This is a genomic window from Nocardia sp. NPDC050712 (assembly GCF_040654295.1).
GTDB lineage: Bacteria > Actinomycetota > Actinomycetes > Mycobacteriales > Mycobacteriaceae > Nocardia.
Window position 1 is genome coordinate 1,588,237 of sequence record NZ_JBFAHT010000003.1, and the last position, 89,609, is coordinate 1,677,845.

General features: G+C 69.5%; 61 protein-coding genes and 1 tRNA gene (1 of these 62 running past the window's edge). 25 read left to right on the forward strand and 37 right to left on the reverse strand.

Going from position 1 to position 89,609, the window contains the following annotated elements; translation table 11 throughout:
- Nucleotides 1–1,000: the 5' portion of a phosphoserine transaminase gene (gene serC / locus AB0H76_RS27855; RefSeq protein WP_357329674.1), read on the reverse strand. 122 nt of this gene lie to the left of the window's left edge; only the first 1,000 of its 1,122 coding nucleotides appear in the window; the start codon lies at nucleotides 998–1,000; the stop codon falls past the left edge of the window.
- A 121-nt stretch (nucleotides 1,001–1,121) separates the two neighbouring features.
- On the opposite strand from serC, the gene AB0H76_RS27860 reads away from it, so the two are divergent.
- Nucleotides 1,122–1,718, forward strand: coding sequence for a hypothetical protein (locus AB0H76_RS27860; RefSeq protein WP_357329676.1), 597 nt, complete (start codon nucleotides 1,122–1,124; stop codon nucleotides 1,716–1,718).
- A gap of 53 nt (nucleotides 1,719–1,771) precedes the next feature.
- On the opposite strand, the gene AB0H76_RS27865 is transcribed toward AB0H76_RS27860, so the two are convergent.
- The 4 genes from AB0H76_RS27865 to pdxH form a co-directional block, all read right to left on the reverse strand.
- The gene (locus AB0H76_RS27865; RefSeq protein WP_357329678.1) at nucleotides 1,772–2,131 is read right to left on the reverse strand and encodes an FKBP-type peptidyl-prolyl cis-trans isomerase; all 360 of its coding nucleotides are present in this window, start codon (nucleotides 2,129–2,131) and stop codon (nucleotides 1,772–1,774) included.
- A 35-nt stretch (nucleotides 2,132–2,166) separates the two neighbouring features.
- Nucleotides 2,167–3,471: a citrate synthase gene (locus tag AB0H76_RS27870; protein WP_357329680.1), complete on the reverse strand. Its 1,305-nt coding sequence runs from the start codon at nucleotides 3,469–3,471 to the stop codon at nucleotides 2,167–2,169.
- 156 nt (nucleotides 3,472–3,627) lie between these two features.
- Nucleotides 3,628–4,911 (reverse strand): MFS transporter, encoded by a 1,284-nt coding sequence (locus AB0H76_RS27875; protein ID WP_357329682.1) that lies wholly within the window; start codon nucleotides 4,909–4,911, stop codon nucleotides 3,628–3,630.
- A 48-nt stretch (nucleotides 4,912–4,959) separates the two neighbouring features.
- Nucleotides 4,960–5,616, reverse strand: a complete 657-nt coding sequence (gene pdxH / locus AB0H76_RS27880) for a pyridoxamine 5'-phosphate oxidase (protein WP_357329945.1) — start codon at nucleotides 5,614–5,616, stop codon at nucleotides 4,960–4,962.
- Nucleotides 5,617–5,806: 190 nt separating this feature from the next.
- Between pdxH and AB0H76_RS27885 the strand changes: the two genes are divergently transcribed.
- A complete protein-coding gene (locus tag AB0H76_RS27885; RefSeq protein WP_357329684.1) occupies nucleotides 5,807–6,928 on the forward strand; it encodes a citrate synthase 2 in 1,122 nt (373 codons plus the stop codon).
- A 72-nt stretch (nucleotides 6,929–7,000) separates the two neighbouring features.
- Here the strand turns inward: AB0H76_RS27885 and AB0H76_RS27890 are convergent, their stop codons facing one another.
- From AB0H76_RS27890 to AB0H76_RS27915, 6 genes are all read right to left on the reverse strand, one after another.
- Complete coding sequence (locus AB0H76_RS27890) at nucleotides 7,001–7,378, reverse strand: VOC family protein (protein WP_357329685.1); 378 nt, start codon at nucleotides 7,376–7,378, stop codon at nucleotides 7,001–7,003.
- A gap of 69 nt (nucleotides 7,379–7,447) precedes the next feature.
- Nucleotides 7,448–8,149 carry a YafY family protein gene (locus AB0H76_RS27895; RefSeq protein WP_357329687.1) on the reverse strand — a complete coding sequence of 234 codons (702 nt, stop codon included), beginning with the start codon at nucleotides 8,147–8,149 and terminating at the stop codon, nucleotides 7,448–7,450.
- Between the two features lie 53 nt (nucleotides 8,150–8,202).
- Complete coding sequence (locus tag AB0H76_RS27900; RefSeq protein WP_357329689.1) at nucleotides 8,203–9,537, reverse strand: HAMP domain-containing sensor histidine kinase; 1,335 nt, start codon at nucleotides 9,535–9,537, stop codon at nucleotides 8,203–8,205.
- Complete coding sequence (locus AB0H76_RS27905) at nucleotides 9,534–10,229, reverse strand: response regulator transcription factor (protein WP_357329691.1); 696 nt, start codon at nucleotides 10,227–10,229, stop codon at nucleotides 9,534–9,536. Before AB0H76_RS27905 ends, AB0H76_RS27900 begins: the two co-directional genes overlap by 4 nt.
- A 124-nt stretch (nucleotides 10,230–10,353) precedes the next feature.
- Nucleotides 10,354–10,737 carry a hemophore-related protein gene (locus AB0H76_RS27910; RefSeq protein ID WP_357329693.1) on the reverse strand — a complete coding sequence of 128 codons (384 nt, stop codon included), beginning with the start codon at nucleotides 10,735–10,737 and terminating at the stop codon, nucleotides 10,354–10,356.
- A 110-nt stretch (nucleotides 10,738–10,847) separates the two neighbouring features.
- Nucleotides 10,848–12,851, reverse strand: coding sequence for an AMP-binding protein (locus tag AB0H76_RS27915; protein WP_357329694.1), 2,004 nt, complete (start codon nucleotides 12,849–12,851; stop codon nucleotides 10,848–10,850).
- A 302-nt stretch (nucleotides 12,852–13,153) separates the two neighbouring features.
- Between AB0H76_RS27915 and AB0H76_RS27920 the strand changes: the two genes are divergently transcribed.
- The 6 genes from AB0H76_RS27920 (at nucleotide 13,154) to AB0H76_RS27945 (ending at nucleotide 20,144) form a co-directional block, all read left to right on the forward strand.
- Complete coding sequence (locus AB0H76_RS27920) at nucleotides 13,154–16,735, forward strand: ATP-binding protein (protein WP_357329696.1); 3,582 nt, start codon at nucleotides 13,154–13,156, stop codon at nucleotides 16,733–16,735.
- Complete coding sequence (locus tag AB0H76_RS27925) at nucleotides 16,732–17,145, forward strand: roadblock/LC7 domain-containing protein (protein ID WP_011207200.1); 414 nt, start codon at nucleotides 16,732–16,734, stop codon at nucleotides 17,143–17,145. Before AB0H76_RS27920 ends, AB0H76_RS27925 begins: the two co-directional genes overlap by 4 nt.
- A gap of 7 nt (nucleotides 17,146–17,152) precedes the next feature.
- Entirely contained in the window at nucleotides 17,153–17,527 is a 375-nt protein-coding gene (locus AB0H76_RS27930; protein WP_356975156.1) for a DUF742 domain-containing protein, read from the forward strand.
- On the forward strand, nucleotides 17,508–18,110 hold the full coding sequence (locus AB0H76_RS27935; RefSeq protein WP_357329698.1) for an ATP/GTP-binding protein: 603 nt from the start codon (nucleotides 17,508–17,510) through the stop codon (nucleotides 18,108–18,110). Before AB0H76_RS27930 ends, AB0H76_RS27935 begins: the two co-directional genes overlap by 20 nt.
- A gap of 13 nt (nucleotides 18,111–18,123) precedes the next feature.
- On the forward strand, nucleotides 18,124–19,671 hold the full coding sequence (locus AB0H76_RS27940; RefSeq protein ID WP_357329700.1) for a carboxyl transferase domain-containing protein: 1,548 nt from the start codon (nucleotides 18,124–18,126) through the stop codon (nucleotides 19,669–19,671).
- 128 nt (nucleotides 19,672–19,799) lie between these two features.
- Nucleotides 19,800–20,144: a hypothetical protein gene (locus AB0H76_RS27945; protein WP_357329702.1), complete on the forward strand. Its 345-nt coding sequence runs from the start codon at nucleotides 19,800–19,802 to the stop codon at nucleotides 20,142–20,144.
- 3 nt (nucleotides 20,145–20,147) lie between these two features.
- Here AB0H76_RS27945 and AB0H76_RS27950 read toward each other — a convergent pair whose 3' ends face one another.
- Genes AB0H76_RS27950 through AB0H76_RS27965 form a run of 4 tightly spaced genes read right to left on the reverse strand, consistent with a single transcriptional unit; the run spans nucleotide 20,148 to nucleotide 24,663 of the window.
- Nucleotides 20,148–22,457, reverse strand: a complete 2,310-nt coding sequence (locus AB0H76_RS27950; protein ID WP_357329704.1) for an ATP-dependent DNA ligase — start codon at nucleotides 22,455–22,457, stop codon at nucleotides 20,148–20,150.
- A 46-nt stretch (nucleotides 22,458–22,503) separates the two neighbouring features.
- Nucleotides 22,504–22,722, reverse strand: coding sequence for an antitoxin (locus AB0H76_RS27955; RefSeq protein WP_357329706.1), 219 nt, complete (start codon nucleotides 22,720–22,722; stop codon nucleotides 22,504–22,506).
- A gap of 48 nt (nucleotides 22,723–22,770) precedes the next feature.
- Nucleotides 22,771–23,922, reverse strand: coding sequence for an MBL fold metallo-hydrolase (locus tag AB0H76_RS27960; protein WP_357329708.1), 1,152 nt, complete (start codon nucleotides 23,920–23,922; stop codon nucleotides 22,771–22,773).
- Between the two features lie 12 nt (nucleotides 23,923–23,934).
- The gene (locus AB0H76_RS27965; RefSeq protein ID WP_357329709.1) at nucleotides 23,935–24,663 is read right to left on the reverse strand and encodes an enoyl-CoA hydratase; all 729 of its coding nucleotides are present in this window, start codon (nucleotides 24,661–24,663) and stop codon (nucleotides 23,935–23,937) included.
- Nucleotides 24,664–24,753: 90 nt separating this feature from the next.
- Here AB0H76_RS27965 and AB0H76_RS27970 point away from each other — a divergent pair, with 90 nt between their 5' ends.
- Entirely contained in the window at nucleotides 24,754–25,872 is a 1,119-nt protein-coding gene (locus tag AB0H76_RS27970; protein ID WP_357329711.1) for an NAD(P)-binding domain-containing protein, read from the forward strand.
- Here AB0H76_RS27970 and AB0H76_RS27975 read toward each other — a convergent pair.
- Nucleotides 25,853–26,707, reverse strand: a complete 855-nt coding sequence (locus AB0H76_RS27975; RefSeq protein WP_357329713.1) for an aldo/keto reductase — start codon at nucleotides 26,705–26,707, stop codon at nucleotides 25,853–25,855. The two genes, AB0H76_RS27970 and AB0H76_RS27975, sit on opposite strands and share 20 nt — an antisense overlap.
- A gap of 115 nt (nucleotides 26,708–26,822) precedes the next feature.
- Complete coding sequence (locus AB0H76_RS27980) at nucleotides 26,823–27,515, reverse strand: isochorismatase family cysteine hydrolase (RefSeq protein WP_357329715.1); 693 nt, start codon at nucleotides 27,513–27,515, stop codon at nucleotides 26,823–26,825.
- Between the two features lie 429 nt (nucleotides 27,516–27,944).
- On the opposite strand from AB0H76_RS27980, the gene AB0H76_RS27985 reads away from it, so the two are divergent.
- Nucleotides 27,945–29,087, forward strand: a complete 1,143-nt coding sequence (locus tag AB0H76_RS27985; RefSeq protein WP_357329717.1) for a lipase family protein — start codon at nucleotides 27,945–27,947, stop codon at nucleotides 29,085–29,087.
- A gap of 63 nt (nucleotides 29,088–29,150) precedes the next feature.
- On the opposite strand, the gene AB0H76_RS27990 is transcribed toward AB0H76_RS27985, so the two are convergent.
- From AB0H76_RS27990 to AB0H76_RS28015, 6 genes are all read right to left on the reverse strand, one after another.
- A complete protein-coding gene (locus AB0H76_RS27990; RefSeq protein WP_357329719.1) occupies nucleotides 29,151–29,786 on the reverse strand; it encodes an ammonium transporter in 636 nt (211 codons plus the stop codon).
- 215 nt (nucleotides 29,787–30,001) lie between these two features.
- The gene (locus AB0H76_RS27995; protein WP_357329721.1) at nucleotides 30,002–30,322 is read right to left on the reverse strand and encodes a hypothetical protein; all 321 of its coding nucleotides are present in this window, start codon (nucleotides 30,320–30,322) and stop codon (nucleotides 30,002–30,004) included.
- Entirely contained in the window at nucleotides 30,319–30,831 is a 513-nt protein-coding gene (locus AB0H76_RS28000) for a YbaB/EbfC family nucleoid-associated protein (protein ID WP_357329723.1), read from the reverse strand. Before AB0H76_RS28000 ends, AB0H76_RS27995 begins: the two co-directional genes overlap by 4 nt.
- A gap of 78 nt (nucleotides 30,832–30,909) precedes the next feature.
- The gene (locus AB0H76_RS28005; protein ID WP_357329725.1) at nucleotides 30,910–31,647 is read right to left on the reverse strand and encodes an energy-coupling factor transporter transmembrane protein EcfT; all 738 of its coding nucleotides are present in this window, start codon (nucleotides 31,645–31,647) and stop codon (nucleotides 30,910–30,912) included.
- Nucleotides 31,644–33,746 (reverse strand): ATP-binding cassette domain-containing protein, encoded by a 2,103-nt coding sequence (locus tag AB0H76_RS28010; RefSeq protein WP_357329727.1) that lies wholly within the window; start codon nucleotides 33,744–33,746, stop codon nucleotides 31,644–31,646. Before AB0H76_RS28010 ends, AB0H76_RS28005 begins: the two co-directional genes overlap by 4 nt.
- Nucleotides 33,747–33,777: 31 nt before the next feature.
- Nucleotides 33,778–35,244: an NAD(P)/FAD-dependent oxidoreductase gene (locus AB0H76_RS28015; protein ID WP_357329729.1), complete on the reverse strand. Its 1,467-nt coding sequence runs from the start codon at nucleotides 35,242–35,244 to the stop codon at nucleotides 33,778–33,780.
- A 119-nt stretch (nucleotides 35,245–35,363) separates the two neighbouring features.
- On the opposite strand from AB0H76_RS28015, the gene AB0H76_RS28020 reads away from it, so the two are divergent.
- Nucleotides 35,364–36,449 carry an AraC family transcriptional regulator gene (locus tag AB0H76_RS28020; RefSeq protein ID WP_357329731.1) on the forward strand — a complete coding sequence of 362 codons (1,086 nt, stop codon included), beginning with the start codon at nucleotides 35,364–35,366 and terminating at the stop codon, nucleotides 36,447–36,449.
- A gap of 3 nt (nucleotides 36,450–36,452) precedes the next feature.
- On the opposite strand, the gene AB0H76_RS28025 is transcribed toward AB0H76_RS28020, so the two are convergent.
- Together AB0H76_RS28025 and AB0H76_RS28030 are read right to left on the reverse strand one after the other, a co-directional pair.
- Nucleotides 36,453–37,277, reverse strand: a complete 825-nt coding sequence (locus AB0H76_RS28025; RefSeq protein ID WP_357329733.1) for a metallophosphoesterase — start codon at nucleotides 37,275–37,277, stop codon at nucleotides 36,453–36,455.
- Nucleotides 37,278–37,413: 136 nt separating this feature from the next.
- Nucleotides 37,414–38,196 carry an RNA pseudouridine synthase gene (locus AB0H76_RS28030; protein ID WP_357329947.1) on the reverse strand — a complete coding sequence of 261 codons (783 nt, stop codon included), beginning with the start codon at nucleotides 38,194–38,196 and terminating at the stop codon, nucleotides 37,414–37,416.
- 124 nt (nucleotides 38,197–38,320) lie between these two features.
- Between AB0H76_RS28030 and AB0H76_RS28035 the strand changes: the two genes are divergently transcribed.
- Complete coding sequence (locus AB0H76_RS28035; protein WP_357329735.1) at nucleotides 38,321–38,467, forward strand: hypothetical protein; 147 nt, start codon at nucleotides 38,321–38,323, stop codon at nucleotides 38,465–38,467.
- On the opposite strand, the gene AB0H76_RS28040 is transcribed toward AB0H76_RS28035, so the two are convergent.
- The 4 genes from AB0H76_RS28040 to AB0H76_RS28055 all read right to left on the reverse strand — a co-directional run bounded on the left by AB0H76_RS28040 (nucleotide 38,468) and on the right by AB0H76_RS28055 (nucleotide 43,623).
- Nucleotides 38,468–39,478, reverse strand: a complete 1,011-nt coding sequence (locus AB0H76_RS28040) for an adenylate/guanylate cyclase domain-containing protein (protein ID WP_357329737.1) — start codon at nucleotides 39,476–39,478, stop codon at nucleotides 38,468–38,470.
- 74 nt (nucleotides 39,479–39,552) lie between these two features.
- Nucleotides 39,553–41,883, reverse strand: coding sequence for a galactose oxidase-like domain-containing protein (locus AB0H76_RS28045; RefSeq protein ID WP_357329739.1), 2,331 nt, complete (start codon nucleotides 41,881–41,883; stop codon nucleotides 39,553–39,555).
- A gap of 145 nt (nucleotides 41,884–42,028) precedes the next feature.
- Nucleotides 42,029–42,916 (reverse strand): ParB N-terminal domain-containing protein, encoded by an 888-nt coding sequence (locus tag AB0H76_RS28050; RefSeq protein ID WP_357329741.1) that lies wholly within the window; start codon nucleotides 42,914–42,916, stop codon nucleotides 42,029–42,031.
- Nucleotides 42,916–43,623: a ParA family protein gene (locus tag AB0H76_RS28055; RefSeq protein WP_357329743.1), complete on the reverse strand. Its 708-nt coding sequence runs from the start codon at nucleotides 43,621–43,623 to the stop codon at nucleotides 42,916–42,918. Before AB0H76_RS28055 ends, AB0H76_RS28050 begins: the two co-directional genes overlap by 1 nt.
- A 332-nt stretch (nucleotides 43,624–43,955) precedes the next feature.
- Between AB0H76_RS28055 and AB0H76_RS28060 the strand changes: the two genes are divergently transcribed.
- Nucleotides 43,956–44,567, forward strand: coding sequence for a C40 family peptidase (locus tag AB0H76_RS28060; RefSeq protein ID WP_357329745.1), 612 nt, complete (start codon nucleotides 43,956–43,958; stop codon nucleotides 44,565–44,567).
- Here the strand turns inward: AB0H76_RS28060 and AB0H76_RS28065 are convergent.
- On the reverse strand, nucleotides 44,545–46,080 hold the full coding sequence (locus tag AB0H76_RS28065) for an MFS transporter (RefSeq protein WP_357329949.1): 1,536 nt from the start codon (nucleotides 46,078–46,080) through the stop codon (nucleotides 44,545–44,547). The genes AB0H76_RS28060 and AB0H76_RS28065 overlap by 23 nt on opposite strands.
- An 84-nt stretch (nucleotides 46,081–46,164) precedes the next feature.
- Between AB0H76_RS28065 and AB0H76_RS28070 the strand changes: the two genes are divergently transcribed.
- The 4 genes from AB0H76_RS28070 (at nucleotide 46,165) to AB0H76_RS28085 (ending at nucleotide 49,868) form a co-directional block, all read left to right on the forward strand.
- A complete protein-coding gene (locus tag AB0H76_RS28070; protein ID WP_357329747.1) occupies nucleotides 46,165–47,115 on the forward strand; it encodes an alpha/beta hydrolase family protein in 951 nt (316 codons plus the stop codon).
- A 76-nt stretch (nucleotides 47,116–47,191) separates the two neighbouring features.
- A complete protein-coding gene (locus tag AB0H76_RS28075) occupies nucleotides 47,192–48,652 on the forward strand; it encodes an NAD(P)/FAD-dependent oxidoreductase (RefSeq protein ID WP_357329749.1) in 1,461 nt (486 codons plus the stop codon).
- Nucleotides 48,653–48,760: 108 nt separating this feature from the next.
- The gene (locus tag AB0H76_RS28080) at nucleotides 48,761–49,648 is read left to right on the forward strand and encodes a DUF1542 domain-containing protein (protein WP_357329750.1); all 888 of its coding nucleotides are present in this window, start codon (nucleotides 48,761–48,763) and stop codon (nucleotides 49,646–49,648) included.
- 147 nt (nucleotides 49,649–49,795) lie between these two features.
- Nucleotides 49,796–49,868, forward strand: a tRNA-Arg gene (locus tag AB0H76_RS28085).
- A 106-nt stretch (nucleotides 49,869–49,974) separates the two neighbouring features.
- Here the strand turns inward: AB0H76_RS28085 and AB0H76_RS28090 are convergent.
- The 4 genes from AB0H76_RS28090 to AB0H76_RS28105 form a co-directional block, all read right to left on the reverse strand.
- Complete coding sequence (locus AB0H76_RS28090; RefSeq protein ID WP_357329752.1) at nucleotides 49,975–50,391, reverse strand: DUF4267 domain-containing protein; 417 nt, start codon at nucleotides 50,389–50,391, stop codon at nucleotides 49,975–49,977.
- A 45-nt stretch (nucleotides 50,392–50,436) separates the two neighbouring features.
- Nucleotides 50,437–51,354 carry an NADP-dependent oxidoreductase gene (locus tag AB0H76_RS28095; protein ID WP_357329754.1) on the reverse strand — a complete coding sequence of 306 codons (918 nt, stop codon included), beginning with the start codon at nucleotides 51,352–51,354 and terminating at the stop codon, nucleotides 50,437–50,439.
- Nucleotides 51,355–51,458: 104 nt separating this feature from the next.
- Nucleotides 51,459–54,896 carry a BTAD domain-containing putative transcriptional regulator gene (locus AB0H76_RS28100; RefSeq protein WP_357329756.1) on the reverse strand — a complete coding sequence of 1,146 codons (3,438 nt, stop codon included), beginning with the start codon at nucleotides 54,894–54,896 and terminating at the stop codon, nucleotides 51,459–51,461.
- A gap of 110 nt (nucleotides 54,897–55,006) precedes the next feature.
- Complete coding sequence (locus AB0H76_RS28105) at nucleotides 55,007–55,183, reverse strand: hypothetical protein (RefSeq protein WP_357329758.1); 177 nt, start codon at nucleotides 55,181–55,183, stop codon at nucleotides 55,007–55,009.
- A 351-nt stretch (nucleotides 55,184–55,534) separates the two neighbouring features.
- Between AB0H76_RS28105 and AB0H76_RS28110 the strand changes: the two genes are divergently transcribed.
- The 3 genes from AB0H76_RS28110 to AB0H76_RS28120 all read left to right on the forward strand — a co-directional run bounded on the left by AB0H76_RS28110 (nucleotide 55,535) and on the right by AB0H76_RS28120 (nucleotide 58,439).
- Nucleotides 55,535–55,735, forward strand: a complete 201-nt coding sequence (locus AB0H76_RS28110; protein WP_357329760.1) for a hypothetical protein — start codon at nucleotides 55,535–55,537, stop codon at nucleotides 55,733–55,735.
- 437 nt (nucleotides 55,736–56,172) lie between these two features.
- Complete coding sequence (locus tag AB0H76_RS28115; protein WP_357329761.1) at nucleotides 56,173–57,762, forward strand: glycosyltransferase family 39 protein; 1,590 nt, start codon at nucleotides 56,173–56,175, stop codon at nucleotides 57,760–57,762.
- 83 nt (nucleotides 57,763–57,845) lie between these two features.
- Complete coding sequence (locus AB0H76_RS28120) at nucleotides 57,846–58,439, forward strand: DUF308 domain-containing protein (RefSeq protein ID WP_357329763.1); 594 nt, start codon at nucleotides 57,846–57,848, stop codon at nucleotides 58,437–58,439.
- On the opposite strand, the gene AB0H76_RS28125 is transcribed toward AB0H76_RS28120, so the two are convergent.
- On the reverse strand, nucleotides 58,440–59,582 hold the full coding sequence (locus tag AB0H76_RS28125; protein ID WP_357329764.1) for an acyl-CoA dehydrogenase family protein: 1,143 nt from the start codon (nucleotides 59,580–59,582) through the stop codon (nucleotides 58,440–58,442).
- A gap of 219 nt (nucleotides 59,583–59,801) precedes the next feature.
- Here AB0H76_RS28125 and AB0H76_RS28130 point away from each other — a divergent pair, with 219 nt between their 5' ends.
- Nucleotides 59,802–61,439, forward strand: a complete 1,638-nt coding sequence (locus AB0H76_RS28130; RefSeq protein WP_357329766.1) for a long-chain fatty acid--CoA ligase — start codon at nucleotides 59,802–59,804, stop codon at nucleotides 61,437–61,439.
- 63 nt (nucleotides 61,440–61,502) lie between these two features.
- Here the strand turns inward: AB0H76_RS28130 and AB0H76_RS28135 are convergent, their stop codons facing one another.
- A complete protein-coding gene (locus AB0H76_RS28135) occupies nucleotides 61,503–61,895 on the reverse strand; it encodes an SCO5389 family protein (protein ID WP_357329768.1) in 393 nt (130 codons plus the stop codon).
- Nucleotides 61,896–61,979: 84 nt separating this feature from the next.
- Nucleotides 61,980–63,008 (reverse strand): nitronate monooxygenase, encoded by a 1,029-nt coding sequence (locus AB0H76_RS28140; RefSeq protein WP_357329770.1) that lies wholly within the window; start codon nucleotides 63,006–63,008, stop codon nucleotides 61,980–61,982.
- A 279-nt stretch (nucleotides 63,009–63,287) separates the two neighbouring features.
- Between AB0H76_RS28140 and AB0H76_RS28145 the strand changes: the two genes are divergently transcribed.
- The 4 genes from AB0H76_RS28145 to AB0H76_RS28160 all read left to right on the forward strand — a co-directional run.
- A complete protein-coding gene (locus AB0H76_RS28145; protein ID WP_357329772.1) occupies nucleotides 63,288–64,112 on the forward strand; it encodes a M23 family metallopeptidase in 825 nt (274 codons plus the stop codon).
- Between the two features lie 62 nt (nucleotides 64,113–64,174).
- Nucleotides 64,175–65,158: a LuxR C-terminal-related transcriptional regulator gene (locus tag AB0H76_RS28150; protein WP_357329774.1), complete on the forward strand. Its 984-nt coding sequence runs from the start codon at nucleotides 64,175–64,177 to the stop codon at nucleotides 65,156–65,158.
- A 234-nt stretch (nucleotides 65,159–65,392) separates the two neighbouring features.
- On the forward strand, nucleotides 65,393–72,673 hold the full coding sequence (locus AB0H76_RS28155; RefSeq protein WP_357329775.1) for an amino acid adenylation domain-containing protein: 7,281 nt from the start codon (nucleotides 65,393–65,395) through the stop codon (nucleotides 72,671–72,673).
- Nucleotides 72,674–72,909: 236 nt separating this feature from the next.
- A partial coding sequence (locus AB0H76_RS28160; protein WP_357329777.1) for a non-ribosomal peptide synthase/polyketide synthase occupies nucleotides 72,910–89,609 on the forward strand: 16,700 nt, incomplete at its 3' end.

The following is an 89,609-nucleotide window of genomic DNA, read 5'->3' on the forward strand; positions in this document are numbered from 1 at the left end:
TGTCGACGATCCCATTGGCGCGCAGCACCTTCGCGACCTGCGCCGCGTCCACCGAATCGGCGAAGTCGATGGTGCCGACGACCTGCGAGCGGTGCGCCGGATCGACCACGTACGGGGTGGCGAATTCGCTGGACTCGGCCCAGGAGTACAGGCGCGAGGACGAATCCAGGGTCCGCTTGACCGCCCAGTCCAGGCCGCCGTTGCTGTTCAGCCACTCGATCTGGTTGGCGAACAGCAGCAGGGTGGCCAGCGCCGGGGTGTTGTAGGTCTGGTCCTTGGTGGAGTTGTCGATCGCGATCGGCAGCGAAAGGAACTCGGGGGTCCAGCGGTTGGAGGCCTTGATCTCCTCGACCCGGGCCAGCGCGGCCGGGCTCATCAGCGCGACCCACAGGCCACCGTCGGCGGCGAAGCACTTCTGCGGCGCGAAGTAGTACACGTCGGAGTCGGCGATGTTCACCGGCAGACCGCCCGCGCCCGAGGTGGCGTCGATGGCGATCAGGGCGTGCTCGGAGCCCGCGGGGCGCTGCACCGGGATGGCGACACCGGTGGAGGTCTCGTTGTGCGCCCAGCCGATCAGGTCGACCGACGGGTCCGAGGTCGGCTCCGGCGCGCTGCCAGGCTCCGACTTCACCACGATCGGATCGCCGATGAACGGGTTGCCCTTGGCGACCGAGGCGAACTTCGAGGAGAACTCACCGTTGGTCAGGTGCAGCGAACGCTCGCGGATCAGGCCGAAGGCGGCGGCATCCCAGAACGCCGTGGTGCCACCGTTGCCCAGCACCACCTCGTAGCCGTCGGGCAGCTGGAACAGCTCGCGCAGGCCGCCGCGCACCCGGGCCACCACGTCCTTGACCGGCTTCTGCCGGTGCGAGGTGCCGAAGACGGAAGCGCCGGTGTCGACTAGAGACTGCAGCTGTTCCGGGCGCACCTTGGAGGGGCCACAGCCGAACCGTCCGTCGGCAGGCTTGAGGTCGGCGGGAATGGTCGGGAGAGTGGTCATGGCGAACAGACTAGAGGGTGGTATCTGTGTGTTCCCGACCACACTCCAGCTAACCTAGCCGCTCATGGACATGGCGTCGGCGAACCCCGGATGGCTGTTGCGCGCAAGACGATCTCGCGGTTTGGGTGGGCGGAGCTCGGCCCTGCCCGACACCGCGCGCCGCGAGCTACTGCTGCACGGCGCCCCCGGCACCGCCACCGTGCTGGGCCTTCGCCGAACTTCGGCCGGTGCCACGGAATCCGAATGGGCGTTCTGGGTCCGGGTGCAGACCGACGGCGCCCAGCCCTACGAGGCCCGGGTGCGCCAGCGGGTCCAGCCGGCCGAACTGGACCGCATGCAGCCCGGTGACGTGGTGTGCTGCCGCGTCGACCCGGGTGACCAGGATCGCCTGGTTCTCTACGTGCCGGCCCTCGGAGACGTCGCCGCCGTGAGCATCTCGAAGATCCTGGCCGACGGCCGCCGTGCCGACGCCACGGTGCTCGCGGCCGCCCCCGTGGCCGCCGACTACACCGGCCGCCAGGACCCGGTGCTGCGCCTGGACCTGGAGCTGCGCGCCTGGGACGAGCCGAAACCCTGGCGGGTGCGCCTGACCCAGCCGGTGCCACTGACCGCGATCGGCCTGATCGATCTCGGCCAGCACCTCGAGGTGGCGTTCTTCACCGTGGACCACGGGGAGACGGTGGCCGTCGACTGGGCGGCGTCGCTGGGCGAGGAGTAACGACCGCGGCCCGTGTTCCCAGGGGAACACGGGCCGTGGTGCGGGGTTTCGGACTACTTCGCGTCGAGCAGGTCGATCACGAAGACCAGTGTCTTGCCCGACAGGTGGTGGCCGGCGCCGGCTTCGCCGTAGGCCAGCTTCGGCGGGATGGTCAGCTGGCGACGGCCGCCGACCTTCATGCCGGGGATGCCGTCCTGCCAGCCCTGGATCAGGCCACGCAGCGGGAAGGAGATGGACTCGCCGCGGTCCCACGAGGAGTCGAACTGCTCGCCGGACTCGAATTCGACGCCCACGTAGTGCACCTCGACGGTGCCGCCGGGCACGGCTTCGGTGCCTTCACCCTCGATGATGTCCTTGATCACGAGCTCGGTGGGCGCGGGGCCCGCCTGGAATTCGATCTCCGGCTTCGACATTCGGTCTATACCCTTCGATAGGTTGAGGTGGTGGTTCAGCGGTTGTTGATGGCTTGGTAGTCGCGCTCACCATAACCGGTGTAGATCTGGCGCGGACGGCCGATCTTCAACGGCTCGGAATGCATTTCCCGCCAGTGCGCGATCCAGCCGGGTAGTCGGCCCATCGCGAACAGCACGGTGAACATGCGGGTCGGGAAGCCCATGGCCCGGTAGATGACGCCGGTGTAGAAATCGACGTTCGGGTACAGCTGCCGCGAGATGAAGTACTCGTCGGTCAGCGCGGCCTCTTCCAGCGCCTTGGCGATGTCGAAGAGCTGATCGTCGCCGCCCAGCTTCTGCAGGATCGCGTCGGCGTGCTTCTTGGCGATCGCGGCGCGCGGGTCGTAGTTGCGGTAGACGCGGTGCCCGAAGCCCATGAGCTTCACGCCGTCTTCCTTGTTCTTGACCTTGCGGATGAATTCCTTGACGTCGCCGCCGTTGGCCTTGATGTCGTCCAGCATCTCCAGCACGGCCTGGTTGGCGCCGCCGTGCAGCGGGCCCCACAGCGCGTTGATGCCGCCGGACACCGAGGTGAACAGGTTGGCGTCGGAGGAGCCGACCAGGCGCACGGTGGAGGTCGAGCAGTTCTGCTCGTGATCGGCGTGCAGGATCAGCAGCATGTCGAGCGCGGCGGCGACCTCGGGGTCGACCTCGTACGGCTCGGCGGGGAACCCGAAGGTCATGCGCAGGAAGTTTTCCACCAGGGACAGCGAGTTGTCCGGGTAGAGGAAGGGCTGGCCGACCGACTTCTTGTAGGAGTAGGCCGCGATGGTGGGCAGCTTGGCCAGCAGGCGGATCGTGGAGAGCTCGACCTGCTCGGGATCGCGCGGGTCCAGCGAATCCTGGTAGTAGGCCGACAGCGCGTTCACCGCGGAGGAGAGCACCGGCATGGGGTGCGCGTTGCGCGGGAAGCCGTCGAAGAATCTCTTCAGATCCTCGTGCAGCAGGGTGTGCCGCCGGATCCGGTCGGTGAAGTCTTCGAGCTGGGCCTGCGTGGGTAGCTCGCCGTAGATGAGCAGGTAGCTGACCTCGATGAAGGTCGAGGTGCCTGCCAGCTGCTCGATCGGGTAGCCGCGGTAGCGCAGGATGCCCTGTTCACCGTCGATGTAGGTGATCGCCGACTTGGTCGACGCGGTGTTCATGAAACCGGGGTCATAGGTCACATACCCGGTGCTGGCCAGCATTTTGCCCAGATCGACGCCGTCGTTGCCCTCTACGGCTTCGGCGATCGTCATGGGGTATTCGCCACCTGGGTAGCTCAGTACCGGCTTGGCGTCGTTGATGTGGTCTTTCTCGGGCACGGAAGGATCCCTCTCAGGCTAGGACCGTCGGCATCGAAGTGCGGTCGGCACGGCGGTGCGATTACCTAGACGCTAGTCGCTGTCCACGCGGCCCAGCCACGAGGGTGCCCACCGGATAACCTCACAAACCTGGCGTGAAGGCGTGAGGTTTGCCCGTTATGCCGACAGCGGCATCGGGTGTGTCCTGGCCACCCGATATCGGACGAAGGCCGGAAATGCCAGGGCCGCGAGGACTACACCGACCACGACCAGCACGCCGCCGCCCGCCGCGGCGACGGCCGTACCCAGACCGGCTGCGGCGAAACCGTGTGCAACGTCACCGATCCTGGGTCCACCAGCGACGATGACGATGAAGACGCCCTGCAGGCGCCCGCGCATCTCGTCGGTGGTGACCGTTTGCAGCATCGCGATCCGCAGCGCCGCCGACACCATGTCGACCGCGCCGCCGAAGGCCGAGCAGCCCAGCGCGATCCACAACCCCAACCCGACGCTCAGGCCGTGCCCGGTGAACCCGACGGCCAGCCCGAATCCGACCATGGACAACCCCCACAGCGCGATACACACCAGCACCGTCAGGCCCTGGCGGCGCACGTGCGAGATCCAGCCGGAGAACACGCCGCCGAGCACCGCGCCCACCGACATCGAGGCGAACAGCAGGCCCAACGCGACGCCGCCGCTGGCCGGGTCGCCGAAGGTCTCGTGCGCGATCTCGGGGTAGAGCGCCCGGGACATGCCGAACACCATCGCGATCACGTCGACCACGAAGGAGGCCAGCAGGATGCGCTGCCGGGCCAGGTAGACGAATCCCTCCAGGACCGTGCGCAACCCGGCGGTGCGGGCGGTGCCGGTCGGCGGGATCGCGGGCAGCCGCCACACCGCCCAGACGGTGGCGAGCAGGGCGATCGCGTCGATCAGGTACAGCGTGGACAGCCCGACGACCGGGATCAGCACACCGGCCAGCACCGGACCGGCGATGGCGCCGAACTGCTGCACGGTCATGCTGAGCGCGCTGGCGGCGGCCAGATGCTCGGTGGGCAGCAGGCGGGGGATGGCGGCGCTGCGGGTCGGCTGGTTCACCGCGAACAGCGCCTGCTGCGCGCCGAACAGGAACAGCACCACCCACACGTTGTTCAGACCGGCGGCGGACTGGGCCCAGAAGCCCAGCGCGGTCAGGCCGGTGCCGACGTTGGTGATCAGCATCAGCTTGCGCCGGTCCATCACATCGGCGAGCGCGCCGCCCCACAGGCCGAACACGATCAGCGGCACCAGGCCGAAGAGTCCGGCCAGGCCGACATAGCCGGAGCTGCCGGTGATCTGGAAGATCTGCTGCGGCACCGCGACCACGGCCAGCTGGGACCCGATGACGGTGACGATATTGCTGGTCCACAACCGCCGGTAGTCGGGATAGCGCAGCGGGGTGGTGTCGGCGAGCAGCTTCACTGGCCGCACTGTATCGAGCGGCTCACGCCTCCGACAGTGTTGGATTCATCACGGTTGTAGTCGTTGAACCCGCATGCCCTCGGGGCCTATTCGCGCGACGATCCGGTTGTGCAGCCGGCCTCGCCGGCCCTGCCAGAACTCGACCTCGTCGGGCCGCAGCAGGTAGCCGCCCCAGTGCGGCGGCACCGGGATGTCGTCGACGTCGGCGAAGCGCTCGGTGGTCTCGGCCAGGATCCGGTCCAGCTCGGCGCGGGTGCCGATGGGCCGGGACTGCTGCGAGGCCCAGGCGCCGAGCTGGGATTCGCGCGGGCGCGAGCGCCAGTAGACGGTGGTCGTCTCGATCGGGGTCTGCTCCACGGCGCCGCGCACGTGCACCTGACGGCCGAGCGCGGGCCACAGGAAGGTGGCCGCCGCGAACGGGACGCCCGCCAGCTGCGTGCCCTTGGCGGAGTCGTAGTTGGTGTAAAAAGTCACACCCGCGGGCGAGAGGCCCTTACACAGCACGGTTCTGGCTACCGGGCGCGGGCTGCCCCCGGACAGCGCGACGGTCGCCAGCACCATGGCGTTCGGTTCGGCGATGCCGACCGCGGTGGCCTGCTCGATCCAGTGCCGCAGCAACGGTTCCCAGCCCCCGGCCAGCCATGTTTCGTCGAGATCGGTGTCCTCGCCGCTGCCGAAATGCAGCACTCCGTAGTCGACCCGCATACCGGCCAGATCACTGCTCGAGACGTTGTCGGCCTGGTTGCGGCCGGCCGGGAAATTGTCCTCCGCCTGCATGGGCCAGACGTTACTCCGCGGTAGCAAAGAGTTATCGTTTTCCTGATCGGCATGTGCTCGGCGAGCCATCTCATCGACGAGAAACCCATGCGACCCGAAGTGCAAGGAGAGTCCCAACATGACTACCGCCGTCCCCAGTGATTTCGTCAGCGGCCTCGAGGGTGTGGTGGCGTTCACCACCGACATCGCCGAACCGGACAAAGACGGCGGTGCGCTGCGCTACCGCGGCGTCGACATCGAGGACCTGGTCGGCGGCCGGGTGACCTTCGGTGATGTGTGGGCCCTGCTGGTCGACGGCGAGTTCGGTCGCGGCCTGCCGCCCGCCGAGCCGTTCCCGCTGCCCGTGCACACCGGTGACGTGCGGGTCGACGTGCAGGCCGGCCTGGCCATGCTGGCCCCGATCTGGGGTTACGAGCCGCTGCTCGACATCGACGACGAGACCGCCCGGGACAACCTGGCCCGTGCCTCGGTGATGGCGCTGTCCTACGTCGCGCAGTCCGCTCGCGGCATCTACCAGCCCGCGGTGCCGCAGAAGCAGATCGACGAGTGTTCCACCGTCACCGAGCGCTTCATGACCCGCTGGAAGGGTGAGCCGGATCCGGCGCACACCGAGGCCATCGACGCCTACTGGGTCTCCGCCGCCGAGCACGGCATGAACGCCTCCACCTTCACCGCGCGCGTCATCGCCTCCACCGGCGCCGACGTCGCGGCCTCGCTGTCCGGCGCGATCGGCGCCATGTCCGGCCCGCTGCACGGCGGCGCCCCGGCGCGCGTGCTGCCGATGATCGAAGCGGTCGAGAAGTCGGGCGACGCCCGCACGCTGGTCAAGGGCATCCTGGACCGCAAGGAGAAGCTGATGGGCTTCGGGCACCGGGTCTACCGGGCCGAGGACCCGCGCGCCCGCGTGCTGCGCGCCACCGCCAAGCGGCTCAACGCCCCGCGCTACGAGGTGGCCGCCGCGCTGGAGCAGGCCGCGCTGGCCGAGCTGCGCGAGCGCCGCCCGGACCGCGCTATCGAGACCAACGTGGAGTTCTGGGCCGCGGTGATCCTGGACTTCGCCGAGGTCCCGGCGCACATGATGCCCGCGATGTTCACCTGTGGCCGTACCGCCGGCTGGTGCGCGCACGTCCTGGAGCAGAAGCAGCTGGGCAAGCTCGTGCGCCCGGCCGCGATCTACACCGGCCCCGCCCCGCGCAAGCCGGAAGAGGTCGCGGGCTGGTCGACCATCGCGCACGCCTGAGTGCGCTAGCCCCGTCGAGCCGGGCACCGTTCGGGAAATCCCGAACGGTGCCCGGCTCGTTTCGCGCGGTGGTCAGGATTTCGGCGCGGGAGTGAAGACGCCGAACCGATTGCCGGAGGTGTCGAGCAGGTAGGCGAAGACCAGGCCGTCCGGCGCGGTGGTGGCGGGCTGGATCACCTTGCCGCCCAGGCTTTCCGTCGCCGCGACGGTGGCGGCGACATCCTGCACCAGGACCAGGAAGATGGCGTGGTTGGCCGAGGCGTCGGGGGAGTGGGCCAGGCCGCCGACGGGGTCGGCGCCGACGGCGTACCGGATCAGGTCGTAGCCGTCGAGGTCCGGGTCGGCGGTGAAGTTCCAGCCGAACAGCTCGCCGTAGAAGCGGTTCGTCTGCTCGGGCCGGTCGCTGCCGATCTGGAACCAGGAAACGGTGTTGAGTGCGGGAGTTGTCATGGGGCAACGATCACCCCGGCCGGCGACAACCCCCTGTCGGTGTTTCCGGGAAATCTTTGGCGATCCGGCTCACAGTGCCACCGCCCGGACCGCGTGGTCCGCCGGGCCGGCCGGGTAGTCGACGCGCGGCCGGACCGGAGCGGGCAGATCGGTCGGCGTCAGGGTGTGCATGCGATCCAGCCGGAAGACCCGGAAGCCGGCGCGCAACCGGCACCAGGCGATGAGATACCACCCGTGCGCGCCGTTGACGAGCTCCACCGGTTCGATGGCGCGCTCGGTGGCCTGCCCGAACTGATCGAGGTAGGCGGTGTGCAGCACCAGCCCGCGCTCGATGGCCTGCCCGAGCACCGGCGGAATCTCCGGAACCTCCAGCGCGCCGGGCGGTTCCATCAATCGCACCCGGGCCGCGAGATCGCGCGCGGCCGCGGCATTGCGCTCGGACAGGCCGGCCAGCACCTTGCCGAGGGCGCTGCGCCCGGCGTGGTCGAACGGGCCACCCTTGTTGCGCGCCAGCGCCACCGCGAGCGCGACGGTCTCGGCGGGCGTGAAATTCAGGGGCGGCAGCGACATGCTCTTCTCGAGCGCGTAGCCGCCGCGCCGCCCGACATCGGCGTAGATGGGTATGCCCGCCTGCTGTAGCGCGGCGATATCGCGTTCGATGGTGCGCAGGCTGACGTCGTGGCGCTCGGCCAGCTGCCGCGCGGTGCGCAGCCGGGGCGAAACAGCCCGCAGCTCTTCGACGATCGCGTACAGCCGATCGGTCCGGGTCACACCGCCAACCGTAGACCGGCCCACCGACAACTTCGCCCGGCGCGAACCGGAGGTCAGCGGTCGCGAGCGGGCAGATCCAGCACCAGGCGCGCGCCGCCCAATGGGCTGTCGTCGAAATAGGCGTGGCCGCCGTGCAATTGGGCCTGCTGCGCGACCAGGGCCAGACCCAGTCCGGAGCCGCCCTTGCAGGCCTGGCTGCCGCGGAAGAAGCGATCGAACACGGCTGCGCGCTCGTCGGTGGGAATGCCGGTGCCGTCGTCGTCGACGGTGATCATGATGTGCCCGTCCGGCATTCGGTGCGCGGAGACCAGCGCGTGCGTGGCGCGGCCGTGCTTGACCGAATTGGCCAGCGCGTTGTCCAGCGCCAGCCGCAGCCCGGCGGGCAGGCCGCGGGTGATGAGTTCGGCGTCGCTGTCGATGCTGACCTTCAGGGTGGGGAAGTGCCGCATGGCGTCGTGGGCGGCCTGGTCGCACAGGTCGCCGACATCGGTGTCGACGTGATCGCGCTGATTGGTGAGATCACCGGTGGCCAAGCGCTCCAGCGCGGCCAGCGTGGTCTCCACCCGCCCCTGGCTGCGCTGCAGATCGGTGAGTATCTCGGTGCGCTGGGCCTCGTCCAGGTCCAGGGTGCGCAGCACCTCGAGGTCGGTGCGCATGGCGGTCAGCGGGGTGCGCAATTCGTGTGCGGAGACGGCGGCGAAGTCGCGGGCGGTCTCCAGTGCGGCGGCGGTCTCGGCCTGGGCCTCGTCCACGCGGCCCAGCATGGTGTTGACCGCGTCGGCCAACTGCTCGGCCTCCCGGACGCCCGAACCGTCCACGGGCGCCGTGGGATTGGAGGGATCGGCGAATCCGCTGCGCCCGGCCACCTGCCGGGTGAGCCGCACGATGGGCCGGACCGCGCGCCCGGCGAACAGCCAGCCCAGCGCCGCCGAGGCGGCGATCGCGACCAGCGCCCCCGCCAGCACCCACTGGCGCTGCTCGGCGGTGGCGCGCGCGGCCTCCTCGGCCGGGATACCGAGTGTGACGACCCGGCCCGGGATCTGGTTCTCGGTGGTGGTGAGGATGCGGTAGTTGCTGCCGTTCACCATGGTGGTGCGAAAACCCATGGCGCCCTGCGGTAATTGGACCTGGCTGCTGGCCGCGACCGCGCCCTTGTCGCGCACGGTGACGGCGATGTCGTTGTTCAAGCCGGTCAGTCCGATCAGCCGGACCGCGACCACCGGGTCGATCAGCACCAGGCGCGAGGCCAGCCGCAGCTGCTGATCGCTCTGCTGCAGGTTGTTGCGCTCGATCGCGCGAATGCTGATGAGGCTCAACAGGGTAACGATGATGATCGCGCCCATCGCGGCGGCCGCCGCGACCCGGGTGCGCAGTGAGAAGGCCTTCATTTCGGCGGTCGCAGCACGAAGCCGACGCCGCGAATAGTGTGCAGAAGCCTTGGGGCGTCGTCGATTTCGAGTTTGCGCCGCAGATAGCCGACGAACACATCGACGACATTGGTATCGGCGGCGAAGTCGTAACCCCACACCAATTCCAGCAGCCGCTCCCGGCTCAGCACCACACCGGCATTGCGGGCCAGGGTGGACAGCAACTCGAATTCTCTTTTGGTGAGCTCGATTTCCTGTCCGTCGAGCAGCGCACGATAACCGGCCTCGTCCACCTCGAGCGGGCCGACGGTGATCGCGCCGGGGGTTTCGGGGGAGGGGCTGTCCGAGCGCCGGCGCAGCAGTGCCCGGATCCGCGCCACCAATTCGGCGAGCACGAACGGCTTGACGAGATAGTCGTCGGCGCCCGATTCCAGACCGGCGATCCGGTCGTCGACCGAGGCGCGGGCGCTGAGCACGCAGATCGGCACCTCGTTGCCCATGGCACGCAGGGCGGTGACCACGCCGGCGCCGTCCAGCACCGGCATGTTCATATCGAGGACGATCGCGTCGGGCGCGTTTTCGTTCACGCTGCGCAGCGCGGCTGCCCCGTCCCGGGCGACGAGCACCCGGAAACCGGACAGCCGCAGTCCGCGCTCGACCGAAGCGAGCACGTCCTCGTCGTCGTCGACAACAAGCACCGTTGGGTTGGCCACAGGGTCATTGTGCCGCGCCGGCTCGCTCGGATCGGTCAAGGTGTCACCTGCGGCGTGAGCTCAGCGGCCGGAGGCGGTAGCGCAGCGTGACCATGGAGGCCGTAGTGAACGCCGCTCATCGAATTCAGTAGTTGTGGCAGACGGCCGCGACTTCGGCGATCGTGTTGCCCAGACCGGCGGCCCGCGGATCGTTCTGAGCCTGTGCGGCGGCATCCGGGTTCTCGGCGATGATCCGCTGGAACTCGGCGCGCCGCTGCTCGATCGGCAGGTCGAACTTGGCCTTCAGCTCGGCCTTCTGCGCGGGGTTGTTGTCGAGGATGTTCGCCAGCGCGGGCGCCTTGTCGTGCAGCGCGGCGTCCACCTGGGCGAAGGAACAGTCCGAATTCAGCAGCGGTGCGGCCAGTTCGGCCGGGCCCGCGTTCGCCACACCCGGCGCGAGGAGCACGGCGACCGCGCCGGCGCCGCCGGCGAGCAGGGCAATAGTGGGGCGAGCTGAGAAACGCATCATGTAGTCACTCCCGAAAATCGAGGGTTGCTGAGACCATCCTCACGCTATGCCCCCGCCTTGGCCCCCGTCTTAGGCGCGAATGAGAAACCTCTGAGGAGACCGGGATTCGCTCAGGGCGTGATGCGCGGGAATTCCCCGGTGTCGGCCTTGGTGGTGATGATCTGATCGGCCAGCGCGACCAGCACCGACGGGTCCTCGATGGTGGAGGGGATGTCGTAGTCGTCACCCGTGCTGATCTGCCGGATCGTCTTGCGCAGGATCTTGCCCGAGCGGGTCTTGGGCAGGCCCGCGACGATCACCGCGTCGGCCAGCTGCGCGATCGCGCCGACCTGGTCGCGCACCCGCTGGGTCAGCTCGGCCCGCAGTTGGGCGGGGTCGACCGAGGTGTTCTCCTTGAGCACCACATAGGCGATCGGCCGCTGGCCCTTGAGCTCGTCCGGCAGTCCGACGACCGCGCACTCGGCGATCGCGGGATGCCCGGCGATGGCGGCTTCGATACTGCCCGCGGACAGGCGGTGCCCGGCCATGTTGATCACGTCGTCGCTGCGCCCGAGGACGAACAGGTAGCCGTCCTCGTCGAAATAGCCGGAGTCGCCGGTCAGGTAGTGCCCAGGGAACGCGGACATGTAGGAGCGCGCGAAGCGCGCGTCGTCCTGCCACAGCCCGGTCAGGGTGCCGGGCGGCATCGGTAGCCCGATCACGATGTTGCCTTCGACGCCCGGGGCCACCGGGTTGCCCTCGGCGTCCAGCACCCGCAGGCGGTAGCCGGGCACCGGTACCGAGGCCGACCCGGCCTTGATCGGAAGTTGTTGCAGGCCCAGTGGATTGGCGCAGATCGGCCAGCCGGTCTCGGTCTGCCACCAGTGGTCGACCACGGGGCAGTCCGGACGGGTGTCGAGCAGGGTGTGGGTGGCCCATTCGAAGGTGGCCGGGTCCAGCCGCTCGCCCGCGCAGAACAGGGCGCGCAGCGAGGACAGGTCGTAGCGGTGCGCCAGGGTCGCCTCGGGGTCGGCCTTGCGGATGGCCCGCAGCGCGGTCGGCGCGGTGAACAGCACCCGCACCCGATGCTGCTCCACGACCCGCCAGAACGCGCCGGCGTCGGGGGTGCCGACCGGCTTGCCCTCGTAGAGCAGCGTGGTCGCGCCCACCAGCAACGGCGCGTAGACGATGTAGGAGTGCCCGACGACCCAGCCGACATCGGAGGCGGCCCACATCACTTCGCCCGGGCCGACGTCGTAGATGTTGCGCATGGACCAGGCCAGCGCCACCGCGTGCCCGCCGTTGTCGCGGACCACGCCCTTGGGTTTCCCGGTGGTGCCCGAGGTGTAGAGGATGTAGAGCGGGTCGGTCGCGGCCACCGAAACCGGGTCGGCGTGCGGCGCGTCCCGGACCGCCTCGTTCCAGTCCAGCCAGCGCACGGCCACGGTCGCGGCGGAACTCGGCAGCGATTCCGTCGCCGCCTGCTGCTCGGCGAACTTCATCGTCGCGAACTGCGGGCGCTGCTTGACGATCACGTGCCGGGTGACATTGGTCTCGGCGAGATCGAGCGCCTGCAACACGATCGGCGGGTAGTCGACCCGGCGGCCGGGTTCCAGACCGCCGGAGGCGGTGATGATGAGCACGGGCCGGGCGTCGTCGATGCGGGCCGCGAGCTCGGGGGCGGCGAAGCCGCCGAACACCACCGAGTGCACCGCGCCGATGCGCGCGCAGGCCAGCATGGCGATCACGGCCTCGGGGATCATCGGCAGGTAGATGATCACGCGGTCGCCCGCGCCGACACCGAGCCGGGCCATCGCGCCGGCGAATTGGGCCACCGCGTCGAGCAATTCGGCGTAGGTGAATTGCCCTCTGGTGTCGGTCATAGCCGAGTCGTATATTAGGGCGGGCTGGTCCGCTCGATCGGCGCTCGCACCGTGCACGTGCCGGTCGAGCGCGTTGTAGGAGGTGTTGAGGCGAGCATCCGGGAACCAACGAGGCACGGGTCGTGCTGCGGTGTCGACGATTTGAGTCGGTGGCACATCCCAGTCGATCGCCGTGGCAGCGCTGGTCCAGAACTCGGTGGGATCCACCAAGCTGGTCTGATAGACCCGTCGGTAGTCGCTCTGCGCACCCACTGCTGTGACTCCCTAGCCCTCGCCTCGATACCCGCCTCGATAGATCTGGATGATTGTGGCAGACTTCACGCGACACCCGGGTGGGTGTCGTGACCTTTGGGTTTGCCTGGAACGGGCAGGTCAAAGCCCGTAGTCCACCTCGGAGTCACCCAAGAAGTTATTGATCCGTTAGAATCCGATGTCACTTATTTCGGCCGTCATAGACGCAATTTCTCGGCCAGCCGCAGTTCTCGGCCAGCTTCGCCTGTCGAGCCAGCATGTGATGGCGCATGGTTGGGGCCAGTTTGGAAAGTGAGTGGGAGATGCGTGACGCCGCTAGGTCCGGCAAGAAGCGCTGGGCGCTTGGCAATTGGGACCTGCGCTGGAAGGTTACGGCGGTCCTCGCCGTGCCACTGGCGGTCGCGGTCGGGCTCGGCGTGTCGAGGATTACCTCTGAGTTCTCCGAAGCAGGCCGACTCAAGGCTGTTTCGGAGAACATCGAGGTCATCCCGGCGGTAACCGGGCTGCGTTCGACCTACAACACCGTTGTGGGTTCGCAGTTGATTTCGCTGGCGCCGGGCACGTCCATCGTGACCGACCAGAACTTGACCGATCTGGACAAAGCCCTGGTCGTGGCCGAGGGCGCCCTGAGTGATCTGGATAATCTGCCGAAGGCGCGAGCCGCTTTCGAGTCGATGATCACCCAGGCGAAAGCCACTCGGACACAGGGCAAGGCGCCCACGCCCAACGCGGCCGAGGCCCTAGCCCAGATCGACAAGGCGACCAACGAGTCGGTCACCATCTTGGAGACCGCCGTTTCGCAGGTCAGCGACCCGGCCATGGACGCCGCCAAGCTGCGCCTTGTCGATTCGATCAACACCCGAGGCACGCTGCTGCCCGAGCTCGCGGCATTCAGTGAGATCCTGCGCGGCTCCCAGGCCACCGGCATGACCAACTTCTTCACCAGCGCGAGCACCGAGCGTCAGCTGCTCAACATGCTCGCGCACCGCTTCCCCGACGGCGATCCGGCGATCGCCGACCTGCGCGCCGGTGTCGATACCCGGGTGTCGCTGGTCAGCAGCCCCGAAGTGGCGCTGGGCAAGCTTCCGATCGGTGACCTGAAGAACTCGATGACGACCAGTCTGGACGTCTACGACCGAGTTATCGCCAAGGCCACCGGCGACATCGACGCCGCCATGTCGCGGCTGTCGTCCAAGGCCAACACCGACGCGTGGACCTATACCGCGGTCGTGCTCGCCACCATTCTCGCGGCGCTGCTGCTCGCGGTGTTCGTCGCGCGCTCGATGATCGTGCCGCTGCACCGCCTGCGCCTGGCCGCCCTGCGCGTCGCCGAGAGCGATCTGCCGCACGAGGTCGCCCAGCTCCGCAACGGCGCCGCCCCGGAGGACGTGCCGCTGGAACCGATGCCGGTGCGCAGCTCCGAGGAGATCGGCCAGCTGGCTCGCGCCGTCGACGACATCCACGGCCAGGCCCTGCGTTTGGCCAGTGACCAGGCGCAGATGCGTTCGCAGGTCAACGACATGTTCGAGACCCTGGCCCGGCGTTCCAAGTCGCTCGTGGACCATCAGCTCAGCTTGATCGAGGCGATGGAGTACGACGAGAAGGACCCGCGCCTGCTGGAAAACCTGTTCCGGCTGGACCATCTCGCGGCGCGCATGCGCCGTAACGGTGACAACCTGCTCATTCTGGCCGGCACCAAGCAGCGCCGCGCCAAGTCCGCCCCGGTCGAGATCGCCGACGTGCTGCGCGCCGCGATCTCCGAGGTCGAGGACTACGAGCGCGTCAAGCTGGGTGCCACGCCGCGCGGTTCGCTGATCGAGCCGGCCGCCTCGGACCTGGCGCACCTGTTCGCCGAGCTGCTGGACAACGCGCTGCGCGCCTCGCCGCCGGAGACGGACGTGAAGTTCACCTTCGCGCAGGCGCACGACCAGGGTCTGCTGATCGAGGTCGCCGACCGCGGCATCGGTATGCCGCCGGCCGAAATGGTCGAGATCAACCGCCGTTTGGAGCAGACCGCGGAGCCGGGTCCCGACACCGCCCGGCACATGGGTCTTTTCGTGGTCGGCCGGTTGGCCGAGCGGCACGGTCTGACCGTGCGGTTGCGCCCGACCTTCGATACCGCGCGCGACCCGGGTGTAACGGTGACGGTCCACGTCCCGGTAGGCCTGATCGTGCACGGCAAAGCAAGCGTCCAGCAAACCGCGACCCCGGCGGTACCCGCCGCGGTCGAGCGTCCGCGTCCGTCGAACCCGTCGTCGATGCAGATGCGTTCGGTCACCCGGACACCGCAGGGCAACGTCATGGTGACGGTGGATCCCGGTGTCAGCGGGCCGATCCAGGCGCCGAGCACGCCACCGCCCAGCACCCCGGCCGGCGCGGGCGGTCTGCCGCAGCGCCAGCCCGGTTCGGCCGCGGCCGCGGCCGGCATGCGCCAGGAGGGCGCCGCCCAGTCCGGCCCGACCCTGCGCCCCGCGCCGGGTCAGGCGCAGAACGGCCCGCAGCGCGGCAAGCTCGCCGCCGCGAGCCTGCCCAAGCGCAACCTCTCCGGTGGCACACCGCCGCCGCGCCAGCCCGGTACCGCCGAGCCGGCGGTGCCGAGTGCCGCCGGTGGCTTACCGCCGCGGGACCCGAACGCCGGTCTGCCGCAGCGGCAGCCGGGCGGCAACGGAGCCCCGCAACCCGGCACCGGCGGGCTGCCCCAGCGGCAGCCGGGTGCCAACGGCGCACCCACCCGTCAGCCGGATGCCGGTCTGCCGCAGCGTGATCCCACCGCCGGTGGGTTGCCGCAGCGCCAGGCCCCGGCTCCGCAGCGGGACGCCAACCCGATCGCGCCGGCCGCGAGCAGCGGTCTGCCGCAGCGGGAGCCGGGCGTGAACGGCCCCACGGTCAAGGGCGCCACGGTGTCGCCGCCGCGCATGTCCCCGCCCGCCGCGCCGCGTGAATCCGCGCTGCCGCAGCGGGATCCGGGTGCCGGTGCGGTGCCGCAGCGTCCGGCCGCTTCGACCGGCCTGCCGCAGCGTCAGCCGTCCGGTCTGCCGCAGCGGGAACCGTCCGCGGGTGGTCTGCCGCAGCGCGAGCCCATCGCGGGTGGTCTGCCCCAGCGTGATCCGTCCGCGGGCGGCCTGCCCCAGCGTGATCCCGCCGCGGGTGGTCTGCCGCAGCGTGATCCGTCCGCGGGTGGTCTGTCCCAGCGTCAGCCCGCCGCCTCGGCTCAGCCGCAGCGCGAATCCACCCTGCCCCAGCGGCAACCGGGTACCTCGCCGCTGGGCGGCGGTCTGCCGCAGCGGGAGCCGGGTGCTTCGCCGCTCGGCGGTGGCCTGTCGCGCCGCGAGGCTCCCGCCTCCGAGCTGCCGCAGCGTGCCTCCGGTCTGCCGCAGCGCGAACGCGGCAGCGCGGACGTCGCGGACAGCGCATTGTCTTCCGGCACACCGGAAGCGCAGGCGCCCGCCCGTGATCCCGGCAAGCACAGTTACCGCTCGGATACGGCGAAGGCGGCCTCGTTCTTCCAGACTCGACTGCAACCCGCGGTCGAGACCGGATCGACGATGGACAGCCCGATCTTCGCCGAGATGATGTCGGCCTGGCTGTCGGATCCGAACCCGGACCGGTCCCAGGTGGCCGCGGCTTTCGAATCCCCGGGCGACGAAGGTTGGCAGGCCGCGCAGCGGGCATCCGAGGCGCAAGCCGAGAAAAAGACCGCTGCCGGGTTGCCGCAACGCGATCCGGGCGGAAGGCTGGTCCCCGGCGGTGTCACCGGTGCCGCCAGGGAACGTGCACCACGTCGCGATCCCGAGATGATCAGGTCAAGCTTGAGTCGTCACCAGCAGGGCGTCCGGGATGGCCGCTCAATGAAAGCACCCCTAACCGGAGAAGGAGACCGATGAACCCCGATCTAGGTGGTACGAATCGTCAGCTGGATTGGCTGGTTTCGAACTTCGCCAACGAGGTTCCGGGCGTAGCCCACGCCGTCCTGGTTTCGGCTGACGGCCTACTCATGGCCGCGAGCGCGCAGCTGCCGGTCGACCGCGCCGAGCAGCTCTCCGCGGTCACCGCGGGGCTAGCGAGCCTCTCGGTCGGCGTCTCGAACCTGTTCGAGGGCGGCACCGTGCTGCAGTCGGTTGTCGAAATGGAGCACGGTTACCTGCTGCTCATGGCGGTCGGTGACGGTTCCTACCTCGCGGTGCTGACCAACACGTCCTGCGACATCGGACAGGTCGGCTACGAAATGGCTTTGTTGGTCGAGCGTGTGGGCCAGACAGTGCAGGCCACGCCACGCGTCACGATGGGTTCCTGATGGTGGGATGGACATAGAAGATCACCGCGTGGGGAGCGCCGAGCCGAGCCTCGTACGCCCGTACTCGCTGACTGGCGGCCGCACCCGGCCGGCGGTCGAGTTGGCGTTGGAAGCGCTCGTCGCATCGCATCCGGTCGCCCTGGAGCGGCAGTTCGAACTGACCAACATCGAGACGTCAATCGTGGAGTTGTGCAGAGAATCGCCGTCCGTTGCCGAACTGTCGGCGCGTCTGAGTATTCCGATCGGAGTGGCCCGAGTTCTGGTGGCCGATCTGATCGAGGCCGGGCACGTCCGCGTTTCGGCGACTTTGAAAGACGATTCCAGCGACGATGAACGTCGCGAGCTGATCGAAAGGGTTCTCAGTGGACTCCGGCGTATATGATTCGACGGCGCATGTCGATACGCGCACCAGCAAGCCGACCTCGGCGAAGATCGTGGTCGCGGGTGGTTTCGGTGTCGGCAAGACCACCATGGTCGGTGCCGTGTCGGAGATCGTTCCGCTGCGCACCGAAGCCTTGGTAACCAACGCCAGTACCGGAATCGACAACCTGACCGGTGTTCCGATGAAGTCGACCACCACGGTGGCGATGGACTTCGGCCGGATCAGCCTCGCCGACGACCTGGTGCTGTACCTGTTCGGTACACCGGGTCAGTACCGGTTCTGGTTCATGTGGGACGACCTGATCCGCGGCGCCATCGGCGCGGTGGTGCTGGTCGACACCCGCAGGCTCGAGGACAGCTTCGCGGCCGTCGACTACTTCGAGGCGCGCAACCTACCGTTCCTGGTGGCGCTCAACGAGTTCGACGACGCGCCGCGTTATCCGATCGAGGACATCCGGCAGGCGCTCGCGGTATCCGCGGACGTGCCGATCCTGTCGATGGATGCCCGCCGCCGCGAGCCGGCCAAGCAGGCGCTGGTCTCGCTCACCGAGTACGCCCTGCGCAAGGTGATGCAGGGGTACTGAGTACGCTCCCTCGGTGCGCATTTCGGCCGGGGAATTGCTCGAGCAGCTGCTCGATTCGGGCTCGTTCGTCAGTTGGGACCGGCCACCGCTGGAGGTGGCCGGTTCGACGCGGTATGGCGAGGAGCTGCGCCGAGCCGCGAGCACCTCGGGTACCGACGAGTCGGTATTGACCGGTGCGGGCCTGTTGCGTGGTCGCCAGGTGGCCGTAATCGCCTGCGAGTTCGGTTTTCTCGCGGGTTCTATCGGGGTGGCCGCGGCCGAACGCATCGTCACGGCGGTGGAGCGCGCCACCGAACTCGGGCTGCCGCTGATCGCCTCGCCCACCTCCGGCGGCACCCGAATGCAGGAGGGCACTGTCGCTTTCGTGCAGATGGTGAAGATCGCGGCCGCCGTAGCGGTGCACAAGGCGGCCGGTCACCCGTACCTGGTCTACCTGCGCGACCCGACCATGGGCGGCGTGTTCGCCTCCTGGGGTTCGCTGGGCCACATCACCTTCGCGCAACCGGGCGCTCTGATCGGCTTTCTTGGGCCGCGCGTCTATAAAGCGTTGTACGACAAGCCATTTCCCGAGGGTGTGCAAACCGCGGAGAATCTCTATCGCAACGGTGTCATCGACGGCGTTGTCTCGATCCCGGTCTTCCGCCGTATCGCGCACCGTGCGCTGAGTGTCCTCGGTGGCGAGATAGTCACGAGTAGTCCTGCGGCCCAGGGAATTCGGCCCGGCGCGCCCGAGGCCGCCGCTGAGTCGGTGAGCGCTGCCTATGCGCCGGCGGGCACCGAGCCTGCCGATCTTCCAGCCTGGGAATCCGTCCTGGCCTCCCGCCGTCCGGGCCGCCCCGGCATCCGCGACCTCTTACGCCAAGCGACGCAACGGGTTCCGCTCAGCGGCACCGGCCAGGGTGAAGCCGACCGCACCGTGGTGCACGCCCTGGCCCGTTTCCGCGGGCAACCCTGCGTCGTCTTCGGCCACGACCGTTCCGGCCAGCAGGGCGAGAACACCATGGGCCCCGCCGCACTCCGCGAAGCCCGCCGCAGCATGGCCTTGGCCCAAGAGCTCCACGTGCCTTTGGTTTTGATCATCGACACCGTCGGCGCCGCACTGTCCAAGGAGGCCGAAGAACGCGGCCTGGCTCCCGAGATCGCCCGCTGCCTGGCCGACCTGACCACCCTGAACACCCCGACCATCTCGGTGCTGCTGGGCCAGGGCACCGGCGGCGGCGCCCTGGCTCTGCTCCCGGCCGACCGCGTCCTGGCGGCTACCCACGCCTGGCTCGCACCCCTGCCGCCGGAGGGCGCCAGCGCAATCGTCTACCGCGACACCGACCACGCCCCGGATCTCGCTGCCGCCCAGCGCATTCGCGCGACCGACCTGCTCGCCGACGGCATCGTCGACCGCATAGTCCCCGAACACCCCGACGCCGCCGACGAGCCGGTGGACTTCGCCCGCCGCATGGTCCAGGCCATCGCCGACGAACTGACCGAGCTCCGCACCTACCCCGAATCCGAACTCCTGGCTAGTCGGCGCCACCGATACCGCAGGCTCGGCCTCCGGGCGATGTAGATCAGAGTGGCGCACATCACAGCTCTGAGGTTCTGAAACGCAGACATTCCACAATGATCGCTGCCTAGTGTGAGGCTTCCGGCCCCTGCGGCCGGGAGTGGATATCGCTCGGCCCCAAAGGAATTCCCATGAAACGGTTCGTCACCACCGGCCTGATCGCCGTCGCCGCCGGTGCTCTCGTCACGGTTCCCGCCCAGGCCGAAGGGCCGGACTCGATCGGCAGTCCGGAGACCGGTAGTGCCGAGGTCGTACCCAACTGCACGAACGGGACCATGGTTCGGTGGCACGGTACCGGCTCGTCCGTGGTCGACTTCGCTGTGCAACTACCCGCGCTGCTGATCTATCTGATGCCGGGTGTCTCCACCGAAAGTGGCGAGAACGGCGCGGTCGACGGCCCGTGCGACGATGTGAACGAACGCGGTGATGTGACCAAGCTCCTGACCTACCTGTACTCCGGCTCCGCGCACATTTGACGACTACTCCTCGCCGAGCCAGGCGGGGTGCCAGAGGCGGCCGGTCTCGGTCCAGTTCATGAAGCGGACCACGCCGACGATCTTGGGGGTCACCCAGACGGCTTCCTTGCGTTCCTCGGCGAGGAGGGTGTTGTCGAAGGGGCTGGTCTTGCGTTCCAGGGCGTGCAGGCGGCCCGCCAGTTCGCGCATGCTCTCGTCGCCGAAGCCGGTGCCGACGCGGCCGACGTAGATCAGCCTGCCCTCGTGCGGGATGCCGATCAGCAGGGACTTGAAGCTGCGGGCCTCGCTGCGCCGGTAGCCGCCGACGACGACGGCCAGGGTGCGCCAGTTGCGCTGCTTGACCCAGGAGTGGCCGCGCTTGCCGGGCAGGTAGACGGAGTCTTTGCGTTTGGCGACAACACCTTCCAGGCCCTGGTCCTGGCTGTATCGCAGCGCGGCAGCGCCGGGCCCGTCCAAGCGCGGCGGCACCTGCATCGAGGGCACGGTGGCGGCCAGCGCTTCCAGGACGCGGCGGCGGTCGGCATAGCGCTTGCGGATCAGGGAGGTGCCGTCGAGATAGAGGACATCGAAGGCGACGAAGACGGCGCGGGCTTTATCCGCCTGCAGGAGGCCGAGATTGGCGACGCCGTGGTCGTCGAAGACGACGGCCTCGCCGTCCAGAACCACGTCGTGCTCGGACAATTCGCCGGCCAGCGGGCCGATGCCGGGATAGCGCCCGGTCACCACGTTGCCGTGGCGGCTGCGCAGCGTCAGTTTGCCGCCCGTGACCTCGGCGATCAGCCGGAAACCGTCCCACTTGGTCTCGAAGGACCACTCGTCGTCGTCGAGATCGTCGACCTCGCCCTCGGTGGCCAGCATCGGTTCCAGGCCGCGCGGGAAGGGCGCGGCGGCCTGTTTGGCTACCTGCTCCGGCCGAATGCCCTTCGGTTGTGCCGCAGTATCTTTCGGCTCCGGTTCGCCGGGGTTCTGATCCCGCATCAGGTGCATGAGCCACTGGTTGCCGTTGGTCTGGATCAGCGCGAACCGCCCGGTGAGCCGCTCGCCGTGAAAACGCACGATGACCTCGTCGTCGCGCCACTTCTCGGTCTCGTAGGTGCCGGCATCCCAGATCGTCATCTCGCCCGCGCCGTACTGCCCCTTCGGGATGGCGCCGTGGAAGTCCAGATACTCCAGGGGATGATCCTCGGTGTGCACGGCGAGGCGGTTCTGTTCCGAGGAGGTGGGCGGCCCCTTCGGCACCGCCCACGAGGCCAGCACGCCGTCGCGTTCCAGGCGCACGTCCCAGTGCAGCCGCCGGGCGTGATGCTCCTGGACGACGAACCGGTTGCCGTCGGTGGGCTGCGGGGGAGTGGCGGGCACCGGCTCCGGCGTGCGTTCCGGATCGCGCATGGACCGGTACTTGTGCAGCGCGTCGCCGGTCGCACCCGTTAGCGGCGGATCGAGGTCGGCCAGCAGATCGCCGCCGTCCCGCCAGCGGGCGAGCACCTCGTCGAAGCGTAAGTGCCGCAGCTTCTTCCGGCTCTCGATCTCACGCCAGGTGCGCGGTGCCGCGGCCGTGGGGGTATCCCGGCCGCGCAGTGAATACGGCGCGATCGTGGTCTTGGCCGGGTTGTTCTGGCTCCAGTCGACGAACACCTTGCCGGCCCGGACATTCTTCGCCATCGTGGCGGTGGCGAGATCGGGGTGCAGCCGCTCCAGATTCGTCGCCACCTGCTTGGCGACGGTCGAGGCCCCGCCCGGGCTCAGTGGCTTGTCCAAGGGCACATACAGGTGAATTCCCTTGCTGCCACTGGTGACCGGGAACGTCCGCAGGCCGATGCCCTCGACCATCTCCCGCACCAACAGCGCCACCCGCGCGCATTCGGCCAGCCCCGCCCCGGGGCCGGGATCGAGGTCGAAGACGATCCGGGTGGCGTAACCGATCCGGTCGCCGTCGAAACGCCATTGCGGCACATGGATTTCCAGCGCCGCCTGCTGCGCGAGCCAGGCCAGCCCGCCTTCGGAATCGATGACCGGATACTCCGCGCGGCGCGAGGAATGCTCGACGGTGCGGCGCTCCAGCCAGGACGGCGCGTGCGAGGGCAGGTTCTTCTCGAAGAAGGAGGATTCCTCGACCCCGTTCGGCCAGCGTTTACGCGTCACCGGACGCCCCGCGATATTCGGCAGCATGGCCGGCGCGATGGCCGAATAATAGGCGATGACCTCGCCCTTTGTGGTTCCTGTCGCCGGATACAGCACCTTGTCGAGGTTGGTGAGATCAACCTCGACGGGGGACCGGCCCGGGCTGCCACCGAACTCGCGGCGGGGAGACATGACTGAATTCTAGTGGCGGGGACCGACAATCGGTCCCCGCCGCGCGTCAGGCCTGCGAACCGGGCTGCGAGCCGGGCTGCTCTGGCGGCACCGCCTTCTTGGCGGCCTCCTGCACCTTGTCGATCTTGTCTGTGTACTTGCCCTGGGTCTTCTTGTCGACGAAGTCGCCGGCCTTGTCGACCGCGTCATGGATTTTGTCGGCGTTCTTGGCCGCCACATCCTTACCCTTGCCGACCAGGCCCTTCAGACTGTCCGCGAAACTCATTCCCGGGTCCTTCCTGTCGATCGAGCTGCAAATCGAAACCGACTGGTTTCAACCAATATCTTCCCACCAGGGCTTTTCTTCCGCCATACCGGGAAGCGCTTGCGGATCGATGCGCTGACCCGGCATCGGCACGGCGACCCGGGTGCCGGCCGCGGTGGCCGCCTGCACCATCCGGCGCACCGGCTCCGACCATCCGTGGAAGGCGAGGTTGAAGGTCGCCCAGTGGATCGGCACCAGCAGGCCGTGGGTGGCGTCGCCGCCACACAGATCGGCGTGCGCGCGCACCGCCTCCTCCGGATTCATGTGCACATCCGGCCAGCGCTCGTCGTACGCGCCGATCGGCAGCAGCGTCAGATCGAACGGGCCCAGCGCCGCGCCCGCCTCGGCGAAGACCTTGGTGAACCCGGTGTCGCCGCCGAAGTACACCCGCTTGGTCGGGCCGACGATCGACCAGGACGCCCACAGCGTGGTGTTGCGCACCAGCCCGCGCCCGGAGAAATGCCGGGCCTCGGTGCAGGTCAGCACCAGATCGGTGCCGTTGCGCTCGCGACCGAGCGCGGCCAGCGAAACCGAGCCGCCCCAATCCAATTCGACGATCCGATGCTCGGGCACACCCCAGTGCCGCAGGTGCGCGCCGATGCCGAGCGGCACCAGGAACGGCACCGACTGACTCGACACCAGCTCCCGGATGGTCGCCTTGTCCAGGTGGTCGTAGTGATCGTGGGAGATGATCACCGCGTCCAGCGGCGGCAGGTCGGCCAGCGGCATCGGCACCGGATGCAACCGGGCCGGGCCGACCAGCGCGGACGGCGAAACCCGTTCGCTCCAGACCGGATCGGTGAGCACCCGGTAGCCGTCCACCTCGATCAGCGCGGACGCGTGCCCGTACCAGGTGACCGCCAGCTCGGCGGCCTCGGCGGGCGCGGGCGGCGTGCGCAGCGGCACCACACCGTGCGGACGGCCCGCGTTGCGACGGGTCAGCGCCGAAACCAGCAGGGACGGAGCCGAACCCGGCGCGATCTGGCTGCTCGGCTCGGTGTTGTGGAATGTCCGGTTGCGATAGCTGGCGGCGCCGGTCGCGTACGGCGCGATCGCCGACATGGAGGCGCCGATCGCCGACGGGATGTCCCAGACCGCGCGGACCAGCCAGCCGACGCCGACGGCGCCCGCGGCGGCGCCCAGTACCTTCTTCACGTTCATCGCAGTATCCCCTTATCGCCCAAGGAATTTCGCCGCACGCTTCTCTTCCCTGGCCAGCCGCGCCTCCTGGGCGTCGGTGCTGGTCCAGGCCGCCTCCAGCGCCGCACGCTGCTGCGCCGTCTCCGGTTCCCGGGTGCCGTCGTCGTTCAGCACCAGCTTGAGGTGCCGCAGCGAGAGCGGCGCGAGTTCGGCGATCGATTTCGCCCAGGCCTGGGTGTCGGCCAGCGTGCCGATGCGATTGGCGAACCCGAAAGTGTAGGCGTCGGTGGCCGTCACGTGCTCCGCGCCGAGCAGGATGGCGCGGGCGGGCCCGCCACCGATCAGCGACACCAGCCGGCGGATGGTCCAGCGGTCCACCGAAATGCCGAGCTTCGCGGCCGGAATCGCGATGTAGGACTCCGGCGACATGACTCTGAGATCCGAGGCCAGCGACAACTGCACGCCCGCGCCCAGCGCGCCGCCGTTGATCGCCGCGATCACCGGGACCGGCGCCGATTCGATGGTGTGCAGCATGTCCTTGAGATCGGCGAGGAACTGCTCGGAGTACACCCCGGTCAGATCGGCGCCCGCGCTGAACAGCCGCCCGCGCCCGGTCAGGACGATGACGCGCGCTCCGTCATCGACCGCGGTGAGTACTGCTTCGCGCAGCAGCACGACCAATTCGTTGTTGAGCGCATTGCGACGGTCTTCGCGCTGCAATTCGATGGTGACGACATCACCGTCGCGGCTAACTCCGAGCATGCACACTCCCCGGCTCAACGTGTTGATTGATTACCTTTACTGTGCCACAGCACGGGGCCATGTTCGCTGAGGGCGTTACCATCACCACTCGTGCCGACAGATTTCGAGATCCTGGTGATCGGTGCTGGTCAGGCTGGACTGTCGGCGGGTTACCACTTGCGGCGGCTCGGTTTGGAACCGGAGCGCGACTTTCTCATCGTCGACCACGCCCCCGGCCCGGGCGGCGCCTGGCAGTTCCGGTGGCCCTCGCTCACGCTGACCACGGTCAACCGGGTGCACGACCTGCCCGGAATGTCATTCGCCGAGACATTGCCTCCGGGGTCGGAGTCCGCGCCCGCGGCCACCGCGGTGCCGCGGTATTACGCCCGCTACGAGCAGGAATTCGATCTGCGGGTGCGCCGGCAGGTCAGCGTCGAGGTGGTCTGCGACAGGACGGCCGACGGGAAGCGGTGTGACGGTCGCGGGGAAGTACTAGCCGCCGAGACCGACGCGGCCGGAATCCTGCGCGTGCGCGGACTGATCAACGGCACCGGCACCTGGGAGCACCCGTTCATTCCGGTCTATCCCGGCGCCGCGTCGTTCGCCGGCCGCCAGCTGCACACCCGCGAGTACCGCAGCGCCGAGGAATTCCGCGGCAAGCACGTGGTGATCGTCGGCGGCGGCATCTCGGCGGTGCAGTTGCTCGACGAGATCTCCCAGGTCACCACGACCACCTGGGTGACGCGCTCGGAACCGGTGTTCCGCGAGGCGGAGGTGACGCCGGAGGCCGGGCGCGCCTGGGTCGCCGAGGTGGAGGACCGGGTGCGGCGCGGCCTGCCGCCCGCGTCGGTGGTCTCGGTGACCGGGTTGCGCTGGGACGACCGGCTCCGCGCCGCCGAGCGGCGCGGCGCCCTGCACCGGCTGCCGATGTTCGCCGGGATCGAGCCCGGCGGCGTGCGCTGGGCCGACGGGACGTTCCAGCCTGCCGACGTGATTCTGTGGGCCACCGGATTCCGCAGCGCCCTGGATCATTTGGCGCCGCTGCGCCTGCGCGGGCCGGGCGGCGGCATCACCATGACCGGGCGGCTGGCCACCCAGGTCGCCGTCGACCCGCGCATCCATCTGATCGGCTACGGCCCCTCGGACAGCACCATCGGCGCCAACCGCGCGGGCCGCGCCGCGGCGCGCGAACTCGGGGAGTATCTGGGCCTTACTGGTAGCCCGCGGTGAAGGTGTCCGGGTCGGGGCCGATGCGCGCGCCGGTATCCATCGAGTCGATCGCCGAGAGCTGACCCTCGTTGAGCTCGAAGCCGAACACATCGAAATTCGAGGCGATCCGGGCCGGGGTCACCGACTTCGGAATGACGATGATGCCGCGCTGCAGATGCCAGCGGATGATCACCTGCGCCGGTGTCCGGCCGAGTTCCTCGGCGATGGCGACCAGGGTGGGGTGATCGAGCAGCGTGCCCTGCCCGAGCGGGCTCCACGCCTCGGTGGCGATGGCGTTGGCGGCGTGGAATTCGCGTAATTCACGCTGCGCCAGGCGCGGGTGTAGCTCGACCTGGTTCACCGCGGGCACCTCGCCGGACTCCTCGATCAGGCGCCGCAACTGCGGCACCGTGAAATTCGAGACCCCGATCGAACGGATCCGGCCCTGTGACTTCAATGCCGAGAAGGCCCGGAAGGTGTCGACGAACTTGCCCGCCGGCTCGACCGGCCAGTGGATCAGATACAGATCCAGGTACTCCAGGCCCAGCTTTTCCATGCTCGCGTCGAAGGCCCGCAGGGTGGCGTCGTAGCCCTGCTCGGAATTCCACAGCTTGGTGGTGACATACACCTGGTCCCGGGGCAGCCCGAAGTCGCGGATGGCGCGGCCGGTGCCCTCCTCGTTCGCGTAGATGGCGGCGGTATCGATGCTCCGGTAGCCCGCCTGCAGCGCGGTCGTCACCACCTCGGTCACCTCGTCGGCCGGCACCTGGAAGACGCCGAACCCGAGCTGCGGGATCACGTTCCCGTCATTGAGGATGATCGAGGGAATAGCGCTGGTCTCGCTTTTGAAAGTCACTTTTCCGACCGTAGAAGTGCGACGCCCGCCCGTCAACGAACAGCCCGGGCGTGTTGACCACGGAAAACTTCCCGACCTGCGCTTTCATCGCCGACGTGCCGCGGCACACAACGCGCTAACCGGCGAGTGCGGGGATCAGGGTGGCACTGTCGGTGACGATCGCGTGGCCCTGGAACGCGAAATCCTCGTACGCGCGGTCCATGGCGGGCTTGTCCCGGCCGCCGACGGCGTCGCGGACCACGATCGGCACGAAGCCGAGGTCGGTGGAGTGGGTCACGGTGGGCGCGATGCCGATTTCCAGGGCGACGCCGACGATGGCGTAGGCGTGAATGCCGAGGTCGCGCAGGGTGGCGGCCAGGGGCGTGCCCTCGAAGGCGGACATCGTGGTCTTGTCGAAGACGACCTCGTCCGGGCGCGGCCGGAGTTCGGGAACCAGTTCGAAGGCCGGGGTGTCGCGCTGGAGAATGGGTTTCAGGTCGTCCACCGAGTCGACGCGCTGCCAGTTCAGCGCCATGCGCAGGGCGAAGCGGCCGCTGAGGCGATGCGGCAGGAAGAAGTGCCGCAGGAAGATGATGGGGTACCCACCGGCGCGCGCGGCCTCGACGACGCGGAGCACGCGCTCGATGATCTCCGGGCCGTCGGGCAGCTGCGAGAGGACGCCGACCTGCATGTCGTAGACGACGAGTGCGAGCTTTTCCGGGGCGCACAGATCGGCGTGTCCCTCGGGAATATCAAGGCCGTTGCCGAACCGCATCGCCGGTAGCTCCTCACTCGATTCCACCGCGCCGGTGCGTCGAATCCATTGCACGCAGCGCACTTTCGATCACTCTAGCGCCGCCCCGGCGCAGGTGATCCGGTCCGGCTGTTCGAATGACCGCCCGTTGTCCCGTTGTCGCAGGTCACCGCGGGCGCTACCGTTTAGTGACCTCGTGGTGAGGTCGTTCGTGTCCCCGACGGTCAGCCGCGATCGACGCTGGAGCCGAGGATGCGCACTGGACCTCGCGGGCGCTCGCTGACACAGGCGGCGACACTTCGTTTACGTTCGGCCGTCCGCGCGAAATCTACGCGTACCCTGACACCGGTGAACGGCAACCGTTTAGCTAATAATCAACTATTCGGATTACGGACTGTTCGTGCGGAATTCAGCGCGCTACCTACCAGTGCGGTTCTTCGGTCGGGGATCTCGTCGGCGATTGTGGCCGTGCTGCTTTCTGGCGCCTTGATGATTGCGAGTGGATTGCCAGCGCGCGCGGATGCGCTCCTGCACCCCGACTCGGATCCGTTCTACGCGGCGTCCACCGACATGGGGTCGGCGGTGAACGGCGCGGTGCTGAAGGCGCGGTCCATCGCGCTGCTCGGCCTGCCGCTGCCGGTCCAGGCGTGGCAATTGCTGTATCGCTCCAGCGATTCCGGCAACCGGCCGATCGCGAACATGACCACGGTGCTGGTGCCGAACAGCCCGTGGAAGGGCCCGGGTGCGCGGCCGCTGCTGTCCTATCAGATCGCCGAGGACAGTCTCGGCACGCACTGCGCGCCGTCCTTCACGCTGCGCGGCGGGCTGCCCATCGGCCTGAACACCATGATCGACCTGCCGTTCATCGCCGAGGCGATGCGCCGCGGCTGGGCCGTGGTCACCAGTGACTACGAGGGGCCGGAATCGCGTTTCCTGGACGGGGTGACCTCCGGGCGCGGTGTGCTCGACGGCATCCGCGCCGCCCGCGATTTCGCCCCCGCCGGGCTGGGGGCCGCCAGTCCGCTTGGCGCCTACGGCTATTCGGGTGGCGCCTTCGCCACGCTGTGGGCCGCCGAATTACAGCCGAAGTACGCGCCGGATGTGCGGTTCGCGGGGATCACCTCCGGTGGTATTCCGGCGGACCTGCCCGGGATCGCCCGTGGAGTGGAGGGCGGCATGCAGGCCGGGCTGGCCCTGCTCATCGTGCACACCACGGTGCGCAATACGCCCGAAGCCGGTGTGGCGGAGCTGCTGAACGATCGCGGCCGCGCCATGCTGGCCGAGGACGCGAACGCGTGCGGTGAGGAGCTGGTGCTCAAATACAACGGCATGCACCTCGCCGATTACACCTCCGTGCCGGACCTGCTGTCGCACCCGACCTTTCGCCGGGCCATCGCCGTGCAGGAGCTGGGCGGCAGCGCGCCCGTGATGCCGATGTACCTCTATCACAGCCGCACCGACGACGTGATTCCCATCGCGGGCTTCACCGGGCTGGTCGAACGCTACTGCGCGCAGGGCGCCACGGTGACCGCCGTGAATTCCGGACTGCCCGGCCACAATCCGGCCGCGATCGGGGAGGCCTTCGGTGCGATGAACTACCTCGGGGACCGCTTCGCGGGCGTGCCGATGAAGCCGGGCTGCCGCTGAACGAAGACACGGCGCGTACCGGTGAACCGGTACGCGCCGCATCCGAGGGGTGGGACAGTTGGTCTACTTGTTGTCGGCCCACTTGGTGCTGCCGTCGGGCGCGTTGAGCGTCTGGATCAGCTCGATGCCCGCGACGATCAGCGTCGGCCCGCCCACCACGAGGGTGCCGATCAGGCCGCCGAGGGCCGCGCCGGTCACGATGGTCGCCAGGCCGAACGCCCCGCCGAGGAAACCGATCAGGCCGATGCCCGCGCCGATCACGGTGCCCAGGAAACCGCCGATGCTCGAGGCCACCGCGAACTGCGAGGTGAACTGGTCCATCGCGCGCCGGTTCTCGATCGGCGAGGCGACCGGGGTGATCGGCACCGGGGTGGCCCGGGCGAAGTCCTTGACCGCGGTCAGCTCCAGCGTCTGGCCGCCGTCGCGGACGGCGTGCGGTAGCGGGAATTCCAGGCCGTCGTGCCGGAACGACAGCGGCAGCGTGAGGACCGCGTTGCCGTGCGTGTCATTGATATCCACCGAGTTGCCGGTGAGCTCGAACGAGCCGCCGGTCAGGGTGGTGATGATCTTCTCGCCCACGAGTTTCGTCTCGTACCCGATCGTGGGTGCGGCGGCCGGTTCCGCGGACGCGGTGCCGGAACCGACGGCGACCGCGACCACGAGGGGTACCGCGGCCGCGGTGATCTTACGGAGGAACATTTCCCGGTTTCCAATCTTCATCAGATTCTTTCAAGCCCTACCAACGCCCTGCGGGCCGTAAATCCTTCCCCCCGAAGCCATGCAGGTCGGATCTGATCCAGGCAACAGTGGCGCCGGTGATCAATTTACCGTGCCGGGCGCGGCCGAGACCCCAGAATCCGGGGCATACCAGCAGGTTTGGAAACCTCGCGAATCGAATTGGCAGAACGAGTATTTCAGATCTGACTTTTCGCCTTTTCCAATGCTTTGGCATTGGCCTCGTCCTGCTTCTGGAAAGCCTGCGCGATCGAGTCGACGCCGCCGGCGAGCGATTCCACGCATTTGCTGAGCGACTCGATGCCGGCCAGGCCGGACTTGGCGTCCGGGACGTACTTCTGCGCGAAGCTCTCGCCGATCTCGTCGGCGCCCCAGCACTCGCCCTCGGCCTCGACCACGCTCTGCACGTTCTTGATCGCGGTGAGCACCTTGTCGGCGACGGTGGCGATCCCCGGTTTCGTCGCCTTCAGCGCGTCCGGATCGACTCGTAACGTGGTCATTTCCCGCCCTCCAGATACGTGCGGTTGCGGTAGTACTCCGCCTCGTCCTCCGGGTCGAGCTCGGCCGGCTGCGGTTCGGCCCGCTCCGACTCGGGTTCGAGCAGCGTGCGCACCAGATCCTTGATGCTGGGCGCGCCGGGCACCAGGTCGGGCAGATCGGGAATGTCGGCGCCCAGCCGCTCCACCGCGCCGAACGCGCGCCGCGCCTCCTCGCCCGCCAGCTTCGCGGCGGCCTGGGTGGCCTCGGTGATGGAGTGGCCCAGCTTCTCCGGCGTACTGCGCTTGAACGCCTCCGGCTCGACGTGCACCTCCGTCGGCACCCCGGCGGAGTTGGCGGTGACCCGGATCAGGTTGTCCGCCGACCAGGCGGTCACGGTGGCCGTCGCCAGCCGCTCCTGCGCCGCCGCGAATTCGCGCTGCTGCTCCTCGAAGGTCGCGAGCAGGGCATCCACCTCCCCGCGCAGTGCGTCGTTGCGTGCGCGTAGCGCCTCGCCCTCCATGCCGGCCATGCTGTGTGTCCCCTCCGGTCGTGCCTGTCATCTCTATGGACGCGGCAGCGCACCCATCGGTTCCCCAGTCTGCCGTTTTCAGATCACCCAGTCGAGCAGCAGGATGCCCGCGCACACCGCCACCACCACGGCCAAGGCGTAAGCGTCGCGGCGCGTGGGTGCGCTGGGATGCGCGGTGAGCTGCCCGGTACCGCCGCGTGCGGTGATGGCCTCACCGAGCTCGCCGGCCCGGCGATTCGCCACCGCCATGGCCGCGGTGAGGATATCGATGAGCGCGGCGTCGGCGGCCCGCTCCAGCAGCCGGTCCTTCGGGCGCAGCTTGCGGGCGGCGCGCAGTACCCGGATCTCGTCCAGCAGCAGCGGCAGGCTGCGCAGCATCAGGGCGACGACCACGGCCCATTCGTCCACGGGCAGCCGGAGTTTGCGCAGCGGCGCGCCCAGGGTGGACAGGGCGGGGGCGATCTCACTCATCGGCGTGGTCCACGCGATCACGAACGAGGCCGCCACCAGCACCAGGCCCAGGGCGAAGGCCTGCAAGAAGGCGAGTGCCGCCGCCGTGCCCGCCGGCAGGCTCAGCAGCGCGCCCACCGCGGCCAGGGCCCACAGCGCCCACGGCACCCGCGGCACCGTGTTCAACGGCAGCCGGGCCGCGATACCGATCGCGACCAGAAATACGACCATGATCCCGATCGTCAGCCAGGACGGCCGGAGCATCAGCACCACGCTGAGCAGGAAGACCGAGATCATCTTCGTGCCCGCCCACAGACTGTGCACCGGACTGGTGACCGGCACCTGGCGGAACAGCACCATACTCATGCCTGGCCTCCCTGCTCGAGCCGCCACACCGCGTCGGCGGGGCGTTCCCGCGATGTATCGGGTTGCGCCGCGGCGACATTCGCCGGATCGGCCTCCAGAATGCGCCCGGCCGCCAGGTGGACGGTGCGGTCGCAGACCGCCGCCATGTCCGCGACATCGTGCGAGATGACGATCAGCGTCAGGCCGGAATCCCGCAGTTGCGCGAGCAGTTCCACGATGTCGGCGCGCCCGCCGGGGTCCAGCCCGGCCAGCGGCTCGTCCAGGACGACCACCTCCGGCCGGCAGGTCGCGATCGCGGCCAGCACCACCCGTTTGGCCTGGCCGCCGCTGAGCCGCTCGATCGAGTGCGTGATGGTGTAGCGATCCAGGCTCACCGCGTCCAGCGCGCGGCCGGTCGCGCCGGAGCCCTTGGCCCGCCCGCCCCAGTCCGCGATCTCCTCGCCGACGGTCTCCTTCTGCAATTGCAGCCGGGAATGCTGGAAGGCCAGCTGGACCCGGCCGATCTGCGTGCTCACCGGCTTGCCGGAGAGTTCGCAACTGCCCGTCGTCGGTGTCAGCAGCCCGGCCAGAATCCAGGCCAGGGTCGACTTGCCGGAACCGTTGCCGCCCACCACGAGCAGCGCTTCGCCGCGCCGCACCGACAGGTCGATGCCGTGCAGCGCGGTGGCCTCCCAGGGCGTTCTGCGGTTGTAGGTGTAGTGCACGTCGCGCAGTTGCAGCAGCGGCTGACCCATCGGGCTGCGCCGATCCTCGCGCGCCGGCCGGTGCCAGACCGGCAGCCGTTGCACCGCGCGGCCGTCGGCCAGATGCACCACCCGATCGGCGGCGGCCGCGTCGGCCTCGTGATGGGTCACCAGCACCACGGCCATCGGATGCCGCCGGGGCAGATCGGCCAGCAGTGCGACCAGTTCGCGGCGGCCCTCGGGGTCGATCATCGAGGTGGCCTCGTCGGCGATGAGCAGCGCGGGGCGGCGGGCCAGCGCGGCCGCGACCGCGAGGCGCTGCTGCTGGCCACCGGAGAGCGCGGCGGTTTCCTTGCCGCCCAGGCCCGCCAGGCCGACCTCGGCGAGCAGGCCCTCGACATCGACCTGACCGGCCAGCTCCTGCGGCAGACCCCAGACGACGTCGTCGGCGACCAGCACGCCCAGCGTCTGGCTCTCCGGGCGCTGCAACACCAGCGCGGTGCCGCCCAGATGCCCGAGCCCCGCGGACCCGGGGCGGCTGATCGCGCCGGCGGTCGGCGGCAGCCCGGCCAGCAGCCGGGTCAGCGTGGACTTGCCCGAGCCGTTGTGGCCGACCACCGCGACGAACTCACCGACCCGCACCGACAGGTCGATGCCGGTCAGCGCGTCGGCCTCGGCGCCCGGGTAGCGGAAACCCGCGCCGTGCAAGGTGACCGGCAGCGGCTCGATGGGCCGGTCGTCGTCCGGTGCGGCGAGCCGGTCCCGGCTCGGCAGCCAGGCCAGCCGGTCCAGCACCGATCCGAGGATCACCCAGGACACCAGCGCGCTGACCAGCACGCCGAGGGCGACCGTCGCGCCGATGTAGAGCCACCAGTAGCGCAGGACCGTCTCGGTGATGTCGACGACGGCGCGCCCGGCCGGGGCCAGCGCCGGAACTTTCTCCAAGGTCTTCTCGGTGCCCTCCGCGGTGCCTCGCATGGCCCGGAAGAACAGCAGCCGGCTCTGCGTGAACACCAGCAGCAGGCCGACCGAGAGCAGCCCCCACGCCAGCCCGCCCAGCAGCGCCAGCCCGAACACCGAGAAGAAGCCGCCGCCCCGGCGTTTCACGCCGCCGATGATCCCGCCGATGGTGGCGGTGCCGAGAATGCCGAGCGCGGGCATCATGCCCGCCGCGACGAAGGTGACCAGCGTGGCCGCGACCGTCGTGCTGAGGACCGCGCGCAGCCGATACCGCTGCGCCAGCATGCCCATCGGTACCGCCGCCACCAATTGCAGTGCCGCCGCGAACGGCACCACCGCCCCGACCGTGACCAGCCCGACCGTCACCCCGCCCAGCACCGCTCCGGTCGCCAGCTCGATCGGCCGCAGCGGGCCGTGGTCCGGGGCGCCGGGTGGCGCGGTCGTCAGCTCATGCACGGGTCAAGTCTGCCAGTGCGACGGGGTTTCCTCAGGCAGCGCGAGTGAGGATGTAGTCACCGGGATCCATTTTGCGAAGGCGGCGGCGATAGCTGGTCTGGGAGCCGGGCCAATTGTTGGTGATGCGGCCGGAGGCGGTGCGGTACCAACTGGTGCAGAAATTCCACGGGGTCCGGGCGAGGCGTTCTTGCAGCGCGGTGTTGTATTCCGTTTCCAGGTCCGGGCGTACCGCGAGGGAATGGCCGGGGCGGGCGGCGAGGAATTCGACGGCCTGGCGAATGTAGCGGGCCTGGGATTCCATCATGTAGATGATGGAGCCGACGCCGAGGTTGGTGTTCGGGCCGTAGACCAGGAACAGGTTCGGGAAGTCCGGCACGGCGATGCCGTAGTAGGCGTGTGCGCCCTCCGCCCAGGAGTCGGCGAGCTTGCGGCCGCCGCGCCCGAAAATGCGCAGGGGCCAGAGGAATTCGGTGCCCTTGAAGCCGGTGCCGTAGATCAGGACGTCGGCCTCGTGCAGGGTGCCGTCGGCGGTGCGCACGCCCGCGGGCGCGATCTCGGCGATGGTCGCGGTCTCGACCCGCACGTTGGGCTGGGTCAGGGCCGGGTAGTAGTCGTTGGAGAACAGGCCGCGCTTGCAGCCGATCGGGTAGTCCGGCGTGAGTTTGGCGCGCAGTTCGGGATCGTCCACCTGCTTGTTCAGATGCCGTTCGGCGATCCGCCCGACCAGGCGCGCGATCGCCGGGAACTCCACCAGGCCCAGGGAGACGAACTCCGCGATAGCCCACCAGCCGAAGCGCTCGGCGAGCAGCGCGCCGGGCAGGCGGGCGAAGAGTTTGTGCTGGACGGGGGAGTAGTCGGTATCGAATTTGGGAATCACCCAGGCCGGCGTGCGCTGGAACAGGGTCAGCCGCTCGACCTGCGGCTGGATCTCCGGAATGTATTGGACGGCACTGGCTCCGGTGCCGATGCAGGCGACGCGCTTGCCGGTCAGATCGACGCTCGCGTCCCATTCGGCGGAGTGGAAGGCGGGCCCGGCGAAGGTGCCGACGCCGGGAATCGCGGGCAGCGCCGGACGCGAGAGCTGGCCGACCGCGGGGATGAGGATGTCGCACTCCCGGCTGCCGCCGTCGGCGGTGCGCACCGTCCAGCGCGCGGTGGCCTCGTCGAACTCGGCGTCGGTGACCTCGGCCCCGAACTCGACGGCATCGAGCAGGTCGTGCCGCCGGACGACCCCGCGCAGGTACTCGTGGATGGCGACCCGGCCCGAATAGCGCTGCGGCCAATCCGGTTTCGGCTCGAAAGAATAGGAGTAGAGCGGGGAGGGGACGTCGCAGGCGGCGCCCGGATAGGTGTTCTCCCGCCACACCCCGCCGATGTCGGCGGCCCGCTCCAGGATGGTGATCTCGCGAAAGCCGCTGCGTCGCAGCTCGATCGCGACGCCGATGCCGCCGAAGCCGGCGCCGATGACGATGATCGAGGGCCCTGTGCTCTTGGTCATGTGCTGCTGCCTGCTGTTCGATGCTGCGCGCCGGTCTGCGATCCGCCCGCACAGACTCCCGTCCTCCACTCTAGGGGCGGCCGTCGGCCCGATCGACAAATTCGGCCATAATGGGGCACATGCCCGCCGATCCGATGCCTGCCGACCCGCAACGGGTCGTCGATCCAGGCATCCGGGACTGGGATTTTCCCCGGGGTATCGCCAGTGTGGCGCTGATGACCGCCTACGCCGGCGAGCACGGGGTGCCCGTCGCGCGCATGCTGGCCGGGACCGGACTGAGCGAGCCGGCGCTGCACGACCCGGACGCCCAGATCGACGCGCGCATCGAACTCGCGGTGATCCGCAACCTGGTGCGCGAACTGCCCGGCGTGCCCGCCCTCGGGGTGGAGGTCGGCCGCCGCTACCGCATCACCACCTTCGGGATCTTCGGATTCGCCTGCGTGAGCAGCCCGACGCTGGGCGAGGCGATCGCGTTCGCGCTGCGCTACCTGGATCTCAGCTTCACCTTCTGCCTGCCGGTGGCGGAATGGAGCGACGGCGAGTTCGTGGCGTGGGTGCACGACGAGGCGGTGCCCGCCGATGTGCGGCAGTTCCTGGTCGAGCGCGATGTGACCGCGATGAATCAGGTGATGAGCGATCTGCTGGGCGCGCCCTTGCCCCTGGTGCGCGCCGAATTCCGTTTCCCCGAACCGGCTTACCCCGACCGGATCCAGGAGATGACCGGCGTCGCGCCGCGGTTCGGGCGGCCGCACAATCTGTTCGCGCTCGACCCCGCCGTGCTGGATCAACCGCTGCCCCAGGCCAACGAGCACACCTGGGCGATGTGCCTGGCGCAGTGCCGGGAACTGGTGGACCGGCGGCGGGCCCGCACCGGCATCGCGGCGCGGGTGCGCGAACTACTGGTGCCCGGCGGCGCGGACGGGTTCTGCGCGCCGCCCGGAATCGACACCGTGGCAGGTGATCTGAACCTGAGCACGCGCACGCTGCGCCGGCACCTCGATGCCGCGGGCACCAGCTATCGCGCGCTGCTGGACGAGGTGCGGCGCGCCCTGGCCGAGGAAATGCTCACCGCGACACCGCTTTCGGTCAGCGACGTGGCGATCCGCCTGGGCTACGCCGAATCCTCCACCTTCATCTACGCGTTCAAGCGGTGGACCGGGAACACGCCCGCCGCCTACCGCCGTGACCGCGCCGCGCTCCGGTGAGGCTCAAATATGCAGTGTCGGATGCGGTTTCGGATCGGTGGGTAGCACGCTGATCCGCCCGCCCATCGGGATAGGGCGGAAATGCGTGGTGATGCGGTGGTTTTCGATGACGTGCAGCGCGATCGCGGGATCGGGCGCGTAGTCCATGACATGGTCGGGGAGCTCGAGCTCCCACTCACCGCCCAGCACCGAGGCGGTGCTCGGGGCCGCCAGCAGCGGCTTGCCCGCGAATGTGGTCGCCGCCGCGGAGTGGGCGTGGCCGGTCAGGACGCCGAGGATGCGGTCGTCGCCCGCGACGATCTCGGCCAGCCGGTCCGGATCTTGCAGCGCGATCACGTCGACGACCGGGCTGAACAGCGGCGCGGCCGGGTGGTGCAGCGCCAGCAGGATCGGATTGCCGGCCGGCGCGGTCCGCAGGAACTCGGCGAGCCAGTCGTAGGTCTCCGGGGCGAGGCGGCCGCCGGAATCCCCGGGAATCGACGAATCCAGCAGTGCCACAGTGACTCCCGCGGCCCCGGCGCCGATCCAGGCGGCCTGGTTGATCGGCGTGGTGGCGGCGGGTTCGCCGAGCAGTCCGGTCCGGAAGGCGGCGCGGTCGTCGTGGTTGCCGGGCAGGAAGTAGAGCGGAATTTCCGAGCGCAGCGCCCGCGCGGCTTGCGCGTACTGTTCCGGGCGGCCCGAATCGGTGACATCGCCGGTGACCAGAATGGCGTTGGGCCGGTGCCGCAGGCCGGCCAGGAATTGCATCACCCGCGCGGCGCGTTCGGCGTTGCGATCGCCGAGATCGAAGTGTGTATCGCTGACCTGAGCCACCAGGATCATCGGCATTCGCTTTCTCTGGGGATCGCTCCATTGCGTTCAGAGTGCGCCCACGGGCACCCCTTCAGGCTAAGTGACCTGGGCATTATCCGTCGCCATGAGGCTCACCACGCGTTGCTTCGCGATAGCCGGTGAGTGATGACGCTCACACTGAGCGTTTCGCGCCGGCCGCCCACTCCGCCGCGACGGCGTCCGCGCGCGCCAGGATTTCCGCGGGGTCGGTCGCGATCGGCTGCCAGAAATTCGGATCCGGCGTGGCCGTCAGCGCCAGCTCCGGCGGCGTGCGCCACGGCGCGGCCAGCCCGAGCCGCCAGGAATGCAGGTGCGCGCGGGGGTGCGCGCCGGACTTGTCGAACAGCGGGTCGCCGACGATCGGATGACCGATCCAGGCCAGGTGCACGCGAATCTGATGCCGCCGCCCGGTGACCGGGCGCAGCGCCAGCACCGCGTGGGTTTCGGTGCGCGCGAGCGTCGCGAAGTGGGTGAGCGACGGATAGTTCTTGGTGTCGAGCAGATCGGCGTCATCGACAAACCAACGGCCGGAACCGGATTCACGGATCGCCTCGCGCGGCGCGGCGATCCGCACCCGGTTCTTGCGCCCCACGCTCAGCGGCAGATCGATGACGCCGCGGTCGGGCAGCGCGGCCGATTCCACGATCGCCAGGTAGGCCTTGTCCGCGGTCTGCTTGTTGAACTGGCGGGTCAGTTGCCCGTGTGCCGCGAGTTCGCGCGCCAGTAGGATGAGCCCGGAGGTGACCTTGTCGATCCGGTGCACCGGATACAGCGTCTCGCCCGCCGCCGCGGCCAGCTCCACCAGATCGGTGTCGTGCCGCTCGCCGGTGACCGAGATGCCCGCGGGTTTGTTCAACGCGAGGATCGCCGCGTCTTCGTCGACGAGATAGCGTTCGCGCAGCTCCGCCCAGTTCATCTCCACCCGGTGAGCCTAATCGGGCGGCGGAAATGCCTCGCTACGCGCCGCGGCGGACCTATCCTGGGCCCTGCCCGCTTTTCCGAATTCCGAGACAGCGTCTCGGCCGCGAGTAGGAGACAGCATGAGCAGCAGCGATACCGAAGCGGGGAGGAAGCAGGTCAACGGTGCGGGGGAGAAGGAGGCACCGAAGAAGGACCTGGGTCAGCGTCCTACCGGCCCGAGCGCTCACCCGAAGCCGAGCATGATGCCGCGCAAGAAGCCCGACTGATCAACTGTTCTTGCTGCGCAGCACGTGCGGCCGCAGGCGGTTGAAGCCGCGGACCCGCACGCTGCGCAGATGCCGGATATCGAACTCGGGCTCACCGGCCAGGGCCGTGGCGGCGCCGTCATCCACCAGGATGGTGCCGGGGCGTGCGACGCCGGTGAGCCGCGACGCGGTGTTCACCACCGAGCCGTACAGATCGCCGAAACGCTGCAGGACCGGGCCGTAGGCCAGGGCCACCCGCAGGTCGGGAGTGCCGCCGACCATCATGGTGGACTCCTGGATGGCCAGGGCGATGCGCGCGGCGGCGGCGGGCGTCTCCGCCGCGAACATGACCTCGTCACCCACGTTCTTGATGACCCAGCCGCCGTTCTCGGTGATCGCGGCCGTGGTCGTGGATTCGAACGCCTCCAGCAGGATGGACAGCTCGTCGGGATGCAGGTGCCGGGTGAGGCGGGTGTAGCCCACCATGTCGGCGAAGCCGACGGCCAGCTCACGGGTGGAATCCTCGGCGGGTGTGCCGCCGTCGATGGAGCGGGCCAGCGCCGCGGCCAGATGCCGGCGCCAGGCGTAGGTCTGCAATTCCTCGAGCACCCCGATGGTGGCCTCGGTGGCGGCCCGCGCCGTCTCGGCCAGATCGGCTTCCTCACCGCTGTGCGCGGCCTTGGTGATCCGGTTCACGATCTCCGAGAGCACCAGATCGGCCTGCCACTCCGCGAGTCGCGCCATGCTCTGGCCCAGGGTGCGCGCCGCGGCCGCCTGCTGGCGCACATCGGCGGCCGCCACCACGCTCATACCGCGGAAGCCGCGGACCGCCTCGATATCGGCCGCGGTGTATTCGACCGCGCCGTCGTCCGGGTTGGCCGGAAACCCGAGCGCCGTCCACAGCCGCTTGGACACCTCGGTCGGCACGCCCGACCGCTCGGCCACTTCGAGCCGGTTGTAGCGGCGTGTCCCCGCCAGCAGATAGGACTCCACCACCTGCTGCACCAGTTCGGCTGTCTGCTTGTCCTCCATGATCGCCACCTTACGGCCCGGGGGTACCCGATTGCCGGGATCGCGGGGCGCATTGGGCGAGATCACAGCGCCGATCAGGTCAGCTGGAGCCACCGGCCGATCGAGGGGATACCGGTGCCGCCGACGGCGAACACCAGATACCAGCCGGGCGGCGCCAGCGCCGGATTGGACGGCATGGTCAGGGTGATCGAATCCGGGCCGGTGGTGCTGAATTCGAGGTCGACCAGGCGTTGCTCGTTGTCGCTGGAGTGCGTGGTCGCGCCCGGCCGCATCAGGTTGACCTCGCGGATCGGCCCGTTGACCGTCGCGGTGACGGTGCCGCCGTAACCGGTGGCCTCGGCACCCAGCGTCAGCTCCGGGCGTTGACCCTGGAAAAGATATGGCGGCCAATAGATTTCGATGCGCAGCTCCTCGGTCTTGCGGGCCGGGTTGGAGCCCGCGGTGACCACCTTGCCGTCGGGGGTGAGCAGCGCGATCGAATGGTAGAGCCGGGCGATGCGGCACGGCCCGGTGTGCATCCAGGTGCCGTGGGCCGGGTCGAAGATCTCGGCGTGCGGCGGGGCGGCGTGCGCCATCTCCTCCATGCCGGAACCGCCGGTGGCCAGCACGGTGCGGTCGGGCAGCAGGACCGCGCACAGGTGCATGCGGGCGTGGTCCATCGGGGGCGCCGGAACATAGGCCGGGGCTGGGGCTTTCAAGTCGGCGATCCGCGCGTCCGCCAAAGCCGGTGCTGGACTGTGCATATCGAAGCCACCACCACCCAGGATCAGCACTCGCTGGTCCTGAGCGGGCGGCAGCAGCACGCTGGCCGCCTGATTGCGCGAGCCCGGTTCGGCCAGACCCGGCACCTCCTGGATGGCTCCGGTGGCCGGATCCCAAATGCTCGGGCGCATACCGTTGTTCCCGCCGTACTGGCCGCCGGTGTAGAACACCCGGGAGTCCGCGAGCAGGACCAGATGGCCGTACATCGGGATCGGGCCGGGCACCGGCAGCTGGGACCACGAGTTCGTCGCGCGGTCGTACAGTTCCGGGACGACCGACAGGAAGTTGTCGGCGCCGAGGCCGGACACCGCGATGGCGTTGCCGTTGGGCAAGGTGACCAGCGAGGGGTACCACCGGCCGAAGTGCATATCCGGCAGCGCATTCCACGCCAGCGTCGCCGGGTCGAAGAGCAGCGCGTCCTTCAGCCCGTAGAACGGGTCGTAGCGCTCGGTACCGCCCGCTGCGAGCAGCTGCCCATCCGGCAGGAACGTCTGGCCGACGCAGAACAGGTCGATCGGTGTCGCGGGCGCGGTGAACCCGGGGCGCGGGTAATGCCAGACCCGCGTGCGGAACTGGTGTGCGTCGTGCAGCTCCGGGTCGTTGCCGGAACCGGCGAAGAACAGCACGTCGCCGGTGTGCAGCAGGGCCGCGTGCACCGGATTGATCTCGGTATCGAAATCCAGGATGCGCCAGATCCCCATGTGCGCGGCGTGCTCCAGATCGGTCTGCACGGCCAGCACCTGGAGGTAACCGGCGTTCGGGCCCTGCGGATTATCGATGGTGCAGATCACCAGTTCCGGAATGCCGCCGGTGGGCCGCAACGCGACCGCCGCGCCCTGGTTCTCCTGAAAACCCCAGGGCAGCTTGGTCCAGCCGCTCCAGCCGTCCAGGCAGTGGCCGGTGCCGTCCAGGCCCCAGCCGATCGTGTAGACACCCGAGTTCACGCCGCCCGGATTGTCCACCGCGAAGACCAGCAGCGCGGGGCGGCCGTCACCCAGCGGGTCATCGGCCACGGTGATGCCCGCGCCCTGGTTCTCGAAGCCGTACCAATCCGGCACCGCCACCCAGGGCGTCCACTCGCCCACCGCGCCGTCGGCCGTCAGGCCCTTGGCCAGCCGGAACTGCCCGGTGTTCTGGCCCGGCGGATTGTCGACGGTGAACACCACCAGCGCCGGCTGCCCGCCGAGGCGGGTGAGCGCGATATCGGCGCCCTGGTTCTCCCAGCCGTACCAGTCCGGCACCGGCTGCCACGGCGTCCAGCCGCCGGTGACCTGCCCGTCGGGCCCCAGGTCACGCCCGATCCGGAAGTAGCCCTGATTCTGACCGGGCGGGTTGTCGACGACCAGGACCACCAGATCCAGCCGGCCGTTGCCGCTGAGATCGGCGAGCGCGATGCCCGCGCCCTGGTTCTGCCAGCCGAACCACTCCGGGACTGCCAGCCAGGGGCCCCACCCGCCCACCGTGCCGTCGGTCGCCAGCGCGGTGCCGACCCGGTACAGCCCGGCGTTCTGGCCCTCCGGATCGTCGACCATGAGAACGACGACATCCGGTGTGCCATCACCGGTTACGTCGGCGATCGCGATACCGCAATCCTGATTCTCGGCCGCGAACCAATCCGGAATGGGAACGAATTCTCCTGCCACGGCTCCATACTCGTGTGCGCGCGATGATCTCGCCAGGGTCGCAGGCAATTGTCCGCCGATGTCCGGACGGGTCTTAACCGCGGTTAAGATCCCGCAAACGCCGATCGCCCCTCCCGGGAAGGGAAGGGCGATCGGGGACTTCGGTTCAGGAAACCAGTTGCCGCAGTTCGGCGATCAGGGCGTGCACGCCGTCGCGGTCGAGGTGGGCGACCAGGGCGGGCGCCAAGGTTTCGGCGCCGACGCCCCACTTCTTGAAGGACTTGGCCAGCTGGTCGATGCCGATCGGCTCCGGCCGCTTACGCTCGGCCTTCTCCCCCTCGGTCTTGATCAGCGCCGCCTGCCACCGCGCCACCTGCTGCTCCTCGGGCACCTGCGCCAGGCCGCGCGCCACCCGGATCGCCAGCTCGCCGGCCCGCAGTTTCTGTTGCAGCTGCGGAGCCAGTTTCAACAGCGCGCGGCGCTGGGACACCCAGGCCTCGGTCTTGCCCAGCGCCACCGCCGCGGCCGACGCGGTGCCGCAGTCGGCGACCAGACCCTCGACCGCCCGGGCCTCCTCGATCACATCGAGGTTCTCCCGTTCCACGTTCTCCCGGATCGCCGCGGTGCGCAGCGCGGCCCGGCTGGCGGCGACCTCGTCCTTGATGACGAACTCGAGGGTGTCGCGGCCGAACTTCTGCGCGGCCGCCAGCCGCCGGCAACCGTTGACGACAACGAGTTTCGCGGTGCCGAGCTCGGGCTCGTCCTCCGGCCACAGCTTCAGATACGCGGCGCGCGTCACCACCAGCGCCGGTTGCAGCTGGATTTCCTGGATCGAGGCGAGGTCCTCCAGGTTCTGGTCGCCCTCGCGCGGGTTGCGCGGATTGGCCACCAGATCCGCCAGCGCCGCCGAGGTGGCGGGCGGCGAATTCAGCAGCGCCTCCCCCCATCCGCCCGGATGACTGGTCCGCTCCGGTGAATTCCAGCCGTCCACCAGCGAATGCGCGCCGGTCGAATGCACCAGCGACGCCAGATCGGTGCGCTTACCCCGGGCCATCAGCGACCACCTGTCTTCAGTTCCAGCGCCAGGCGTGCGAAATCCTGGCGGCATTCCAAGGAGACCCGGTTCTTCGGATACTGGGTGACCACCACACCGTCGGCGGAGGCCCGGGTGTGCACCTTGTAATGGCGCACCACGGTATTGGCCAGCGGCCATTCGTTGGCCTTCACGAAGGCCCTGGTCTGCTGCAGGTCCACCTCGCCGTCGCGCGGGTCCCAATTGTTGATGACGACCAGGTAGTCCAGGCCCCGCGGCTTGATCAGGGTTTCGATGGTGCGGGCGGTCGGATCGAATCCGAGCGGCTCCGGCTCCAGCGGAACCAGCACGTGCGTGGCCGAATCCAGGGCGGCGTGCAGGGCGTCGGCGTAGGCCAGGCCGTGCAGCGGGTCGTCGGTGGTGCCGTCGTGCCCCATCCAGCCCGGCGTGTCCACGAAAACCTGTTTGATGCCCTCCAATTCCCGCAGTCGGCGCAGTCCGTCCACGTCCTCGTGGGTCTGCACGATATGGAAGGGCAGTACTTTCATCCGCTCGGCCCACCAGGCCGCGGAGCCCTGCGGGTCGATGCTGACCACCGCGACCGGCGAGGGTTCGTCCGGGTCGCCGGCCAGCACCTCGGCGGTGGTCGCGGCCAGGTTCATCGACAGTGTCGACTTACCCACCCCGCCTTTCTGATTGAGTATCAGCTCGACTTCGGCTTGCGGCATGGGCGCAGGTCACCTCCGTGTGCTTCACCCACCGGCAGTGGGCTACTTCGGATTTCGGGGGAGTATCGCCGGAAAACTCTGCGGCGCTTCGAACATAAACCGGACCCAATGGACTGCCGGGACGACGCGGGCCGCAGGGCAGACAGTTATCGCTTCGTTATACAACCGCGCGTGTGTTGCATTTGTCGCGTGAATTACATCGGTGTCATATGGATAAAGGAACAGCTGTGCGAATGAAATCACCGTGATGGTTTTCGAATCAGATTCGAGGCGTTGGTGAAGAAAATCGCAGCAAGCCGACGTCCTCGATGCGAGCATCGGAGGACCGATTCATGGCTCGACATTTGTGGCGTTTCCTGGTCGGTGGCCTGCTCATCGCCGCCGGCGCGCTAGGCATCCTGCTCTGCGCCGCGGGCACCGCGGCCGCTCAGAACTTCGAGATCCCCGGGATCGGAACCGTCGAGATCCCGAAAGAGATCCAGATCCTGCCCCAGGCGGAGCCGACCCGGCCGATGACGACCGCACCACTGCGGATCGAACTGCAGACCGAACCGGGCCCCTTGGCGATCAGTCCCGCCGAACCCGCGATGGCGGAGGAGGAGTCGGCACGGCTGACCGCGCTCGAGGCCGCCCGCTCCCGGCTGGGTTCCGAATACAGCGCGGGCGCCAACGGGCCCGATTCCTTCGACTGCTCGGGCCTGGTGCAGTGGTCCTACGATCAGGCCGGCGTCGACGTGCCGCGCACCAGCTACGACCAGCTGGCCACCGGCACCCCGGTCGAGGTCGAGGAGCTGGAACCGGGCGACCTGGTCTCCTATTACGACGGCGGCCACTCCGCCATCTACGCCGGAGACGGTGAGGTCATCCACGCTTCCACATCTGGTGAAGGCGTGCGGATGTCGTCGATCGATTCGATGCCCCTCACAGGAGCCCGTCGCCTGTAACCGGCCGACCGGGCGGAAGTTTCGCCGGCACCGGTTTCAAGATTCGGGCCGAGGCGGACGTCAGATCGTGGCCCTTCGTTTCCGGCGCACCCCACAGGCAGATCGCGAAGCCGGCGGCGGTGACCACGGCCGCGCACAGGAACGTCGGGCCCAAGCCGTAGCGGTCCAGGGACCAGGGCAGCAGATAGGTGCCGAGGGCCGCGCCGACCCGGCTGATCGAGGTGGCGAAACCGACTGCGGTGGCCCGAATGTGGGTCGGGAACAGCTCGTTCGGATAGGTCCAGTCGAGCACGTTCGGGCCGCCGCAGAAGAACGCGTACAGGCACAGCATGAGCATGGCCCAGCCGACCGGCATGGTCGGCCAGATCCCGATGGCCAGCACCGGAATGATCATCAGGCCGAAGCACCAGACGATGGTCGGCCGTCGACCGATGGTATTGATCAACCGCATCGCGGGCAGGCAGCCGACGAGGAAGACCATGCTGATCAGCGCGACGCCGAGGGTGTCCATCCAGGTGCCCTTGGGCATGCCGAAATCTTCCAGAATGCGCGGGCCGAAGGTCAGCATGGCGAACAGGACCGAGACCTGGCACAGGAAGAACCCCGAGCAGAACGCCGTCCGCTTGCGGAAGGCGGGAGTGAACAATTCGCGGATGGAACCCTGATGTTCGGCTTCGGACGGCTCGATCAAATCTTCCGGCGCGACGCGTTTCTTCAGATACTTCTCGACCATGTCGGCGGCCTCCTCGGCGCGCCCGTGCTGCGCGAGCCAGCGCGGTGATTCCGGCGCCGTGGACTGCCGGATGATGAGGAAGAACGCGCACAGCACCGCCCCGCTGGCCAACTGCCAGCGCCAGCTGCCGTTGCCGAAGAACGTCAGGCACAAATAGCCGATGACGAAGGCGAGTACCGATCCCAGGTACCACGCGACGATCTGGAAGCCGAGCAATGTTCCGCGTTGTTTTCGCGGCAACCATTCACTCAGCAACGATGTAGCGATCGGATAGTCCGCGGCGACGGCCATGCCGAGGACGAAACGCAGAATCACGATGAGCCAGACCGATTCGGTCCAGAACGACAGCACCGAGCAGGCTGCCATCACCACCAGGTCGGCGGTGTACATGAACTCGCGCCCGATCTTGTCGGTGAGCACGCCGAACAGTGCGCCGCCGACGAACATGCCGATCAGGGCGGCCGCGCCGATCAGGCTGATGTCGGTGGTGCTCAGGTTCAATTCGTCGGTCATACCGATCAGCGCGGTGGCGACGATGCTGAGAATGTAGCCGTCCAGCAGTGGCCCGCCCGAGCACGCGATGGCCAGCCGGGCATGGAATCCGGTAAAGGGAGCATCGTCGATGACGGTGGTAGAAATCAGAGCCTCCTCGCCAAAACCCCCGGACAGCGAACATGGAGCAAATGCTGCGAACCTACCCGGTGTGATGCGCCCGCCCCGGGTCCGACACGCGAAGTGGGAGGCGGCCGGCGATGTCCATGGCGTGTCGCCGTGGCGTATTTGCGACTGTGTGACAGCGGAATTCGCGTCTTTTAGGTATTTTGCTCGGGGGAGAAGGTGGGAGCTATGCGTCTGTTCACGACAATGCGATCCGGCCGGAAATTCGCGGGCCGGCTGCGCACGATCATCACGGTCCTCGCGGCGGCCGGGCTGCTGTCGACCCTCGGTGCGGCGGTCGCCACCGCGGCGCCGGCCGGTGGCCGCGAAGACCTCGTGGTCCCGTCGAGCATGGGGCCGATCAAGGTGCAGGTGCAGTGGGCCGCCCGCGGCGGCAGCTCCGCCCTCTACGTGCTGGACGGCCTGCGCGCGCCCGGCGACCACAACCAGTGGGTCTCCGACACCGACGTGCTGCGCCAATTCGCCGGTGACAACGTCACTTTGGTGTTTCCGGTCGGTGGCCGCTCGAGTTTCTACACCGACTGGTACCGGCCGAGCAGCACCAACGGGCAGAAGTCGACCTACAAGTGGGAGACCTTCCTGACCCGCGAACTGCCCGCCTTCCTGGCCAAGCGTGGCGTCTCGCGGACCAACAACGCGGTGGTCGGCGCCTCCATGGGCGGTAACGCCGCGCTCACGTTGGCCGCGCACCACCGCGACCAGTTCAAGTTCGCCGGTTCCTTCTCCGGCTTCGTGAATCCGACCTTCCCGGCCTGGAACCAGGCGATGCGCGCCGCCATGTGGGACGAGGGCCAGTTCAACGTCGACGACATGTGGGGCCCGGCAAGCGACCCGGCCTGGCAGCGCAACGACGCCACGATGCAGGCCGAAAAGCTGCGTGGCCTACCGATTTACATTTCCACCGGCAACGGCGTGCCCGGTGTCCTGGACCTGACGAGCGGCATCGGGAACACGGTGAATGCCATGAGTCTGGAAGCGATGTCGCTGACGGCCACCCAGATCCTGCGGGACCGTTTGGGAACCTTGGGGATTCGCGCTCGTGTCGACGTCCTGAACGGCACGCACACCTGGCCGTACTGGCAGCAGGCCATCGCCACCGCGCGCCCGATGATCCTGGACGCGCTGAAGGTCAAATAGGCCGCGTGGCCGAAAATGCCGATTTACTGACCGCTGATCTCTTCGCGGCGTGGGCCCGCGCCTCTACGCTCGGAATATGACAACCCCGTCCGTCCTCATCATCGGCGCCGGATTCGCCGGCCTCGGCATGGCGCTGGAATTGCGCCGCGCCGGGCTGGAGAACTTCACCATCCTGGAGAAGGCCGCCGACCTCGGTGGCGTGTGGCGGGAGAACACCTACCCGGGCGCGGCCTGCGACGTGCCTTCGCCGCTGTACTCGTGGTCCTACGAGCCGAAAAACGATTGGCCGCGGCGCTTTTCGGAGCAGGCCGACATCCACGCGTACATGCGCGAGGTGGCCGAGAAGCACGATCTCGGGCGCTTCATCCGCTTCGGCACCGAGGTGGCCGACGCCGAATTCGACGAGCGGTCCGGGCAGTGGACGGTCACCACCGGCGACGGCGCCCGGCTCACCGCCGACGTGCTGGTTCCGGCCGTCGGGCAGCTTTCGCGCCCGGCCCTGCCGAACCTGCCGGGCATCGACACTTTCACCGGCGCGGCGTTCCATTCCGCCGAGTGGGATCACAGTGTCGACCTGACCGGTAAACGGGTGGCCTGCATCGGCACGGGAGCCAGTGCGATCCAATACATTCCGCGCATTCAGCCGAAGGTCGCGCACCTGACGCTGTTCCAGCGGTCCGCCGCCTGGGTGCTGCCGAAGTTCGACACCGAGTACACCGCGCTGCACCACGCGCTGTTCAAGTACCTGCCGCCGACCCGGCTGGCGGAACGCTTCGCCATCTGGTCCTTCTTCGAGGTGCTCGCCCTCGCGCTGACCGACATCCCGGCGATGAAGACCCCGGTCATCGCGCTCGCCGACCGGCACCGCGACAAGCAGGTGCCCGATCCGGAACTGCGGGCCAAGCTCACCCCCGACTACGCGGCAGGCTGCAAGCGCGGACTGTTCTCCAACGAGTACTTCCCGGCGCTCGCCCAGCCCAACGTCGCCGTCGAGACCACCGCGATCGAGGCGGTGACCCCGAACGGCATCCGCACCGCCGACGGCGTCGAGCACCCGGTAGACGTCATCATCTACGGCACCGGATTCAAGGGCACCGAATTCCTCGCCCCGATGAACATCTACGGCGTCGGCGGGCGCAAGCTCACCGACGTCTGGGGTGACCAGGGGGCCCGCGCCTACCTCGGCGTCTCGGTGCCGGACTTCCCGAACCTGTTCATGATGTACGGCCCGAACACCAACGTCGGCTCGGGATCGATCATCTACATGCTCGAATCCCAGGCCCGCTACATCCGTCAGGTCGTGCAGTACCTGGCCGAACGCCCCGGCCGCCAGCTGGCCGCCCGCGTGAACGCCGAACAGGACTGGGACGACTGGTTGCAGCGCCGCCTGAAGGACACCCCCTGGAACTTCTGTTCCAGCTGGTACCGCAACGCCGCCGGTCGCATCACCAACAACTGGCCCGGCGCCACGGTGCTCTACCGCTGGAAGACGAAGACCTTCAAACCGGCCGACTACACCGAGGCCGCGGCCCAGTAATTACACAGCAAACGCTTAACTGCGAGTTAAACCGCCCGTAAGGAATGTCAGCAAATAATCAGTAAACTCGTATCCGTTCGAAATCCGCGAACGGAAGGCGAGCGAACGATGATCTGGCTCCTACTCCTGCTGGTGGTCGTGATCGTCGCCGTGCTGCTCGTGATGAGACCGAAAGGCAGCCCCCGGGGCCTGGCCGAGTACGAGCTCGACGACGCGCTGGCCGAGGCCAGACGCGAGAACGAGCGCCTCGGCGGCCAGGTCTACAACCTTGTGCCCAGCAACGAGGCCGCCGGGCAGGCCCTCGCCGACGCGGCCGAACGCCACAACGCCGCCGGCGCCCAACTCGACCAGGCCAGAACCCCCGTCCAGGCCCGTCTCGCCAAACAAACCGCCTTCGAAGGCCTCTATTACATCCGCGCCGCCCGCACCGCGATGGGCATGGACCCCGGCCCCGCCATCCCACAGCTCGCCTACCAAAACCGCGCCGGCCGCGTCACCGAAGACCGCATCGCCGTCTACGACGACGGCCGCCACATCACCGCCTCCCCAACCCCTTCTTCCGCCACCCCCCACTACTTCCCAGGCGGCTTGGTCGCCGGCCGCCCCGTCCCCGGCGGCTGGTACTCCGAACCCTGGTGGCGCCCCGCCCTACTCACCGGCGCCTGGACCCTCGGCGCCACCGCCCTCTTCACCGCCCTCTTCGCCGACATGCCCGGCATCACCTACGACGCCACCACCTTCGAGCAGGGCTTCGACGAGGGCAACGACCCCGCCCTCGGCGAATACGGCAACCCCCCGTCCGCTACCTACGACGACGCGAGTGGCTACGACTCCGGCGGCTACAACCAGAGTGGCTACGACTCCGGCGGCTACGACCAGGGCAATTTCGGTTCGGGCGGCTACAACCAGGGCAGTTACGATTCGCGCGACTACAACCAAGGCGGCGGCCACAATCAGCGCGGTTACGACTCGAGCGGCTACGGCCAAGGCGACTAAACCAGGGTCGCTACGACTCCGGCGGCTACGACCAGAGCGACTACAACAACGCCGGCCACGACAGCACCGGCCTCGACAGCCACTGACGCTCCCCACGATTCCGCCCCCACCCACCCCACCCGGTAGACTCCGAAACCATCTAGCCCAGCCTTCGTAGCTCAGGGGATAGAGCACCGCTCTCCTAAAGCGGGTGTCGCAGGTTCGAATCCTGCCGAGGGCACTTCAGTGAACGAATTCCCCAGTTCTGCTCTGGGACGGCGCGATACGCGAACGCGGATACCGAAAATGGCCCGGCTGGGGGCCGGGCCGCTTCGGGTTCGATGGCGTTAGACAAGTTGTGGGGTGGGGGTGGCCGGGGTTTTGCGGGTTTCGCGCATTATCAGGAGGCCGTTGATCACCATCAGCGTTGCGGTCAGGCAGTGGACGGCGAGTGCGGTGGATACGGAGCCGTTGTGGGCCAGGACGTTGGTCATGTCGCCGTAGGCGGCGAGGGACTGCACCAGTAGGACCCAGCCGAGTGCGCGGCGGTGGCCGGTGACGAGCAGGATGGCCAGTACCAGGGCCATGACGACGTCGCGGACGCCCTTGACGATGAGGAAGCCGCCGCCGTCGCCGGGCGGCCAGCTCGGTAGGCCGAAGCCGGCCGCTGTTGCCTCCGGGCTCAGGATGTAGCCCGTCCCGAACCAGAGGATGAACAGGATGAAGGTGGCGGCGAGGACGGTGTTGATCGTCTTGAGGGACATTGTTGTTCTCCTTGCGAGTATTCGTGAGCTGGTGGCGGCGGCGGGTCAGGGCTCGAGCACGTAGCGGCCGCGCGTCCCGCCTTCGGCCATAGCCCGGTGCGCGTCGGCGGCCTGGGTCAGCGGCAGGACCGCGTGCACTCGGGTCGGCAACCGGCCGGACGCGGCGCGGGCCAGCAGTTGTGCCAGACGCGGGCCGTCCGACTGCGCCATCAGCACGTTCACTGTGATCCCGCGTTCGGCCGCGGGGACGATGTTGGGCCGGACGCCGACGAAGGAACCACCGTCGCGGACCGGGGTCAGGCCCCACAGCTGCTGCGAGGTGGTGTCGACGACCGCGTCCCAGCCCGGCTCGGCGGCGGTGACGAAATCGGCGCCGAGGCCGCGGACGAATCGCTCGTCCTCGGTGCGGGCCAGACCGGTCACCCGCCAGCCTCGATCCGGCGCGAGGGCGACCACGTTGGCGCCGATCGCGCCGGCCGCGCCGGTCACCAGCAACCGGTTGCCGTCGGCGGTCGCGTCCCCGAGCAGGTCGACGATCTGCGCCGCACCCAAGCCGCTCAGCGGCACCGTCGACGCGGCGGCCAAGTCGAGCCCGTCCGGCACCACGGCGAGTTCGGCGGCGGGCACCACGAGTTGCTCGGCGTAGGTGCCGAAGTCGCGGTCGAAACCCAGGACGACACCGGCGACCCGCGTGCCCACAGCCAGGTCGACGCCCGGCCCGGCGGCATGCACGGTGCCGGCGAAGTCCCAGCCCAGGCCGGTGTGGGCGGGCTGGTCGATCATGCCCATCTGGTGGAAGAAGCCGCCCACGACCCCGAGGTCGGTGGGGTTGACCGGCGCGGCGGCGACCGCGACGCGGACCTCGCCGGGGCCGGGCTCGGCGAGGGGGACATCGATGATCTCGATGGAATCGGGTCCGCTCGGTGTGCGGACGACCGCGGCCCGGAAAGTGGTTGTGCTCATTGTCGCTCCTCGACCAGTTCGTTTCTGTTGAGGTCGAGATTGCGCCCCGGGTTTTGGAACGCACTTGGAGCCGACTTGGAGCGACCGGATTGCCGATCTATCTTTCAGCGTTGCGGCGGCGAAACCTGAAGGCCCAGAACATGATCGGCGCGAGATCGTGCATCGGCCGACCAGTGGGGTGCGCGCCACTGGTCCGCGACGACGGCGGCCGTGGCGAAATGTTCGGCGGCCTCGTCGTACCGGTCGAGCAGGAGAGCGAGCTCGCCGAGCGTGTGGGCGACCGGCCGCAGTGCCAGCGACAGGCTCGCCGCGCCCGCCGGTGGACCGTCGCGGTGCGGGAGCAGGTCGGCGTAGACCTGCTGGGCGGCCTCGCGGTCGTTCAGGGCGACGAGCGCCATCGCGCGCAGGCTCGTCAGGAAGGTGAAGAAGAAGTCGGGCCGGATCAGGGTCGGCGCGGTGCGGGCCCGCTGGGCTTCGTCGTCGTGGCCGGCCGCGTGCAGGGCCAGTGTGAGCAGGTCGGCGACCATCGGGCCGAGAATCTCGTGCAGCGACCGCACGTCGTCCAAGTGGTCGCCGAGGGTGCCGGCGTTGAGCCAGGTCACCGCCAGCGTGAGGCGCAGGAAGCCCGCGGCGTGCACCGACCCGGCGCGTTCGAGTTGTTCGGTGGCCTCCGCGTAGAGCCGCTCGGCCTCGGCGAACCGGCCCTCGATGAGTACCAGCGATGTCAGCGCGATCTCGGCGGCACCGGCCGCCTCCGGCATCCGGTAGGCGCGGGCGAGGTCGAGCACCTGCTCGAGCAGGCGGCGCATGGTCGCCGGGTCGTTGGTCGCGGCGGCGTTCGCGGCCAGGTTGAGCAACCCGGTCATGCGGTAGACCGGTAGGTCGTGCTCGGCGACGATCTCCATCAGCTCATGGGAGTACTCCGCCTGCCCGGACTCGCGCCCGAGAACCAGTAGCGCCGCGGCCCGGAGACAGGGGGCGGTGGCCAGATCGAGCGCTTCCCGGGCGGCCGCGAGCACGGTCGGATCGCCCTCGCCCACCAGTTCGTGGGCATAGGCGATGAGGAGGTGAAACCGCACGTCGGGGGCAAGACCGGTCTGCGCGAGCAAACGGCGGAGGCGGTCGACGATGGGATGGTCGACCGTGCCGTAGGTGCGGGCCTGCCAGGGCGTGGGCTCGGTCCAGGCGCTGAACGCGGCGATCATCAGGTCCGCGCGCCCGAGGGACTCGGCGTACTCCACGGCCTGCTCACGCGTGCGCCGGGCCGCGGTGACGTCCCCGGCTCTGACTTGCGCGCGCAGCAGCCTGCCGAGCAGATCGACCCGCTCGTCCGGGTCGGTGCAGTTGGCGACGGCGTCGGTGAGCAGCGCGGCCGCCAGGTCGTGGGCATAGCGCGCCTCGGCCAATTCGGCGGCCCGCACGCAATAGCCGACCGCCTTCGGTGATCCCGCTCGCGCATAGTGATGGGCGAGGGCCGCGATATCGCCGGAGCCTTCCAGGGCTGTGGCGATCCGGGCGTGCATCCTGGTGATCCGCATTCGGCTGACATCGGTGACCAGCGTGTCCCGCACCAGCGCGTGCACGAATCGGACGAGCCCGGGTCCGGGCTCGTCGAGCAGCCCGGCGATGACGCCCGCGTCCAGTGCGTCCAGGACGCCGTCCTCGTCGGTGTCGGCGGCCCGCACGAGCATCTCCACCGAGCTTTCCCGGCCGGCCACCGCCGCCAGCCGCAGGACGGACACGCCGCTCTCGGGCAACCGTGCGAGCCTGCGCCGCAACACATCCCGTACACCCTCGGGAACTTCGGAGAGCGCGATCAGCGCGCCCTCGCCGTTGAGCAGCCGCGCGCTCTCCCGCACATAGAACGGGTTGCCCGCGGTCCGCTCGGCGATCCCGGCCACGGTCGCGTCGTCGGCGTCGCACTCGGTGCGCACCAGCTCCGCGACGCTGTCGTGGTCGAGTCCGGGCAGGTCCAGCCGGAGCGGCGCGGTGCGGGCGAGGGACGCGAGTGTTGTTGTGAGACGTTCGCTTTCATCCGCGCGGTACGCCGCGACGATCAGGATCGGGCCCCGCGCGTCGACGCCGCCACCGAGCAGTTCCAGTGTGGCGGCGTCCGCCCAGTGCAGGTCGTCCACGACGACGGCGACCGGGCGGTCGACGGCCGCTGTCGAGAGCCGGGCCCACAGGGCCTGTCGTAGCCGGAACCGTCCGGCCGCCGCGTCACCGTTCTCCCGCACCGAGTCCGAGAGCAACGGCGCCAGGTCGGCGGCGAACTCGCCCATCGGAACGCTGCTCGCGACCGCCCGCAGGACCTCGACCCACGCCCACGCGGGTGGGGCGCTGTCCACGTCGGGGCAGCGCCCGGCGGCCACGAGCCACCCGTCCGCTTCGAGTCGCCGCCCGAAATGCTCGAGCAGTGTCGACTTGCCGAGCCCCGCCTCCCCGGTGACGAGCGCGACACGCGCCCCGGAGCCGACGGCCTCACCGGCTGCCGTCAGCAGCGCCGCGAGCTCGGCCTCCCGTCCAACGAACGGTGTCGTGATCGGCCCGTGGGTAAACGCCGACGGCATCCGTTCGGAGTCGAAATCCCTTGTACTGGAGTCGTTATTCGGCGCCATATCGCGCACCGGCACCGTGTCGCGCACCGGCACCGCGTCGTGCGTCGGCACCATGTCGCGCACTGACACCGCGTCGTGCGTCGGCACCGCGTCGCGCACCGGCACCGCGTCGCGCACCGGCACCGCGTCGTGCGTCGGCACCGTGTCGCGCACCGGAACTGCTTCGCGCAGGAAGTCCGTGCGCTGGGCGAGGATCGCCTCTTCCAATTCCACCAGGCCCGGCCCGGGATCCAGACCCAGCTCGTCGGCGAAGGTGGCGCGAGCGCGGCGGAGCGCGGCCAGGGCGTCGGCCTGGCGACCGCTGCTCCACAGCGCGAGGGCGTGTAAGCGCCAGCCTTCCTCGCGCAGCGGATGGTCGCGAGTGAGGCGCTCCGTGTCGGGCACCACCGTCGCCGGGTGACCGAGCCGCAGTCCGGCGGCGATGTGCAGCTCCCGGGCGACCAGGTGCAATTCGTCGAGCCGCGCGGTTTCGGCGGCGACCCACGGCTCGTCGGCGACCTCGGCGAACGCGGGTCCGCCCCACAGCGCCAGCGCTTCGTCCAGCCGGGCGCGCGCGGCCCGGGGATCGGGGAGGGTGCGGGCCGCGTCGAGCAGCTCCTCGAAGCGCCACGCGTCCACCGCTTCTCGCGGCAGCCGCAACGCGTAGCCGGGCGCCGCGCTCACCAGCAAGCGGGCCGGGGCGCGCGGCGGGCGAGCGGGTTCCAGCAGGCGGCGCAGGTTGGACACGTACGCCTGCAGCGACGCCAGCGCTCGCGACGGCGCTTCGCCACGCCACAGGTCCTCGACCAGCCGGTCGACCGGAACAACCTGCCCGCGCGCCGCCACCAGCAGGGCCAGCACCCCGCGCTGCCGCGGCCCGCCGAGGGGAACGGGTTCGGCGCCGACCTCGGCTACGAACGCACCCAACACCCGGATAAAGACCATGACCTGGCAAATCGTACGCGTGGCCGGGCCGGGTTTCGGTGCGGGCGGTGGGTCACCCGGCGGCGGCCGGACTCGCACACCCGATCATGATGTGCGAGAACCGGATTCGGCTAGGCCGAGCCGGTGGTGAGCAGGCACCACACCTTCAGCAGCGGGTGGGAGTCGCAGAGATTCGTCGGCCAGCCCTCGCCGATGGTGGTGGGCTCGGCGGCGGCGACGCCGCCACCGATCACGGTGGTCGCGCCGATTACGGTGGCGATAACAATTCCACGTACTGCGTTCATCATGCGGGAGTCCTTCAGTCAGGGTGCGGGGCCTCAGAACGGCGAGCCTGGCTGAAAGATCGTCCGGGACAATGGATTTGTTAGCAACGCGGGGGGATCGGAATTGAGATACGCGGGGGTGGCGTTTTTCGCAAGCCGGTACAAATAGGGGCACCAGTAGATGCCGGAGAATGGAGCCCGATTGCGCTCATCGCCGATGAATGTGCCCGCCATATCAGGCGTATTCGGGGCTGCAAGTATTTGCAACCGGCGTGCCTGTGACATTGTCATGATTCCCTGTCCCGAGTGCTGGGCGAAACACCGTGCCGACCGCAATGCGCCGCACGGGCGGCGCCCGGTCGGATGATGCCAGGCATGGCCATCAACATGGGACCCCCTGAGAGCCAGACCGACGCGGAGCTGCTGCAGCACCTGGCTTTCTGGCGGCGCAAGGTGCGCGAGTACCTCGAGACCGATGTACCGGAAAGCGTTGCGCGAGGGCGGGATCAGGTGGAGAGGTTCGGCGCGGAGGCGATCCGGCGCGGCCTGATCCCCGCCCCGAACCTCGAATTCTGAACCTGCTCACGAGAGTCGTTGCGCCGGTCGTTTATTCAGATCGATGCTTGCAAATGGAAGCATGCAGTTCGAGCGACCGGGCAATTGTGTCAAGGATCACTTTTACTGTCCGCGCCGGTGAACGGTGGCCGAACTTTCGCCGAAATCGGTAACCGCATTCAGCCACAACGCAATTCGCCACCCAGGTCACGGCGGTCTCGCCGGGCCGTTCCGGGTAATTCACAGCAGGCGGCTATCGCTGTGCCCGGCCATACATTTGCGGACTGTAGTGGTACAAACTAATGTTGCGCAAAACTGCACAATCCGAGCAGGACCACCGAGCGCTCGCGCTCACCAAGTTCGCTGCCGGGGAGGAATCGGTTCACCAGCGAACAGGGTGGCGCCACCAGTACTGGGTGGCGTCGTAGGCACCTGTCGGAAAGTTATAGGGGCAGTTCATGACAGCGGTCCTCGAGGCGCGCATCGATCCGGACGATATTCCGGATATCCGGCCGACGTTCGCCTGGCGCGGCGTCGCGCTGATGGCTTCGATCGCCACGATAGTGCTGACGGTTACCGCCGCCCGCTACGACTATTTCGGCGACGAACTCTATTTCCTTTCCGCCGGACGGCGCCTGGACTACACCTACGCCGATCAAGGCGTGATCGTGCCGCTGTTCGCCCGGATCGCGGACCTGCTCGCGCCGGGATCGCTGACGGCCCTGCGGTTCCCGGCCGTGGTGATGGGTGTGGGCGCGATCGTGGTGGCGGCGCTGATCGCCTACGAACTCCGGGGCAGCCACCGCGTGCAGTTGCTCGCCGCCGGCACCTACGCCACCTCCTACCTGCTGGCCACCCAGGTCATCCTGAGCACGTTCTCCTTCGACGCGACGCTCACGGCCGTGATCACCTGGCTGTTCGTCCGCTGGGTCCGGACCCGGCAGGACCGGCTGCTCGTCATCGCGGGACTCGTTGCCGCGCTGGACATGCAGGTGAAGTGGATGATTCCGCTGGTCTGGGCGTGCCTGGGCCTGGCGGTCATCCTGTGCGGGCCGCGCGAGATCCTGCGCCGCCCGGCGCTGTGGGTCGCCACCGGCATTCTCGCCTCGTCGCTGATCCCGATCCTCTACTGGCAGTCCCAGCACAACTGGCCGCAGCTGGCGATGGGCACGATCATCGGCGCCGAGCAGGACGCCACGGGTTACGGCCCGCCGGGGTTCCTGCCGCAGTGGCTCGGCCTGGCGGGTCTGCTCGGCAGCTTGCTGATCGCCATCGCGTTCTGGGGTGTGTTCAAGCAGGAGTCGCTGCGGCCGTATCGCTTCATCGCGATCGCGCTGGTGATCATGACCGCGTTCGTCATCGTCACGCACGGCCGGCCGTACTACCCGACCGGCTTCTTTCCGGCGATGTTCGCGCTCGGCGCGGTCGCGCTGTGGCAGTACGACCGGAAGCGCTGGATGAATCTCGCGCTGATTCCGACCGTCGTGGCGACGGTGCTGATGTTCGTCGCCTCGCTCACCGTGCTGCCGCTGCCGCCCAGCTGGCGCGCCCAGGCCTACGACGCCATCGACCTCGGCCTGCGGTCGGGGCTGTGGGGGACGACCAACTGGAACGATATGGTCGCCGCTGTCGACATCGGCTACGGCACGCTGACGCCCGAGGAGCAGGCGAACGCGGTCGTCATCGCCCAGGGCTACTGGCAGGCCGGCGCGGTCGAACAGTTCGGTCAGCAGTACGACCTGCCCGCCACGTACAGCCCGAGCCGGGGCTTCGGATTCTTCGGGCCGCCGCCGGATGCGACGAACACGGTGATCTACGTCGGGCTCGATACCGCCGAGCCGGAGCTGCGCGCGCGCTTCGCCGAGGTCGAGCGCATCGTGCGGGTCAACGACACGATGGGCATCCCCGGCATCGACCGGATGGTCGCCGTCTGGAAATGCCAGGGGCCGAAGCAGTCGTGGCCGGCGCTGTGGGACGCCATGACCACGCTGTACTTCGACCTGGGCCTGTGGCAGGACCACCGGGCCACCTCCCGGCCTACCCGCTGAGCCATTGTCCTCGTCTCGAGTTGTCGCCGAATCGCAATTCAGCAACTATTCAGCTATCGCTCGGTGACGCTTAGGCTGCTGGCATGGCAACCACCGAAGCGGGAGTCCACGAAGGTCCGTTGCAGCAGCTGGCGCGCGGCGCCTGGTCGTCATTGCTGCTGGTCGGCGTCCTGTCCGTGGTACTGGGAATTCTCATGCTGGTCTGGCCGGGCGCGACCCTGGTCGTCGCGGGCGCGCTGTTCGGCGCCTACCTGCTGGTCTCGGGCATCTTGCAGTTGATCGCGGCGTTCGGCGCGCACGTCGGCGTGGGCTGGCGACTGCTGTCGGTGCTCAGCGGCATCATCGCGATCATCCTGGCGGTGCTGTGCTTCCGGAACGTCGGCGACTCCATTGTCCTGCTGGCGATCTGGATCGGCATCAGCTGGCTGTTCCGCGGTGTCGCGACGCTGATGAGCGCCGGCGCCGAGCCGGGCCTGCCCGGGCGCGGCTGGCAGATCTTCTTCGGCCTGATGTTGCTGATCGGCGGCTTCGCGCTGATGATCTGGCCGATCAGCTCCATCGCCACCCTCACCCTGGTGGTCGGCTGGTGGCTGATCTTCATGGGCATCATGGAGATCATCGGCGCCTTCCAGGTGCGCGGTCGGGCCAAGGAAGTCGCCGCCTCCACCGTCCTCTAGCTAACTTCCGGCAAGGCCGCGGGCGATGACCAGGCGCTGGATCTGGTTGGTGCCCTCGAAGATCTGCATCACCTTGGCTTCGCGCATGTAGCGCTCGACCGGGAAGTCCTGGGTGTAGCCGTAGCCGCCGAGCACCTGGACGGCGTCGGTGGTGACCTTCATGGCGGCGTCGGTGGCGATGAGCTTCGCGACGCTGGCCTGCCGGGAGTAGGGCAGGCCGGCGTCGCGGCGGCGCGCGGCGTCGAGGTAGGTGGCGCGGGCGGAGTCGACGGCGGCGGCCATGTCGGCGAGCACGAAGCCCAGGCCCTGATGATCGATGATGTGGCGGCCGAAGGTCTCCCGCTCCTTGGCGTAGGCGACGGCGTCGTCCAGGGCGCGCTGGGCGAGACCGGTGGCGACGGCCGCGATGCCGAGCCGCCCGGAGTCCAGGGCGCTGAAGGCGATGGACAGGCCCTGCCCCTCCGCGCCGACCAGGCGTTCGGCCGGGAGCAGGGCGTCGTCGTAGGCGGCGGTGGTGGTGGGGATGCCGCGCAGGCCCATCTTCTCCTCGGGTTTACCGAAGCTCAGGCCCGGCAGGTCCTTGGGGACGAGGAAGCAGGAGATGCCGCGCGAGCCCTCGCCGGTGCGGGCGAACAGCGTGTAGAAGTCGGCGCGGCCGCCGTTGGTGATCCAGGCCTTCGCGCCGCTGAGGCGGTAGCCGTCCGCGGTTTTGGTGGCCCGGCAGCGCAGTGCGGCGGCATCGGAACCGGCGTGCGGCTCGGAAAGGCTGTAGGCGCCGATGGTTTCGCCGGACAGCATGTCGTGCAGCCAGCGCTGCTGCTGCTCATCGGTGCCGAAGCTGAACAGCGGATGGCAGGACAGGCTGTGCACGCTGACCGCCACCGCGACCGCGGCCCACCGGCTCGCCAGCTCCTCGAGGACCTGCAGATACACCTCGTAGGGCTGACCGCCGCCGCCGAATTCCTCCGGGTACGGCAGGCTCAGCAGCCCCGCGGCGCCCAGCGCCGGGAAGACCCCGTCGGGAAACGTCCCGGTCTTCTCGGATTCCACGACCCGCGGCTCGAGCACCTTGTCGGCGATATCGCGGGTGAGGTCGATGAGGTCGCGCGCCTCGGGGGTGGGCAGCATCCGATCAACTGGCATGCCCCTGTTTCTACCCGCCGCGGCCGCCGGTGCGGGCAGGCAGCTCCGGCTTCGCCGCTCGCGGCGGCCCATGTGCAATCGCTATGACCAGCGATTTCGAATTTGATGCTCCCCAGTTTCAGATTTCGGGCGGCGCGATTCCGGCTCGACTACCTTTGGGTAGCATCCCGGATGTGACGTGGCTCTCTTCGGCCACAGGCAGGAAAAGAGGAGTACCCGATGTTCAGCACCATGCAGGACGAACAGCTGTCGCTGGCGACGCTGCTGAAGTACGCGTCCACCTTCCAAGGCGACAGCACGGTGTCGACCTGGACCGGCACCGGCGTGCGCACCATGACCTACCGCGAGCTGGGCGCCGACGCCGCGCGCCTGGCCAACGCCCTGCGCGACATGGGGATCGGCGAGGGCGACCGGGTCGGCACCTTCATGTGGAACAACAACGAGCACCTGGTGGCCTACATCGGCGTGCCGGCGATGGGCGCGGTCCTGCACGCGCTCAACATCCGGCTCTTCCCGGAGCAGCTGGTCTACGTCGCCAATCACGCCGAGGACCAGGTCGTCATCGTGGACGGCACGCTGCTGCCGCTGTTCGGCCAGTACCTGCCGAACCTGAAGACCGTCCGCCACGTCATCGTCGCCAACGGTGACGCCGCCGCGCTGCAGGCGCCCGAGGGCGTGCAGGTGCACTCCTACACCGAACTGCTCGCCGCGCAGCCGGACACCTTCGACTTCCCGGTCATCGACGAACGTTCCGCTGCCGCAATGTGTTACACCTCGGGCACCACCGGCGACCCGAAGGGCGTGGTGTATTCGCACCGCTCCAACTGGCTGCACGCCATGCAGGTCTGCCAGCCCAACAGCATGGGCTTCAGCGGCGCCGACAATGTGCTGGCGATCGTGCCGATGTTCCACGCCAACGCCTGGGGCCTGCCCTACGCGGCGCTGATGTCGGGCGCGAATGTTCTGATGCCCGACCGCTTCCTGCAGCCCGGCCCGCTGCTGGAGATGATGGCCGCCGAGCAGCCGACCTTCGCGGCCGCCGTGCCCACCATCTGGGGTGGCGTGCTGGCCCAGCTCGCCGCCGCGCCGCAGGACATCTCGCACATGCGCACCGTGGTGGTCGGCGGGTCGGCCGTGCCGCCGGCGATGATGCATACCTTCGAGGAGAAGTACTCCGTCAAGGTGCTGCACGCCTGGGGCATGACCGAGACCTCCCCGCTCGGCTCGGTCGCGCACCCGCCCGTCGGCGTCAGCGGTGACGAGGAATGGTCCTACCGCTACACCCAGGGCCGCTTCCCGGCCAACGTCCAGGCGCGACTGGTCGCCGACGACGGCTCCGTGGTGCCCAACGACGGCGAAGCGCTGGGCGAGGTGGAAGTTCGCGGCCAGTGGATCACCGGCTCCTACTACTCGCCCGACGGCGCCCAGGTCGACCCGGACAAGTTCGACGACGGCTGGCTGCGCACCGGCGACGTCGGCAAGATCACCCCGAACGGCTACCTCACCCTGGTGGACCGCTCCAAGGACGTGATCAAGTCCGGCGGCGAATGGATTTCGTCGGTGGACCTGGAGAACGCGGTGATGGGGCACGCCTCGGTCGCCGAGGCGGCTGTCATCGGCGTCCCGGACGACAAGTGGGACGAGCGCCCGCTGGTCGCCATCGTGCTCAAGGAAGGCACCGAGGCCGAGCCGGAGGAACTGCGCGAGTTCCTGGCCGACAAGTTCGCGAAATGGCAACTGCCGGAACGCTGGACCTTCATCCCCGAGGTGCCCAAGACCAGCGTCGGCAAGTTCGACAAGAAGCGCCTGCGCGCCCAGTACGCCGAGGGCGAGCTGCAGGTCACCAAGCTGTCCTGAGCCGAACACACAGCGGCCCGCCCCGGCAGAGGATGCCGGGGCGGGCCGTGTTCGGTTGTGCCGTCAGCAGTTACGGAGCTCCGGGTTCTGGTTGAGCAGCTGGGCCCGGGTGCCGATGAAGGTGCTGTAGGTATCGCCGCCGACCGCCGAGAGCGGGAAAGCCGCGACCCGGTGGCAGTTCTGGAAGGCCAGCTTGATGTTGAAGTGGCGTTCCAGGCCGCCGCGGATGGCATCCGAGGCCATGGCGCGCAACAGCTGGCCGCGGGCGACCTCGTCCGGCGGCGGGATGAGGTTGTCGGCGTATTCCTCTGTGCCGGAATGGAGATCGGCGGCCACCCGGCTGACTACTTCGTAGGCGTAGGGCAGTGAGGTCCGTACGCATTCGACGAAGTCGGCGTCGTCGACCTCGCCGCGTTCGGCGCGTTCGAGCAGGGCGGTGGGGACATCGAGGGACATGTGCGCTCTCCTCCAGGGGTGGGGTGGATGGCGGTTGCGATGCCCCTGAAGTCTATTCGAAAGCGGTTGTCAACAACCCTGGAATCAGCGCGAAAGTGCCTTGGTCAGAGCGATTTTCGCTTCCGATGACAGTTGTGCAACTAGTTCGCCTGCCGGTAACTCGGGCGTCAGCGCGTGAGTCTGCCCGGCCCACAGATTCACCTCGTCGGCGTTACCGGCGGCCCGTGCGGCGGCCCGCAATGGTGCGGTCGCGTAATGGATCTCAGGGTACGCGGCGGGAGCGTCGGTGTGCTCCAGCAGGAATCGGTTGCGCAGGCCGCGGGCTCGACGCCCGGTGAATGCTCGGGTGAGCATCGTGGGGGTCTCCGAACCCAGTGCGCCCCTATGTATCGAATTGGTACCGGCTTCCGGGCAGCGCAGGAACACGGTGCCCAGTTGCGCGGCCCGGGCGCCCGCGGCCAGTGCGGCGGCCAGCCCGGCGCCGGTGGTGATACCGCCGGTGGCGACCACCGGCAGATCGACGGCGGCGGTGAGCAACTGGAGCAGCGCCAGCAGCCCGAGCGGATCGGTGGCATCGTCGGCGACCCGGTCGGCGAAGGTGGCGCGGTGCCCGCCGGCCTCCGCGCCCTGCGCGACGAGCGCGTCGGCGCCGGCCGCGGCGGCGATCCGGGCTTCGGCCACCGAGGTGACCGTCACCCATACCTCCGAGCCCGCGGCGTGCAGCCGGTCGACCTGCTCCGCGTCGAAGCAGCCGAAGGTGCACGAGACCACCGGCACCGGGGCGACGACCAGCAGATCGATCTTTTCGTCCCAGGCGTCGCCGTCGTACTTCGGCGTGCCGACCTCGTGGTCCGCGGCCAGCGTGGCCAGGTATTCGGCGAATTCGGCCGGGGGAGTGGGCGCGCCCGCCGCGAACAGGTTGACGCCGAACGGCCTGCCGGTGAGCGCCCGCGTCTTCTCGATCCGCGCGGCGGTCTCCTCGACGCTCAGGTAGCCGGCGGCCAGCAGGCCGAGCCCGCCGGCCTCGGACACGGCCGCGGTCAGCTCCGGCGTAGAAGGGCCACCCGCCATGGGCGCGAGCACGATCGGTGTCTGTAACTCGTCGAGGATCACGAGATCCAGTCTCGCACCACGAAGGTCACGGATAACGGCAGGCCGTTACCGGAATCCAGCCGCTACTACTGCTCGTCACCTGCGTAAACATAAGAGAAGGTTGCGAAATGGTCACGACGGGGTAGAGTTCCCGTCACAACGGAAGCCGAAACGTTACAAACTTCGGAACCAGGCCGATTGGTACGAACCGATCGAAACGGTACTCCGTTCCCCCTGTAGGTCGGACGCTAGGACGAAGCTTTGTCGCAGCACCGGGTTGGCCCCAGTTCCATCACCGTTATGAGCCTTCTGGGCGATCAGGTTTCGGTATCGGAGCGCCGGTCGCGGCATCGCGCCGAGTCGCCGTCGAGCGATCGCGTCAAGCGCGTCGCCACCTTCGCGGTCGCCGCCGGTGCCCTGGTGGGCACCGCGACGCAGGTCGCCCCCGCGCTGGCCGCGCCGCTGTCGCCGCATCACGACACCGACGACAAGGCCGCCGAGCCCATTACTTTCAAGGGCGCCGGCGAGATCGCCGCCACCCAGGCCAAGTTCGCCAGCCCGGTCGCCGAGGTGGCGCCCGAGCCGACGCCGGTCGCGGCCCAGGTCGCCGCCCCCGTCGCGCAGCCGTTCGGCATCCAGAACCTGCCGCCCGAGCTCGCGGGCCCGCTGGCCCAGGTCGAGGACATCCTCAAGGGTGTGCAGCAGCAGGTGGCTCCGGCCGTCGCGGTGCGCCCGGTGGCCGGCCAGATCAGCTCCACCTACGGCTCCCGCTGGGGCGAGATGCACTACGGCATCGACTTCGCCGATCAGATCGGCGCCCCGATCCACTCCGTCAGCAACGGCACCGTCATCGAGGCGGGCCCGGCCTCGGGCTTCGGCCTGTGGGTGCGGGTGCTGCAGGAAGACGGCACCACCGCGGTCTACGGACACGTCAACGACATGTTCGTGCAGCAGGGCCAGCGCGTGAAGGCCGGCGACGTGATCGCCTCGGTCGGTAACCGCGGCAACTCCACCGGCCCGCACCTGCACCTGGAGATCTGGGATCAGGGCGGCGCGAAAATCGACCCCATGCAGTATCTGGCCGCCAAGGGTGTGCCGATGCAGTGGGGCCCTTCGAAGCACTGATATTCGTTGCCCAGCTTGACATCTCACCTACAGAGCGGCAGACCGCTGGTTAGGCTCCTGTCGTGACCGAGCTGGGCGATATCTTCGAACCGGGATCACCGCACGGGCGGACCTACGCCGTGCTGGTGCATCATCCACGCTCCGGGCTGGCCGATATCGCGAGCTACCTGGATGTTTCGCAAGAGTCGGCGGCGGCGTCGCTGAAAATGCTGTGCGAACTCCAAGCGGCGGTACAGCTTTCCGACGGCGCCGGCGAACCGATCTGGGATGCCCATGCGCCGGAGTCGCTTTCGGAGTCCGAGGCGCGGCGCCGCCAGCACGAGATCAGCCAGATGCACGCCGCGGCGGCCCGGCTCAGCGAGACCTTCCGTTCGGTGCGGCGTTCTCCGCGCAGCAACGGCGCCATCGTGCCCGTCTTCGAGCGGGTCGAGATGCTGGCCGACTTCGAGGAGATCCAGTCCGCGGCACGCGCTTCGGTGAAGCTGATCGAACGCGGGCCCTATCTCAGTGATTCCGAGCGCGAGCAGCGCCAGTTCCAGCTCAAGCGGGCCCGGCTCAACGAGGGCATCCGATATCAGACGCTCTATCAGGACACCATCTATCAGGACGCCGAACGACTACGGCACGCCCTGGCCACCAATGCCAGTGGCGCGCAGGCGCGCACGCTGCCGGAGCCGCCGTTCAAGATGATCGTCGTGGACGACGAGCGCGGCATCCTGGTGCTGCACGCCGACGAGCGCCGGCCGGATCCGATGGGTATCCGGGTCTCCGGTTCGCCCGCGCTGCGCTTGATGATCAAGACCTTCGATGTGCTGTGGTCGCTGGCCGCGCCGATCTCGGTGAATCCCTCCGCCGAGGAGCTGGACGAACGCGACAAGGCGATCCTGACCCTGATGGGGCTGGGCGCCACCGACGACACCATCGCCCGCCGCCTCGGGATGTCGCGCCGCACCGTGGTGCGCCGCACCGCGCGGCTGCTGGAGCGGCTCGGCGCGAGCACCCGGTTCCAAGCCGGGGTGCAGGCGACGCGGCGCGGCTGGCTATGAGAAGTGTCACCGTTCCACTCGTGCAACGTTCGGCGCCGGTGGATCGATGTGCCGTACGGCAACCCGTTGTGCTTTTCGCCCAGGTTCAGTGGTTCGGACAGCCCGATATGATTGCCCGGACCGCGCCGGCCCAGGACGACGATCTCCGGGGTGGGGCTGAACAGACAAGGCCGTGCGGCCGCTGAGATGAACGGCCGTGCGGCCGAGCTAGACGCGAGAGGTGATTACACCCGAATGGATACTGCCCGTCGTTCCGGTCGGAGTACCCGTCGCCGCAGGTCGGGCACCCCTACCTTCGGTCAGCTGCTCACCGCCGCCGTGGAGTCCGCCGCCGACGCGGTGGCCGTGCGCGCCGGCACCGAGGAATTCACCTACCGCCAGCTGGACGCGGACTCCTCGCGGCTGGCCCGGGAGCTGATCGAACGCGGTATCGGCCCCGGCGACGTGGTCGCCATCGGCATCGCCCGCGGCGTCGAATCGGTGCTCGCCATCTGGGCCATCGCGAAGACCGGCGCGGCCTATGTCCCGGTCGACCCGGCCTACCCCGCCGAGCGGATCGCGCACATCGTCGGCGACTCCGGCGCGGTGCTCGGCCTGACCACCTCCCAGTACCGGCGCAAACTCGGCTCCGACATCTACTGGATCGAGCTGAACGACCCGGTCGTGGCGCGGCGCGTGCTGGACCGCCCGGAACACCCCATTTCCTACGCCGACCGGGTCCGGCCGCTGGACGAGCGCCACCCGGCCTATGTCATCTACACCTCGGGGTCCACCGGCAAGCCGAAGGGCGTGGTCGTCACGCACACCGGCCTGGCCGGGCTGGTCGCCGCCGAGGCCGAGCACTACCAGGTCACCGGGGATTCCCGGGTGCTGCACGTCTGCTCGCCGAACTTCGACGTGTCCGTGCTGGAAATGCTGCTCACCTTCTCTACCGGCGCCACGCTGGTGGTCTCGCCGCCGACGGTGTTCGGCGGCTTCGAGCTGGCCGAGCTGCTGCGCCGCGAGCAGGTGACGCACATGCTGATCACGCCGGGCGCGCTGGAGTCGGTGGATCCCGCCGACCTGCCCGACCTGCGGGTCGTGGTGGTGGCCGGTGACAAGTTCGGTCCGGAACTGGTGGGCCGCTGGGCCACCGCGGACCGCGAGTTCTACAACGGCTATGGGCCGACCGAGGCCACCATCCTGGCCACCAGCACGCCGCCGATGCGCGGCGACGAGCCGGTCACCATCGGCACCGCCATCCCGGGCGTCGGCGCGTTCGTGCTCGACGGCCGGTTGCGGCCGGTGCCCGCCGGCGTCATCGGTGAGCTGTATCTGTCCGGCCCCGCGCTGGCCCAGGGCTACCTGAACCGTCCCGGCCTGACCGCCGAGCGCTTCGTCGCCAGCCCGTTCGGCGCCGACGCCGAGACACCCGGTGCCCGCCTCTACCGCACCGGCGACCTGGTGCGCCGCGCCGAGAACGGCATCATCGAATACCTGGGCCGGGTCGACTTCCAGATCAAGGTGCGCGGCTTCCGCGTGGAGCTGGGCGAGATCGACAACGCGCTGGAGTCGCACCCCGCCATCGACTACGCGGCCACCCTGGGCAAGACGCTGCCCTCGGGCCAGACCGCGCTGGTGTCCTACGTGCTGCCGCACACCGAGGTCGACACCGCCGCGCTGCTCGAGTACCTGGCGGAATCGCTACCCGCGCACATGATTCCGGCCTCGATCATGGTGCTCGACGAGATCCCGCTGAACCCGGTCGGCAAGCTCGACCGGGCCGCGCTGCCCGAGCCGGTGTTCGCCACCCGCGAATTCCGCGCTCCCGTAACCCCGGCCGAGCAGGTGATCGCCGATGTCTATGCGGCCCTGCTGATGTCGGGTGACGACGCGCAGGTGGGCGCGGACGACGACTTCTTCGCCCTCGGCGGCAACTCCCTGCTGGCCGCGCAGGCCGCCGCCCGCATCGGTTCCGCGCTCGACGTGCGCGTGCCGGTGCAGCTGCTCTTCGAGGTGTCCACGGTGACCGGGCTGGCCGAGCGGGTGCTGCGCCTGGCCGCCACCCCGGCGGGCCGGGCCCTGCACGCGGTGCCGCGACCCGAGCTGGTGCCGCTGTCCTACGCGCAGCAGCGTATGTGGTTCCTGAACCGGTTCGATCCGGACAGCGCGATCAACAACATTCCGGTCGCGGTGCGGCTGTCCGGGAAACTGGACGTGGTCGCGTTGCAGTCGGCAGTACGGGATCTGGTGGAGCGGCACGAGGTGCTGCGCACGGTCTACCCGGAGGTCGACGGCGCCGGCGTGCAGTCGGTGCTGCCGCTGACCGATCCCCGTGCGGTGCCGCCGCTTCCGACGCTGGACGCGGTCCCGGAGCGGGTGGCCGAGTTCGTCACCCGGGTGGCGATGACCAAGTTCGACGTGACCGCCAAGCCGCCGGTCCGGGTGCAGTTGCTGCGCCTGAGCGACGACGAGCATGTGCTGGTGTGCGTGATCCACCACATCGCGGGCGACGGTTTCTCGATGGGCCCGCTGACCCGGGACCTGATGACCGCCTACGTGGAACGCACCCGGGGCGGCCGTCCGGACTGGGAGCCGCTGGCGGTCCAGTACGCCGACTACGCCCTCTGGCAGCGCGAAACCCTCGGCTCCGAGGACGATCCGGCGGCCCTGCTGTCCCAGCAGATCGCCTACTGGCAGGGTCGGCTCGCGGCACTGCCGGAGCAGTTGAACCTGCCCGCCGACCGGCCGCGCCCCGCCGCGGCCTCCAACCACGGCGCGACCGTGCGCACCACCGTGGACGCCGAGCTGCACGCCGCCCTGTACAAGGTTGCCCAGCAGCACAATTCGACGCTGTTCATGGTCGCGCACACCGCGCTGGCGGTGCTGCTCGCGCGCCTGTCCGGCACCCGCGACATCGTCATCGGCACACCGGTGGCGGGCCGCGGCGAGGCCGCCCTGGACGACCTGATCGGCATGTTCGTCAACACCCTGGTGTTGCGCACCGAGATCGAGCCGGGCGCCCGCTTCACCGACCTGATCGGCCAGGTGCGCCAGACCGACATCGAGGCCTTCGGTCACGCCGACGTGCCGTTCGAGCGGCTGGTGGAACTGCTGGATCCGGTGCGCTCCACCGCCCGGCACCCGCTGTTCCAGGTGCTGCTGGTCTTACAGAACATGCAGCAGACCCGGCTGGAACTGCCCGAACTGAGCGTGGCGGGCGCGGAACTGAACGTGCCGCTGGCGAAATTCGACCTGCAACTGGAAGTGGTCGAGGAACTCGCCGAAGACGGCTCCCCGCAGGGTCTTTCGCTGGCCTTCACCTACGCCACCGATCTGTTCGACGAGCCGACCGTCGAGGATTTCGCCGATCGCTTCCGCCGGATCCTGACCGCGCTCACCGGCGACACCGGTGCCGTGGTCGGCGATGTCGACCTGCTCGCCCCCGGCGAGCGGGAGCTGGTGCTGCGCGAGTGGAACACCCCGGGCGCTCAGGTTCCCGAGGTCACCCTCGTGGATCTCATCGCGGCCCAGGCCCGCCGACGCCCGGACGCGATCGCCGTCCGGTTCGGCGCCACCGAGCTGACCTTCGAGGAGTTGCAGCGCCGGGCGAACCGCGTGGCGCGTGCGCTGATCGCACAGGGCGCGGGCCCGGAAACCCTTGTCGCCGTGGCCCTGCCGCGCACCGAGGAGCTGCCGATCGGCCTGCTCGCGGTGCTGATGACCGGCGCGGGCTACCTGCCGATCGACACCACCTATCCGGCCCAGCGCTTGGAGTTCACGCTCACCGACGCCGCGCCTGCCTGCATCCTGACCTCGGCCGAGGTGGCCGGCGAGGTGCCCTCGGGTGCCGTGCCGCTGGTGCTGCTGGAGCAGACCGGCGAGTTGCCGGACGCCCCGATCACCGATCGGGACCGGCTCGCGCCGCTGCGCCCGGACAACCTGGCCTATGTCATCTACACCTCCGGTTCCACCGGTGTGCCCAAGGGCGTCGGGGTCGCGCATCGCAATGTGGTGGAGCTGTTCGCCAACACCCAGCTGCTGTTCGATTTCGACGAAACCGATGTGTGGACCCTGTTCCACTCCTTCGCCTTCGACTTCTCGGTGTGGGAACTGTGGTGCGCCCTGGCCAACGGCGGCACCGTCGTCGTGGTCGACTACCTGACCTCCCGGTCGCCGGAGCTGTTCCGCGAGTTGCTGATTCGCGAGCAGGTCACCGTGCTGAACCAGACGCCCTCGGCGTTCTACCAGCTGGCCGAGGCCGACCGCGCCGCGCACTCGTCCGACGCGGGCGAACTGGCCCTGCGCTATGTCGTCTTCGGCGGCGAGGCACTGGATCTGCGGCAGCTCAAGCGCTGGTACGAGCGGCACGCCGTGGACGCGCCGTGGCTGGTGAACATGTACGGCATCACCGAGACCACGGTGCACGTGTCGTTCCTGGAGCTGAACGAGCAGATGGTCGACGACGCGGCCAGCGTGATCGGCCGGGCGCTGCCGGGCCTGGACGCCTACGTCATCGACGAGCGCCTGCATCCCGCGCCGGTCGGCGTGGCCGGCGAGATCAATATCGCCGGTAAGCAGCTCTCCCGGGGTTACCTGGGCCGTCCGGGCCTGACCGCGTCTCGTTTCGTCGCCAACCCCTACGGCGAACCCGGCTCGCGTATGTACCGCACCGGTGACGTCGGCCGCTGGGTCGGCTTCGGCGGCCGCGCGAACCTGGAATACGCCGGGCGCAGCGATCAGCAGGTGCAGCTGCGCGGGTTCCGGATCGAGCTCGGCGAGATCGAGTCGGCGCTGCTGCGCTGCCCGGGCGTCAGCCAGGCGGTGGTGCTGGTGCACACCGACGAGCACGCGGGCGACCGGCTGATCGGATATGCCGTGGCCGACACCGAGGCTCGGCTCGACCCGGTCGAATTGCGTTCCGGGGCGGCGGAATTCCTGACCGCCTACATGGTGCCCGACGCCATCGTGGTGCTGGACACGCTGCCGCTCACCCCGAACGGGAAGCTGGACCGCAAGGCCCTGCCCGCACCGGAATTCGTGAGCGCGGCCGCCTTCCGCGCGCCGTCCTCGCCGATCGAACTGGCCGTGGCCGAGGTCTTCACCGGCCTGCTGCCCGGCGCCGAGGTCGGCTTGGACGACGACTTCTTCGCCCTGGGCGGCAATTCGCTGCTCGCGACCCGCGCGGTGGCCCGCGTCAACGAGGCGCTGGACGCCAACCTCGCGGTGCGCGAACTGTTCGAGGCCTCGACCGTGGCGGCGCTGGCCGCCCGCGTCGCCGTGGGCACCGGCGCCGCCACCCGGCCGCCGCTGGCCCGGGGTGAGCGGCCCGCGCGGATTCCGCTGTCGCTGGTGCAGCAGCGGATGTGGGTGCTCAACCAGCTCGACCAGGCCTCACCCGCCTACAACATCCCGCTCGCCATCCGGCTCACCGGCGTGCTCGACGTGTCCGCGCTGCGGTACGCGGTCGCCGATGTGCTGGAGCGGCACGAGGCGCTGCGCACCCGCTACCCGGTCAACGAGCCGGGCGGCCTGCCCTACCAGGAGATCGTCTCGGTCGCCGAGGCGCTGCCGGGTGGGCTGGAGGTGCAGACCACCGCCGACCCGATCGCGCGGATCACCGAGATGATGTCGCGCGGGTTCGACGTGACCACGGCGGTGCCGCTGCGCGCGGTGCTGCTGAACTCGGCCGACAACCCCGAGGAGCACCTGCTCGTCGTGGTGGTGCACCACATCTCGGCCGACGGTGTCTCCATGGCGCCGCTGGCCCGCGACCTGGCCACCTCCTATCTCGCTCGCGTCGAGGGCCGGTCGCCGGCCTGGGTGCCGCTGGAGGTGCAGTACGCCGACTTCGCGCTCTGGCAGCGCGCGGCCATCGGCGCCGAGGACGACGAGAGTTCGGTGGCCGCCGCGCAGCTGGCCTACTGGCGCAAGCGCCTGTCCGGGCTGAACGGCGAACTGGCGCTGCCGCTGGATCGCCCGCGTCCGCCGGTGCCGTCCATGCGCGGCGCCGCGACCGGGATCAGCGTGCCCGCCGAGGTGCACGAGAGCCTGGTCCGCTTGGCGCGCGAGCACAATTCGACGCTGTTCATGGTGGTGCACGCGGCGCTGGCGGTGCTGCTGGCGCGGATGTCCGGCAGCTCCGACATCGCCATCGGCACCGCGATCGCGGGCCGCGGCGAGCGGGCGCTGGACGACCTGGTCGGCATGTTCGTCAACACCCTGGCGTTGCGCACCACCGTCGAAAGCGGCGCCGCCTTCGCCGATCTCGTCGCGCAGGCGCGCGAGACCGACCTGTCGGCGTTCGGCAATGCCGATGTGCCGTTCGAGCGGGTGGTCGAGGAGGTCGCCGCCGGGCGCTCCGCGCACAATCCGCTGTTCCAGGTGGTGCTGTCGTTCGAGAGCACCGAGGCGCCGACGCTGGAGCTGCCCGGGCTCACGATCGCGGGGCTGGACGCCGGCGCGATCGCCGCCAAGTTCGACCTGCAGGTGATCGTCGACCCGCGCACCTCCGGTGCCCTGAGCGTCGTATTCAGCTATGCCACCGACATTTTCGACGAGTCGACGGCCAAGGCCTTCGCCCGGCGCTTCGAGCGGATCCTGGCCGCGGTGGCCGCCGATCCGCAGGTCGTCGTCGGCGATATCGACATCCTGGATGCCGAGGAACGCGATCGGGGCCAGGCGGGGCAGACCGCCGCCGTCGAGGCGGTCGAGAACACCGGCACCGCCGGCGCCGCGCTGACCCAGTCGCTGACCGCCGCGGTGGAGGACGACCCCGAGGGCCCGGCGCTCGTGCACGGCGAACAGGCCGTCAGTTACCAGGAGCTGGACGCGCGCTCCTCGAAGCTGGCGCGGGTGCTGATCGATCGGGGCTGCGGCCCCGGCACGGGTGTCGCGGTCCGGTTGGCGCGCGGCGCCGACGCGGTGGTCGCGAGCTGGGCCGTACTCAAATCCGGTGCGGCGCTGGTGGGTTCGAGCCTGCCCGCCGGACTGGAGGTCAAGGTCGGTCTCGGGTCCGGTGCCGAGGACCTGGAGTGGCTCGACCTCGGCGACGCCGCGGTGCGGGCCGAACTCGACGCGCAGTCCCCGCGCCCGGTGACCTACGCGAACCGGGTGCGCACGCTGCGCGGCAGCGACCCGGCGCTGTTCGACGTCGCGGGCCCGCTCACCTACGACGAGCTGGCGGCCGCGGTCGACCGATTCGCCGGTCGGGCCGAGCTGACCTTCGAATCGCGCACCTACGGCACCGGTGCTCCGGGTTCGGCCGCCGGGCTGCTGGAGGTGGTGACGGCCGGTGCCAACGGCGCGGCCGTCGTGGTCGCCGACGCGGCCGATCTGACCGGCCTGCTCGCCGACGAGTGGGTGACGCACGTGGTCACCGACCAGGCCGGGCTGAGCAGCGTCGACTTCGGGGAACTGGAAGATCTGCGCACCGCGGTGCTGACCGATGGCGGCGCGTCCGCCGCGGCGGGAGACGTGGAAATAATCCCGCTCGCGGAATTGCTGGGATTCGAGGTGCCGAGCCGGATCGGCTGACCTCAAGGCCTGGTTAAGGTGCGCCTCGCGATATGCCGCTGGGTGCACCGACAGGGCAGAATAGCAAGGCTTCGGACGCGGCGTTACCGCTTTCGGGGCAGCGCTGGCCCACCCGCGGTGACGCGGTGGCAGTGAAGACAGCGGTGGTTCGCCGCCGCTGAGAGAAACTGATGAGGGAGTGGCGTGTTGGTGGTGCAGGGCTGGCAGTTGACCGTGGTGTGTGAGGTCGTGGGCTGATGTCGCGGCCCACCCGCACCCGGCCCGCTCGTCCGCAGCGCTCCCGGGTCAAAACCCTGCCGCAACTACTGTCCGCCGCCGTGGAGGCCAACCCCGCGGGTACCGCCGTCGTGTTCGCGGACGCACAGACCTCGCTGGCGCAGCTGAGTTACGCCGAGCTGGACGAGCGGTCGACGCGCCTGGCCCGGCTGCTGCTCGCGCGGGGGATCGGGCCGGAGGATCTGGTCGCGGTGGGTGTGCCGCGCTCGGTGGAGTCGGTGGTCGCGGTGTGGGCGGTGGCCAAGACCGGTGCGGGTTTCGTGCCGGTGGATCCGAACTACCCGCAGGACCGGGTCGCGCACATGGTGGCGGATTCCGGTGCGGTGCTGGGGCTCACGGTCGAAGCCGTCGCCGCCGCGGTCGTTCCGGCGGCGAGCGGAGGCGAGGCGGCCGAGTGGCTCGTCATCGACGATGCCGAGTTCCTGGCCGGGCTGGCGGAGTTCTCACCGGAGCCGGTGACCTACTCGGACCGGCCACGGATGCTGCGGGCCGAGCACCCCGCGTACGTCATCTACACCTCCGGCTCGACGGGCAAGCCCAAGGGCGTGGTCGTCACCCAGGCCGGTCTGTCGAGCTTCTGCGACGAACAGCGCGACCGCTATCGCGTCACGAGTGATTCGCGCACACTGCATTTCGCCTCACCCTCGTTCGACGCCTCGGTGCTGGAACTCCTGCTGGCGGTAGGCGGCGCGGCGACCATGGTCGTGGTATCGCCGACCGTCTACGGCGGTGCGGAACTGGCGGCGCTGCTGCGGCGCGAGCGCGTGACCCACGCCTTCATCACGCCCGCCGCGCTGGCCTCGGTCGACCCCGCGGGACTGGACGATTTCCAGGTCGTGGTCGCCGGTGGCGAAGCCTGCCCGCCGGAACTGGTGCGGCGCTGGGGATCCGGCCGCGAGCTCTTCAACGGCTACGGCCCGACCGAGACCACGATCATGACCAACATCAGCTCGCCGCTGGTGCCGGGCGAGACCGTGACGATCGGCGGCCCGATCCGCGCGATCACCGAATACGTGCTGGACGACCGGCTCACGCCGGTGCCGAACGGTGTCATCGGCGAGTTGTACATCACCGGTGCGCAACTGGCGCGCGGCTATCATCGGCGGCCGTCGCTCACCGCCGCGCGCTTCATCGCGAATCCCTTCGACGGCACCGGTTCCCGGCTGTACCGCACCGGTGATCTGGTGCGCTGGACCGCCGACCACGAGCTGGAGTACCTGGGCCGCAACGACTTCCAGGTCAAGATCCGTGGTTTCCGGATCGAGCTGGGTGAGATCGACGCGGTGCTCGCGGCACACGACTCGGTCGATTTCGCCGTCACCGTGGGCCATGATCTCGACACCGGCGCAACCATTCTCGTCTCGTACGTGCATGCCGCGGCGGGCGCCGTCGCCGACGTCGCGGCGCTAACCGAACACGTGCAGGCGAGCCTGCCCGCGCACATGGTGCCCACCACCATCATGGTGCTCGGCGAGATCCCGCTGACCCCCGTCGGCAAGCTGGACCGGGCGGCGCTGCCGGCGCCGGAGTTGCGCGCCAAGGAGTTCCGCGCGCCGCAGACCCACCTCGAGGAGATGGTCGCGGCCGTCTACGCCGAGCTGCTGGAACCGCCGAACCCCATCGGCGCGGACGACGATTTCTTCGAACTCGGCGGCAACTCGCTGATCGCCACGCAGGTCATCGCGCGCTTGGGCGCCGCACTGGATACCCAGGTGCCGGCCCGGCTGCTGTTCGAAGCGTCCACCGTGGCGGCGCTGGCCGAGCGGCTGGAGGAGTCCAAGGGTTCGGGGCGGCGGCTGGCGCTGACGCCGATGGCGCGGCCCGCGCGGATTCCGCTCTCGCCCGCGCAGCAACGGTATTGGTTCCTCAATCAGTTCGATCCGTCCGCCTCGGCGGTGGACAACATCCCGCTCGCGGTGCGCCTGTCGGGTGCGCTGGATGTGGCCGCGCTCGGTGCGGCGATCGGTGACGTGTTCGCCCGGCACGAGGCGCTGCGCACGGTGTATCCGGGCTCGCCCGAGGGCCCGTACCAGGTGGTGCATCCCGCGCCGACCCGGCCGTTCACGCTGACGCCGGTCGAGGTCGAGCCCGACGACATCGTCTCGCACATCGTCGAATTGGCGCTGACGACGTTCGATGTGAGCGAGGACGTTCCGGTCGCGGTGGCGCTGTTCCGGCTGGCGCCGGACGAGCACGTGATCGGTTTCGTGGTGCATCACGTCTCCGCCGACGGCTCCTCGATGGGGCCGCTGGCCCGCGATGTGATGATCGCCTACACCGCGCGTTCCGCGGGCAGCGAGCCGGACTGGGCGCCGTTGCCGGTGCAGTACGCCGACTACGCGCTGTGGCAGCGGGCCGTGCTGGGTTCGGAGCAGGACCCGGATTCGGTGGCGACCCGCCAGATCGGTTACTGGAAGCAGACTTTGGCGGGGCTGCCGGATCAGCTGGAGCTGCCCGCCGACCGGCCGCGCCCGCCCGCGCGCTCGTTCCGCGGCCAGACGGTGCGGTTCCAGATCTCGCCGCGCCGGCACGCGCGACTACAGGAGATCGCCCGCGCCAACAACGCCTCGCTGTTCATGGTGTGCAACGCGGCGCTGGCGGTGCTGCTGGCGCGGCTCTCGGGCGGCGACGACATCGCCGTCGGCACCCCGATCGCGGGCCGCGGGGAACGCGAACTCGACGACCTGATCGGCATGTTCGTCAATACCCTGGTCTTCCGCACGCACGTGCGGCCCGAGGCGAGCTTCACCGAATTGCTGGCCGAGGTGCGCGAACGCAACCTGGAGGCCTACGCGCACGCCGACGTCCCGTTCGAGCGGCTCGTCGAGGTGCTGAACCCGGTGCGTTCGGCCGCGCGCAGCCCGCTGTTCCAGGTCGGCCTCTCGTTCCAGAATCTGGCGCAGACCACCTTCGAGCTACCCGGATTGACCGTCAGCGGCGTCGATTTCGACACCTGGCTGGCCAAGACCGACCTGCACGTCACCCTCACCGACCGCTACGCCGAGGACGGCACGCCCGCCGAGATCCTGGCCGAATTCGGTTACGCCACCGACCTGTTCGACGCGCCGACGGCGCTGGGCTTCGCCGAGCGGTTCGTCCGGGTGCTGGACGCGGTCATCGCCGACGAGACGGCGCCGGTCGGCTCGATCGACCTGCTCGCCGCCGCCGAGGGCGACCGCATCCTGGACGCGTGGAACGCCACCGATCATCCGGTCGACGCGAACGCGACGCTGGTCTCGCTGCTGGACGCGACGGTCGCGGCGAACCCGGACGGGGTGGCGCTGGTCGCCGACGCTCCGGCGGGCCGGGCCGAGCTCACCTACGCCGAGCTGGACGCCCGGGTGAATCGTCTCGCGCGGCAGTTGATCGCCGCGGGCGTCGGGCCGGAAGCACGGGTGGCGCTGGCGCTGCGGCGCTCGGTCGATCTCGTCGTCGCGATGTACGCGGTGGCCCGGGCCGGCGGCGCCTACGTGCCGGTCGATCCGGATCAGCCCGCCGAGCGCATCGCCTACATCCTGGAGACCGCCGCACCGGTCTGTGTGCTGACCAACGCGGACGCCGCGTTCGGCACCGACCTCGCGCCGGTGCTGGTGCTGGACGCGCTCACCGGTGGCGACACCACCCCGATCACCGATGCCGACCGCCTGGCGCCGCTGCGCCCCGGGCACACCGCCTACGTCATCTTCACCTCGGGCTCCACCGGCCGGCCGAAGGGCGTCGCGGTCACGCACGCCGCCATCGCCAACCAATTGCTGTGGAAGGCCGCCGAATTCGGCCTGAGCCCCAAGGACGGGGTGCTGCTCAAGACCGCCGCCACCTTCGACCTCTCGGTCTGGGAGTTCTGGTCGGCCGCGGTCTGCGGCGGCCGCCTGATCATCGCGACGCCCGACGGTCACAAGGACCCGGTCTACCTCAACGAGCTCATCGCCCGGGAATGGGTGACCACCCTGCACGTGGTGCCGTCCATGCTGGACGCCCTGGTCACCGCCGAGCTGCCGGAGTGCGTGTGGCGGGTGCTGGCCATCGGCGAGGCCCTGCCCGGCGCGCTCGCGCAGCGGCTGCGCCGGGAGCGCCCACTGATCGAGCTGTTCAACCTCTACGGCCCCACCGAGGCCGCGGTGTCGATCACCAGCCACCGGGTCACCGAGGACGACCAGGCGGCGGTGCCGATCGGCCGGCCCGAGTGGAACAGCCGGGTGTATGTGCTGGACGCGCGCCTGAACCCGGTGCCCGTCGGCGTCTCCGGCGAGCTGTACCTGGCCGGCGCGCAACTCGCGCGCGGCTACTTCGGCCGCCCGGATCTGACCGCGGATCGGTTCGTGGCCAATCCGTTCCAGCCCGGCGCCCGGATGTACCGCACCGGTGACCTGGTCGCCTGGAACACCGGCGGCGAACTGGACTATCGGGGCCGCACCGACTTCCAGGTGAAGATCCGCGGCTTTCGCATCGAGCTGGGCGAGATCGAGGCCGCGCTGCTGGCGCTGCCCGGCATCGCGCAGACCGCCGTGCTCGCGGTCGCCGATCCGCGCACCGGCGATCGCCTGGTCGCCTACCTCGTCGGCACGGACATCGAAGTGGCACAGGTGAGTTCCGCCCTCGGCGCGGCCCTGCCCTCCTACATGGTGCCCTCGGCCTTCGTGGTCCTGGACGCGCTGCCGCGCAACGTCAACGGCAAGCTCGACCGGAAAGCCCTGCCCGCACCCACCTTCCAGAAGGCGGTGTTCCGGGCGCCGGTCACCCCGATCGAACAGATCGTGGCCGCCACCTTCGCCGAGGTACTCCAGGTCGACGGCGGTGACGAGCACCTGCGGATCGGCCTGGACGACGAATTCTTCGCGCTCGGCGGCAATTCGCTGCTGGCCACCCAGGTGGCCGCGCGGCTCGGCGCGGCGCTCAACGCCCGGGTTCCGGTGCGATTGCTGTTCGAGGCGGCCACCGTGGCTGCGCTGGCGGTCAAGGTCGAGCAGCACGCGGGCACCGGTGCGCGCAAGGCGCTGTCGGCCGGGCCGCGCCCACCGCGCATTCCGCTCTCGCTCGCGCAGCAGCGGATGTGGTTCCTCAACCAGTTCGACCCCCAGTCGGCGGCGAACAACATCCCGTTCGCGATCCGGTTGACCGGCACGCTGGATCTGCACGCCCTGCAATGCGCGCTGGCCGACCTGATCGAGCGCCACGAAACCCTGCGCACGGTCTACCCGGCCGTCGACGGCACCGGCTACCAGGTGATTCTGCCTGCCGCGCAGGTGGTTCCGCGGCTCCGGCGCGACCCGATGACCGAGGCCGACCTGCCGCGCTGGCTCAGCGAGATCCTGCTGTCCGGCTTCGACGTGGCCGAGCAGGTTCCGCTGCGCGTCGGCGTCGCCCAGGTGGCCCCGGACGAGCACGTGCTCGCCATGGTGGTGCACCACATCGCCGCCGACGGCGCGTCGTTCGCGCCGCTGGCCCGCGACCTGATGATGGCCTATCTGGCCCGGCGCGAGGACGCGCGCCCGATCTGGACGCCGCTGCGGATCCAGTACGCCGACTACACGCTGTGGCAGCGCGACCTGCTCGGCGACTCCGACGACCCGGAATCGCTGGCGGCCGCGCAGATCTCGTACTGGCGTGCCGCGCTGGCCGGCATTCCGGACCGGCTCGACCTGCCCGCCGACCGTCCGCGCCCGCTGATCGCGACCGGCGGCGCGGGGGAGTACGGCTTCGAGGTGGACGCGTCGGTGCGCGCGGGGCTCAGCGCGCTCGCCCAGCGCTCGGGCACCTCGGAATTCATGGTGGTGCACGCGGCGTTCGCGCTGCTGCTGGCCCGGTTGTCGGGCACCGGCGACATCACCATCGGCACCCCGATCGCGGGCCGCGGCGAGCGTGAGCTCGACGATCTGATCGGCATGTTCGTCAATACCTTGGTACTGCGGACCCGGATCGATCCCGGCGCCTCGTTCCTGGAGCTGCTGGCGGCGGCGAAAGAGACCGACCTCGGGGCTTTCTCGCACGCCGAGTTGCCGTTCGAGCGGCTGGTCGAGGTGCTCGATCCGGTCCGTTCGCAGGCCCATCACCCGCTGTTCCAGGTGGCGCTGTTCTTCCAGAACATGGATCAGGCCGAACTCGAACTGCCCGGCATCTCGGTGCGCACCCTCGAATTCGACGGCGCCATCGCGAAATTCGACCTTCAGCTGACGATCGTGCCCGAGCAGGGCGACCAGCAGCTGGGCGGCATGGCCGCGGTGTTCACCTATGCCACCGATCTGTTCGACGAAGCGACCATCGTGCGCTACGCCGAGCGGCTGGTGCGGATCCTGGCCGCCGTCGCCCTCGACCCGGAGCAGCCGGTCGGGGCGATCGAGCTGCTGGACTCCGGCGAGCGCGACCGGATCCTGCTGGGCCGGAACGACACCGGTCAACCGGTAGCCCCGGAACTGCTGCTCGACGGCTACCGGCGCGCGGTCGCCGAACGGCCGGGCGCGGTGGCGCTGTCCTACGAGGGCGAGTCGCTGACCTACCGCGAGTTCGACGAGCGCGTGAATCGCCTTGCGCGCCTGCTGATCGCGCGTGGCGTGGGCTCGGAAACACTGGTGGGCCTGGCTCTCCGGCGTTCGCTGGATCTGGTGGTCGGCATGTACGCGATCGTCACCGCCGGTGGCGCCTACGTGCCGCTGGATCCGGATCATCCCGCCGAGCGGATCGGGCACATCCTCGACACCGCGCGGCCGCTGGGCGTGCTGACCACGACCGACGCGGCGTCCTGCCTGCCGGAGGGCACCGAGTCGCTGGCGCTGGACGCGATCGATCTGAGCGGCTATCCGGGCGAACCGGTGCGGGCCGGGGAGCTGCTGCGTCCGGTGCGCCCGGACCATCCGGCCTACGTCATCTTCACCTCGGGTTCGACCGGCCGCCCCAAGGGCGTGGCGGTCTCGCACGAGGCGATCCACAACCAGATCACCTGGATGCTGGCCGAGTATCCACTGGGCCCGGACGATGTCTATCTCCAGAAGACCGCCACCACCTTCGACGTGTCGCTGTGGGGCTTCTTCATGCCGTTGCGGGCGGGCGCGAAGCTCGTCGTCGCCACGCCGGACGGGCACCGGGATCCGCGGTACGTCGCGGAAACCATTGCCGTCCAGGCGGTCACGGTCACCGACTTCGTGCCGTCCATGCTGACGGTGTTCGCCGCGCACACCGCGCCGGGTGGCACGGCCTATCCGTCGCTGCGCTACGTCTTCGTCATCGGTGAGGCGCTGCCGCCGGAAACCGTGGCCGCCTGGGCCGCGGTCTCGGCCGCGCCGCTGCACAACCTCTACGGCCCGACCGAGGCCGCGGTCTCGGTCACCTACTGGCCCGCGTCGGCCGCCGACGTGCGCACCGTCCCGATCGGTGTTCCGCAGTGGAACACCCAGGTGTACGTGCTGGATTCGCGGCTACGGCCGGTGCCCGCCGGGGTGCCGGGTGAGCTGTATCTGGCCGGAGCCCAGCTGGCCCGCGGCTACGTGCGCCGCCCGGACCTGTCCGCGGATCGGTTCGTGGCCAACCCGTTCGGCACCGGCGCGCGCATGTACCGCACCGGTGATCTCGTGCTCTGGCGCGAACACCCGGACCGGCTGGAGTACCTCGGCCGCACCGACTTCCAGGTGAAGTTCCGCGGCCAGCGCATCGAGCTCGGCGAGATCGAAACCGCGCTGCTGGCCCAGGATTCGGTGAATCAGGCCGCCGCGCTGGTGGTGGCCGCGCCGCTGGGCGATCAGCTGGTCGCCTACGCCGTGCCCGCGCCGGGCCGGTCGATCGAGCCGCAGGCGCTGCTGGCCGCGATCGCCGAAACCCTGCCCGCCTACATGATCCCGGCGACCATCGTGGCGCTGGACGAATTCCCGCTGAACGCCAGCGGCAAGCTGGATCGCAAGGCGCTGCCCGAACCCACCTTCGCGGCCCGGGAATTCCGGGCCCTGGCCAACCCGGTCGAGGAGATCGTGGCCGAGGTCTTCGCCACCGTCCTCGGGCTGGATCAGGTCGGCGCGGACGACGACTTCTTCGAGCTCGGCGGCAACTCCCTCGTCGCGACCCGGGTGGCGGCCCAGCTCGGCACCGCCCTGGATACCCGGGTGCCGGTGCGCGCCCTGTTCGAAGCCTCGACGGTGGCCGGACTGGCCGCCAAGCTGGCGCAGACCGCGCACACCGAGGCCGACCGGCCCGCCCTGGTCGCCGGTCCGCGGCCGGAGCGCATTCCGTTGTCGCTGGCGCAGCAGCGTATGTGGTTCCTGAACCGGTTCGACAGCACGTCCACCGCCTACAACCTGCCGGCCGCGGTGCGCCTGACGGGTGCGCTCGATGTCGCCGCGCTGCAATCGGCGGTCGCGGATCTGCTCGCCCGCCACGAATCTCTGCGCACCGTCTACCCCGAGCAGGACGGCGTCGCCTACCAGGTGATCCTGTCCCCGGACGCCGCCGTGCCCGATCTGTCGCCCGAACCCGTCGCGGCCGCGGATCTGCTCGAGCGCGTCGTCGAGGTCTTCGCCGCCGGCTTCGATGTCACCGCCGAAGTGCCGTTGCGCGCCAAGCTGTTCCAGGTCGAGGGCGGCTCGGAGTATGTGCTCGTGCTGGTGGCGCATCACATCAGCGCCGACGGCTGGTCGATGGGGCCGCTGACCCGCGACATCATGACCGCCTACGCCGCCCGGACCGCCGGTGCGGCGCCGGGCTGGACGCCGCTGCCGGTGCAGTACGCCGACTTCGTGCTGTGGCAGCGCGCGGCGCTGGGCGCGGAGTCCGACCCGCAGAGCTTGATCGCGGCGCAGGCCGCCTACTGGCGGACCGCCCTGGCCGGTGTGCCGGAAGAGCTGAACCTGCCCGCGGACCGGCCGCGCCCGGCCATGCAGTCCTTCGCCGGCGGCCGGGTCGAGTTCGTGATCGATGCCGAAGTGCACCAGGGCCTCCGGGCGATCGCGCGGGAGCAGACGGCGACCATGTTCATGGTCGTGCACACCGCCCTCGCGGTGTTCCTGGCCCGCCTGTCGGGCACCGCGGACATCGCCATCGGCACCCCGGTGGCGGGGCGTGGCGATGCCGCGCTGGACGACGTGATCGGCATGTTCGTCAACACGCTGGTGCTGCGCACCCAGGTCGACGGGGAGCGCGGCTTCGCCGAGCTGCTGACGCAGGCCAAGGACGTCGACCTCCAGGCGTTCGCACACGCCGACCTGCCGTTCGAGCGCCTGGTGGAACTGCTGAATCCGGAGCGCTCCACCGCCCGGAACCCGCTGTTCCAGGTGGAGCTGGCGTTCCAGAACCTGCCCGACACCGATTTCGAGCTACCCGGATTGCGCATCGGCGCAGTCGATTTCGAGATCGGCACCGCCCAGTTCGACCTCTCGCTGACCATTCGCGAGGCGGAGTCCGCGGGTGCGGCCGCAGGGCTGTACGCGGAATTCCAGTACGCCCGTGACCTGTTCGACGAGGCCACGGTGCGGGTGTTCGCCGAGCGTTTCACCCGCCTGCTGGGCGGCATCGTCCGGGACGCGCGGCGGCCCGTCGGGGATCTGCCGCTGCTCTCGGAGCCGGAGTATCGCGAATTGGCGCCGGTGCGCGGCGCGGCCGGCGCGGGCGCGGGCCTGCTGCCGGACCTCATCACCCGTGGCCTGCGGCTCGGCGCCGACCGGACCGCGGTGCGCATCGCGGGCCGCTCGATCAGCTACGGCGAACTCGACGCGTACTCCTCGCGCCTGGCGCGGGTCCTGATCGACAGCGGCATCGGGCCGGAAAGCCTTGTCGCCCTGGCACTGCCCAGGTCCTACGAGATGATCGCCGCGATCTGGGCGGTCGCCAAATCCGGCGGCGCCTTCGTGCCGGTGGACCCGGCGTATCCGGCGGACCGGCTCCGGCACATGGTCACCGATTCCGGTGCGGTGCTCGGCATCACGAGCACGGCGGACCTCGCGACGCTGCCCGGGGACCTGTCCTGGCTGGCGCTGGACCACCCGGCGACCGGGGAACTGCTGGCCGAGCGGTCCGACGCGCCCGTCACCGCCGCGGATCGGCTGGGCCCGCTGCTACCGGCCCACCCGGCCTACCTCATCTACACCTCCGGATCGACCGGCCTGCCCAAGGGCGTCACCGTGCCGCACACCGGCCTGGCCGGTTATGCCGGGTATGTGGTCGACGCCTACCAGCTGACCGCGGACCATCGCATCACCCAGGTGACCTCGCCCAGCTTCGACCAGTCGGTGGAGGAGTGGCTCAGCGCCTTCGTCACCGGCGCCACGCTGGTGATCGTGCCGCAGGGCGTGATCGGCGGGCACGAGCTGACCGAGCTGCTGCGCGCCGAGGCCGTCACGCACACCGTGCTGACCCCCGCGCTGCTGGGCACCCTGGACCCCGCCGGTCTGGACCAGCTGGCGCTGGTGGCCACCGGCGGCGAGGCGACGACGCCGGAGCTGCTGCTCAAGTGGCAGCCGGGCCGTCGCTACGTCAACGGGTACGGGCCCACCGAGATGACCATCGGCGCGTTCTTCGGCCCGCAGTTCGCGGGCCAGCGCCTGACCATCGGCAAACCGGTGCACGAGATGTCGGCCGTGGTGCTGGACGCGCGGTTGCGTCCGGTCGCGCCCGGCGTCGCCGGTGAGCTGTATCTGGCCGGTCCCGCGATGGCGCGGGGCTACCACAACCGGGCCGGGCTGACCGCGGATCGCTTCGTGGCCAACCCGTTCCAGCCGGGTGCGCGCATGTACCGCACCGGCGACCTGGTGCGCTGGGTAGCCGCTCCGGAGCGGGCGGACCGGCTCGCCGCGGGCGCGCCCGCCGGCTGGGAGCTGGAATACCTGGGGCGCACCGACTTCCAGGTGAAGATCCGCGGCTATCGCGTCGAGCTCGGCGAGATCGACGCGGTGCTCGGCGCCCACCCGGACGTCGACTTCGCGACCACGCTCGGCCGCGAGAACGGCGGCGGCGCAAAGGTTCTGGTGTCCTATGTGACCGCGGCGCCCGACACCGTCGTGGACCCGGCCCGCTTGAGCGCGTACCTGGGCGGCAAGCTGCCCGCGCACATGGTGCCGGCCGCCATCGTGGTGCTGGACCGGGTGCCGCTGACCCCGGTCGGCAAGCTGGACCGTAAAGCTCTGCCCGAACCGGTCTTCGAGAAGACCGCCTTCCGCGCGCCGGCCACGCCGATCGAGGAGATCGTGGCGGGCGTCTACGCCGACCTGCTCGGCGTCGCGCGGGTCGGTGTCGACGACAACTTCTTCGAGCTGGGCGGCAACTCGCTCATCGCCACCCAGCTGATCGCCCGGCTCGGCGCGGCCTTCGACACCCGGGTGCCGGTGCGGCTGCTCTTCGAAGCGCCCGCGGTCGGCGCGCTGGCCACCCGGCTGGCCGAACTGTCGGGCAGCGGCGGCCGCCGCGAACTCATCGCGGGCCCACGGCCGGAACGCATTCCGCTCTCGCCCGCGCAGCAGCGCATGTGGTTCCTCAACCAGTTCGACGGCGCGTCCGCGGCCTACAACCTGCCGGTCGCGGTGCGGTTGACCGGTGCGCTGGACGTGCCCGCGCTGCGCGCCGCGATCGGGGACATCATCACCCGGCACGAGGTGCTGCGCACGGTCTACCCGCAGGCCCCGAACGGCCCGGTGCAGGTGATTCTGCCCGCGGCCCAGGCGATTCCCGCGCTGGACGAGCGGTGGGTCGCACCGGCCGAGGTCCCCGCGGCCGTGGCCGGGCTGCTGGCCACCTCCTTCGACGTCACCACCGAGGTTCCGCTGCGCGTCACGCTGCTGCGGATCACCGCCGACGCCGCCGGCCCGGCGGAGTACGTGCTGGCGATGGTGGTGCACCACATCGCCGGCGACGGCGTCTCCGACGGCCCGCTGGCCCGCGATCTCGCGGTCGCCTACGCGGCGCGCGCCGCGGGCGAGGTGCCGGGCTGGGCGCCGCTACCGGTGCAGTACGCCGACTTCAGCATCTGGCAGCGCGAGCTGCTGGGTCACGAGGACGATCCGGAGTCCCTGGCGGCCAAGCAGATCGACTATTGGCGCACGGCGCTGGCCGGACTGCCGGATCAGCTCGAACTGCCCGCAGATCGGCCGCGGCCCGCCGTGCAGTCCTTCGCCGGCGACCGGGTCGAGGTCCGGGTCGAGGCCGAACTGCACCGCGCGCTGGTGGATTTGGCGCGCGCCGAGGGCGCGACGCTGTTCATGGTGGTGCACTCGGCGCTGGCGGTGCTGCTGGCCCGCCTCTCCGGCACCGCGGACATCGCCATCGGCACGCCGATCGCGGGTCGTGGCGAGGCCGAACTCGACGATCTCATCGGCATGTTCGTCAACACGCTCGTCTTCCGGTCCCGGGTGCGGCCCGGCGCGGCCTTCTCCGAGCTGCTCGCGCACCAGCGCGAGACCGATATCCAGGCCTTCGCACACGCGGACGTGCCGTTCGAGCGCCTGGTCGAGGTGCTGAACCCGGTGCGCTCCACGGCCCGGCATCCGCTGTTCCAGGTCGGGCTGTCCTTCCAGAACCTGGGTCAGGTCGAACTGGAACTGCCCGGCCTGACGCTCTCGGGTGTGGACATCGAGTCCGGGGTCTCGCAGTTCGATCTGCACTTGATCGTGGCCGACGGCTACGACGAGGACGGCGCGCCGATCGGCCTCGGCGGCTACTTCACCTACGCCACAGCGCTTTTCGATCGGTCGACGGTGCAGGGCTTCGCGGATCGGTTCGTCGCCCTGCTGGCGGCGGTGGCAGCGGAGCCCGCCCGCGCGGTCGGCGAGATCGAGCTGCTGGCGCCGGACGAGCGGGTGCGAATCCTGCACGGCTGGAACGACACCGCGCATCCGGTGCGTCCGGACGCGACCCTGGTCTCGCTGCTGGACGCGACCGTGGCGACGGCGCGCGATTCGGTGGCGCTGATCGCCGCCGACGGCACCCAGGTCAGCTATGCCGATCTCGATGCCCGGGTGAATCGTTTCGCCCGGCATCTGATCGCGCTCGGCGTCGGGCCCGAGTCCCGGGTGGCGCTGGCGCTGCGCCGCTCGGTGGACCTGATCGTGGCGATGTACGCGGTGAGCAAGGCCGGTGGCGCCTACGTGCCGGTGGACCCGGACCAAGCGGCCGAGCGCACCGGCTACATCCTCGCCACCGCGGCCCCGGTCTGCGTGGTGACCGACGCCGACGCGTCCTTCACGACCGAAGTCGCACCCGTGGTGCGCGTCGACGCGATCGACGACACCCTGGCGGCCGGCCCGATCACCGACGCCGACCGGCTCGCGCCGCTGCGGCCGGAGCACACGGCCTACGTCATCTTCACCTCCGGCTCGACCGGCCGCCCGAAGGGCGTCGCGGTGCCGCACGGCGCCATCGCGAATCAATTGCTCTGGAAGACCACCGAATTCGGGCTGGACGCCGCCGACGCGGTGCTGCTCAAGACCGCCGCCACCTTCGACCTGTCGGTGTGGGAGTTCTGGACGGCCGCGGTCTGTGGCGGCCGGCTGGTCATCGCCGCACCGGACGGTCATCGTGACCCGGCCTACCTGAACGAGCTGATCGCGCGCGAATGGGTGACCACGCTGCACGCGGTGCCGTCCATGCTGGACGCGCTGCTGGGCGCCGGGGACCTGCCGGATTCGCTGTGGCGGGTGCTGGCCATCGGCGAGGCGCTGCCGGGACCGCTGGCCCAGCGCTTCCGCCGCGAGTTGCCGCGGGTGGAGCTGTTCAACCTGTACGGCCCGACCGAGGCGGCGGTGTCGATCACCAGCCACCGCGTCACCGACGCCGACGCGGTGTCGGTGCCGATCGGCGCGCCGGAGTGGAACAGCCAGGTATACGTGCTCGACGGGCGGCTGCGCCCGGTGCCGGCCGGTGTCTCCGGCGAGCTCTATCTCGCGGGTGCGCAGGTGGCGCGCGGCTACTTCGGCCGCCCGGATCTGACGGCGGATCGCTTCGTGGCCAACCCCTTCCAGCCGGGCGAGCGGATGTATCGCACCGGCGACCTGGTCGCCTGGCAGGCCGACGGGGAGCTGAGCTACCGGGGTCGTACCGACTTCCAGGTGAAGATCCGTGGTTTCCGGATCGAGCTGGGCGAGATCGAGGCGGCGCTGCTGGCGCTGCCCGGGATCGCGCAGGCCGCGGTGCTGGCCTCGTCGGATCCGCGCACGGGCGATCGGCTGATTGCCTACCTCGTCGGTGCGAATATCGATGTGGCGCAAGTGAAGTCCGCGCTGGATACCGTGCTGCCGTCCTACATGGTGCCCGCGGCGTTCGTGGTGCTGGACGCGCTTCCGCTGACCGTGAACGGCAAGCTGGATCGAAAGGCACTGCCGGAGCCGGAGTTCGAGGCCCAGGCCTTCCGCACGCCGTCGACCCCGATCGAGCAGGTCGTGGCGCGGGTGTACGCCGAGGTGCTCGGCGCCGAGCCGGTGGGCGCCGACGACGACTTCTTCGCCCTCGGCGGTAACTCGCTGCTGGCGACCCAGGTCGCGGCCCGCGTGGGCGCGGCACTGGAGACCCGGGTGCCGGTGCGCGCGCTGTTCGAGGCCTCGACCGTCGCCGGGCTGGCCCGCGCGGTGGAGCGGCACGCCGGGGCCGGTGGGCGGCACGCGCTGGTGGCCGGCCCACGGCCGGAGCGCATTCCGCTCTCGCTCGCACAGCAGCGCATGTGGTTCCTGAACCAGTTCGACGGCGAGTCCGCGGCCTACAACATCCCGGTCGCGGTCCGGCTGACCGGCGAGCTGAACATCGCCGCCCTCGGGGCGGCCATCGCGGATCTCGTCGAGCGGCACGAAGTGCTGCGCACCGTCTACCCCAAGACCGACGACGGTCCCGTGCAGGTGATTCTGGCCGCGGCGCAGGCGACTTCGGAGCTGGCGGTGCGTACGCTCGCCGCGCCGGAACTGGAATCGGCGGTCGTCGGCTTGATGTCGGCCCCGTTCGATGTCACCGCCGAAGTGCCGCTGCGCGTCGAGCTGTTCCTAATCGAGGGCACGGCAGACGAATTCGTGCTCGCGCTGGCGATTCACCACATCTCCGGCGACGGTTCGTCGATCGCGCCGCTGACCCGCGACCTGATGATCGCCTACGCGGCGCGTGCGGCGGGGGCGGCGCCCGGCTGGACGCCGCTGCCGGTGCAGTACGCCGATTACAGCCTGTGGCAACGTGAACTGCTCGGCAGTGAGGACAACCCGCTCTCGCTGTCGGCCCAGCAGGTCGACTACTGGCGCACGGCCCTGGCCGAGCTGCCCGATCAGCTGGACCTGCCCACCGATCGCCCGCGGCCCGCGGTGCAGTCCTTCGACGGCGACCAGGTCGAGGTGCGCATCGACGCCGCACTGCACCGCGCGCTGGTCGAGGTGGCCCGCGCCGAGGGCGCGACCCTGTTCATGCTGGTGCATTCGGCGCTGGCGGTACTGCTGGCACGGTTGTCGGGCACCGAGGACATCGCGATCGGCACCCCGATGGCGGGCCGCGGCGAGGCCGAACTCGACGACCTGATCGGCATGTTCGTCAACACCCTGGTGTTCCGCTCGCGAGTGCGGGCCGGGGCCTCGTTCACCGAACTTCTGGCGCGCCAGCGCGAGACCGATCTGGAGGCCTTCGCGCACGCGGACGTGCCGTTCGAGCGGCTGGTCGAGGTGCTGAACCCGGCCCGCTCGACGGCCCGGCATCCGCTGTTCCAGGTCGGCCTGTCGTTCCAGAACCTGGGGCAGGTCAGCCTCGACCTGCCCGGCCTCACGGTCGCGGGCGCGGAGTTCGACACCGCCATCTCACAATTCGACCTGCACTGGATCGTGGCCGACAGCTACGACGACAAGGGCGCGCCGGCGGGCATCGGCGGCGGCATCACCTACGCCACCGCCCTGTTCGATCGGGCGACGGTGCAGGGCTTCGCGGAGCGCTTCGTGCGGCTGCTCGCGGCGATCGCGGCGGACCCGCGCACCGCCGTCGGCGATATCGAGCTGCTCGACGCCGCCGAACAGCGCGCGCTCGTGGTCGAGCGCAACGCGACCGCCCACCGGACGGACACCTCCGCGACCTTGGTCGCGCTGCTGGACGCGACGGTGGCGGCCGAGGCGGCCGCCGTGGCCCTAGTCGCGGCCGACGGCGCCGTGCTGACCTACGCCGCCCTCGACAGCCGGGTGAATCGCCTGGCCCGGCTGCTCATCTCGCTGGGTGTCGGCCCCGAGTCGCGGGTGGTGCTGGCGTTGCCGCGCTCGGTCGACCTGGTGCTCGCGATGTACGCGGTGGCCAAGGCCGGCGGCGCCTACGTGCCGGTGGATCCCGATCAGCCCGCCGAGCGGACCGGCTACGTCCTCGAAACGGCCGCGCCGGTCCTGGTCCTCACCACTTCGGGCACGGGTTTCCGCACCGCTGCCGTGCCCGTGGTGCACTTGGATGCCCTGCACCTGCATGCGGTGTCCGATGCGCCGGTGGCCGACGCTGAGCGGCTGGCGCCGTTGCGGGCCGGGAACACCGCGTATGTGATCTTCACGTCGGGTTCGACCGGTCAGCCCAAGGGTGTGGCGGTGCCGCACGCGGCGATCGTGAATCAGTTGCTGTGGAAGACCGCCGAGTTCGGTCTCGGTGTCGAGGACGCGGTGTTGTTGAAGACCGCGGCGACCTTCGATTTGTCGGTGTGGGAGTTCTGGTCTGCCGCTGTCAGTGGTGGTCGTTTGGTGATCGCGGCTGCGGATGGTCATCG

What these genes read in the sequence shown, in the direction of transcription:
- AB0H76_RS27960 (WP_357329708.1), bottom strand. Translation starts at nt 23,922, where the DNA reads ATGAACGTGAAGAAGGTACTGGGCGCCGCCGCGGGCGCCGTCGGCGTC.
- AB0H76_RS28015 (WP_357329729.1), bottom strand. Translation starts at nt 35,244, where the DNA reads ATGACCAAGAGCACAGGGCCCTCGATCATCGTCATCGGCGCCGGCTTC.
- AB0H76_RS27945 (WP_357329702.1), top strand. Translation starts at nt 19,800, where the DNA reads ATGAAACGGTTCGTCACCACCGGCCTGATCGCCGTCGCCGCCGGTGCT.
- AB0H76_RS28135 (WP_357329768.1), bottom strand. Translation starts at nt 61,895, where the DNA reads ATGTCCCTCGATGTCCCCACCGCCCTGCTCGAACGCGCCGAACGCGGC.
- AB0H76_RS27925 (WP_011207200.1), top strand. Translation starts at nt 16,732, where the DNA reads ATGAACCCCGATCTAGGTGGTACGAATCGTCAGCTGGATTGGCTGGTT.
- AB0H76_RS28110 (WP_357329760.1), top strand. Translation starts at nt 55,535, where the DNA reads ATGGCCATCAACATGGGACCCCCTGAGAGCCAGACCGACGCGGAGCTG.
- AB0H76_RS27995 (WP_357329721.1), bottom strand. Translation starts at nt 30,322, where the DNA reads ATGACCACGTTACGAGTCGATCCGGACGCGCTGAAGGCGACGAAACCG.
- AB0H76_RS27930 (WP_356975156.1), top strand. Translation starts at nt 17,153, where the DNA reads ATGGACATAGAAGATCACCGCGTGGGGAGCGCCGAGCCGAGCCTCGTA.
- AB0H76_RS27900 (WP_357329689.1), bottom strand. Translation starts at nt 9,537, where the DNA reads ATGAAGGCCTTCTCACTGCGCACCCGGGTCGCGGCGGCCGCCGCGATG.
- AB0H76_RS27865 (WP_357329678.1), bottom strand. Translation starts at nt 2,131, where the DNA reads ATGTCGAAGCCGGAGATCGAATTCCAGGCGGGCCCCGCGCCCACCGAG.
- AB0H76_RS27890 (WP_357329685.1), bottom strand. Translation starts at nt 7,378, where the DNA reads ATGACAACTCCCGCACTCAACACCGTTTCCTGGTTCCAGATCGGCAGC.
- AB0H76_RS28020 (WP_357329731.1), top strand. Translation starts at nt 35,364, where the DNA reads ATGCCCGCCGATCCGATGCCTGCCGACCCGCAACGGGTCGTCGATCCA.
- AB0H76_RS28145 (WP_357329772.1), top strand. Translation starts at nt 63,288, where the DNA reads ATGAGCCTTCTGGGCGATCAGGTTTCGGTATCGGAGCGCCGGTCGCGG.
- AB0H76_RS28025 (WP_357329733.1), bottom strand. Translation starts at nt 37,277, where the DNA reads ATGCCGATGATCCTGGTGGCTCAGGTCAGCGATACACACTTCGATCTC.
- AB0H76_RS28130 (WP_357329766.1), top strand. Translation starts at nt 59,802, where the DNA reads ATGTTCAGCACCATGCAGGACGAACAGCTGTCGCTGGCGACGCTGCTG.
- AB0H76_RS28040 (WP_357329737.1), bottom strand. Translation starts at nt 39,478, where the DNA reads ATGGAGGACAAGCAGACAGCCGAACTGGTGCAGCAGGTGGTGGAGTCC.
- AB0H76_RS28050 (WP_357329741.1), bottom strand. Translation starts at nt 42,916, where the DNA reads ATGGCCCGGGGTAAGCGCACCGATCTGGCGTCGCTGGTGCATTCGACC.
- AB0H76_RS28095 (WP_357329754.1), bottom strand. Translation starts at nt 51,354, where the DNA reads ATGAGCACAACCACTTTCCGGGCCGCGGTCGTCCGCACACCGAGCGGA.
- AB0H76_RS28075 (WP_357329749.1), top strand. Translation starts at nt 47,192, where the DNA reads ATGACAACCCCGTCCGTCCTCATCATCGGCGCCGGATTCGCCGGCCTC.
- AB0H76_RS27950 (WP_357329704.1), bottom strand. Translation starts at nt 22,457, where the DNA reads ATGTCTCCCCGCCGCGAGTTCGGTGGCAGCCCGGGCCGGTCCCCCGTC.
- AB0H76_RS28055 (WP_357329743.1), bottom strand. Translation starts at nt 43,623, where the DNA reads ATGCCGCAAGCCGAAGTCGAGCTGATACTCAATCAGAAAGGCGGGGTG.
- AB0H76_RS27990 (WP_357329719.1), bottom strand. Translation starts at nt 29,786, where the DNA reads ATGTTCCTCCGTAAGATCACCGCGGCCGCGGTACCCCTCGTGGTCGCG.
- AB0H76_RS27965 (WP_357329709.1), bottom strand. Translation starts at nt 24,663, where the DNA reads ATGCTCGGAGTTAGCCGCGACGGTGATGTCGTCACCATCGAATTGCAG.
- AB0H76_RS28090 (WP_357329752.1), bottom strand. Translation starts at nt 50,391, where the DNA reads ATGTCCCTCAAGACGATCAACACCGTCCTCGCCGCCACCTTCATCCTG.
- AB0H76_RS28120 (WP_357329763.1), top strand. Translation starts at nt 57,846, where the DNA reads ATGGCAACCACCGAAGCGGGAGTCCACGAAGGTCCGTTGCAGCAGCTG.
- AB0H76_RS28115 (WP_357329761.1), top strand. Translation starts at nt 56,173, where the DNA reads ATGACAGCGGTCCTCGAGGCGCGCATCGATCCGGACGATATTCCGGAT.
- AB0H76_RS27910 (WP_357329693.1), bottom strand. Translation starts at nt 10,737, where the DNA reads ATGATGCGTTTCTCAGCTCGCCCCACTATTGCCCTGCTCGCCGGCGGC.
- AB0H76_RS28070 (WP_357329747.1), top strand. Translation starts at nt 46,165, where the DNA reads ATGCGATCCGGCCGGAAATTCGCGGGCCGGCTGCGCACGATCATCACG.
- AB0H76_RS28005 (WP_357329725.1), bottom strand. Translation starts at nt 31,647, where the DNA reads ATGAGTATGGTGCTGTTCCGCCAGGTGCCGGTCACCAGTCCGGTGCAC.
- AB0H76_RS28000 (WP_357329723.1), bottom strand. Translation starts at nt 30,831, where the DNA reads ATGGCCGGCATGGAGGGCGAGGCGCTACGCGCACGCAACGACGCACTG.
- AB0H76_RS27920 (WP_357329696.1), top strand. Translation starts at nt 13,154, where the DNA reads ATGCGTGACGCCGCTAGGTCCGGCAAGAAGCGCTGGGCGCTTGGCAAT.
- AB0H76_RS28035 (WP_357329735.1), top strand. Translation starts at nt 38,321, where the DNA reads ATGAGCAGCAGCGATACCGAAGCGGGGAGGAAGCAGGTCAACGGTGCG.
- AB0H76_RS28060 (WP_357329745.1), top strand. Translation starts at nt 43,956, where the DNA reads ATGGCTCGACATTTGTGGCGTTTCCTGGTCGGTGGCCTGCTCATCGCC.
- AB0H76_RS28155 (WP_357329775.1), top strand. Translation starts at nt 65,393, where the DNA reads ATGGATACTGCCCGTCGTTCCGGTCGGAGTACCCGTCGCCGCAGGTCG.
- AB0H76_RS27885 (WP_357329684.1), top strand. Translation starts at nt 5,807, where the DNA reads ATGACTACCGCCGTCCCCAGTGATTTCGTCAGCGGCCTCGAGGGTGTG.
- AB0H76_RS28030 (WP_357329947.1), bottom strand. Translation starts at nt 38,196, where the DNA reads ATGAACTGGGCGGAGCTGCGCGAACGCTATCTCGTCGACGAAGACGCG.
- AB0H76_RS28105 (WP_357329758.1), bottom strand. Translation starts at nt 55,183, where the DNA reads ATGATGAACGCAGTACGTGGAATTGTTATCGCCACCGTAATCGGCGCG.
- pdxH (WP_357329945.1), bottom strand. Translation starts at nt 5,616, where the DNA reads ATGCGGGTCGACTACGGAGTGCTGCATTTCGGCAGCGGCGAGGACACC.
- AB0H76_RS28125 (WP_357329764.1), bottom strand. Translation starts at nt 59,582, where the DNA reads ATGCCAGTTGATCGGATGCTGCCCACCCCCGAGGCGCGCGACCTCATC.
- AB0H76_RS27955 (WP_357329706.1), bottom strand. Translation starts at nt 22,722, where the DNA reads ATGAGTTTCGCGGACAGTCTGAAGGGCCTGGTCGGCAAGGGTAAGGAT.
- AB0H76_RS28100 (WP_357329756.1), bottom strand. Translation starts at nt 54,896, where the DNA reads ATGGTCTTTATCCGGGTGTTGGGTGCGTTCGTAGCCGAGGTCGGCGCC.
- AB0H76_RS28080 (WP_357329750.1), top strand. Translation starts at nt 48,761, where the DNA reads ATGATCTGGCTCCTACTCCTGCTGGTGGTCGTGATCGTCGCCGTGCTG.